Origin of the sequence: Negadavirga shengliensis (assembly GCF_042652345.1) — a bacterium.
GTDB classification, from domain to species: domain Bacteria; phylum Bacteroidota; class Bacteroidia; order Cytophagales; family Cyclobacteriaceae; genus Negadavirga; species Negadavirga shengliensis.
The window spans coordinates 519,044-606,418 of sequence record NZ_JBHSJJ010000002.1 but is presented as its reverse complement, the minus strand read 5'-3'; the positions used below and the strand labels follow the sequence as shown (position 1 = coordinate 606,418).

Below are 87,375 nucleotides of genomic sequence, written 5' to 3'. Positions count from 1 at the left end.
TCCCCATCCTGCTGGGACATCACAACGGGTTTGATAGCCAATTGGCCAGTTACCTGCATTTGGACGGGTTTGCCGATAACCTGGCCCCCAACCACGAAAGACACCGGCCTTTCCAACAGGTGCGGGCAGGAAAGCAGATTGTGCCCACTTCCTCATCCGGTATTGGCAACCAGTGGTACGGTTACCGGGGATGGAATTTTGTGAGGGCCATCAACATTGGCTTGGAAAATTATCCCAATGCGGATATCCCTGACGATATCAGAAATAAGTATGCGGGAGAGGCGAGATTGTTCAGGGGATGGTTTTATCACCACATCGTGAAGATGTTCGGCGATGCCCCCTGGGTGGACAAAGAACTCAACATTGATTCCGAAGAGCTGTTTGCCGAAAGGATGCCCCGGGAGCAGGTGATGGACAATGTGCTGGCAGACCTTGATTTTGCCACCACATGGATTCCTGATGATTGGGGGGATGGCAATGAGCCGGGTAGGCTCAACCGCTGGGCTGCCCTTCTGATAAAATCCAGGGTTTGCCTGTTTGAAGGTACCTGGAGAAAATACCACGGGGGATCCAACCCGGAGATGTGGTTGAGGGAAGCCGCTGATGCGGCCAGGGAACTGATGGACAACGGGCCTTATTCGCTGTACATGACAGGAGACCCGGAACATGACTACAATGCCTATCACCGGATACTTGATGTTTCCGGCAATCCGGAAGTAATGGTCTGGAGACGTTATCAGCTGGGTATCCTGACCAATCATGTGCAGAACTATTACAGCTACTCCGGCGGGGCCACCCGGGATTTTGTGGAAGACTATCTTTGTGAGGACGGATTGCCCATCACGCTTTCCCCGCTTTATCAGGGTGACGATGCCATTGAGGATGTGTTTATGAACAGGGATCCCAGATTGAGACAGACCATACTTCATCCTGAGGATTCGGAATTTTATCAATACCACAATGCCGACGGCAGGCCTTATCCCAGAATACAGGGCCAGCCCGGTGGACGGACTTCCTCCACGGGATACCATGTCATCAAACATTACAATGCGGACGACATGATCGGAATGGCTTATAACACGGCTGAATCCCCTGCCATTATTTTACGTTTTGCGGAAGCTTTGTTGAATTACGCCGAAGCCATGGCGGAACTGGGGGAAATCACCCAGGCCGACCTGGACAGGAGCATCAATTTGCTCCGCGACAGGGTGGGCATGGCGCATCTGGATATGAACCCGCCGATGGACCCAAGGTACGCCGATGACGGGATTTCACCGCTTTTGGTTGAAATCAGAAGGGAAAGAAGGATTGAGCTGTTTGGAGAAGGTTTCCGCTATGATGATCTCAGGCGGTGGAAGCAGGGCAGGAAGCTGGAAAAGCCCGACATGGGCATACAGTGGAATGCTGCTGCTGAGGCAAGATATGCGGGGGCCATTATCCATACCAGTGTGGATCCCGAAAACGGCAAAACTTATATCGATGTATATAAGAACTCTGATTGGGAAAACCCCACCTTTGATGAAAACAGGGACTATCTGTGGCCGATCCCGTTGAATGACCTGGCCCAAAACCCGGCCCTGGGCCAGAATCCGGGATGGGATTGAGTAAGAATTATTGATTTGAAAACATAAAAGCCTGTTGGTATTGAAACCGGAAATGATACCGGTTTCTCACCAGCAGGTTTTTTTATGGAAAATTACATGAATGGATGAGAATCAAGAGGTAAAAAAGATAATAATTCATATATTTCCTAAGAAGGAATAATTATTTAAATGTATTCAAAATCTGCAAAATTATCACCTATGAATACAAGTATTTACCTAATAATAAATTCGTTGGTATTAGTTGCTTATTTTGGGCTTCCCGTTTCTTTTGCTTTGGGTGGCGGCATGCATCCCCAAGCCCAAATTGATTTCGTGAAAAACCAGATAGCAAAAAAACAACAACCTTATTACGATGCTTATTTGGAACTCATCGGGTACGCTGACGATGCTTTGAATCAGGGTCATCACGCATTGGAAGACTTCAGTGTACCCGGCTTTTACCGGGATGCCGAAGGACATAGAAACAATTCCCGAAGTCTGCAGACGGACTCGTTTAACGCTTATGCCTGTGCCCTGGCATTCAAACTCAACGGCGACTTAAAATATGGACAAAAGGCCATCTTTTTTCTTAAATCCTGGGCAACAACCAACAAAAGCTACAGTGATGCGGACGGCCCTTTGGTCATGTCTTATTCAGGTCCCGGCTTACTTATAGCGGCGGAATTACTGAAAGATGAAGAGATATGGAAGAGCACGGACAAGAGACAATTCCAAGAATGGGTGGAGAATGTCTATCGTCAAGCCTGCAACGAAATACGGAACCGCAAAAACAACTGGGCAGACTGGGGAAGATACGGTTCGGTGTTGAGTGCTGTCTTTCTGGATGATCCTGACGAAATGCAGGAAAATATCCGATTGATCAAAAGTGACCTTTTCGATAAGATTGCGGGAGACGGGCATATGCCGGAGGAAGTGCGCCGGCAGGACAGGGGGCTGTGGTATACTTATTTTTCTCTCGCGCCCATAACAGCCGCGTGCTGGGCCATACTACAAACGGAAGGTACCGATCTGCTTCTGTGGGAAGAAAACTCCCGGTCAATAAAACTGGCGTTGGACTATCTTCTGCACTATGTAAAAGAACCGGAGGCTTGGCCGTGGCATGAGAAGCAAAGACCCGGCGCTCCGGATTCCTGGCCGGGAAACCTGATGGAAGCCATGGAAGCGATCTATGATGACAAGCGCTATGGGGAATATGTAGGCACAGCCAGGCCTATTACCTATACGACCCATCATTTTGCATGGACATTCCCTACATTGATGAAACCCATACTGACCTATTGAGCAGGTTAAATGAAGAAAATGGTTAAAAATTAATTGACTGATTATTAAAATACCCATATTATGAAACACAATTATAAACCCAAAATCACCGCTTTACTGCTGACTGTCTTTTTGTTGAGTATGGCTCCTTTTACAGGGAGAGCCGAAAGCACAGAAAACGATGACCCTCCTAAACTGGACAATCCTATTTCCGTAAACTATATAAAACGAAATCTGCGAAAGTCCAGCCCGAAACTGGTTTTGACGCCTGCCTTGGAAAGAAATCTCAAACGGCAGATAAAAAACGATCCCATGGTAGGCAACTTTTTTGAGGCAGTTAAAGCCAATGCCTATGAAGTATTGGATGAACCGGTGCTTACCCGAAACATGGTTGGAAGAAGGCTTTTGGGGACTTCCAGAGAAATGCTGTATAGGATCAATGTTCTCGGGATGACCTATCGCATGGAAAAAGACCCCAAATTGCTTCAAAAAATCGACGAGGAATTGAACGCCGTATGCCGTTTTTCTGATTGGAACCCTTCCCACTTTTTGGATGTGGCGGAAATGTCGACCGCTGTGGCACTTGCCATTGATTGGGTGGGCGGGGATTTGCCCAAATCCACGGTTGCTCTTGCAAAGGAAGCCCTCATAGAAAAAGGCATCAAGCCAAGTTTTGAAGGCAACCGCAGTTGGATAAACGGGACCAACAACTGGAACCAGGTCTGTAACGGGGGCATGATCGCCGCAGCCATCATGATCGCCGATGAAGATCCCGAATTGGCTTCAAAAACCATCAGCAGGTCATTGGATGGTCTCCCGCATGCGATGGCCGAGTATGGCCCGGATGGTGTGTATCCCGAGGGGTCGACTTACTGGGGATATGGCACGGCCTTTTCTGTATTGACCTCCGCCATGCTGGAGTCTGCGTTTGGGACTGATTTTGGGATAGCCGAATACCCTGCTTTTAAAGAAAGTGCTGATTTCCGGGTGTTGAGCATTGCCCCCTCCGGCTGGTATTACAATTTTGCCGACTGCGGTGACATGCATGGAACTTCAGGTGATATTATTCTGGCGTGGTTTGCCAATCAGACAGGCAATCCTTTGTACCTGGAAAAAGAGAAATTCATGCAACCCGGGAAAAACATGGGAAAACTCCATAGAGTCGCCGGAGCAGGTCTTGTCTGGCTTTCTCAGTTTAAAAGCAGCAACGAACAGCAGCTGCCTTTGGCTTGGAAAGGAGATGGTTCCAACCCCATCGTCATCATGAAAGGAGAAAAGCCCGGACCTGACCAGTATTATTTCGGCGGCAAGGGGGGAAGGGCCACCATTAGCCACGGCAATATGGATGCGGGCTCCTTTATCTGGGAACTGAACGGGGTTCGCTGGGCGATTGATCCGGGGAACCAGCCCTATAATGAACTGGAAATAACCGGATTCAACTTATGGGGAAACTGCCAGGAATGTGAGAGATGGACCTTACTGACCAAAAACAATTATGGTCACAGTACATTGACAGTAAATGAAGGACTTCATGTCAATGATGGCTTTGCCGCATTGCTGGATTTCCGGGAAGGAAACCAGCCCAAAGCCACATTTGATCTGACACCTGTATTCGGTGAAAATATCAAGCTCGCCCACAGGACTTTCTTCAAGCCAGACGACAATTCCATCCAGATAGAAGACCAACTGGAGATCAATGAAAACACCAAAAGCATTACCTGGCAACTCATGACCCAAGCCGACGTGGAAATTGTAAATGGCGGTGCCATTCTCCGTCAGGACGGCAAGCAAGTCAAACTGGAAAACCTTTCCCACCCCAACTTAACGGTATCGGTGATTTCTCTTGATCCGGCTCCGATGGAATTGGACCGTCAGATCGAGGGGCTGAAAAGACTTGAAATACGCGTGCCTGCCTGGACCATTAAAAATGGAAAAGATACGATAAAAGTGAAATTATCGGGGAATTGATATGCCATCAATGAAAGCCTTGGTTAGGTTTTGCCTGGTTGTCATGTGGGCTGCAGCTCCTCTATTCGAAGGGGCCGCAGCCAATCCCGGCCTGGATACCATCCGAAAACGGGTGTTGGAAGAGCTTATGGAGCAAGGCATTGATTCAGATGAGATCAACGTATTGATCAACACCATTCATGGAGATGGCTCATGGCCAGGCATTGATTATGAGGATGTTTCACGCACGGGATTCCAGCAGAAAGCCCATGTCACCCATATCAGGAACCTCAGTTTGGCTTACAAAAAGGCCGATTCTCCTTTTCGTGGGAGCATCGATGTGAAAAGAACCTTGTCACTGGCGATTGATTACTGGGCTGATCACGATTTTATAGCGAGTAACTGGCATACCAATGAAATTTCCAATCCCCTGGATTGGAGTGCGGTCCTTTTGTTGGTGGGAGATGAACTCACCCAAGAGCAAATTAAAGCCCTTTCCGGATTCGCCAGAAGGGGAAATCTACAGGCGTGGGGAGCGAGGCCGGGAGGAGACCTTATCAAAATCGCGGGCATCGTGGCAGAGTTGGCCTTATTCGAAGAGGATGAAGAAACTTTGAGGAAGGCCGTGGATGCCATGGTCGCTGAGGTGAAAGTGACTTCAGGGTTGGGGATCAAACCTGATTTGGGTTTCCATCACAGAACAGACCGGGTTACTTCTATTTTGGCCTATGGGACCGGATATGCCGCTACTTTTGCCAATTGGGCATATAGACTGGATGGGACAGATTATAGCATTCCGGAAGGAGCGCTGAAATTATTGATTGATTATTACCTGGATGGTATCTGCAAATCCATGGTCCATGGCTGGTACAAAGATCCTGGTGTAATTAACCGGGGGATGGCCAGGGAAGGTTCGCTTAATCCGATAGGACCTGAATTGCCAAGGGCGCTGCTGAAAGTGTCTGACTATCGCCGTGGTGAGCTGGAAAAAATCGCCGACATAAGGGATGGCAAATCAAAACCGGATTTAAGGGCGAATCGGTTTTTTTGGCATTCGGAATACTTCAGTCATCAGCGGCCCGGTTATTTTGCTTCCGTCCGCATGTTTTCGGACAGAAACCACAACATGGAATATCCGCATAATGAGGAGTCTCTTAAGCATCACCATTATGCTGACGGGTCCAATTTTATATCCAGGACCGGAAGAGAATATTACAACATTTTCCCCGCCTGGGATTGGCAAAAAATACCGGGGACTACTGTGGTCCAAAAACCTGAAATTCCCCATTGGAACCAGATTGTAAAGAAAGGAAAAACAGATTTTGTGGGGGCGGTGTCAGATGGTTTGTATGGTGCCGCGGTTTTTGATTTTATCAGTCCCCATGACCCGCTGGTGGCCCGAAAATCCTGGTTTTTCTTCGATGATGAATACGTTTGCCTGGGTACAGGAATTCAATCCGATGCAGATTATCCCGTTTTTACTACCATCAACCAAACTTTGCTGAACACGGATATTATTGTGAAATCAGGGGGGAAAGAAAAAAAGCTGAAAAAGGGAGAACATCAGATCAAAGACGTTGACTGGGTCTTTCATGACAGTGTAGCTTATTTTTTTCCAAATCCTTCTCAGGTATCCCTTTCGGGTGATTCTTTTACAGGTTCCTGGCAAGACATTGTCAATACCCAACGGGTACAGAACAAGCCACCGCTGACGAAAGATATATTTTCCTTGTGGCTTGACCACGGCGTCAGGCCCAAAATGGAATCCTATGAATATGTAGTGGTGCCGGGGATCGGGCGTTCAGAGGTGGATCAATATAAACCGTCCCAATCCATAAGTATACTTTCCAACACGACAAAAATCCAGGCAGTACAACAGCAAAAGCTGAACATTACCCAAGTAGTGTTTTATGAACCTGAAACGGTTTCGATTTCCGAAAACCTGGCTTTAACTTCCCGGTCGCCTGGTCTGGTTATACTGGAGACATCCGGGCCTGTCGTGAAAAAAATCACGGTAGCCGACCCAACCAGAAAACTGGAGGTTTTTGAATTGGAGCTGAGCGGAGATTTCAGGGGGCAGGGTCAAGGTTGGAAAGCCAGTCAAAATGGGAGCACCAGCAAGGTACTGATACGGCTGCCTGTGGGACAAGACGCAGGGAAAAGCATCACGCTGCAAAACGGTGATTTCAAACCCGGTGCGCCTGACGTGGAGGAGGGCCTTCGGTTGGCAAAGGCTAAAAAGTCTGATCAGCCAAATGAAGACGGCAGACATTATATTGGAGAATCATTCGGAGGGGGCAAGGTGATATGGGTGGATGATACCGGAAAACACGGGTTGGTAGCGGCGACCTCAGACCAAAACCAAGGCATATCCTGGAGAAATGGAAGGGCAAAAAACCCGCAAATGTACGGGGACCATGGTGATAGGGTTACCAATGCCAGAGGAGACGGTATTTATGCAGGCCAGGCAAACACCGCATTGATTATTGCCCAACAGACCGGGGACGATATCACAGGCAGTTTTGCCGCCAGGGTCTGCAACGAATGTACCTTCGGTGGCTATGGTGATTGGTACCTGCCTTCTAAAGCTGAGTTGGAGATGATTTACCAGCTTAGAAAGGAAATAGGAGGCTTTGACCAGGAAATGTACTGGAGTTCCACGGAATACAATATAGGTTTCGTATGGGGGCAAAACTTCAAAGGTTACGGCGGACAGTATTCACAAAACAAAGGGTCTAATTACGCGGTACGCTGTGTAAGGAGATTTTAACTAACAATAAACCCCAATGATCAAACGAATAAGCAAATTTGACATTAACCAAGAGACTTTTAGGAGGCTTTTTGGGATTTTTATGCTTTTATGCATAATGGCCATCACTGGCCATATAGCGCTGGCATCCGAAATAGATGTCATCAAAAAAAGAGTCATGGATGAACTCCTATCTTCTGGGGTGGACAACAATGAAATTGAGGATTTATTAAATACCCAGAGAGAGGACGGTACCTGGCCGGGCATCAACTATGAGGATGTCTCCAGAACCGGTTTTGAGCACAGGATCCATACAGCCAACATGGTAACGCTGAGCAAAGCTTACCAGGCCAAAGGCGGTAGATACAGAAACAACCGGAAAGTCAGGCAAGCGATCCAAAAGGCCTTGGCCCACTGGGTAGAAAAGGACTACTTCTGCGAAAACTGGTGGCACAACCAGATAGGCACGCCCACCAACTTGGTAGCAGTCATGCTTTTGGCCGGAAGTGACATGCCAAAAGAGCTGGTTGAGAAAGCCCAGCCCATGATCGGCAGAGCCCATTTGGAAGCTTCAGGAGCCAGGCCCAGTGGGGACAGAATCAAGATTGCGGGGATACTGGCCAAGAACCTGTTATTCAGGGAGGATAAGCAACAATTTGATGAAGTCATTAAGGTGATAGAGGGGGAGATCAAATTTTCCTCCGGGGAAAGAGGCATGCAGCATGACTACAGTTTCCACCACAGGCACGACAGGGTCAATAATACGTTGTCATATGGACTTGGGTACGCGGATGCGTTTGTGGAATGGGCGGTATATGTGGCCGGCACGGATTATGCCTTCTCAGATGAAAAAATCAAACAATTAGTAGATTATTACCTGGATGGGATATGTAAAACCATGGTGTTTGGGAAATACCCCGACCCGGGAGCGAAAAACAGGAGCGTGGCGAGGAAGGGGGCGCTGAATCCAATGGATGCCCATACGCCAAAAAAGCTGATGCAAGCCACTGATTACAGAAAGGAGGAGCTGGAGGAGATCATTAAGTTCCGGGAAGGGGAATTGGATGAGGTATCACTTTCCCATAGTACATTTTTCTGGCACTCTGAGCATTTCACCTTTCAAAGGCCTCATTATTATGCTTCCGTGAGGATGTATTCCACCCGTAACCGGAACATGGAGGAACCCTATAACAGTGAGGGCCTGAAAAACCACCACAGAGGTGATGGGGCTAACCATGTTCTGTTGACGGGAGAGGAATATTACGACATATACCCTGTGATGGATTATCAAAAAGTGCCTGGGGCTACAATCCTGCAAAAAGAAGCGCTTCCAGATGAGAATCAGATCCAACGTCCCGGATTGACCGATTTTGTGGGAGCGGCAACAGACGGGCTTTATGGGGTGGCTTCATTTGATTTCAAAAGCCCGCATGACCCTGTCCAGGCCAGAAAATCCTGGTTTTTCTTTGACGAAGAATATGTTTGTCTGGGAGCAGGTATCCAGGCTGGGACCAACCGGCCTGTGGTTACCACTGTTAATCAAAACCTGGTGTTTGGGGATGTTGTCGTCGGAAATGGAAAAGAGCAGAAAGCTTCTCCAAAAGGTGAACATGAATTGGACCATGTGGAATGGGTGTACAGTGACCGGATGGCTTATGTATTTCCTGAACCCCAAAAGGTACATTTGTTTCATGGCCCGGTGACCGGGAACTGGACCGATATCAGCAAACAGACCAGTGCGCCGAAGGAAGATGTTACCATGGACATTTTCAAATTGTGGGTGGACCATGGCAGCAGGCCATCGGAAGGAAGTTATGCCTATATTGTGCTGCCGGGCGTAAACCGGGAGCAGGCTGCTTCATATGATCATGCCTCCCGCCTTCAGATACTCGCCAATACAAAAGACGTGCAGGCGGTGAAGCACAAGGGGCTGGGCATATACCAGTTGGTGTTTTACCAATCCGCCGAACTTGATTTAGGCGAAGGGATGAAAGTAATCATGGACGGCCCGGGTCAAGTAATCCTGCAAATGGATGGCAAGGCCATCAAGAAAATAACAGTAGCCGACCCGGCCAGAAAGCTGGGTAAAATGCATTTCAGGATAAATGTGCCTGTAAACCATACCGAAGCGGGCTTTGCCGGAGCATGGAACCCACAAAATGAATACAGTGAGATTGCTGTGGATCTTCCCAGGGACGTTTATGCCGGGAAAAGTGTAACAGTCGACCTTTAAAAAAATGACATACATGAATTATCAGATTATTCGATTTGTAGTATTGGGGATTTTATTGCAGCTGTCCATTTTTACCCATGGGCAAAACATTCCCAAACAGTTACCGGTAACTGAACACCCTCGGCTGCTGCTGATGAAGGGAGAGGAAAATGAGATCAAGGGTTTGATATCCAAAGACAAACAATGGTACAAACTGCATGAAGCCATTATCAATGAGGCTGACAGGCTTGATGACGAAGGGCTGTTGGAACGGAAACAAATCGGCCGACGGCTGCTTTCGGTATCCAGAGAGGCCTTGCGCAGGATTTTCCATCTGAGCTATGCCTACAGGCTGACCGGAGAGCAAAAGTATGTGGAAAGGGCCGAGAAAGAAATGTTGACAATTGCCGGATTCAGCGATTGGAACCCAACCCATTTTTTGGATGTGGCGGAAATGACCATGGCCTTAGCTATCGGGTATGATTGGATGTATGATGCCTTGTCGTTGGATACCAGAAAGACCATTAGCAACGCCATCGTCAAACATGGTTTGGAACCTTCATATAACGAGGATTATAATTGGTTTCTGAAGGCCACCCATAATTGGAACCAAGTCTGCAATGCCGGGATGGTTTTTGGCGCATTCGCCATTTATGAGGACCAACCTAAACTTGCGCAGAAGACCATTGAAAGGGCAATCAAAACCATTCCCCTGGCCATGGAAGATTACAAGCCTGATGGAGCATATCCTGAAGGGTATGGCTACTGGGGTTATGGAACCACCTTTAACGTGTTGTTCCTGGATGCCGTGGAAAACATTTATGGGACAGACTTCGGTTTGAGTGAAATCCAGGGCTTCATGGAGACGGCCGGTTTTTATAAAAACATGACAGGGGTGACTGGACTGTCCTACAACTGGGGAGATGCCGGCGGCGGATACGGCAGCCTGACCCCGGCCATGTTTTGGTTCGCCCAAAAAAGCCAAAGTCCCTCTCTTCTTTGGGTAGAAAAGCACCATCTGGATGCAGCCGATTTGAGTCGGTTGACCAGAAACAGGGTGCTGCCGGCGGCCATGGTATGGGGGAGAAACACATCTCTAAACGGTATTCCCGCACCTACAAGGAAGGTATGGGTGGGCCAGGGGCCCAATCCTGTCGCACTCATACGGACTTCTTGGACGGATCCTGACGCCATTTATCTTGGGTTCAAAGCGGGATCCGCTTCCGTCAACCACGGGCACATGGACATTGGGTCATTTATCATGGAGGCGGATGGGGTGCGTTGGGCCATGGATTTTGGAAGTCAAAATTACGAGTCGCTGGAATCAAAGGGAATTCAGCTTTTTGGCCGCACCCAGGACGCACAACGGTGGACCGTTTTCCGTTTGAATAATTTTGTACACAATACCTTGACCATAGATGGCGCCCACCAAAGGGTAGAGGGATATGCCAAAATTGATCGTTTTGGTGATTCCGATTCTTTTCCCTTTGCCATTTCAAATATTACAGAAACCTATGAGGGACAGGCTAAAAACATTACCAGGGGAGTCGGCATCGTGGATGGCCGCTATGTCCTGGTCAGGGACGAAATTAAAGCCAATTCCTCCCCATCCACCATCCGCTGGAATATGCTCACCCCAGCAGAAGTAACCATCGAAAATGACAGGGCTGTTTTGACCAAGGACGGCAAAAAACTTTATCTGATGGCTCAGGGTGGGAAGGGGGTAAAATGGAAGACCTGGAGTACGGAACCGGCCACAGACTATGATGAACCCAACCCAGGTACCATCATGGTTGGTTTTGAATATGAGGCTTCCGGTGATGAAGACTTTGCTTTGCAGGTGGTACTCGTCCCTGAAAAGGCACTGGAAAAAGTGAAAAAACATGGCCGTAATTTGAAAAATTGGAAATAGCGAAAAAATTATGATCTCTAAACCCATTCATACTACTTTACGAAAACTGATGTATACCTTGGTCCCGGTCCTGTTGCTCTCTTGTGCCAAAGAGAAGGGACAGGACAGGTTTGTCACCATTGATGAGCGGGATCAGGGAAAATCCATCACCAAGATCATTGCCATCGATAAGGTTTGGGCGGGTCATCCCGTTGGTTTTGCATTAATGACGCAAGGCGATCGGCAGTACATCGCTTATTACAATGAAGACCGGCACATGGTGGTGGGGCAAAGGATGCTTAATGAAGACAATTTTCAATTGCATAAAATGCCGGTATTTGGCAGGGATGAAGGCAAAGGGACCAGTACAGTTTTGAATTGGGACAGCCATAATTCCATTACCATGGCCATGGATAAAGAAGGGTACGTCCACCTGTCAGGTAACATGCATGTGCATCCGCTGACGTACTTTAAGGGGACTAAGCCCTATGATATCACGTCACTGGAGCAAGTTTGGGAAATGACAGGAAGCAATGAAACCCGATGTACTTACCCCAAATTCATGACCACAGAAGAAGGAGATTTGGTATTCCATTACCGGGATGGGGGAAGTGGGGATGGCAACGAAATCTATAACATCTACGCTACAGAAACGGGCAAATGGAGCCGCCTTTTGGATGCGGCCCTGACGGATGGGCAGGGAGAAATGAATGCCTATGCCTCTCAGCCCGAATTGAGGGAGGACAATTGGTATCATATGTATTGGGTATGGAGAGATACCCCCGACTGCTCCACCAACCACGACCTGTCTTATATCAAGAGTCCTGACTTGAAGAATTGGTACGATGCTTTTGGGGAACCTGTGTCGCTCCCGGTTACATTCGATCAGAAACCGGTGATTGTGGCCCCTATTCCGGTGAAGGGCGGCATCATCAACCTGGCAGCTAAACTGTGCCTGGATGAAGATTTAAACCCCATTATGGCTTACCACAAATATGATGAGGAAGGCAATCTCCAGTTTTATGTGGCCAAAGCGACAGCAGGGAAATGGGATTACAAACAGGTGACTGATTGGGACTACCGCTGGGAGTTTTCCGGCGGAGGGAGTATCAACTTTGAGGTAAGGGTTGGCGATTTCAAAAGAAGGGAAGATGGCCGTTACGAACTTGGATACGACCATATTAAATACGGTGAGGGAACAATATTGCTGGACAAGGATTTGAACCCTGTTGGAGAAGTATTGAAACCAGCCTCCATCATAGCGGAGCGGCAAGTGGAGGGGGATTTTCCAGGTCTGGAAATCAGAACTCAAAGCGATTTAAACCCTGGTGAAGGCACCAAAAGTTATGTGCTGAAATGGGAGACTTTGCCACGTAATAGGGACAGGCCCTATCCGGAACCATGGCCGGAGTCCAGCCAACTGTATTTGTATGAGTTGGAATGAGAAGGGGGCGGTTCAACAGTTGTGAGACATCTTACTAAAAGAGGAAACCCAAGATATACATGAAAATGATCAGACCTGGGGCTTATATTGGATGCCTTGTTCCTTTTTTGCTTTGCTTTTCTGCATTGGCACTGTCGGTCGGGAAGGACTTCCGGACCGTGGAAGACGTTTATGGGGCCTATCCGGATAGGGTAGAAAGGCTTTTTACCTTCCTGGATCTGGACAGAGCCGGTCTCGAAAAAGTGAAGTCAGCGGTGAAAAACAATGACTACGTACGCGCAGGAGAGGAATTACTCATCTATTATAGAAGGAAACCACTGCCGCGCTTTGTAAGGCAAGAGATCAAAACAGAAGAAGAGGAGAATCTGATTCATTCCGCCAAGGAAATGCTTGAGGATGTGTTCATATTTTACCAGCAGAGAGCAAAGGTGCCCAGAAACATCCAAGGGATGCTGCAATGGGATTTTAAAGGCCCCTCGGAAGATCAGGAATGGGCTTGGGCACTCAATAGGCATTATCCGCTTCAAACTCTATATGATGCCCATCTTTTGACAAATGAACCTGCTTATGCCATGGCCATGGACGCCTTCATCAAAGATTGGGTAATACAAAGCGTGCCTTATCCGGGCAAAAAGAGTGCGACAGCCATGTGGAGGGGCCTGGAAGTGAGTTTTCGGGTGAAAAGTTGGACGGATGTTTTTTACGGCCTTTTGGATTCCGGGTATTTTACGGATGCCACCCGGCTGTTGATGCTCAGCAGTTTGCCGGACCATGCCCATTACGCCAGAAACTTCCATGGACAGAATAACTGGCTGACCATGGAAATGTCGGGACTGGCAAAACTCTCCGCTGCCTGGCCGGAATTTAAGGACTCCCGGGACTGGATGGCTTATGCCAAATCCACCATGACTGAAAGCCTTGCCGATCAGATATATCCGGACGGAGCGCAGACAGAGCTTACCTCCAGCTATCATCAGGTGTCTTTGAATAATTTTGATCAGTTCCGGCAGATAGTTGAAGAAGTAGGTGAGGATCTCCCGGAAGGCTTCCTGACGCAGTTAGAAAGTATGTGGAACTATATTGCGTATACCATCCGGCCTGATGGGTATGGACTTTTGAACAATGATGCAGACAAAAAACATAACAGAAATGCGGTGTTGACAGCGGCGGCCGAATATGGTAGACCGGATTGGCAATATATTGCCTCTAATGGTTTGGCAGGAGAGCGACCAAAAGGTCCTCCGTCGATAGTTTTCCCTTATGCCGGCCATCTGATTTCACGCAGCGGGTATAAAAAGGACGCCCACTGGTCTTTTTTTGATATTGGCCCTTGGGGAACCGGTCACCAGCACAATGACAAGTTGCATGTGTCGATAGCCGCGTTTGGGAGGGACCTGTTGGTAGATGCTGGACGTTTTGCTTACAGAGGGGATTTGGCGGATAAATTCCGCCCTTATGCTTTGGGTAGTGCAAGTCACAATGTTTTGTTGATAGATGGAAACGGGCAGGGGCCTGGCCTCAGAAAAACAGAGAAACCTTTAGGTGATAATCAGGTCAGTATTACAGATGCCTATGATTATGCTTGGGAAAGTTTCAGCGATTTTGAAAATATGGAAGGCCATACTACCCATCAAAGAACACTCTTTTACCTAAGGGATAAATTTTGGATCATTTTGGATAAAGTGATCAGTGACCGTCCCAGGCAAATCAATGCCCTTTGGCACTGGCACCCGGATTGTGAGGTAGAACGGTTCGGGAGACATTTGGTTAAAACTTTGAATGACCATGGCAATCTTTATCTACAGTCTTTAAGTTCTATAGATTGGCAGCTGGATCAAGTTAAAGGACAGGAAGAGCCTGTTGTCCAAGGATGGTATAGTGAGGAATATAATAAGGTTGAGCCGAATACGGTGAGCATTTTTACGGCGGAAGTCGATAGAGAGTCTACATTGATATGGTTCATACTTCCCTACGAAACGGAGCAACCGGATGTCCAGGCTGAAGTCATATCTGAAGATAGTTATGGCGTCAGTTTGAGAATAACCGTGGAAGATGAAACATGGCACTTGGAAATACCCTTTAAGAACACGAATAAAATAAGCGTGGAACAACGATGAATTAAAAAAGCACCACATCTAACCGGTTTTGCATATATGCCTAAACCGGAGAGTCGATGGGATAATGTTTCGAATGTAAACCCAAAATAAGCGATGAAAAAGTTCATAGTATGTTTATTATGCTGTTTGGCGGTTTTTCTCCAATCCGACCTGACAGCGCAGAATTTAATGAGTGGGAGATACTCTTTATTTTCCCTTTCTGACGTGTTGATTCCCCATCAGGATTGGCAACCCTTCCCCAAATTGGATGACCGGGAAAGCTGGTCAAAAGCAGATGAGGCGATGATGCAGGCCTTTTTAAAAGCCGCCGATGATTATGAAGGTTATGAGTGGCCTTATATTCCTGCCACCAAATCCCTGCTTATAGAACGGACGGGGGACCGCAATGAATACCAAGTTGTGAGCTTTGAAAAGAGAAGGGTGCTGGGGACGATGATGCTGGCTGAGATTTATGAAAACAAGGGAAGGTTTATTGATCCCATCATCAATGGCATATGGTCCATTTGTGAAGAGTCCTTTTGGGGTGTTCCGGCACACTTGCCCAAAACAAAGGAATATTCCGGGCTCATGGACACGTCCAATCCTTTTGTGGATTTGTTTGCTGCTGAAACCGCCACCTACCTGGCTTGGGCAGATTACTTCTTCGGGGAGAAATTTGACGAAATCTCCCCCCAAATCAGAAAGCGGATATACCATGAAACCAACAACAGGATTTTTGAGCCGTTGATGAACCGACACCATGGCTGGATGACCAAAAATTCCAATGGCAGACCACCCAACAACTGGAACCCATGGATATGTTCCAATTGGATCAATTCAGCGTTGTTATTGGAGAAGGACGAGAGCAAAAGGTTGGCTTTGGTTCACAGGGCCTTGGTGGTTTTGGATGAATTTTTGAATCCTTATCCAAATGATGGAGGCTGTGATGAGGGACCCAGCTATTGGGGTGCGGCAGCTGCCTCCTTGTACGACAATATTTCTTTGCTCAATTCTGCGAGCAACAATGCATTTCAATACGTTTACGAAAACGAAAAAGTAAAAAACATGGGCAAGTTCATATACCGGGCCCAAATCAGTGATAAGTATTTTTTGAATTTTGCAGATGCGGATCCGCAGCCGGGGATGTCCGCCAGTATGATTTACCGTTACGGAAAGGACATTGGAGATGCGGATATGATGAAATTCGGAGCGTATTACAGGGAATCGGGTTCCGGTACTTTGCCCAGATTCCACTATTTCAGAAACCTTTTCGAATTGTTCATTCAGGAGGAGTATCAAAATGCTTCCCAAGGTTTACCCCTTCCCAAAGATGTGTGGCTTCCGGATATCCAGGTGATGGTGGCAAGGGACAATGAAGGGACTACGGATGGTTTTTTTCTAGCCGCAAAAGGAGGGCACAATGATGAAAGCCATAACCACAATGATATAGGTAACTACGTGGTGTATTATGACGGTTTGCCCCTATTGATTGATGTCGGCAGAGGTACCTATACACGAAAAACTTTCAGTGATGAGCGCTATACCATTTGGTATAACCGGTCAGACTATCATAATCTCCCGACAATAAATAAAAACACCCAGCTCCCAGGTGCCAGATATAAAGCGGAGAACGTAAGATATGATGCGAAGAAGAATGCGGCTGTCATGTCACTGGACATTGCTTCGGCTTATCCTGAGGGAACGGGAGTTAACCAATGGAATAGAACATTCACCTTAAACAGAGGTAAAAATGTGCTCGTAAGAGATGATTTTCAATTGGACAAAGCGGGAGATATCGTACAGCATCTCATGACAATCTATCCACCTGAAGAGAAGAGCCCAGGTGAGATTCTGATTCCTTATACCGGTCCGTCGGGCGATATCGTCAGTTTCGTTATAAAATATGATCCGCAAAAAATGAAACCCGGGATTGAGAAAATAAGACTTGAGGCCCCCGAGGACATGGGGATTGTACAGAAATGGGGAGACAATATCTACCGGATCAATTTTGAATTGACTGATCCCAAAACACAGGATTCCATGGAATTTATGATCAGCAGGCAATAAAAAAACGCCCCGGTTAACAGGCGTTTGTGAATTGTTAGATGGTATTTAATAATAGTATCAGGCCGGTTTATTCAGTTTCTTGTAAGGATTTTAAATTGATCCATAACTTTATAAGTAGCTCTGGTAAGGTCAATATGGATATTGGGTGATTCATAATCGAAATATGCAGAGGTATAACCTTGCCAGACTGTATTGCCCTTTTTATGGTCAATCACTAAGATCACAAGCATGCCATCATTTTGGGTGTATTTTACCGAGTTGTAGTTTTCTCCCATTTTTTGTCTGGCGATGCTATCGGCCTCTTCTTGCAGGAGCTCTATACCCTGTTTTTTCAACCAGAAATCGAAATCGGGTTGATTGTACCCTCGGTATCTCACCTCACTGAGATAAAGTTTGTAAATTATCAATAGGTCCGGGTTGTCATCTTTGAGTCTAAAACCCTGGGAACCTAACCTTGAAGAGATGGTTTTTTCGATCACGTCTGAGAATGCGTAATCATTCCGCCCCTCCTCTTCCACAAATCCAAAGGTCTTGTACTTTTTGAAGGCGCCTTTGTAATTGTAATCATACTCTGCCACAAAATCTTTCTGGGACAAACAGGCTGAACTGAAAATCAGCAAAACAATGATGAAGTACTGTGAATTTTTCATACATGCTTGTTTTGTTAGGGATAAATTATCTACATAAGTTGGTTTCTATTAAGATTTGGTTGAATTATTGAAATTCATATTTTTATTCTTCGGTATTGATTTAACTTTTACTAGTATTTTTTGTTTTTGGAATCAGCCATACAAATTGCTTTCTAATTTTAATCAATTCCATACCCAATTCCAAGAATTTACTCATTTTATAATTTTGTGTATGTGTTTGATAATTAGCAGAATGCCTCAAAAATTATACAAATCTCTCAGGAGGATCTATTTAAATAAAAAAAGCACCTGATATTACAGTCAGGTGCCGCATTTATGGGCTTAAAAACACTTGTTTCTGTTTCCCTATGGCGGAAAAAATATTTTTTTTATTTATTGATAGTTTTCCACAAAATCCCCGAGCCGGAGGTATTGCCGGTATTTTTCTTCGTAAATTTTGGCATGTTTCGAAATGGGTTCATAAATTTTGTCAAACCCGTTTCCCATCTTGAGTATGGCCGTTTGGGTATCGGGATATATTCCCGCCGCCACCGCAGCATACATTGCAGCTCCCAGGGCAGGGGCTTGTTCCGAACTGGCCACCTTGATGGGCATTTTCAGGACATCCGCCATGGTTTGCATCACAAGGTGTGACTTTTTGGCCACACCTCCGAGGCCGATGACCTTGTTGATGACCACCCCTTCTTCTTTGAATCTTTCTACAATGCTTCTGGAACCAAAGCAGATCGCATCCACCAAAGCCTTGAAGACCCGCGGGGCATCGGTACCCATGCTCAACCCCATTAGGGCTCCTTTTAAGTTCTGGTTGGCATCAGGGGTGCGCCGGCCATTGATCCAATCCAGGGCCAAAACTTCGGTTTCTTCAGGATTGATTTCTGTGGCTTCCCGGCTGAGCCTCGCCATTAAGTTCTCTTTTACCTCACTGATAAGTTCGGTTTTTTGATTCTCTGTAAGCGTCGTGGAGTCGCGTATGGTTTGGACCGCGGATTGGGTCAGCAACTGGATAAACCAAGCCAGCACATCTCCAAATCCCGATTGGCCTGCCTCGAGCCCTATCGTTCCCGGGATTACGGATCCGTCTACCTGGCCACAGATGCCTTTGACTGTTTTGCCGGCTATGTCATGATAAGAAGCTACCATGATGTCACAGGTAGAGGTACCCATCACTTTCACCAATGTGTGCTCTGATACCTCGCCTCCGACTGCACCTGAGTGGGCATCGAATGTGCCTACCGCTACCACAGTATCGGTATTGAGACCTAATTTATCTGCCCACTTTTTGGAGAGCGTTCCAGCCGCTGTGTCGGAGGTATAGGTGTCGGTGTAGAGCCGTTCTTTCAAGGAAGCAAGGCGATTGTCGAGTTTTGATAAAAAAGCGGCATCCGGTAAGCCCCCCCAGCTTTCATGCCAGAGCGCCTTATGGCCCGCCGCACAACGGCTTCTTTTGAAGTTTTCCGGGGAGCTTCCGCCCACCAGGGAATAAGTAATGTAATCGCAGTGTTCCATCCAGGAATAAGCCGCTTCTGCCACTTGGGGATCCTCCCGGATGATATGGAGAATCTTTGCCCAAAACCACTCTGAAGAGTATATACCTCCTTCATATTTGGTAAAATCCTCTCCCCCCCAGTTTCTGGCCAGCGCATTGATTTCTTCGGCCTCTTGTATGGCGGTATGGTCTTTCCACAAAACCATCATGGCATTGGGGTTGTCGGCAAATTCAGGGAGCAAGGCCAAAGGGGTACCGTCCTTGGCGACAGCCATTGGGGATGATCCTGTGGTGTCCACACAGATGCCTTTGATCTGTTCCGGTGGGATACCACTTCCCGCTACCACTTTCTTGATGGTATGTTCCAGCCCCTCCAAGTGGTCCAGGGGGTGCTGGCGGAACTGGTTTTTTATGGGAAGACAATATTTGCCTGCTTTCCATCTGGGATACGGGAAGACCTCGCCGGACAGGGTTTCGCCGTTTGAAGTGTTTACTAAAATAGCTCTTACCGAGTCTGTGCCAAAGTCTACTCCTATTACATAATTACTCATGAAATTGAATGTTTTTTAATCAGAAAAGAATGGGACCGAAACAGGCAAGTCCGCACTTGCGCATAGCGGCTTTAGGACATTACTGCTTAAAAAGCTGCATGGTCCATCTAGAATCTACCAAATATAAAAAACTTTCCCTGATTATCTGTCCGCCGGTTACCAGCTCAGTAAGAAGACGGTCTTTAATCAGGGGTTACCTAGTAGGTTAACCCGAGGTTCGGTGCTGATTTTTGAAGATTTTAAAACAGGTCTTTATTATTGATTTTACACGATGGTTATTTTTGGACTTTACCAAGTATCCCCGTTTCAAGTTTTTCATGATGCGTCAGGATTTTGGGTGAAAATTTCAAAGGCCTCTTTTAATGCCTTTTCATTTCCCACGTTACCGGGAAAAACAACATAGGGTGTATTAGTAAATTTTTTGGAATCCCCCAATTGCCAGACCGGCACGCCCGGAAGCAACTGTCCCGCAACCATAGCCCTTTTCATGCCCAGACTTTTTACGGCGATGTCGTTGGCGGTAATGCCTCCCTTGGCAATAATAAATGATGGTTTGGTCCGGATGCTTTTTACAAAATTGACCAGATAATCATTGATTTTTTCTCCTATACCCAGGTTTTCTGAGGCATCTTTTCCGGTAAGCAATGTCCGTGAAGTGTATATCACCATATGCTTGCCGGAAGACAAACTTTCTTCTATTTTATTGATCGATTCCCGTGTCCACTCCTGGAACCCCGGGGGAGCCGCTATTATTTTTTCAACAGGCAGGCAGACTTCAAATAAGCCTTCAACCGACAACAGGTTTTGAAGCTGCCCGGTGGTTTTGGGAACATATGAGCCCACTATCATCAGTCCGCCGTTTTTCGGAGCCGGCCGTTGCTGCACAAGCCAGGGTTTGGCTTCCATTCCTGTAAAGGCAGAAATAAATGATGCGGCTGTACGAAAGATGAAGTTTCTTCCCTCTTTTATTTCCTGTAGGAGGGCTTGGCAGACTATTTCCAGATCTTCGTACATGGTGGCATTGATGATAAGGGTTTCACCTGTCTGTAGCGTGGCCAGCGTTTCTCTAAGGTTTTCCCCTTTTCGAATCCTTTCTAAGGAGAGGGATTTGATGGAATCCCGTTTGGTATTCCCCTTGCTTTTTTCCATGATCCATTTTCTGAGATCCGCATGCTGATAGCCAAAACTTTTGTCTTTGGCAAAGGGGGTTTGGGACACCGGGATTTTGACCTCGTTTTCGATGATGTAATGGACATCATTTTCTGTTACCCTGCCCCCTTCAAAAAAAACCGGTGCCATGATCCAGGGCAGCCTGGATCGTCCACAGGCTTCGCTTATGGCAGCTACCTCTTCCGGGAAGTGCCCCCTTAAAGTCGAATCGCTGCGGCTGACAAGGATGAAATCCCTTCCTGTAGCCATGGACGCCTCCAGAAGGTTTTTTCCGATTTCCTTTGATCTTTTGACAGCTTCTTCGGGGACCAGGCTGCGGGTGTTGGCAAGCACGAAAAACAGTTTGGTTTTTCTTTCAAATTCTTCTTTAAAAACCTCCAGGGACCAATGTCCTAAGACAGGGACATCGTGTACCGTTTGCGTACCGGTAGGATCATCATCCACGATTACCAGCGTTTTGCCCAGCTTTTCAAATAGTACCCTGATAGCTGAAAGATGAGGTCGGTTGAGTGTCTGTTTTTCCGCCATACCACCTTGATATAAAAGAAGTGGAGCTTATTTCTTCACTTTTCTTTTGCTGTTTTTGGCTGCTTTCCCTTTTTTGTTGTCGGCCTGGCTTTCTATGATCTCCATGGTTTCCTCATAACTCAGGCTTTCAGCCTCCTTTCCTTTCGGGATTTTATAATTGTTTTTGCCCAGTTTGATATAGGGACCCCATCTTCCGTTGAGAATCAACAGTTCTGGATTTTCTTCAAATGATTTGATATGCTTTTTGGCATCTGCTTCTCTTTTGGCCCCGATGAGATGGATGGCCTCTTCCTCCGTAATAGACAGGGGGTCATATTCTTTTCCCAAAGAGACGAATTTCCCATCGTGCCGGATATAAGGACCAAACTTGCCGATCGCGGCCACTATTTTTTTGTCTTCGAAGTATCCCACGTCTCTCGGTAGCTTAAACAGTTCCAAGGCTTCATCCAAGGTGATGCTTTCGATAAACTGGCCTTTTTTAAGGCTGGCAAATTGTTTTTCCTCATCATCCTGATCCCCGATTTGCACCAAGGGGCCAAATTTCCCCAGTCTGGCAATCACCTTTTTACCGGTCTTGGGATCCACACCGAGTTCTCTTGATGAATTGACATCGGTGCGCTTCATGTTCTCGGTTTGTTCTACCTTGGTATGGAATTTACTGTAAAAATCTTCTATCATTTCCTCCCAGGCCTGTTGACCTTGGGCTATATGGTCAAATTCCTTTTCAACAGTGGCCGTGAAAGAATAATCAATGACATTTGGAAAATGTTCCACAAGAAAATCATTCACGACCATGGCGATGTTGGTCGGGAAAAGTTTGTTTTTTTCCGTACCGGTAGTTTCTGTCTTTTCCGCCTCTTTAAATCCGCCGTTTTGGATGACCATTTCGGTGTATTTTCGAGGAACACCTTCCCGGGACTCTTTGACTACATAATTCCTTTTCTGGATTGTGGAAATGGTGGGTGCATAAGTGGAAGGGCGGCCGATCCCCATTTCTTCCAGTTTTTTCACCAGAGAGGCTTCGGTATATCTCGCTGGGGGCCTCGTAAAAGTCTGCCTTCCCTTCATTTCCTTTAAATCAAGGATTTGACCTATCTCCAGGGGAGGCAGAAGTCCCTTGTTGCCGTTTTCTTCGTCCTCATCGTCATCCGTGCTTTCCAAATAGACTTTAAGGAAGCCCTGGAATTTAATCACTTCACCGCTCGCATTTAGGGTTTGGTCGGAATTGGAGATGGCGATGGATACATTGGTTTTTTCCAGTTGGGCGTCCGCCATCTGGGAGGCAATGGCTCTTTTCCAGATCAGTTCATACAGGCGCTGCTCATTTCTGTCGTTCCCGGCCTCTGTGATCGCGAAATCGGTGGGCCTAATGGCTTCGTGGGCTTCCTGTGCCCCTTCTGTTTTGGAACTGAATTTTCTTCTTTGGTGGTATTCGTTGCCGAATGAACCCTTGATTTCCTTTTCCGCGCTGTTTAGCGCTTCCCCCGAAAGGTTGACGCTGTCCGTACGCATATAGGTGATTTTACCCGATTCATACAGCTTTTGCGCGATGTTCATGGTCTGGGCCACGGAAAAATAAAGCTTTCTGCTTGCCTCCTGTTGAAGGGTGGAAGTGGTGAAGGGCGGGGCCGGACTCTTTTTGGCAGGTTTTGTCTCAAGCGACTTGATGGAAAATTCAGCCTCCAAGCAGTTTTTCAGAAAGATCTCCGCTTCTTCCTTGGTTTCGAATTTTTTAGGATGCTCCGCTTGCAGGGTTTTTCCATCTACGTTGAATAATGCGGTGATTTTAAACGAGGAAACCGCTTTGAATTTTTCAATTTCCCTTTCCCTTTCCACGATGAACCTTACTGCCACCGATTGCACCCTTCCTGCTGAAAGCCCCGCTTTGATTTTTTTCCAAAGCACAGGGGAAAGTTCAAAACCCACCAGCCTGTCCAGGATCCTCCTTGCCTGTTGCGCATTTACCAGGTCAATGTCTATAGACCTTGGATTTTCCATGGCTTTGGTAATGGCCGACTTGGTTATTTCCCGGAATACAATCCTTTTGGTATTTTCATCCTTTAAACTAAGTACCTCCTTCAAGTGCCAGGATATGGCTTCCCCTTCACGGTCATCATCACTCGCCAGGAAAATGGTTTCGGATTCCTTGACCAGTTTTTTCAGTTCCTTGATGACTTCCTTCTTATCCGGGCTTATTTCGTAAGTTGGTTTGAATTTATTTTTGATGTCAATGGCATTTTCACCCTTGGGTAAATCCCTTACATGGCCATAACTAGAAGCTACTTTATAGTCTTTACCCAAATAACCTTCTATCGTTTTGGCTTTAGCAGGTGACTCCACTATGACTAAATTCTTTGGCATGTTATTTTCTTTTATAAAGATAAAAATCTATATCAGGTAAATTTCGCCTAAAAATAGACGTCATATAATTCTCTTCCAAATATTCAGTACATCCAATTTTTTTTGGCATGATAATTTCACTATCAAACCTTTTGATTTTATATCTAAACAGGGACAAATATGACAAAAGAGTTAATGCTCATGCGGCATGGAGAGGCTGAACCTGGAAACAGCCAATCCGGCGATTTTAACAGAAAACTTACCCACTTTGGAGAAAATCAGGTTAGACGGTTGGCCGAAATGTTGAAAAGCAATACACAAGAAGTAGATTTGCTGATACACAGCACGGCATTGAGGTGTAAGCTGACCGCGGATCTGATGGGAAATACTTTAAAACCCCGAAAGACAACCGCTTCACAGGGGATTTATAGAGCGGGACATCTGGAACTATTAGGACTGATCAACGAATGGGATATTGCCATAAATAAAGTAATTTTGGTGGGGCATAACCCGACCATTAGTTTTATGGTCTCCTATCTCACCGGTGAACAGCATATTCTCCTATTGCCCGGGATGATGGCAAGGATTCATTTTGAGGGTCACGCATGGGATGAGGTGTCTAAGGATTCAGGGGTTTTGGCCGAAGTACTGCAATAAACAATGATTTTTAAAGGAAAAAGACAGCGTACATGAATGTAAGTGACTCTAACGACCGCTTATCCGGATTTGATCCAAATGGTGTAGGTGAAACAGGAAAGCTTTTTGGTTTGCCTTTTGATGAAGAATCCGCGGAAATGGTAATTATTCCAGTGCCATGGGAAGTCACCGTTTCGTATGCTTCCGGCACAGCCAAGGGGCCTGAGGCTGTACTTGAAGCGTCATCTCAAGTGGATCTTTTCCAACAGGATATCGTTGATGCCTGGAAAATGGGGATTTGCCTGTTGCCTCTGCCCGAGGAACTGATATTGGAAAACAATAAACAGAGGGAACTGGCCAGCAACTACATCCATTGGTTGGAAGAGGGGGGACAGCCCAGTGAAAAGGGAAGGTTTGGTAAAATTCCCAAAATCATCAACCGTGCCTGTGAAAATATGAACCGGTGGGTTTATGAAACTGCCAGGCAACACCTGTCCAAGGGGAAGTCAGTAGGCCTGCTGGGTGGAGATCATAGCACGCCGTTAGGGCTTATAAAGGCGCTTTCAGAAGCAGTTGATGACTTCGGGGTCCTGCAGATCGATGCGCATGCAGATCTGAGGCCTGCCTATGAGGATTTTCAGTATTCACATGCTTCTATTTCTTATAATTTCATGCAGTTGCCTCAGATCAGCAACCTGGTTCAAGTGGGAATAAGGGATTTTTGTGAACAGGAATTTGAATTGGCCAAGTCCGATTCCAGGATCATATTGCATACCGCTGACCATATCCACGCTGCGCTTTTTAAGGGGCATTCCTGGGACAGTATCTGTGAAGGGGTCATTTCCGGACTGCCCCCAAAAATATACCTGACCATAGATATTGATGGTCTTGACCCTAAATTATGCCCACATACCGGTACACCGGTGCCGGGAGGATTGGAGTACCCGCAGTTGGATTATCTGGTCAAAAAACTGGTTCAGTCCGGCAGGGAGATCATTGGTTTTGACATCGTGGAAGTGGCCCCGGGACCTGACGGAGATGAATGGGATGCCAATGTGGGAGCCAGGTTGCTGTACAGAATGGCAAACCTCATGGGTGTTTCCCAGGGGAAGCTGCAGTGGAATTCTTAGCGCGATAATGCATTCCCCTTCTCGCGAGTTCCGGAGCGTTGTCAAGTCCAGTATAATATTTCGGGTTATTTTTTCGTGAAACTGTTAGTGTCCGAGAGTGCCTGGTTATCCACGAAACCCGATCCGGCAGCTGGCGCATGGGACAGGTTTATTCTGCCCGCTCCGAACGAAGGATGAAGATAGTATGGTTGAAATTGTTATTTGGAAAAAAAATCAATGATCTGGATCATTTCATAAAATCCATGTCAATCAGCGAAATTCCCCGAATCTCTTTGTCCGGGTCCGGGGCAGACGTGGACAAAAATTCGGTTAACCCAAAAACCGACTCTTGACTTCACATCGGAACGTTGAACGTGATTTATGAAGGTTAAATGAATTAATTTTTTGATATTTGCGCTTTCTTTTTTTCTATGTCCAACAAAGTCCAGTCAGTTTTCGCATTGATCCGGGAATCCATTCAGGGGAAAGAGCAGGATTATACCAAAATAACCCTCAAGAGAGGGATTGTTTTGTTGGCTATTCCCATGATTCTGGAAATGATCATGGAATCACTTTTTGCCGTGGTGGATATATTTTTTGTGGGCAAGCTCGGGGCACATGCCATAGCCACTGTGGGACTCACAGAAGCTATTTTGACCCTTGTATACTCCGTAGGAGTCGGGGTGAGCATGGCCGGAACAGCCATGGTGGCACGGCGGTTTGGAGAAAAGAATTATAAAAGGGCCGGCACCGTCTCCTTTCAGTTGTTGTTGGTTGGCACCGTGGCCTCGATCATCATGGGAGTACTCGGTTTTGTATTTGCCGGGAAGATACTCCACCTCATGGGAGCGGAAGAGGAAGTGCTTCGTACAGGAACCGCTTATACCGAAATCATATTTGCGGGAAATACAGCCATTATGCTGCTTTTTCTGATAAACGGCGTTTTCAGGGGGGCAGGCCAACCGCATTTGGCCATGAAGGCACTGTGGATATCCAATGGTTTGAACATTATTTTGGATCCTCTGTTGATTTTTGGATTAGGGTCTTTTGAAGGATTCGGGTTGGTGGGAGCGGCCTGGGCCACTACCTTGGGGCGGAGCGTAGGCGTATGTTACCAGCTATATCACCTTTTCAACGGGCATCACCGGCTGGTGATAACCCGCAGAAATTTAAAAGTAAGGTGGGCAACCTTATGGAAAATCATCAACATTTCGGCAGGGGGCATGGGACAATTTTTAATCGATTCTGCGGCTTGGATTGTGTTGACCCGCTTTGCCTCAGTTTTTGGAAGTGCCTCAGTGGCCGGTTACACGATAGCTTTTAGGGTTTTGCTTTTCAGCCTTATGCCTGCTTGGGGCTTGTCCGCGGCGGCGGCTACCCTGGTGGGTCAAAATCTCGGCGCGGGTAAATTTTACAGGGCAGAGCTTTCCACCTATCTGACGGCCAGGTACAATTTTATTTTTTTGGCAGTAGTTACCTTGCTTTATTTGCTGTTTGCTGATCTTCTTATCAGTGTTTTCACCCAGGATCAGGAAGTAGTTGTCGTGGCTGCCAAGGGGTTAAAGATTACCGCGCTGGGATATATATTTTATGCAGTGGGAATGGTGATGGTGCAGGCTTTTAACGGGGCAGGGGATACGAAAACCCCAGCCTATATCAACGTGGGCGTTTTTTGGCTGCTGGAAATCCCGCTGGCCTATTTGCTGGCCATATTCTTGGATATGGAAACGACCGGGATATTCATTACCATTGCGTTTTGCCATTCTTTGCATGCGTTGATAGCCTTGTGGTTTTTCCGAAAAGGAAGATGGAAACGTGCAGTTGCTTAAAACCTTAGCATATTTTTATTCCTTTCCAAAGTAGTTCATCAGCTTAATAGATGAATTTCCAGGAGTTTTAATGAACTTGATGCCCATATGCACATGAGAGCGCAGTGATTTCTTTGTGCTATCCAAGCTGGTTTTTTGAAAAATGCAGAAAAAATACCGTGATCAGGGTATTTTTTACTTGAGGCAAAGAACATAACTTTGTTACAGGTGATAAATAAACTTTTCTACATGATTTTTTGCTCTAGAAAATAGTGGGTACTTATTATAATCAAGATTTTTTTACCCACTATCCATTATTCTACCTGCATGGGTATATATGTTGAACCTGTCCTTCTTAAGAAAACCGATCAATGTTAATCCTTTGTCCTCTGCAAGATCTACGGATAGGTTGGTAGGGGCGCCGGCAGCTGCCAGCATCGGTATTCCGGCCCTAACTGCTTTTTGGACCATCTCAAAACTGACCCTCCCACTCAATACGACTATCCTGTCTTTTTGCAGCGACATGCCTTCCCGCAAGGCAGCACCTACCAGTTTATCCAGGGCATTGTGTCTTCCGACATCTTCCCGGAGCAGTATCAGGTTGCCGTCCGAATCAAAAAGGGAGGCCGCATGAAGGCCGCCGGTATATTTAAACCCGGTTTGATTCACCAAGGCGGCATCCTGTAAGGTGAATAAAGTTTGATAGGACATTTTTTTATTATCACCGGGCCGGATTTTTTCCAGTTTTGCCTGTACCGCATCAATGGCTGTCTTGCCGCATACCCCACAACTGCTGTGGGTATAAAAGTTTCTATCCAGTACTTGGGAATCAAAATCCAACCCATCGGCAAGCCGGACGACCAGCACATTCCCTTGCTCTTCTTTTTTGACTTTCTCACAATAACGCATCCACAATATATCCTTCTCACCCTGGATGATCCCCTCGGCAAATAAAAATCCCATCGCCAGATCAAAATCATGGCCAGGGCTTCGCATGGTAACCATGAGGTTTTTTTCATGCCAAGCCTCTTTATATACATATTCCAAGCGGATCTGTAAAGGCTCCTCCACGGCAATCAGATCCTGAGAGGCATTGGCCCTTTCCCCTCTGATTTTATAGACCTTCCCATAAGTAACCAATCCGCTTTTCTTCATAGATCACCCCATTTTCTCGATGGTCACGTCTACATATTTTGACGCGGGACAGTGGCTTTCGCCCGATTTGTTGTCCAATGCCACAAGCACATTGCCTTCGGGAAAATAAACAGCCACACATCCCGGTGCGATGTCGTAGGAAACCGCCTTAAAATTTTCAAGAATCCTTTGCTCGTTTTTGAAATAGCTTGTGATGCGGACTTTGTCGCCCGGTTGAGCGCCTATTTTTTCAATATCTGTTTCATGCATCATGACCACCTCCCTGGTATTGGAAATATTGCGGTACCGGTCGTTTAAGCCATATACCGTGGTATTGAACTGGTCATGGCTTCGGACGGTCATGAGGACAAACTCCCCTGCATTGGAGTCCCGCTGTGGCAATGGATTTACCGTTATTTTGGCTTTTCCACTATCGGTTTCGAACCGTCCTTCCCTGGCGCAGTTGGGCAGGTAAAAACCACCGGGAATCCTCACCCGTCCATTGTAGTTTTCAAAGCCCGGTATTACCGCCTCTATTTTTTGTCTCACCAAATCATAATTGGCCCCTAATGCCTGCCAATCTGTGCTTGATTTACTTCCAAGGGTGGTTTTAGCCACACTGCAAACAATCGCTACTTCGCTTTTCAGGTGTTCGGAGGCAGGAGGTAAATCTCCCTGCGACATCCTAATCCTGCCGGCAGTGTCTTCCGTACTAACGAATTGGGCGCCGTTTTCTGTCTCATCCCTTTCCGTTCTTCCCAGACAGGGGAGGATCAGGGCTGTTTTGCCATGGACCAGATGTCCCCGGTTCAATTTGGTGGAAACATAGGCGGTGAGTTCGCAACTCCTCAAGGCTTCAAAAACCTTTGAAGTGTCCGGTGCAGCCATGGCAAAGTTCCCGCCCATTCCAAAGAAAACTTTTGCTTCCCCCTTTAACATGGCCTGCACTGCTCCCACAGCACCTACACCTGGTTTCCGGGGAGGTTCAAAGGAGAACACTTCCCCCAGCTTATCCAAGAATGCTTTGGGCATTTTTTCGCAGATGCCCATGGTGCGGTCACCCTGTACATTGCTGTGCCCCCTTACAGGAAGGGTGCCTGCCCCGGGGATGCCGATGGCCCCCTTTACCAGCAGCAAATTCACGATCTCCCGAATGGTGTCTTCCGCATTCCGGTGTTGGGTCACCCCCATGGCCCAGGCGATGATTACCTTTTTTCTATCCCTGATCATCCAGGCGGCCTCTCTTAATTTTTCCTCCGAGACCCCCGAAGCCGTTATCAGATCATCCAGGCTGAGGGCTTTCAAATGTTGTTTCAGCTCAGGAAATCCTTCAGTGTTCTGCGCTATAAAATCATGGTCAAGAAGCTGCCCGTGTGCGTCCTCATCTTCCTCCAACAGAATTTTGAGCAAGGCCTTCAGCAAAGGCAGGTCACCATTGATAGCGACCTGTAGATACAAATCCTGTATAGGCGTTCCTTTGCCTATCCATTCCCAGGGTTTCTGGGGATGTCTGAAACCCATGAAGCCTGCTTCCGGCAGCGGATTCACGGCGATGATTTTTCCCCCGTTCTTTTTTAACTGCTGCAGGGAAGTCAGCATTCGCGGGGCATTGGTGCCGGGATTCTGGCCGATAATCATCAGCAGTTCGGCTTTTGGAATATCTTCCAGTGTCACCGAGGCCTTTCCTATCCCTACGGTTTCTTTCAAGGCTTTTCCGGAAGCTTCATGGCACATGTTGGAGCAGTCGGGCAGGTTATTGGTCCCAAACTGCCTCACAAAACATTGGTATAGAAATGCTGCTTCGTTACTGGTCCGGCCCGAGGTATAGAAAAGGGCTTGGTCAGGATGGTCCAATCCGTTTAATTGCCTGGCCAAAAGATCAAAGGCTTCCTCCCATGAAATGGGGCGATAATGGCTATCTCCCTTCTGCAATACCATAGGATGGGTGAGTCTCCCTTGTTTTTCCAACCAGTGATCTGATTTTTCGAAAAGTTCGGCCACACTGTATTGCTTAAAAAAATCAGGACCGGCTTTCCTGTTTGTGGCTTCCCAAGCCACTGCTTTGGCACCGTTTTCACAATATTCGCCTATTTTGGAGACATCTTTTGCATCCGGATCCGGCCAGGCACAGCTGGGACAATCAAAACCTCGGGGTTGGTTCAGTTTGAATAGGGTTTTTACTCCCCTGCCTACATAGGTCTCCTCCCAGATATGGTAGGCCACGGATTTCAATGATCCAAGTCCCGCCGCTACTTTTGGGATGGGGGTTGTTTTGGTTTTTGAAGGTTTACCCATTTTGAGATTATTGTTCGGTTATCCTGGTTTTGGGATTTGAAAGATAAGGATTTGACCCCAAATATCCTGACTTCGTGTTTTCATTTCTGAACTCCTTGGGACTGATGCCGGTAATGCTTTTAAAAATCTGATTGAAATTCGACTGGTTGTGAAACCCCGACTCCAGCAATATTCTACTGATGGTATAATCGGTTTCTATCAGCATCCTGCATGCATGGCCTATCCGGATTTCAGCCAGAAACCGGGAAAAGGTCTTCCCGGTTCCTTTTTTGAAAAAACGGGAGAAGGAGGAGGATTCCATATGCACGAGTTCTGCCAGATCCTGAAGGCCGATTGGTTCTTCATAACGGGAGAAAATGAAATCATAGACCAGCCGAAGACGCTGTTCATCGTGGTTTTTGGAAGGCAACTGAAAGCCTGAACTGCAAAGTGTTTGGGGTGCAGGGATCTCAGCGACCAATCTCAATATCCTCAAAAGGCAGATATACCTCTCTACCGGACCTTGCCCCAGCATCTCCAGGAGAATGGTTTTCAGCTTATCTTTGGTGGAGCCTGTAAGGCATATGCCGTTTTTTGCTTTTTCTATACTTTTGTAGAGAAATTTCAATTCAGGCGTCTGGTTCCAAACCAAACCCAACTGGTCGGGAGAAAACCGCAAAATGACTGCTTCTACCCCGGGAGAATCATCTTTACGGTAGTATTCAGGATCGCAACGCCAGTAATGGGGCAACATGCTTCCCAGCAATATCATGTCGTCACTTTCAAACCTGGAGATATCATCGCCTACAAACCTCGTCCCTCTTCCCTCAATGATCCAATTCAATTCCAACTCCGGGTGAAAATGCCAGGGATTGTCAAAAAAATCAGCAGCTTCTTTTCTCAAATGAAAAGATTGTCCGGGGTTCGGGATTACCTGTAAGTATTTTGCTTTCATCACTCGGAAATACAGTTAATTTAATCTAACACATTCTTGGGGTTCAACCCTGTCGTTTTAAGTGGGGAAAGAACAAGGTTCCCAGGGTTGCTATGGTTTTTATTCCAATTTAAGGGAAATAAATGTTTATACTGCAAAAATTCCATTGGAATTGGTTAAAATTAGAATGAAAAACATGATCAGTATCATTTAATTTTAAACCCTGAACAATATCCAGAATAATTGACATGAATATAGTCCGGCAAAAGGAGATATGGGGTTACCGTTGGCGTATCATGGCATTGTTGTTTTTTGCCACTACGATCAATTACCTGGACAGGCATGTGCTCAGCATATTGGCTCCGGACCTGCAGCAATTATACGGATGGAGTGAAATTGAATACGGTTACATTGTCACGTCCTTTCAGTTGGCCTACGGGATCGGCGTGATTTTGACGGGAAAGCTTCTGGACCGCTGGGGCGTGGGATTGATATATGCCCTGGCCATCGCTGTATGGAGTCTGGCCGGTATGGGACATGCTTTGGCCAGATCGGCCGTAGGTTTTATGGTGGCCCGGTTTTTCCTGGGTTTGGGAGAATCCGCGAACTTTCCGGCGGCGATCAAAACCGTAGCCGAGTGGTTCCCGAAAAAAGAACGGGCGCTGGCCACGGGCCTATTTAACGCGGGGTCCAATGTAGGTGCCATCATCTCACCCCTGTTGATTCCGGTCATAGCTTTGAAATTTGGCTGGCAGTGGGCTTTCATAGGTACAGGGGTGGTAGGGTTCCTTTGGCTTATCGCCTGGCTGTATGCCTATAGAAAACCGGAAGTCCATCCTAAAGTCTCAGAATTGGAGCTAAACCATATCCATTCTGATCAAAATGAAGCCTCTGAAAAACAGCAGATTCCCTGGAAGAAACTCCTTACTTTCCGAAGCACCTATGTGATTTGCCTCGCCCGGTTCATGACGGATCCGGTATGGTGGTTTTTTCTGTACTGGCTGCCGAAATTTTTCAACGAACAGCATGGGATCAACCTGTTGACCATAGGCCCGCCCCTGGTGGCTATTTATCTTTTTGCAGATGTGGGCAGTGTGGCAGGTGGCTGGTTTTCTTCCCATCTGATCAAGACAGGAATGAAAATTCACAAAGCCCGGATGCTGGCTATGGCGGTTTGCGCAATTTGTGTGATCCCCGTCATTTTCGCCGCTGAGGTATCCGGTCTGTGGGTGAGTGTGGCGATATTGAGTCTCGCCACAGCGGCCCATTGTGGCTGGATGGCGAATATGTTTACCCTTATTTCAGATTTTTATCCCAAAAATGCGGTAGCTTCGGTGGTGGGATTGTCCACCTTCGCCGCTGTTCTCGGAAGCATGCTGGTGGCTTCTGCCGTAGGGTTTATCCTGGAAACTACGGGAAGCTATTACCCTATATTTTTCACAGCCGGATTCATGTATTTACTGGCCTGGATGGTACTCCGCCTAGGACTGAAAAAAATAGAACTAAAAAACTTAAATCCTTAAACCCATGGAAAACCGATTTAATGAGAAAAATGAAAAAGAATACATGCAAGATGGTTATACCATTGTAAAAGGCATGTTTGATGCGGGAGAGATGGAGGCAGTGCTGGACACCGCTTTGGAGGATGAGGTGATCAGACGGCATACCTATGGAAGGAAGGACAAAGAAGGCCATACCACCAAGCTCGCCCTCTGGTATGCTTTGGGTAGGGATGTTTACAGTAACATCGCCCGCTCTGAGCGGTATTTGGAAGGTGTGGAAAAGCTGCTTGGCGGTGCTCCTGCCCATTTCCATACCAAGCTGATGCAAAAAGAGCCAAAGGTAGGCGGGGCCTGGGAGTGGCACCAGGACTATGGTTATTGGTATCATGATGGTTTCTTGTACCCACAGATGCTCAGTGTGATGTTGGCCCTTACCCAAGCGGACAAAAAAAATGGCTGCCTGCAGGTTTTAAGAGGCTCTCACCTCCTGGGAAGGATAGACCATGGGATGACGGGGGATCAAAAAGGAGCGGATATGGAAAAAGTAACGGAGGCTCTCAAAAGACTGGAACTCGTACATGTGGAGCTTCAACCGGGTGATGTGCTGTTTTTTCACTGTAACCTCCTCCACCGTTCGGATAAAAACAATTCTGAAAAAGCCCGGTGGTCCTTAATTTCCACCTATAACCTGATAAGCAACAAGCCCTACAAGCAACAGGACCCGTCTTGTTATACCCCCATAGAGGAGAGGTATCAAGGAAGGGTCCGTAAGGATGATACTGCCCGGATTTCAGAAAAGGACGCCCATTTCTTACATTAAGTTTAAACAGCAATGACAATGAACCCTGAAAAAAAACAAACAAGTATAGGCCTAAAAAAATCCAGAAGGGAATTTCTGAAAACCACCGGCATCGCCGCAGCGGGCGGACTGGCTATTCCAACCCTTATTCCCGCAAGCGCCATTGGCAAGAACCCGCCCAGTGACCGGATCACCATTGGCATGATTGCCACAGGGAGGCAGGCCATCAAAGTGAACCTGCAAAACGGATTTTTGAATATTCCCGATTGTCAGGTGGTGGCGGTAAATGATGTGGACAGCTGGAGGATGGAGCTGGCCGCCGGAATCATCAACGGTCACTACGGTAAAAAAACGGAGAAAACTTACAAAGGGGTGACCCAATACAGGGATTACAGGGAGCTTTTGGCCAACAATGGCATTGATGCCGTCATGGTATCGTCTACAGACCATTGGCACGCTCCCCATGGCATCGCTGCCGCGTTTGCGGGGAAGCATGTATGTATGGAAAAAGCCTTGTCTATCAGTTACTCGCACAGCAAAGCATTGGTAGAGGCAGTGAAGATGAAGGGTGTGGCCAACCGCCTGGACAGTGAATTCCGTTCCAGCAAATATTTTTGGAAAGCTGCAGAAATAGTGCATAACGGCCTTCTTGGCAAACTTAAAAAAGTGACGGTGGGGGTGCCCGCCGAGTTGAGCGGCAGCGCTGTGGGTCCCCAGCCCACCATGCCGGTGCCCAAAGCTTTGGATTATGATCAGTGGCTTGGACCTGCCTTTCCTGCACCATATACCCAAAACAGGGTCCATGATCCCGAAACCATCGATACCCGACCGGGCTGGTTGAGGATTGATGATTATTGTAATGGCATGATCACCAACTGGGGAGCCCATCTGTGTGACATCGCCCTTTGGGGCATGCAAAAAGAGTATGTGCTTCCGATTTCGGTGAAGGGGGAAGGCTCTTTTTCAAAAGGCTTGTGGAACACCATAGAAACTTTTGACCTGACTTATACTTATGATGATGGCGTGGTGATGAACTACGTGATCGATAAACCCTATGTGAAATTCGAAGGCGAAAACGGATGGGTCAGTGCGGGCTATCCGGACCAGTTGGAGGCCAGCAACCGGGCTTGGATAAGTTTTGATAAGCCTTCGGGTAATAAAGACTATTCAGCAACTTTGTCAGACAAAGAGGATTTTCTCAGGGCCGTCCGGTCAGGAGAGGATTCTCTCGAACCACTGGAGGTGGGCCATAATGTTTATTTTACCACAGTAATGGGGCTGATTGCCGTGAAGTTGGGAAGGGAACTGAAATGGGACAATAATAAGGGGCAATTCAAAGACGATAATGCTGCCAACGCCATGCTTAACCGGCCTTTCAGGGAAAAATGGCTGGACAAGGATGTGGTGGACTGGATGAATAAATTTCAAACTGTAAGTTACCGTTGATGGTTATGAGAAAGATATTGCGTGTGGTATTCCTGTTGGCCCTAGTGTCCTGTAAATCTGAAGATAAGCGGCTGGATAATGTCTTTTATGCTTTTAATAACTGCGTCAGGACCCTGCCCAACGCCCCCGATGATTTTAGAGCACAGGCTAATCTGGTGAAGGAACTGGGATATGATGGGCTGGCCGGTCATGTGGAAGACAATTATTTTGAGTTAAGGGCAGCCATGGATGAGGTGGGTTTGGAAATGCCCGAAATGTACATTGGGATGTATGTGGTGGAGGGGAAAGTACAATACCACGAAAAGCTAAAGGAAATACTTTTGGACTCCAAAGACAGGGATTTGTTGGTAGCACTTCACCTTCATGCGGATGGCGTTTCCCGGCCGGATGCTGACAGCCTTTTTATGGAGGGCATAGCCGACCTGGCCGAATTTGCTGCCCCGCTGAACATCAAGCTTGCCATCTACCCTCATGTGGATTTTTATTGTGAAGAAATGTCCCATGCTTTGGATTTGGTAAAGAAGATCAAAAAAGACAATGTCGGGGCCATATTCAACCTCTGCCACTTATTAAAAGTGGAAGGGGAAGCAGGATGGAGAGAAAAAGCGTTGGAAGCGCTGCCTCATCTATTCATGGTTTCCATCAACGGGGCTGATGGTGGCGATACCCAGCAAATGGGATGGGACAGGCTGATCCAACCTTTGGGAGAGGGAACCTTTGATACCTATGAACTGGTAAAGGTGCTTAAAGATGAGGGTTATGCGGGGAAATTCGGTTTGCAGTGTTATAACATTCCCCAAGACTGCGAGACCGCCCTGACCCAATCGATGAATACATGGAAGCATTATCAGGAAAGATATGCCGCCGAATAGCCTTTATGTCAATGGATTTTTATTTAAACCGAATCCTTTTATATTTAGAACCTTAATAACCCACGTTATCACGCGTTTTTAGTTTAAAAATTAAGATGCGATGAAAAGGAAGGGGCGCTGTTTCTGTGGAGGCTCCTGCCCTCGCATATGATCTCATCTGAACCCTGTGGGAAATAAAAATATGGCTGAAGACCATCCCGAAGTGATGGAAAAGATATTGCCCTTATGAAAAAAAGGAAATACCGGACTTTATGACTGATTTATTTATGAGAAACAGTTCACTTATTTTGTTGAATATGATCCTGATTATCCTAACGGGATGTGTCAAGGAGAAAGAAAAGGGTCTTCCCAATATTGTCTACATCATGGCGGATGATTTGGGTTATGGAGACTTGAGTATCTATGGGCAGGAAAAATTTTCCACGCCCAATTTGGACAAACTGGCAAGGGAGGGGATGCTTTTTACCCAGCATTATGCCGGTACGACTGTATGTGCTCCGTCTAGATCCTCACTCATGACCGGGTTGCATACCGGTCACACTTATGTCCGCGGAAACAGGGGAATGAATGGGGGCCAATTTCCCCTTCCTGCTGATGCGGTGACCCTCCCCAAAATATTGAAGCAGGCGGGCTATGTTACCGGAGCTTTTGGCAAGTGGGGGTTGGGTTATCCAGGTTCTACCGGGGATCCACTGAAGCAAGGGTTTGATGAGTTTTTCGGCTATAACAGCCAAACCATTGCCCATAATTATTATCCATGGGAGTTGTATGACAATGACCATGTGCTTCCACTTACAGAAAATGAAGGCGCAAAACAGGGGTTGTATGCCCCGGACCTGATCCATGAAAAAACCTTGGATTTTATTGACCGGCACCGCGATACTACTTTTTTTCTGTACGTGCCTTCCATCATTCCTCACGCGGAGCTTTTTGCCCCACAGGAATACATGGATATGTTTTTGGAACGTACCTCGCCAGAGCCGCCTTATCAGTATGAAAGCAAGTTTGGTGTTGAAACCGCCTATGAGGGTATAGATGATCCGGAGCATCCCCGCTACAAAGTAGGCGGTTATGGGTCCCAACCTTATCCAAGGGCAGCTTTTGCCGCTATGGTCAAACTCCTTGACGATCAGCTCGGGGAGATAATGGACCGGTTGGAAGCCAACGGCCTATTGGATAATACCTTGGTGATTTTTACCTCTGACAACGGCCCTCATGTCGAAGGTGGCGCGGATCCGGATTTTTTCAACAGCAACGGTCCCTTTAGGGGATATAAGCGGGATTTGTATGAAGGAGGCATAAGAATGCCCATGATCGCTTATTGGGAGGGATCCATCCGCCCAGGCAGCCAAACGGACCATATCAGTGCTTTTTGGGATGTGCTGCCTACGCTGGCAGAGGTCGCGGGACAGGAAGTCCCTAAGGGCGTGGATGGGATATCCTTTTTGCCCACCCTTCTGGGACAGGCTGACCAGCCGGAGCATGACTACCTTTATTGGGAATTTCATGAACAGGGGGGTAAGCAGGCTGTGAGGAAAGGCAATCACAAAGCCATCCGGCTGAACGTACTGACAAACAATGAAGATTTGCTCTTGTTTGATGTGGAAAAGGATCCCGGGGAGGCACACGATATTTCGAAAGAGCATCCCGAACTGGTTAAGGAAATGTATGACATTATGCAGTCGGCCAGAAATGAGGATCCGGAATGGCCTTTTTTCAACAAAGAATGACGAGTCAGATGAGAACAAATAAAAGTAATCCAAGATATTTTGCGATAGTCTCCTTTATTTTATTGGCACTACCTTTTTCCTGCAAACAAAAAGAACAGCATTACCAAAAGTGGGAAACCTACCGGGCTTCAAAAACCGCGGCCCAATACTCAGACCTGAAGCAAATTAACAAGGAAAATGTCCATTTGCTTCAACCCGCCTGGACCTATCATACGGGAGATGGGGGAGAACGGACACCTATGGAGTGCAACCCCATTATTATTGGGAATAAAATGTATATTACCTCTCCCCAATTGGACCTGATTGCATTGGACGCCACCAATGGAGCAGAATTGTGGAGGTTTTCTCCTTCTGATGACCGGCAGGCTGGCGGGGTCAACCGCGGCGTCACGTATTGGTCTGATGGGGGCAAGGGCAGGATATTTATGCCTATTGGCCATTATCTGTACGCAGTGGATGCTGATGAAGGCATACTGGTGGATGATTTTGGAGACCGGGGAAAGATTGACCTTCGGGAGGATTTGGAAAGGGATCCGGAGTCACTGTCCATTGCATTGTCCACACCGGGTATCATATTCAATGAGTTGTTGATCGTTGGTTCTGCCACTGGAGAGGGGTATGATGCCTCTCCCGGTCATATCAGGGCTTATGATGCCAAAACTGGGTCTTTCAAGTGGATTTTCCGCACCATTCCTGGGGAGGGGGAATTCGGGCATGATACCTGGAATTGGATAAAAGGGGAAAACTACGGAGGCACCAATAATTGGGGTGGGATGAGTTTAGATGAAGAGAAGGGCTGGGTATATGTGGCAACAGGGTCTCCCACTTATGATTTTTACGGAGGAAACAGGTTGGGAGAAAATCTGTTCGGCAATTGCGTCATAGCCTTGGATGCTTCCACGGGGGAGCGGCAATGGCACTATCAGGCTGTAACCCATGATGTTTGGGATTACGACCTTCCCTGCGCCCCGACGCTGGTGGACATCCCTTGGAAGGGCGGGACAAAAAAAGCTTTGGTCCAGCCCACCAAAATGGGGGAATTGATCGTTTTGGACAGGTATACCGGAGAGCCTTTATTGGACATAGAGGAAAAGACGGTGCCGCCATCTTATATTCCCGGTGAAGTGGCGCATCCCACCCAAAAATTCAATCAGGGCATCCAAGTGGTGCCTCAGGGTTTGGACAGCACCTATTTGACGAATATTTCCGATTCCGCCCTCGCCTACGTAAAGGAGGAATTTAAAAAATACAGAAGTGAAGGGATGTATACGCCGCCCAGTGCTGAGGGAACCATCACTTTTCCTGCCACCAGGGGAGGGATGTTATGGGGAGGCGCTTCTTATGATCCCCATGAGCAGATCATCTACGTGAATGCCAATGAAATACCCATGATCCTGCAAATCGCGAAGGTTTCACAAGGGAAATTCGTAAATGAAGGCAGCGAAAATATCAGTGGATACCATACTTATATGTCCAATTGTGTCAACTGCCACGGTGCTGATAGGGGAGGGATGGCCGAAGCATATCCGCCTTTGTTGGGAATTGGGGATAAGTACTCCAGGGAGGAGATCAAAAAAATCATTTCAGGGGGGAAAGGGGTAATGCCTGCCTTTACCCAGTTTGATGCCCTCAGGTTGGAGGCATTGGTGGATTTTTTGTTGACCGGAGAAACTCCCGAAGAAAGCGCGGATGAAATTTTCTCCGGAATAGGCGTGGACCGCTATGCCCTCAATGGCTTTAGGATATTTACTGATCAGGAAGGCTTTCCTGCGAGCAGGCCCCCTTGGGGAACGCTTAATGCGGTGGATTTGAAAACCATGCAGATCAAATGGAAAGTGCCTTTGGGTTATTATCCTGCCCTCAAGGAAAGAGGAGTTACCGATACCGGAACACAGAACTTCGGGGGATGTGTCGCCACTGGTGGGGGATTGGTATTTATCGGTGGATCGGCCGATGAGATGTTTCGGGCCTTTAATGCGGAGACCGGGGAAGAGCTTTGGAAATATAAGTTGCCCGCAGGCGGCTATGCCGTACCAGCTGTTTACGAAGCGAATGGCCGTCAATATGTGGTCATTGCGGCTGGAGGTGGCAACCGGATCGGCACACCTACCGGGGATGCATATGTGGCCTTTGCTTTGCCGGAGGGAACAGTATCCGGGTCGTTTGATTAGCCCGAAAACCCATTGGCCGCCGAGTGTGGTTTTATTGAGCAGGATGGATTGTAGGGATCAATGCGATCACCCTATCTTGGTTTTTCTCTGGTAAAAATCTTTTGGCAGTTTTCCGAATTGCTTTTGAAAACATTTGGTAAAATAAGAAGGTGAGTTAAAACCTACCAAATCCCCTACTTCAGCAATGGAATATTCCCCTTCTTGCAACAGCTGAGCAGCTTTTTTCAGCCTAACCAGCCTGATGTAACTGTTTGGAGTCATTTGGGAAATACCTTTGATTTTTCTCAGCAGGCTGGATTGGCTCATGCAGAGGATTTCTGCCAATTCATTAACCCCAAACTGCTGATTATCCAAGTGTGCTAAAATGCCGGCATTTACTTTTTCGAGAAATTCCTCATCAGCCCGTGTGTGTGCCAGTGTATTGATTTCAACAAAAGGCTGGCTTGCACAGGATTTTCTGATCTGGTCCCTGTAGTTCAATAGGTTTTTCACCTGCAAATGAACATATTCTACAGAAAAGGGCTTTTCTATATAAACATCGGCACCCATTTCAAGCCCCTCTATCTTGGATTGCATCGTGTTTTTTGCGGTGAGCAGGATAAAAGGTATGTGGCTGAAAGCGATATTTGATTTCACTGACCTGCACAGATTATAGCCGTCCATAACGGGCATCATGACGTCACTGATGATTAAGTCTACAGGCTCCTCATCGAGGATTTGCAGGGCCTCTTTTCCGTTTTTTGCCCCGAGGATAAAATGATCCGGTTTTAATTGCCCAGCCAGGAAATCCAACAATTCCTTGTTGTCTTCTACTACTAAAAGCGTTGGTTTTCCATATTTGCGGATTTCTTCCTCTACCATCCTTGACTCTGGAATTGCCGGCGGAATCTCATTGAGATGAATGGCTTTTTTCTGTTGGATAGGAAGTTCCAGTATAAACACGTTGGCTTCTCTCTCCTTGGTGTCCAAATAAAGCTTACCGCCGTGCATCTCTGCCAGGGATTTTGCCAGGGGCAGTCCCAAACCAGTACCGGAATTGGGCCTACTGCCGTTTCCCGCGGTGGATATTTGGAAAAAGGGCTCAAAAATTTTACGGTGAAGCTCCGAAGCGATGATGTTCCCGTCATTTCCGACCATGATTTTGAGTTTTTTATGATCGTGCTTCAGTTCGATCTGAACATAGGAGAAAGCATTTTTGATGGCGTTAGAATACAGGTTGCTTAATATCTTGGTCAACGCTTCCTTGTCCACATCTGCAAAAAGCGGGTTAGGGCTGGCTTTAAGGAAAAAATTGAGTGATTTTTGCTGAGCGGTATTTTTGAAGCGAACATAGGTTTCCTGCAACAGGGCGGTAATATCAGTTCTAATGAAATTGAGTGAAAAGCCCTTTTTCTCCGTTTTTCTAAAGTCCAGCAGCTGGTTACTCAGGTCAATTAGCCTGTTCGTATTTTTATCCATTATCATCAGGTTTTCCCGCAGATCATCTTCATAAACACCGGATTTTCGCAAGAGATGTTCCAAAGGGGCTTTGATCAAAGTCAGGGGCGTCCTGATCTCATGGGTGATATTCGTGAAAAACTCAATCTTGGATTGGTAGATCTCCTTTTCCTTTTCATCTTCCAGGACTTTGAGGGCCAGTTGATGTCTGTTGTTGAGTCTCTTTTTATAGCTGTTTATCAAATAAACGGTCAGTAACAATAGCAGGGAAGCATAAGCCAGATAGGCCCAATCGGTTTTCCAGAACGGAGGTAAAATCTCTATCTGCAGGGTGGCCTCTTCATCATTCCAGTTCCCGAATATATCCGTGGTTTTAACACGGAGCTTGTAATTTCCCGGAGGGAGGAAAGAATAATTGATGCGCTGATTTAGGGACAGGTAGGTCCAGTCCCGGTCGTACCCCTCCATCATATAAGCGTAGGAGAGGGAGTTGCTGGCGGTGTAATCGAGCACCGCGAAGCCAAAACTTAGGGAGTTTTGGTCATGTCTGAGGCGCAAATTCCGGGTTTTGGTAATTGATTTTTCCAAAATCGGTTGGTTCCCCCCGATGGTTACCGGCTGGTTGGACAGGTAAAAATCCGTAAAGATGATGGGTGCATTTTGTTTTTTGGTCCTGAAGGTGGCTGGATCAAAGGAAATGAACCCGTTGAGTGTTCCGAAATACAGTTTGCCTTCTTTGGTTTTGATGCCGGATTTGTAATTGAAGGGGCTGTTGATCAGTCCATTGTCTTTAGTGAAAATCCTATATTTTTCAGTTACAGGATCAAATTCCATCAGTCCTTTGTTGGTAGACATCCACAGATTGCCATCGTTACCTTCCAGTATCTTATAAATATGAGTGCTTGGAAATCCGTTTTGGTCGTTGAAGCAGGAGAAGGAATCACCGGCTTCATCATAAAAGCAAAAGCCGCCTCCCTCTGTGCCTACCCAGATCCTGTTTTTGCTGTCCTGAAGCAAAGTGATGACAGAATAATGGGAGAGACTGCTTTCATGGGCAACATCGGGAATAAAGGACCTGACTGTTCTGCTTTCTGCATCTAACTTGAAAATGCCTCCGTGTAAGGTGGCTACCCACAACTGGCCCAGATGGTCTTCCATCATGTCGTATACAAAACAGTGGCCGATCTCACGGATAAATTCAGAATATCCCCCGACCTCGTGGTAAAGAAAAAGACCTTCCGTAGTCCCTAACCAGACATTGTTCTTTCTATCGATAAATATGGAGAAGATGTCATTTTCCCTTACCTGTCCTTGCATATCCTGGATGAAATCGGCCTTTATCGATTTGGTGGTTTGATCCAGAATATTCAATCCCTGACTCCAAATCCCGATCAACAAGGTGTTATCTCTGAGCGCCAATCCATGGATATTGTGGTAGGATATGCTTTTCCCGCTGGTGTCTGGTGTGAAGTTCTCAAAGGTGTTCGTAAGCGGATCAAACAAGTTTAACCCGGCGTCTTCCGTCCCTATCCACAATTGTCCGTTTTCGTTCATGACAAACTCCCTCACCCTTTTGCCACTGATGGAGTTGGAGTTGGAAACGGGATAATATTTTTCGAATTGGGTAGGGTGATTGGGCAGGTAGTTGATGCCGCTGAAGTAAGTGCCGATCCAGATACCACCGTCTCTGTCTTCTTCAATCACGTAGAGGGCGTTGTCCGAAATGCTAAAGGGGTCGTTGATGTCGTTTTTCAGGTTTTGGTAGTCGCCTGTTTCAGGATAGTAAATATATAGCCCTGATTCGGAGGCAATCCAAAGTTCTGTGTCGTTGATCAGCTTTAAGTCGCGTACATAGATGGGATTACCGTTGGAATCGTATTTCAAGATGGTTTTTATCTCGCCGCTTATCTTATCCATTACCTTCAATCCACCATTTTTTGTCCCAATAAACATTGTTGAACGATAGTCCTGCAATACGCGTACCTGGTCTTTTTTTAATGGGTCATTGTTGGCAGTGGGGGCGGAGAAGCTTTGGTCGCGGGAATTAAAAAGGGCGATTCCCTGATCGCTCATAGCGAGCCATAGCTCGTCATCCCCCACCAGGATGTTTGAAATATGCCCGGGAGGGAGGGACCCTGCGTTTTTGGGATCATGCCTGTATTCCACCAACTGGCCAGTATGGGGTTCATATTTGTAGAGCGCTACCGAGTTTTCTGCTATCCAGACGTTGCCCTCAAGATCTGTTTTGATGTTGCTGATTAATCCCCTTATTTGAGAACCTTTGTCCGAGGTAAGGCTGAATTTCGAAAAACTTTCCAGGTCGGGATCATAGATATAAACTCCTGAAAAAGTACCCAACCAGATCTTTCCGCCGCGATCCTCGCTTAAGGTGTAGACCATGTTTTTTCCGATACCGTCTTTGCCCATTTCTTTGTTGAACAGCCTGAAAGTACGGCCATCATATCTGCTCAACCCCCTTTTTGTGCCAAACCATATAAAACCCTGTTTGTCCTGCAAAATACAATAGACCGTGTTGTCGGACAGGCCCTCCTTCATGTCCAGATGTTCGAAATAAATTTTCTTGTCGGCTCCCTGGGCGTGGAGAACGATTCCTGCAAGCAGCGCCACTATCCAGGTTTTCGTTATAAGGCTACTCATCGGATCATATTGGGTTTCAATCATTAATTTCGGTCAATTTAGAAAAATAGGGAAACATTAAGCATGTTTTTGCCGATGAATTCAGAGGCTTGTGAAAATTTGACGGATGTGTTTCATTTTTAGTAGGGAAAATTGATATTTCTTCCCTTATGTTGATTGTTTAGGTATTTTCAGAATTTAATACGGATTATATTGTTAAGTATGAAGTTATGTTTTGTAAACTACGTGAGACTAAAATTTAATATTTTTTGATGTTTTTGTGTTACCCATTGCTTTTGCTTTTGGGATAGTTTTACCGTCTCCAATGAGGTACAATGCAAGTTTTCCGCCAGGGAAAATAGGTTGTTGCAAGCAAAAGGATATCCCCTCATTCCGGTACCAGGCATGTTTCGCATGGTTTTCAGAAAGAGATACTAATTGACAATTACCCAAAATCAATTCTTATGAAAAACAGTTTATTAAAGTATGGCTACATCATTATGTGGCTAATTTGTGGGCAAACCCTCACGTCGAATGCCCAAGATATCCGCAGGGTGGAAGGTCTGGTATTCGAAGCGTCCTCAGGTGACCCGATTCCGGGGGCCAGCCTGTTGGAGGATGGCACTACCAATGGGACCATTACGGATTTGGACGGGAGGTTTTCTATTCAATTGACCACAGCAGACCCGGTGCTTGTTGTCTCTTTTATAGGCTTTGAAACCCAACTGGTCAAAGTAGGAACCAATTCTCAAATAGAGATACAGCTTAAAGAGGATATGAAAAACCTGGACGAAGTCATTGTCATTGGCTATGGAACCCAGAAAAAGTCCGATGTTACAGGTGCAGTAAGTTCGTTGCGGGCAGATGATTTCAACAAGGGCCTCAACGCGACCTTTGACCAGATGCTGGTAGGCAAAGCCGCCGGTGTCCAGGTAGTACAGAATAGTGGGGAACCTGGGAGCGGAATTGCTATCAGGGTCAGAGGATCCAGTTCCATCAACGCCGGGTCCAGCCCGTTATACGTGGTGGATGGATTGCCCCTGGACAATTCCCCACCCATCACCGGAGGCGGTGCCCACTTCGATGCCTCTCAACCGCGAAACCCGCTGAGCTCCATCAACCCCGCCGATATTGAATCGATAGAAATATTGAAAGACGCCTCGGCTACAGCCATATATGGTGCCAGAGGTGCCAATGGTGTGGTAATGATCACTACTAAAAGGGGAAAAGAAGGTCGGACGACCATCAGTTATAATTCATACGTGGGTGTTCAGAACGTGGCCAACAAAATCAAACTCTTGTCCGCTGAGGAATATCGTGTCGTACTCAATGGGATCATAGCCGATGGTGGGGGTTCTCCTCAGTATATGATCCCCGATGGGCCGCTGAATGAAACAGACTGGCAGGATGAGCTTTTCCGGAGGAACGCCGCTATGCATAACCATAACCTTTCCTTCACAGGTGGAAATGCCAAAACCAATTATTTCGCCTCATTCAATTATTTCAAGCAGGATGGTGTCGTACAAAACTCCTCTTTCGAAAGGTACAGCGCCAAACTCAACCTGAGTACCCAGGCAAGCGAGAAACTGGAAATGGGCTTGAATCTCAATATCAGTTATAATGCTGATGATTTCGTGCCGTCAGGTTTCGGGATCAATGCGGAGTCGGGGACAATCTATTCTGCACTGAATTTTGATCCCACATTGCCACTAAGAGATAGTGACGGCACTTATTCTCTCTCTCCTTTTTTGGATCTGGATAATCCCCTTACCCTGGCAAATGGCTCGGATGCCCAAGCCAACACCTATAGGACCTTCGGTACCGTATATGCAAAATATGCCATCAGGCCTGGCCTTACTGCCAACCTGAACCTTGGAGGGGATATCCTGCATTCCCGAAGGGATGTATATGTCGACAGAACCACTAGGCATGGCGGTCCCCAGGGAGGTATCGCCACCATCCTGCTGGGACAAAACACGAATTATCTGGTAGAAGGGACACTTTCCTATGACAAATCCTGGACAGGACATCAATTGAACATACTGGCTGGCGTCACCACACAGCGTTTTGTGTTTGACAACATCAGCAATGTAGCCAGAAATTTTCCTTCTGACGCCACGGAAACCTATAACATGGGTTTGGGTGACCGGAGTACTTTTGTACTCGGAAGCGGCAGGGCCTCCAATAGCTTGTTGTCTTATTTGGGACGGATAAATTATGAGTTTAAGGAAAAATACTTGCTGACGGCCTCATTCCGTGCTGATGGTTCTTCCAGGTTTGGCGCAAACAACAGGTTTGGTTATTTTCCTTCTTTCGCCGCAGGATGGAAACTACACGAAGAGAATTTTATGAGCGGGAGCGCCTTATGGAGTACTTTGAAGCCAAGGGCAAGTTGGGGACAAACAGGTAACCAGGAGATAGGCAACTATGCTGCTATCAGCACCTTTAGCGCGGGCCCCACCGCGATCTTGAATGATAACGTCGTTTCCACTACCAATCCTGCCCGGATCGCCAATCCTAATTTGCGGTGGGAAACAACCGAGCAAACCAACCTCGGCTTAGATTTTGGTCTGTGGGGAGACAGGGTATACGGCGGTGTAGACTATTTCCGTAAAAGAACATTCGACATGCTGTTGAATCTGCCGGTGCCCACTTCCTCCGGCTTTAATGCTATCCTTTCCAACGTGGGAAGCGTGCGGAATACCGGCTGGGAATTTTCGCTTACCTCCAGGAACTTCAGCGGGGCATTTGAATGGAGTACCACTGTTAATATGGCTACTTTAAAGAACGAAGTGTTGGATTTGGGAGGTTTGGGTCAAATCATTACAGGCAACGCGGGACAAACTTCCCAGATATTCCTGCTGAGGGAAGGCATGCCCGCCTTTTCCTTCTATGGATACCAGATTGATGGCATCTGGCAGCAGGGCGAGGATTTTTCGCAAACTCTGGACAATGTGGCTCCAGGTGATTTCAAATACAGGGATGTAAATGGAGACAACATGGTTACCGCGGAGGACCGGGTGATTCTGGGCAACTCTTTCCCGGATTTTACCTGGTCTATAGGGAACAACCTCAGCTATAAAAACTTCAACTTGAACGTGTTTGTAGAAGGTGTACAAGGAGTGAGTATGCTGAACAACAACCTGGTAGATGCATATTTCCCCATACAATTTAGGAGAAACAGGTTTGCAGAACCCTACCTGAACCGATGGACTCCTGAAAATCCGTCTGATACCTACCCTTCATTTGTCAACCCTACTTCACAGGGAAGTAAATTGGTTAATTCCTATACCGTGGAAGACGCTTCCTATGTCAGGATCAGGACGGTTACACTCAGCTATGTTTTCCCCCACGGCATAAAGCATATTTCAAATTTATCGGTAAATATCACCGGTGAAAACCTCTTTACATTTACGGGATATAGTGGTTATGATCCTACGGTAAGCCCCAACGGGGGAGCTTTTAGCCGTGTGGATTTCAATGCCTATCCCGTATCTAGAAACTTTATTTTGGGTATTTCAGCCAACTTCTAAAGCACCTTTATCATGAATCCTAAAAAAATCATATATTACTTATTGCTTCTTCTCATGCCACTATTTGTGGCTTGTGAGGACATGCTTGACGAGCCTGCCTTTTCTCAGCTAGAACCCGGCAACTTTCTCTCAACCGCTGAAGGGATTGAGTCTTTGTTGTATGCCGCCTTTGCCGAGGGGTATATCAACGGCTACAGTGCCAAGTGCAGGATGAATTTGGAAAGTTGGGCAACAGACATTGAGTGGCAGACAGATGGAGGCGAAAACAGGATTGCCGCCCAAATGATCAATTTCACATGGGACCCTTCGCTGGATTGGCTGTTTGGGAACATGTGGGCCAGGCCATACCGCGCCATAAGAAACACCAACGTGTTATTGGAAAATGTGGATAATGCCAATATTTCCGGTGATCTGAAATCCCTGTACGCCGCTGAGGCGAGGTTTATCAGGGCATTGAGCTACGTGCACCTTTATTCCTGGTATGGCCCGGTACCCCTTAGAAAGAGCACCGAAGATCCTTTGGAACTTCCCAGGGCGGCGGAACAGGAATTGCGGGGTTTTATCGAAAGCGAGTTGTCTGAGATCATCCCCGTTTTGCCACTTCCGGGCGACGAGGTCAATTATGGAAGGCCCAACAGGGGAGCGGCGATGGCCTTGTTATGTAAATATTACCTCAACACGAAACAATGGCAGCAAGCAGCGGATATGGCGGAAAATGTCATCCATTTAAACCGTTACAGCCTGTATCCGGAGTATCAAAATTTATTTAAAGTCGAAAATGAACGCAACAGTGAATTCATCCTGGTCAACCCTCATTCCCCCTTGGCAGATGGAATGAACTATATGAACGGCGCTTTTCCACCAGGCTTTCAGCGGGACCCCATCACCGGACTTGCCATGCAAAGCAATTGGGCCAACTGGGCTGCCCAATACCGGTTATATGATAGGTTTTACCGCTCTTTTCATGAGCAGGATAAGCGAAAAAACCTGATTCTTACAGCTTATATCAATACGCAGGGAGAGCTGGTATCTTTACTGGACAATAACAATACCAGGTCTTTCAAGTATTGGCCCGATCCCAATGCCATCGGTAACCAGCATGGAAACGATGAATCAGAAATCAGGTACGCCGACATCCTGTTATCCAGGGCGGAAGCGCTGAATGAAATCCACGGACCCAACCAAGAATCACTGGATCTTATCAATGAGGTCCGGGCTAGAGCGGGTTTAGGGGAGCACCTGTTGGTATTGGGGGACTTTGCTACCAAGGAGGCCCTGAGAGAGCACTTGTTGGACGAACGGGCTTGGGAATTTTATAGTGAGGTGGGGATCAGAAGGGAAGATCAGATCAGGATGGGAACCTTCATTTCTTCCGCGATAGAAAGAGGGCATACCAACGCTCATCCCTCCCGGGTAGTCTTTCCTATTCCCCAGGCAGCCATGGACGCCAACCCTTCTTTGGTACAAAACGATAATTATTAATAAATGCAGAGAGAATGATTATTAAAAAGAAAAAAACGATTTACTCCTGGTTTTTGGCAATGGGGTTTTTGGCCTTTTTTTGCCAATGCCATTCTTCATCATCCAATAGGTCTGCTGCTGGCGATTCGCGACCCAATATCCTTTTGATCATGGCAGATGATTTGGGCTATTCGGATCTGGGATGTTATGGTGGGGAGATCGATACCCCTCACCTGGATTACCTCGCTTCCAATGGCATCAGGTTTACCCGTTTTTACAATACCTCCCGGTGTTGTCCTACCCGGGCTTCCCTGCTGACAGGCCTTTATAACCAGCAAGCGGGCGTAGGAGAGATGACCCAGGACCGTGGCTTGCCGGGTTACCGGGGGCATTTGACGGAAAACACAATTACACTAGCCGAAGTGCTGAAAGAAGCAGGGTACCGTACGGGTATGGTAGGGAAATGGCATGTTTCCAATACGGTGGTACAGGAAAGCAGTGAGTCTCAGTTGGCATGGCTGAATCACCAGGAAGACCATCCCTATTTTTCCCCCGTCGAACAGTATCCCACCAGCAGAGGGTTTGAAAAATATTTTGGCAATATTTGGGGAGTGGTCGATTTCTTTGATCCCTTTAGCCTGGTAAATGGTACCGAACCGGTAAAATCGGTTCCGGATAACTACTATCACACGGATGCGATCAGTGACACCACAGTAGCCTATATCAAAGAATTCAGCCAGGGCGACGAACCTTACTTTATATATGTGGCAGAGACCGCTCCCCACTGGCCCCTGCATGCCCTGCCGGAAGATATCGAAAAATACAAAGACACCTACAAGGTGGGTTGGGACAGCATCCGGATAAACAGGTTCAGGAACCTGGTGGATATGGGCTTGGCGGATCCCCATACAAGTCCTCTTTCCTCCAGAATAAATGAGGAATTAAAATGGGAAGACAATCCCCACCAGGAGTGGGATGCCAGGGCCATGGCCGTTCACGCGGCCATGATAGACAGGATGGACCAGGGTATCGGCAGGATGATCGAAGCCTTGAAGGAGGCAGGGCAACTGGACAATACCTTGATCCTATTCCTAAGTGACAATGGCGCCAGCCCGGAGAATGCCATGCGTTACGGCCCCGGATTTGACAGGCCCAGTGAAACAAGAAATGGCGAAGAAATAGCTTACCCGGTTGATAAGGACGTGTTACCCGGTCCCCAAAACACTTTCGCATCAATCGGGGAGCGCTGGGCCAATGTGTCGAATACGCCCTACCGTTTGGCCAAAGCCGAATCCTATGAAGGAGGAATCCGCACACCGCTGATCGCTTTTTGGCCCAACGGCATCAGAGAAAACAAAGGTACTATCTCAGACCATTTGGGACATGTGATGGATTTTATGGCCACCTTTGTGGAACTGGGGAATGCGTCTTATCCGCAAGTATATAAAGGCAACACCGTTACACCTGTCCAAGGCATCAGTTTTGCCCCGGTTTTAAAGGGAGAACAAAAGGAAACCCACGAGACTTTATTCAATGAACATTTCGGTACCAGGTATGTGCGGGAGGATGGATGGAAACTGGTGGCAAGGAACAACGAGGATTGGCGTCTTTATAAAATATACGAGGACGAGACCGAACTTAACGATCTTTCAGGCATATATCCGGAAAAGGTAAAAGAATTAGAGCGCAAGTGGCATGATTGGGCTTCAGGAAACCAGGTGCTACCCAAAAAATAAAACCATTTCTTGATAGAAATTTACCATTTTTTGGTGTATTTGTTTTATCCCGTAATACCACTTTCAGGTAGTTTTACGGCTGGCTAATGTAACCCACCGATCAGTGAAAAAACGGGGATTACCTCTTTGTTGATTTGGATGATTGATCCATCTGAAATGTATGAAAATAGGAATTGACACTTATGAAAACTACTATACCTATTGACCAGGTTGGAAAAGCACGGACTTTCTGCCAGTCTGGTATTCTCTAATTTATTCGCCAATGATTTCTTTCAAAATCCCATGCTTATCAAAAATAACCTTTTCTCTACATTAATAGGAGCGCTGAGCTTTCTTTTCCTGGGACTGCTGTCATTCAACTGTTCCGAAAAAACCAATCTTGCCCTTATGGGCGGGGGAGCTTATGCTGAAATCCTTCAACCCAGACGCGCAGAACTGTTGTTCTTGGGGCACGCAAGTGAACACCACGATTCAGGTAAGTATGCCCCATGGCTGGCTACAGCGGTTTTCAACAAAGGCATTAATCTTACCTATACGGAGAATCCGGAAGACCTTAACAAAGAAAATTTAGCCAAATATGACGGGCTGCTTATTTATGCTAACCATGATTATCTGTCACCCGAACAGGAAGACGCGCTGAAGGATTTTTTGGAAAGAGGTAAAGGACTTATTCCCCTTCATTCAGCCACCGGCTGCTTCAAAAATTCCGAATGGTACATCCAAACCGTAGGTGGCCAATTTGCATCACATGGTACGGGGGATTTCAAAGCGGAAATCCTGCAACCCGCCCATCCTGCATTGGAAGGATTACAGGAATTCGCGACCTGGGACGAAACCTATGTGCACCAGAACATCAATTCAGATATCAACGTGCTGATGGAGAGGGTGGAAGAGGGTCATCGTGAGCCTTACACATGGACAAGAGAAGAAGGAAAGGGCAGGGTTTTTTACACGGCATACGGGCATGACGAAAAGACCTGGCAAAACCCGGGTTTTTTGAAACTGATGACGAATGGCATATTATGGGCGATGGGCGATCAGGTAAAAGCGCAAATAGCGGCTTTGGAAATCCCGGATGTCTCCATCTATGATGAACAGATTGCTGATTTCACCAAGAGATATGAAGTGCCCCGGATTCAGGAAGCATTGTCGCCGGAAGCTTCCCAAAAGTTGATCCAAAAGCCGGTGGATTTTGAAATCAGCCTTTTTGCTTCGGAACCGGATATCCAAAACCCCATCGCCATGGCCTGGGATGAAAGGGGCAGGCTGTGGATAGTGGAGTCCGTGGATTATCCGAATACGTTCAAGGAAACCGATGGGCAAGCCAACGACCGTATCAAAATATGCGAGGACACCAATGGTGACGGCAAGGCAGATAAGTTTACGGTTTTTGCAGAAGGGTTGAATATTCCCACCAGTATAGCGTTCGCAAATGGGGGCATCATTGTTTCCATGGCCCCTGATTTTGTCTTTATGAAGGACACCACAGGTAATGACAAGGCTGATGTGATCGAAACGATTATGACGGGCTGGGGCAAAAGCGATACGCATGCGGGACCATCGAATCTGCAGTATGGTTTTGACAACAAAATTTGGGGAGTAACAGGGTATTCCGGCTTTAAAGGCACCATTAATGACAAGTTTTGGAATTTCCCACAGGGCATCTATCACTTCAGCCCCGATGGGCAAGACTTTGATTACCTGGCCAGTTCCAGCAACAATACCTGGGGGTTGGGGTTTTCCGAGGATAATAATGTATTTATTTCAACAGCCAACAACACGCATGCAGCCTATTATTCCATTCCGGCCAAATATTTACAAAGGGCTTTCCCTGTTGCCGAAGAAGGAGAGACAGCCCCGCCTTTCACCATACAGCCCATACAAAAGATAGACGGCCATTATGAAGCACACGCCATGACACCCAATCTGCGACAGGTAGACGTCGTGGGTGGGTTTACCTCTGCCGCAGGATTCAGGTTCTATACCGCCCGGGATTTCCCCAAGCAATATTGGAACCGGATCGCCTTTGTCAACGAGCCGACCATACGGCTTACCCACAATGCCATTGTGGAGCCTCATGGAGCAGGGTTCAGGGAAAAGGACGGCTGGAATCTTCTGGCCAGTTCCGACGAGTGGTTCGGGCCGGTACACGCAGAAGTGGGGCCGGATGGCGCCGTATGGGTTGCGGATTGGTATAATTTCATTATCCAGCACAATGTCTTTGTGGAAAGGCAGGCCCCTTCCAGAATGGTTTTGCCATTTACCGAGCAGCCTCACGGACAGGGCAACGCATTTCACAGTGAACTTCGGGATACTAACCATGGACGGATATATAGGGTGAGCTATAATAAGGCAAAACCCTATTCACCGGTGGTTTTGTCCAAAGATGACCCGGATGGATTACTGGCTGCCTTGCGGCATGACAATATGTTTTGGCGAATGACCGCGCAGCGGTTGCTGGTAGAATCCGGTAGCCAGAAGGTCTTGGACGGTCTTTATGAAATCATGGGTAACAGTGAAGTCGATGAAATTGGATTGAACAGTCCGGCGGTTCATGCCCTTTGGACCCTGCATGGACTGAAGGCCCTTGAGGGGACCAATGAGGAGGCAATGGAGGTAGCTATCAAGGCCTTGGAACATCCAGCAGCCGGGGTTCGAAAAGCGGCGGTCGCTGTTTTGCCCCCTGTTCAGAAAAGTGTGGAAGCCATACAGAACTCTGGGATTACAGCTGACGAAAATCTGAATGTGAGGATGCACGGGATTTTGGCGCTGGCCAATATGCCTTCAGATGAGCGGGTGGGGGAAATGCTTTACAAGGCCAGTCTGCGACCCGAAAATGGAAAAGACGACTGGTTGGTAAAAGGGATTTTTGCGGCTGCGGCGGCACATGATAAGGTTTTCTTACAGGCTTTGGAGAAAGAAAACAATACCGAAACCCCCGGATTGCTAAAAAGGTTAAAATCAGCCGTTGAAAATGAGAAATATGAACTGGGGAGAAGGAGCCTTTTGCCTTATTCCCCCAATGTTGCGGGTAAAGAACTGACTTTATCAGCCCGGATATCGGGAAGAAGGAATGAGAAGCCGTTGGGGGTAATCATTGCCCATGGTCATAAAGACAACGGCTACAGTTTTTATTTAAAGGGAGACCAATTATATTTTGAGGTCATACAAGCTGGAGAAAAATATGTGGCAAAAAGCTCGGAACCCTTGCCGGATAGTTTCCATGCGACCGCCCACCTGGACAAAGACGGGCAGATGCGTATTCTTGTGGATGAAGAGGCGGTCGCCCATACCCAAGCCGCAGGTTTGTTTACATCTACCCTGTCACCAAGTGTACGTGCCGGGCGTGATTTGGGGGATGAAAACAATGTAGGGGAATATGAGGGGGATTTTTCTTTTGAGGGCAACCTCCAAAATATCTCGTTGGAACTGAAATAATAACCATATGATCTTACAGACTAAAATACTTATCACTGTCTCGACACTCGTTATACTCTCTCTTTTTGAAAAAACAGACTCCCAGGGCACCAAGCCGTTTTCTTCCGAATTGTCCTTGTCTTCTTCTTTGGACATGACGCTTTGTGAAGAGGGGCGGGCAGTTGCTCCCGACAATGCCATTACCGGTAATCCTCTTGTTCCATACATTAAGGTCAAGGAGCGGTTTGTAAAGCCGTTTCAGGAAAAAGCCACTACCGTTTGGATAGAAGTTGTCCCTGACCTGATGAAGTTTGATGTGGACACGTTCAGCGTTAAGGCCGGAGAGAAAATCATTTTGGAACTGGATAACCAGGATGGGATGCAACACAACCTTTTAATCATTGAACCGGGGACATTGGAGGCGGTGGGAGCCGCCGCGGATGACATGCTCCGGGATCCAAAGGCCTCGGAGCAACACTATGTGCCGGAAATAGCGGAAGTGTTGTTCGCCACAGAAATGCTGGGGCCGAATGAAGTTTATACCTTTGAATTCACTGCTCCTGATCTTCCCGGCGATTATCCTTTCGTCTGTACTTTCCCCGGACATTGGAGAATGATGAATGGCATTATGAGGGTGGAGGCCCCTTAACAAGGTATTGAAAACAAACTTGAAATTACAAACCAAACATATTATGAAAATAAACCCGAAATATTCAATGGCCAATTTCCCGTTTATCTTGGCAGTTTTTTGGACAGCAACGGTTTTTGCAGACAACGGCGCGGCGTGCTTGGAGGTACCGGAGCACCAGGCAAGAGCTGATATTAAAGTTTTATTGGTAGGAGGCGGCGCTTCCCATGATTTTGATAAATGGTATAGAGGGGCCGACGTGGATATCCTCTCAGAAGATGGTCTGGCGGATGTGCGCTACACCGACAATACGGATTCCATTCTTCTTTATTTACCGGAAATTGATGTGCTCTATCTCACCAATAACCAGCCTATAGGTGATGCTGAAACCAGAAAAGCCATTATGGCATTCGCGGATTCCGGAAAAGGACTGGTTTTGGGGCATGCCGCCCTTTGGTATAACTGGGCCGATTGGCCGGAGTACAACCGGGCCCTGGTGGGGGGCGGATCCAATGGGCATGATAAGTATGGGGCGTTTAATGTGAGCGTGGTCAATGAAAAACACCCCGTTACGGCCGGTGTCCCTTCTTTATTTAACCTAAAGGATGAGTTGTACTATTATAAAATAGACCCCAACGGACCGGGTATTGAAGTATTGGCCACAGCAAGCACCGAAGGATCCGATGTGTTTCCATCCGTCTTTGTGGTAAACCATCCCAAGGCGAGGATTGTAGGCATTGCTTTGGGGCACGATGGGGAATCCCATCAGCTGGAAGCCTACCAGATCCTGTTAAGGAACGCCGTCAAATGGGTAGCTCAATGAACAACTAAACATACATACTGAATAACCTTAAAAAAACAATTTTGAAAATGAGTCAAAAGCAAATCACAGTAGTCATTGTAGGTATGGGATTCGGAAAGGAGTTTATTCCCATTTATCAAAACCATCCAAACATCAAAGCGGTTGGCATCTGTACCAGAAACCAGAAGACTTTGGATGAATTGGCGACTAAGTTCAATCTGGACAGAAACCTTTGTTTTACCGATTATAATGATGTTCCCAAAAGGGAAGACGTGGACGCCATCCATATTGTCACCCCGGTTCCGGAGCACGCCAAAATGACGCTGGCATCGCTGAACGCCCATAAACATACCGCATGCACCATTCCCATGGCGATGACGGTTGAAGATTGTAAGGCGATTGTGGAGGCAAAAAAGAAAGCCAACAAAGTCTATATGATGATGGAAACGGCTCTGTACACCAGGGAATTTCTTTACGGGCTGAAACTGGCAGAAACCGGGCGGTTGGGGAAGATACAATTTGTAAGAGGCTCCCACGTACAGGACATGAGCATGGAGGGCTGGGCTGAATATTGGAAAGGTTTTCCGCCCATGTTAAATGGGACCCATGCCATTTCTCCCCTGTTGCGGATCAACAACACCAAAGCGGAGACCGTGGTATGTCACGGCTCAGGGCGGCTTTCCGAAGACCTAGCCAAGCGCTATGGTTCGCCCTTTGCGGTAGAAACCGCCACTTTTACCTTGAAGGATTCTGATGTCATTGCGGAAGCCACCCGTTCTCTTTTTGATGTGGTGAGGCAATACAGGGAGTCATATGATGTATACGGTACAAAAATGTCCTTCGAATGGGAGCAGTTGGAAGATGAAGGTCATGTGATTTTTGACGGGGGCGAAAATGCAAAGCGGATAGACGTGCCGGATACGGACGAGCTGTTGATTGAACCCATCAAACATTTCACCAAAAGGGAGAAGATTGATGATCCCAACCACGTTTCTTTCCTCCAGGGAGCAGGACACGGCGGATCCCATCCCCATCTGGTTCAGGAATTTGTAGCCGCCATCGTGGAAGGCAGGGATTCTGCGGTAGACGCCGTGACCGCCGCCAACTATACCTGTGCCGGTATCTGCGCCCACGAATCTGCCATGAACGACGGTAAAAGAATCACCATTCCGGACTTTGAATGACTAAGATGCGGTTTGGAGTAAGCACATTTCTATGGGTATCACCTTTTGATACCCATGTTTTTGACCTGGTACACAAAATCAAGGATATGGGTTTTGATATCATTGAGGTTCCCGTGGAAAATAAATCCATTATTGATTGGGGGAGGTTAAAAGACCTCACCGGGAAAATGGGTTTAGGGGTCACCATCAGCGGGGCTTTTGGAGCTGACAGGGATATTTCCAGTGAAGATCCCGGCATCAGGAGAAACGGCTTGCGATACATAGAAGATTGTATTGAAATCGCCTCTTTTATGGGCAGTCCGGTTTTCGGGGGACCGCTATATTCCGCGGTGGGTAAAACCAGATTTATTTCGGATGAACAAAAGGAAAAGGAAAGGGTTTGGTGCGTTGAAAATCTTAAAAAAGCTGCGGACACTGCTGCTCGAAACGGGGTGGTATTGGGACTTGAACCTTTGAACCGGTTTGAGACCGATATGGTCAATACCGTGGACCAGGCGCTATCCCTCATCACGGAAATAGGTTCCCCTCATCTGAAAATCCAACTGGACACCTTTCATGGGAATATAGAGGAAAAAAGTATTCCCGATGCCATCAGGAAAATCGGCAGGGACAGATTGTGCCATATCCAGGCAAATGAAAGTGATAGGGGAACGCCCGGAACGGGAAACCTGGATTGGCCAGGCATTCAAAAGGCGTTGGAGGAAATTGCTTATGAAGGAGCCATCGTCATCGAGACTTTTGGGGCGGTGTCGGAAGAAATAGCCAAAGCCACCTGCATATGGCGGCCATTGGCCAATAGCTCCGATGAACTTGCCTCAGAAGGTTTGGCATTTTACAAAAGCCTTTTCTTGAAAAATTAATATCAAGCTTGCACAAATCCGAAAAAATCCCGACATGTTTTGTAAAAGGAATAATTTAACGTGAGTTTTTGTAAAAAAGCGGTCATCGGTAAGTGGGGGATGTGGTGGTGGAGCCCTGGGAATCCCCTTACCAAAGGCCCCTTTGCAGCCCGCCAACCTCGTGACGGGCTGATTGTCCAAGATAAAGGCAAATCAATACCGTCATTACTCTTTTGTAAATTTCCAATTTTTCAAACTCGCAGTGACGATAGACGACTTTTTTAAATGTTCATACTCCGAGAACCCCATTAAATTACCAAGCATCAACGATCAGGAGATACCTGTTTCCCGCAAAACCCGGGAAGTGATTTGCCGATAAGCTCATTCCAGCCGGCCATAAAGTTGGCTTTTGCAAAATCATGGTTGTCTTGGGGGAATGTTTCCAGGCCGTAATGGGTAAGCTTCACTTCTGTTCCTGTATCGGTTTGGGACAGGTTGAAGGTTACGAGTGAGTAGCCGGGAAATCCCTCATACTGCCAGCTGTACTGAAGTTTCTTATTCGGAATGACTTCAGTGACGGTGCAGCGATGGATGTATTGTTGACCTTTTAGTCCCTGTCCGGCAAATTTAAAACGGAAACCCTTTTCAGGCTTGAAATCATCCACCTCAAAATACCATTGTTTCATTTGTTCTTTGTCCGTAAGGGCTTCCCAGACTTTGTCAACAGGCGCGTTTACCGTTTTCTCAACCACCACTGGCTGGTATTTCAAAACTTCCGGATAATGGTCATACACATAAGCGGTGTAGCGGATCCGGACCGGAAAAAGCGAGGGGTCATTTTCCTCCGCTCCGAAAGGCAATATTTCTTCACTTCCTTCAAGCCGTTGATGCAACTGGTCAAGTAAATCATGGAAACCTGCAGCCACACTGATGGCAAAATCATCGGCAATTTTGCTATAAGAAAAAGTCAGTCGGGTGGTGCCGTCATCCAATGCTTCCAATTCCCATACTGCAAGTTCGCCTTCCCAACTCCATACAAATTTGGTGGGCGGTTCAATACTGACGATTTCACCATATGATTTTGTCTTGTCTTTGTCCCTGAACTGAATGGTGATCTTGCCTCCGGGCCGAAAATCCATTTCAATATCTGTAAACCAAAATTTTAACTCTTCAGGGTTAGTAATAGCATTCCAGACCTTGTCAATGGGGTGCTTAAACTCCCGTTTAAAAACTACTTTAAAGCCGTCGCTTTCTTTTGATATTTTTCCCAGTTGATTTTCCATGATTTGAGTTTTTATGGTCAGCAATATGGTCAAGGTAATCTTCCAAATTATCCAGTTTTCCGGTCCAGAATTGGGTGTATTGGGCTACCCATTCGTTGACCTCACGGAGTTTGTCCAGTTTGGCTTCACAGATCCGCTCGCGTCCCCGCCGGGTTATATGCAGAAGCCCACACTCGGCCAGGATTTTCAGGTGCAGGGAGATAGCCTGCCGACTTGTTTTAAATTGCTCCGCAATGGTATTCACATTGGTCGGTTTCCGGGCTACTATATGGATAATGGTCCTGCGGGTAGGGTCAGCAATCGCTTGAAAAACATCTCTTCGGGTCTCCATTTTATGCAAGTATGTCCTTGCAAATATAAACGCAAACAAATACTTGCGCAATTATTTGGAGAAAAATCTGAAGATTGGAACTTAGGAATTAAAAGACTATTAGTGGTTTAACTATTTTCCGCCGCAAACTCCTGCAAAAGCAGCCATGCCGGCTTAGGATTTAAACAAAAATTGAATTATTTTGTCAACAGTCGTTTAAAGTTTACTGAAAAGATCAATATTGTCATGAAAAATGATTCTTTGGCATATAAAGTATATGTGGAATTGAGGAAAAAGATCCTTTCCAATCAGTTGGTGGCCGGGATGCGTCTGAAAGAGGACTACTGGGCAAATAACCTGAATGTGAACCGCATGGCCGTGAGGGAGGCACTCACGAGGCTTTTGGGGGAGAAATTGATCGTATTTGGCAAAAAGGGCGGGTATTTTGTTAAAAGCCTTACCCCGGAGGACGTGAAGGAGATAAGGGAAGTCAGGGAAATACTCGAGCTTGGGGCGCTGAGATTGGTCTTTCAAAAAAACAGCAAAAATGATTTGAAGAAACTGGAGGAAATCTGTGATGACTTCACCAATATGTTTAAACGGGAATATTTCGAAGGAGCATGTGAAGCGGATGTCAGGTTTCACGAGACATTGATAGATCTGTCCGGAAATGATAAATTAAAAGAGATATACTACGTCAGCAACATTCCCCTGTTTCACCAAAAGCTTGGCAAAAGCCAAGTGCATATGAAAGATTATGAGCTGACGGATAAAGAACACAGACAGATAGTTACCTCATTGCAGGATGGAGATTTGGCTAAAGCGGAAGAAACATTGATCAAGCACCTGCTCAGAGGAGAAATGACCGCTTTGGATTTGAGTTTTTAATTTTTTATCCGACTGTGTTAAAAACTCGCGTGGACACCGCCCCAAGGTCATCTTTATTTTTGATAGTAAATCACTCTGTTATTTGTTTACAATAATCTCGTTGAGCCAATTTTTTGTCTTGTGTGATTTAGTGATCTTTTGAAACTAATATCCATCATATTTAACGTAAACATTGATTTTGATTTATGAAAATAGCACAAAAACTATTTTCAAATAATTTTTTATACTTTATGTATGTTGAATTCAATCCATTAATTATTCTCCAGGTTCCCATCTGCCTCCGAAGACCATAATTTAACCGGTATTCTGTTATCTGCCAATGTATTATAGTTGATAGAGGCTGTTTTGTTTGCAGGGAAGGCCCGGACAGGGTATTGGCTTTTCCGGATTTAGACCCGTATTAAATTTTCCTCATTTTTTTTCAATCAAAATTATTTTTATTGTTTGTTTTGTAAACAAAAATATTTATTATTGGTAAACAAAATAATTTATATAATTGTCCCGGTTCTGTAATCCCTCATTTCAAATATGCTACAACCTAAAATTTCAAATCCATGAAAAATCATTACAAAAATGTCAGAACTGGCTTTGTTTTCACGAAGTCATTGGCGCTGGCCTTGCTCTTGGTTCCATTTGTGATCTGTTTCTCATATGCGCAGGAAACAATATCTATCAATGGAAAAGTGATCTCGGGTGATGATGGTAGCCCTGTTCCCGGGGCAACGGTTTTGCTGAAAAACACTCAGATAGGTACTGTCACCGATTTGGAGGGAGCATATTCTATACAGGCTCCCGCGGATGGCGTGATTGTGGTTTCCTTTATAGGATATGAAACGGTCGAGGAGCCGATTGAATCCAGATCCATAATAGACATTGTTTTAAATTCCGATACCCAGTCATTGGATGAATTCGTGGTGACGGGATATTCTACGCAACGTAGGAAAAATATAACGGGGTCCGTTTCGGTGGTAGACGTGGATGAACTGAAAACGGTCCCTTCCCGCTCAGCGGAACAAGCCCTTCAAGGCATGGCCTCAGGGGTGAACGTTACCAGATCCGGGGTGCCGGGAGCGTCCAATAAAATCCTGATCCGGGGTATGACTTCTTTCGGGAATACCGATCCCCTGGTGATTGTGGATGGCATTCAGCAGAACCTGAACAATATCAGTGCCCAGGATATAGAATCCATTCAGGTGCTGAAGGATGCAGGGGCGGCGGCCATCTACGGGGTGAGGGGAGCCAACGGGGTGATATTGGTCACCACAAAAAAGGGGAAGTCCGGAGCTCCGACAGTGTCTTATCAAGTTTCTAACATCATCAGCCATCCTTTGCCCGGAAACCCCTTTAATTTGCTGAATTCTGAAGAATACGTGTCCGTATTCAACAGGGCATTTCCCAACAACGACCGTTTTAACAGAGGGATGCCGGACTATATGTACCGTGGTCCCGCCGGAGCGGGTGTGGCCTTTGCCGGAGACCCGGAGGTAGATCCTTCCTTGTACCACTATGCAAGCCCCAACAGGGGTCAGAATTATATCATTCAGGAAGTGAATAAAGAGGGTACTGACTGGTTTCACGAACTTTTTAAAAGAGCTCCCACCACGGAACACAACATCACGGCAAGCGGCGGTAATGACAACGCCAAATACCTTTTCTCTTTAGGTTTTTTGGATCAAAAAGGCACCCTGATCAATACTTACCTCAAAAGGTATTCCGCCCGGATCAACACGGAGTTTAATTTGGGCAAAAATTTAAGGGTGGGTGAGAACTTAAACATTATTTACCGGGAAAATCCTGGATTTAACGAAAATTCTGATTTTGGAGGGATCATAGAGACGGTAAAACAACAACCGATTGTTCCCCTCAAGGATATCATGGGGAACTGGGGCGGCACCTTTGGAGGACCCGGACTGGGAGACGGCCAAAACCCCGTTGCAGTACAATACCGAAACAGGGACAAGGACATATTTAATGAATGGCATATCGTGGGTAACGCTTATGCGGAACTGGATCTGTTCAAAAATGTAACCGCCCGGACCAGTTTTGGATACAATGTGGCCAATTCCTACACCCAGGATTTTAATACCACACAGGTGGAGAATGTTCAGGGCAACAACAATGAGAATTTTCTGAGCGTGAGCAGCAGTTTTGCCAGTCAGGTGACCTATACCAATCTGATAACCTATATGAATACATTTGGCAGACATACCCTTGAAGCCCAAGTGGGATCAGAGGCCATAGAAAATTTGGGAAGGGGGGTAAGCGGAAGCAGACAGCGTTTTTTTTCCGAGGATTTTAATTTTCTCGTTTTGGGAAACGGTGTGGATGCATTGACAAACAGCAGCTCTATCTATAAAAACAGTTTGTTTTCCGTTTTTGGCAGGGTGGACTATATTTTCGATGACAAGTATTTGTTCGGAACCACGCTAAGAAGGGATGGGTCTTCGGTTTTCGGGCCTGAACAAAGGTATGGTGTTTTCCCCTCCTTTTCCTTCGCATGGAGGCTTTCTGAAGAAGATTTCATGAAGAATCTGTTTTGGTTAAATGATTTCAAAATCAGGGGAAGTTACGGGGTGTTGGGTTCGCAAAACAATGTCAGCCCGATAAATGCCTTCTCTCTCTTTGGCAGCGGGATGACCACCACGTATTATGATATTACAGGCTCCAGCAATTCCATTGTACAGGGCTTTGCCACCAATAGGATAGGAAACCCCCTGACCGGCTGGGAAGAAAATATTGTTTCCAATTATGGATTTGATATGACCATCCTTGACAACTCTCTGGAGTTATCAGTAGAATATTATAAGAAGAAAGTCAAGGGGCTGTTGTTTACAGAGCCATTGCCCGCGGTCATTATCGGTGGAGCAAGTGCTCCTTCGGTTAATATAGGGGATATCCAGAATTCAGGTATTGATGCCTCATTTCAATACAGGGGGGTAGTCGGAAGTGGGTTCACCTATTCCGTGGGAGCCAACATTACCAATTACAAAAATATGGTTGTCAACATTCCCGACCCCGGTTACTTTTTCGCAGGAAGCCATCAGGGAGTGGGCTCCATGGTAAGGAATGAAGAGGGCCATCCGGTAAGCTCATTTTACGGGTACAGGGTGATCGGCTTATTTAACAGCCAGGAAGAGGTGGATGCCGCACCCACCCAAAATGCCGCGGCCCCTGGCCGGTTCAGGTATGAGGACATCAATGGGGACGGCATGATAACCCCTGATGACCGTACCCATTTGGGGGATCCCAATCCGGATTTCACTTACGGCTTGAATCTCAATGCAGGGTATAAAAATTTTGATTTTTCGGCCTTCTTTTATGGGTCGCATGGCAATGATATTTTTAACCTTACCAAGTCATATACCCATTTTGTTGGGTTTTATCCCACGACGAATTTCAGCAGGGATTTATTGAATGCTTGGACGCCTGAAAATACCAACACCAACATTCCTGTTGTCGAATCGCAGGGTACTTTCAGTACCACCTTGGCACCCAATTCATTTTATATAGAAGATGGGTCATTTTTGAAACTGAGGTCACTGGTTCTGGGGTATACCGTAAACCCGGAAATACTGAGGAAACTTTACATGTCCAGACTAAGGGTGTACGCTCAGGTCGAAAACCTGTTTACCCTGACCAACTACTCCGGATTGGATCCTGAACTGGTCGGTGGACCCACATCGGCCATGGGGATTGACCGGGGGAGCTATCCCAACAACGAGCTGGGAGTCATTTTCGGGCTTTCAGTCACATTTTAAAAATATTCCAAATCAAAACAACTAAAATCATGGGAATAAATTATAGATTTATCGTTTCAGGTTGTCTTATCGTATTGATGACATTTGCCTGTGGTGAGGATTATTTGGAAATTGAGCCTTTTGGTTCGGTGAGTGAATCTACTTTAGCGAATGAACAGGGTGTTGACCTGTTGTTGATAGGAGCCTATTCCTTGTTGGATGGCGGAGGGACTGTCGGAGGCAACTATTTAGGGGGAATTGGACGTCTCCGCGGCGGGGATGAGGTTACGCAGGGTACCGAAACCGGTCCCAGCATTTTTAACGCCATGATGTTTACCGAGGCTGACGTGGATATCGAAAGCAAATGGAGGAATTTGTATTCAGCGGTGGGCCGATCAAATGATGTGTTGAAAATGCTCGCAAAAGTCGAAGATTCGACTCCCGAAAAATTATTGCAGGTAGAGGCTGAGGCCAGGTTTTTACGGGGAGTTTATTATTTATATCTGGCCATGTTTTATAGAAATGTCCCCTGGATCGACGAGACGGTTACCTATGCTGAGAGAAATTATTTTGTGACCAATACCGTAGATATATACCCAAAAATAGAAGCAGACTTCAGTTTCGCAGCGGATAATCTCGAAGAAACCAAAAGCCAGGTCGGCAGGGCCAACAAATGGGCCGCGAAGGCATTTTTGGCGAAAACATTGATGTTCCAGAATAAGTTCTCCGAAGCCAAAGTGCTTTTGGATGATATTATTGCCAATGGACAGACCTCCAATGGGTTGAAATATGACCTTTTAAAAAACTACAACGACAATTTCATTGCCAGGACGAAAAATGGCCCCGAAGCTGTTTTTACCGTTCAGATGTCGGTAAATGACGGTACGGTCAGTGGAAACGGGAACCCGATGGACCAATATAACGGCACTTACGGAGGACCCGCCACCTGTTGTTTTGGCTGGGGCCAGCCGACATTTGATTTTGTAGATGCGCACCAGACAGATCCGGTAACCGGCTTGCCCTTGATCGACACCTATCAAAATTCCCCCATTCCACATGACAACGGGATTGAATCCAACCAGCCGTTTACGCCATATGCGGGCACTCTCGATTCCCGTTTGGATTGGTCGGTGGGGAGAAGGGGGATCCCCTACCGGGATTGGGGCATCCATCCAGGGAAAGCTTGGGTGCGTAACCAGTTCAATTCCGGGCCTTATAACGTGATAAAGAACATCGTCGAACAGGCGAGAGTGGGTATAGACCGTGGAGCCAATGGGGCCTCCAACAATCCTTACAATATGATTCGGTTTGCCGATGTTTTACTGTGGGCAGCAGAATGTGAGGTAGAGGTAGGAAGCTTGGCAAAAGCGGAGGAATATGTAAACCGGGTGAGGGCCCGAGCAGCTGACCCCGACGGATGGGTGAAAACTTTCATAGACCCGTCGGATCCCTTGGCCGGTTTTACGGATACCCCTGCGGCCAATTATAAAGTCGGATTATACACCGGCCAATTTGAAGCAAACGGCCAATCCTATGCCCGAAAAGCGGTATATTTTGAAAGGAGACTGGAGCTGGGTCTGGAGCATCACCGTTTTTTCGACATGGTAAGGTATGACGGCCGGGATTTTGACATGGCCGAAAAAATGAATTGGCTGATGGACCGTGAAGGCAATGAGATCATGAATGCCTCCAACAATTGGCTAGCGGGACAATTTATCAAGGGCAAGCACGAGTATTTTCCCATTCCTTTGGGACAGATTGACCTCAGTGTCATCGATGGTGAATCGGTATTGGTACAGAATCCCGGGTGGTAGTTACCCGGGACTTTTGCGAGTACTGATACCATGGTTAAAATGCAAAATGACTATCCAATGAAAAGAATAGAAATATCAAACAACATAGGTCGCAGGAATTTCATCACGAAGACAGGTTCTTCGTTGGCAGGATTAGCGGTTTTACCTCAGCTTTCAACGTTCGGTCACCAGTCTTCTGGATTGGACGTTCCGATGGAAATCACCAAACCCTGGGAACCGTTTTCCGAAAGGAAAATACGGGTAGGGCTGGTGGGTTATGGTGCCTCAAAATTCAGTGCGGCATTTGGTTTTCAGGATCATCCCAATGTGAAAATTGAAGCGGTAAGTGATTTGTTTCCAGACCGGTGCCAGGCGTTGGCAGAAAGAGTAGGCTGTAGCAAAACCTACCCCTCCCTGGAAGAACTGGTCAAGGACGACCGTATAGAAGCGGTATTTGTGGCTACCGATGCGCCAAGTCATCCCCGTCATTGCATGGAAGTCCTGAAACACGGCAAGCATGTCGCGGTGGCTGTTCCGGTAACCTACGGTTCGATTGAAGAAGGTGAACAGCTTTTGGAAATGGTGAAAAACAACCGGGGCCTGAAATTCATGATGTTTGAAACTTCCTGTTTTAGGGCAGATTTATTTGCCATGAGGAAAATTTATCAAGCCGGCGGTTTCGGCGACATTGTTTACTCCGAAGGGGAATATTATCATGGGAGACCCCTTAATGTGGACAATTACACCGGGATCGATTCCTATAAAGGGTGGCGGCAAGGAGGCCCGCCACAGTGGTATCCTACCCATAATACCGCATATCATATAGGGGTCACGGATGGGGCTTTTACAGAAGTAAGCTGTTATGGTGTAAGGAGAGAAAAAGAGGATAGGTACTATAAAAATAAATACAACAATCCTTTTCATACTGAAATAGCCCTATTTAGGACCAGTGAAGGCGGGGTTTCCAGACAGGCAAGAAGCTCCGGAACTCCGGGCACTCCCAGTGAAATAGGCAGAGTCCGGGGTACTTTGGGATCTTATCACGGAAAGTATGAAGGTCAGCTTCAAAATCTTCCGGAAATTGAAAGGCCGGCTCTCCCCGCCGGAGTAGAGGGGGGAGGACATGGGGGCTCTCATGGACATTTGATGCACGAATTTATCTTGTCGATTATAGAAGACAGGGAGCCGGTAGTGGACATCATAGCAGCGATGAACATGACCATTCCGGGCATCGTAGCACATGAATCTGCCATGAAAGATGGGGAACTCTTGAAAATTCCTCAATATAAGTTATGAGATGCGGGGTAAATTTTTAAAATTAAATGTTTTATATGTATAATATAACGAAAAATTATTTCTCCTATGAATAAAAAGGGCTTACAAATAACCCGAAGAAAAATGCTCAAAGGTGCGGCAGCGGCTGGATTGGGTGGGACCATTTTCCCATTTTCCGGAATGGCAGACACCAAACTCAGGAAGCCATTGGGTAGGATAGAAGAGGAAAACAGCAAACCGGGCACCTACGAATGGCAACTACAATATACCGGTTTTGATACGCCGGTGACCATGGCGTCTTATCCCATGGTCCGCTATTTACGGTCCGTAAGTATGGAGGGATATGTCAACAAAACCAGCGTATATCCCGGGGAGGCTCTCGATTTTAAAGTCAGTATGAATCCTGTGGGAAATTTTTTCATTGACATTTATAGAATGGGCTACTATGGGGCAAAAGGCGGCCGCCATATGGTGAGGTTAGGCTCGTTTGCCGGCAAAACCCAGGAAGTACCTTTAATGACCGTAGAAAGATTAAGGGAATGCAAATGGGAAACGGCCACTACCTTTACCATACCTCCGGATTGGCCCAGCGGCGTATATCTAGGCAAGCTTTCCAGGGAGGAGCCCTTTGGTAAACAGAGTTACGTGATTTTTGTGGTGAAGGAACGGCGTCCATCCGATTTGCTCTGTCAGGTAAGTGACCTTACATGGCAGTCATACAACAAATGGCCTTTTCGGGATTCCCTTTATGATGACGGGAGTACGGCTGTTTGGTATGTCGGCCCCAATGTGAGGGTGAGTTTTGACCGGCCCTATGCCAAATATCCCCAGTTGTTTGATGCGCCTCTTTCCGCCGGTTCCGGTGAATACCTGCTGTGGGAGCACCCGATGACCTTCTGGCTAGAAAAAGAAGGCTACGATGTGACGTATTGCTCAAACCTTGATGTTCACTTTGAGCCGGAGATATTGGACCACACCAAGGCGCTGATTTCTGTGGGGCATGATGAATATTGGACTCAGGAGATGTTTGACCAGGTAATAAAGGCCCGTGACAACGGGTTGAGCATTGCTTTTTTCTGTGGGAATTCTGTCGGCGGTAAAGTGCAATTGTTCGACAGTGCCGAGGGGGTGCCCGGCCGCGTGTTCTCAAGGACCCAAAAAACCAATTTTGACAATGAAGAAACCTTAATGGGCAATACTTCCTACGGTGTGGGCTTCGGTGACTGGCAAATTAAAAAGCCTGACCACTGGATATTCGAGGGTACGGGCCTTAAAGAAGGTGATAAAATTCCCGGCATTATTGGCTGGGAATACCACGGTATGCCCGTAGGCAAGATGCCTGGGCTGGAAATAGTGGCAGGAGGCCCGCTTTCCGCCCCTTCCAAGGAATTGCATGCAGCAGTGGTTTATCCGGGGCCCAAGGGGAATTGGGTTTTCAATGCAGGGACGATATGGTGGTCGGAAGGACTATCCAATCCGCCGGGCCATATTCCCGCCGGTGAATCCGGCCAGGAGGAGTTTCTCAGGCCCGGAGAATACCCCGCAGCCCATGACCCCGGAGGCAGGACTTTTGGCGTAATGCCGGAAGTACAGCAAATTACTGCCAATGTGCTGAACAGGATGATCGAGGATTCACCGAGAAATTGGTAGACAGCTTTCAAAATAGAATTTTCCGAACACAACAAGTTAAAATTAATCTTAAAAACATATGGAATTTAAAAGTAATAAATCAGGGTACTGTCCAGGTCCTGAAAAAGACGGAGGCTTATCAAGAAGATCATTTTTGGGGTCAATGGGCTTAAGCGCCATGGCCTTGGGAATGCCGCAGTTTGCCTGTAGCTCCAGAGACAATAAAAATGAGCTGGTACCCCCGGATATCGAAGGCTTTGAACGTTCGAAAGAGGAAGATCCATCAGCAGGCTGGGAGCCTTTCTCTGACAGAAAGGTCCGGGTAGGCCTGGTAGGGTATGGGGTGAGCCGGTTTTCCGCGGATTTTGGTTTTCAGAACCACCCCAATGTGGAAGTTGTGGCTGTGAGCGATCTTATTGCAGACCGATGCAAGGCATTGGCAGCAGCGGTTGGATGTGACAAAATGTACGCCTCACTTGAAGAAATGGTGAAGGATGATACCATCGAAGCGATTTTTGTGGCAACGGATGCTCCCAGCCATGCCAGGCATTGTATAGAAGTGCTTAACCATGGAAAACATGTGGCGGTAGCCGTTCCGGCTGCATTCGGATCCATAGAAGAAGGCGAGGAATTACTTGAGGTAGTCAACAACAATAAAGGCCTGAAATACATGATGTTTGAAACCTCGTGTTTTCGGGAGAATCTATTTGCCATGCGGCAGATTTACAACAGCGGAGGTTTTGGTGATATTGTTTATTCGGAAGGAGAGTACTGGCACTATTCGGAAAAAGGTATCGACTCCTATAACAATTGGCGGCACGGGATGCCTCCCCAATGGTACCCCACCCACAATACGGCATATTATGTAGGGGTTACGGGAAATACTTTTACCGAAGTCTCCTGCCTTGGAATGCCCAGTTATATGGAGAGGTACCAGAAAGGCAATAATGTCTACAACAACCCTTTCGGTACCGAAATCGCTTTCATGAAAACTTCTGAGGGAGGCATTTCCAGGCAAAGCCGAAGCAGTGATACTCCGGGTCCCGGTTCTGAGACAGGCAGGCTTAGAGGTACCAAAGGCTCCTATGATGACAAATACCACGGAAAGGCGGAAAATCTGCCGGATCTGAAGCGTCCGCCTCTGCCCCCCGGCGTACCTCCCGGTGGACATGGGGGTTCGCACGGCAGGCTCACTGAAGAGTTTATCAGGTCCATTATTGAGGACAGAAAACCTCTGGTGGATATCGTTGCAGCCTTGAACATGACAGTTCCCGGCATCATCGCCCACCAGTCTGCGATGAAGGGAGGCGAATGGTTGAAAATCCCCCAATACTAATCCAGTCATCCGTTAATTGGCACTCGACTTCTCTCACTCCCTTTCCCGGTAGAACACTGGAAGGGATCAAACGGTGGAAAAGTACGCAGGATTAGCCCTTTGGGGGACAGGGGCGGCAGGGAATACGTCGGAGAACAGGTGACCGGGTTTAATCAACATTGCGGCTCTGGTGAAAATGTATAATAGACATTATTATGAATAAAGAAGGCTTGATCAATAAAAGAAGACAATTTATAAAAACCATAGGGTTGGGCACCGGCGCTTTGCTGGCAAACAGAGGGTTGGCATTTTCAAGCGGTTCGGGTCGAACAGTAAGGTTGGGATTTGTGGGTGTTGGCGCCAGGGGGATTAGCATGCTCAAGATTGCACTCAGCCTGGAGGGAGTAGAAGTGGCGGCCATCTGCGACATTTTGGAAGACCGGGTAAGCCGGGCACAGGACTTTGTAGAAGCAGCCGGCCAGCCCCGGCCACAGGGGTATAGCCGGGGCCCGGAGGACTATAAACGCTTGGTGGAACAATCCAATCTCGATGCTGTCTATACAGCCACGCCATGGCACCTGCATGCACCCGTGATGCTTGCTGCGATGAAAGCCGGCAAGTACGGAGGGACGGAGATGCCTGCCTGTAGCGGGATAGATGAGGCATGGGAACTGGTGGAGACCTCCGAAAAAACAGGGATGCCCTGCATGCTTATGGAAAATTACTGTTACATGCAGAATGTTCAGATGATACTGAACATGGCGCATCAGGATGTTTTCGGAGACCTGTCGCACTGTGAGGTGGGGTACCAGCATGATACCCGCTACGTGTCTATCAACGCCAAAGGGGAATTGCTCTGGCGGGCTGAAGATAAGCTCGCCCATAACGGCAACCGGTATCCGACCCACGCCATAGGTCCTGCCGCTCAATGGTTGGATATTAACCGTGGGGACCGGTTTGAATATCTGGTTTCGATGAGCAGCAGGCAGGTAGGAATGAACCACTATGCAAAAAGAATTTCCGGGCCGGACCACCCCAACGCCCGGTTGGATTTTCAGCTGGGTGACGTCAATACCACCCTGATCAAAACCAACAAAGGTATCACCGTTACCTTGTATTATGACTGCCAAACCCCACGGCCAGTGGATTTTATCTGGAGGATCCAAGGGACCAAAGGGATATATTCCGGGACTTTGAATAAAATCCATCTTGAAGACCGGAGCCGTCCGCACCAATGGGAGGAAACCAGTGCCTATGTTCAGGAGTATGATCATCCCAACTGGAAAAAAGAGGGCGAGTTGGCAAAAAGTCACGGGCATGGGGGCAGTGATTATTTCTGCATGCTGGACTTTGTCCAAGCCGTGCGAAACCGCACGGAAGTGCCCATAGATGTATATGACGCCGCCACCTGGAGCGTGATCACGGCGCTGACCGAATCCTCGGTGAATCATAAAAGCCAGGCGGTAGATTTCCCTGATTTTACCAGAGGTAAATGGAAAAGCCGTATACCCCATCCCATCAAGACCATATGAGGGGGATGAAGACAGTTGTATTGACCTGGTTTTTCTCGATCGGAGGGACTTCTTGGGTTTCTAACGGGCCGGAAATGGTAAGTCTGGTGTTTTCCATTGAGCAAAACAAGGAAATTTATAATCAGAGTATTTACGGTGAACCTCCACAACTGGGGATCTGGTTGGAGGAACCCATGTCGGGGAAGGTGAAAACCGTTTATGTGACCTACAGGACAGGTAATGGTGATTTTGAGGGCAAATCAGAGGTTCCCGTAGCGCTGCCTGCCTGGATAGGGGCTTACAGAAAGGAAACGGGCAACAATGGTCTCCCCACTCCTGGTAATCCGTTGGAAATGTCCCTCACCGGCGCCACTCAAAAAACTGTTCATATCAATAAAGAAGTCTCAGTTCCTTTGGGCTCCAAGTGGTTATATTATGTGGAAGTGAATGTGGCAGGCGATTATAACCCTGCTTTTCCCGCCTATCGGGAAGATGGTACACCGGATCCGGATGGCAACGGGCAACCTTCGATTGTATACAGGGGAGAAATCACCGCGGAACAGGGTGTTGTTTCTCACCCGAAGCTTATCGGAAGGACGGAACAGATGTATCTTTCCACTGCCATTATTTCTGATCTGGAAGGTATAGGCAATGCCAGGCAACTTCTGAACCGGATTGAGGTATCCTGTATATCCTCCAAACAACCCTTTAATTAACCTGCACTTTTATGAAGCACCAATATAGACCTTTGATTTTGCTGTGTCTCATGTTCCTGACTGTCGGGGCAATGTTTACCATGAACGATATTCTTTTGCCTATCGTCATGGATTATTTCCAGCTTAATTATACCCAAGCCACGTTGATCCAGGTTTCGTTTTACATTACTTATATCATTTTTCCGGTCCCCATTGCTTGGATCATCCATCGGTTTGGGTACAAAATAAGTCTGTTGATAGCCCTTTTGACGTCTGCTTTGGGCTGTCTGTTGTTTATACCGGCCCAGATCCTGGAGGCTTACGGAATTATTTTGTTGGCCATATTCACCTTATCCACGGGGATTACCATCATCAACGTCGCGGCCAACCCGTTTACGACATTATTGGGGGATCCGGAGGGTGCCCATATACGCATCAATTTTGTCCAGTCCTTTTCCAGGATAGGCTATGCCGCCACGCCATTGATAGCCTCCTGGTTGATTTATACCCAATCGGGCGATATCCGGTTTTATTTTCCGTATATGCTGATCGGACTGGTGATCTTGGTTATTACTCTTCTCATTTATTTTTCAAAAATGCCCAGCATGACCCCACCCAAAGAGGATGTCTTTTCCATTTCCGGGATCATCCGCCAAAGCAGGAAGTACCCGCATTTGCTGTACGGAGTTATCGCCATGTTTTTTTATGTGGGGGCTGAGGCATCCACGGCAGGCTTTTTTATTCCTTATTTAAGAACCGAATTGGGGTTTTCCCTGACTGAGGCGGTGGGCTACCTCACGCTCTACTATGTCTTCGCCGCGATAATGGGCTTAATTGCCGCAGTCTGGATATTAAAATTCATAAGTGCACACCGGCTGGTTGGGATTTTCGGGACCTATATGGTCGTCGTCTACTTGATCTGCATATTTTCCAACACAGGATTCAATGAATACCTACTGGCAAGTTTGGGGCTTGGATTGTCCATCATGTTTCCTACACTGTTCAGCCTGGCCATAGAGGATACCGGTAATTTTGCCGGAAGGGGCTCTGCTTTGCTTAATTTCGCTATTGTAGGAGGCGCGGTTTTTACACCCATCCAAGGCCTGTTAGCAGATAATTATGGGGTGGCGGTTTCCTATATGGTCCCTTGTTTGTGCTTTGTGGTCATCACGTTATACGCGCTTTATTTCACCAAAAAGCCAATCACGGATAGACAGTTTGCCCTTAAAATGAATCAATCATGAATTCAATCCACTGACCGATATGGAAAATAAAAGATTTGAAAATCAACATGTGCTGATCACCGGTGCAGCCCGGGGAATTGGTTTTGAAATTGCGAGACAATTTGCTCTTGAGGGGGCGGTTTTGTCCGTTTTCGATAACCATTCGGCAAATCTTCAGAAAGCCGTTGTGGAATTGAAACAGCTGACTTCAGAGGTATGGAGCGAACAGGTGGATGTTTCTGATCGAAAGAGGGTATTTGATGCCGTGGAACGGACGGACGCAAAACAACCGGTTGACGTGTTGGTTAATAATGCGGGTATTGCAAAGGAACAACCTTTTCTGGAAATTGACGAAAATGATTGGAACAGCATCATTAATATCAACCTTTCGGGCATGTTTCATGTCTCTCAGGCCGTTTGCAGGAAGATGGTTCAGCGCAAAAAAGGAGCGGTAGTGAACATGGCCAGCAAAAACGGCTTGGACGGAGAAGCCGGGTATGCGCATTATAATGCTTCAAAAGGAGGTGTCATTATGCTCACCAAGACCATGGCGCTTGAAATGGCCCATACCGGTGTCCGCGTCAATGCAGTTTGTCCGGGTTACATCCAGACCCCTATGTCCATGGAAATCGATCCGCCGGAATTTACCCGGAAATTTGTAGATCGGTACATTCCACTCAACCGGCCAGGGAAGGTCGGGGAAATCGCGCCGATGTTCCTTTTCTTGGCCAGCGAAGCCTGCAGCTTCATGACCGGCCAGGTAGTGGTATTGGACGGGGGGCAACTGGCCGGACAAAAACCGTTTTAGGTTGGTGTGAAGAGTGGTTATAATAATTATGTAAACGAAAATTATTTATTTTGGTAAACATTAAAATTGTATGGGATCTCAAACGCATGGACTTGAAGAAACCTTATCCAATCGCGGGAACCTCTCAGACGCCGGGTGATTTCTCAGTGACGCTTATTTGCTTTAGGCGATTATAAATAAGGAAACCTATGAAACCGGGCTTGAGGGAGGCGATACACACTGGGATACCCGATAGCCCCGATAGCCCCGATAGCTATCGGGGGGGGGGGGACATGCGAGATTCTCCCGGATCAAGTTCCCCGAAACAAGTTCCCCGAATCGAGTTCGGGGCAGGCAGGGGCAGGCCAGGCTATAAGGCCTATTAATAAAAAATTATAATCATATGAAACACAAAGTAGTTTTCTTGATTTGTTGCTGGATACCGGCGGCATTGTTTGCCCAGGAACTTGGGTATAAAAGTTTAGGAAATGAGGGCATGGTGGCTGCCAGTGAAAAAGCGCCGGTACAGGCTGGATTGGACATGCTTGAGGCGGGAGGAACGGCGGCGGATGCGGCAGTTGCCGTTATACTTGCCGAATCCGTAGTGGATTTTCCAAGGTTTAACATTGGCGGAGAAGTTACTTTTATGTTTTACGACGCGGAATCCCAAAAAGTCAAAGTGCTTTCCGGGGTGGGTGAAGCGCCACTGAGCAAGGAGGGGATAGATTGGTACATGAAAAACGGGATACCGGAGGACGATATCCGGGCAGCCCTGGTTCCTTCGGTAATAGACCTGTGCGTCAAAGCCCTGCAGCTTTATGGCCGCCTGAGTTTTGAGGAGACGGTGGCCCCTACCTTAAAATTGCTGGAAAGTGGAAGCCCAGTGTCATCCACCATCCGGTATTCGCTTTCGGAAGTCTCGCAGGACACCGGTTGGTACGGTGGTCTTGCCAGGACCTTGCGAAAGCTGGTGGAAGCGGAACAGCAACGCACAGGTAGCCGGGAAGAAAAATTGCAGGCGGTTGCAGACCGGTTTTATAGAGGGGATGTGGCGGATTCTTTGGCGGCCTGGTACCGATCAACAGGTTCTTTTTTCACAAAAGAAGACCTGGCCCAACATGTGACTGAGGTGGAGGAGCCGGTCAGCATCAATTATAAAGGCTTTACGGTATACAAAGCCAATACCTGGACACAAGGACCCGTTATGCTTCAAGCCCTTCGGCTGATAGAAAATTTTGATTTGCAGGCTTATGGGTACCTTTCTCCGGAATACATTCATGTGGTCACGGAAGCGCTCAAGCTCTCGTTTGCGGACCGAGACACCTATTATGGAGACCCATTGTTCGTGGAGGTACCTTTAAAGGAGCTTTTGTCCGATGAGTATACCCGACTCAGGGCGCCTTTGATCAATATGGACCTGGCGTCCGATGAATGCCGGCCCGGAGACCCGGTTGGTATGCAGGCACTGCTTGGAAAGGGGGAATATTTGAAAGCAATGGGCGGCACGACTGTTTGCAGTGTCATGGATAAATGGGGTAATATGGTAGCGGCTTCGCCCAGCGGTTGGGGCAGCAAGGCTGGGAATGGCGGAAGCACCGGCGTCACCCATGGCACAAGGCTCAAAAGTTTCAATACACTGGAAGGCCATCCAAACTGCATTGCCCCTGGAAAAAGACCAAGGGTGACCCTTTCACCAACCATCGTGTTAAAAGACGGAAAGCCTTTCTTGGCGATGTGTGCAGAAGGTGGAGATACGCAGGATCAGAACCAGCTCAACCTTTTTCTGGCCATCGCGGAATTTGGGATTTCGCCCTATGATGCCCTTACCATTCCCAGGTTCAACACCAACCTTTTTCAGGGGTCCTTCAACCCTTCAAGCGACAGGCATCAGGCATTGCCCCAGAACCGCATCCTTTCCATCAGGGAAGGATTGAGTATAGAACGCTGGCGGAGACTGGCTGATTTGGGGCATACCCTTCAACTGGATGAAAATAAAGTGAATATAGGGCATCCGGCCATCATTTATGTGGATCCGGGGACCGGGCAGGTTCATGGTGCCACAGACCCTTCAACGGCGAGGTTCACCGGAGCAATTAGGTCGAAAGAAGCAGCGTTTTGACCCTGCCTTGAAACCGCTACGTGATTCCCCGGCCCTATCCAGTAGAGAAATGAGTTTGTCTATATACCTGGAGCCTTGGCCTGTAAGGCGCCTTGAGCCTATGACAAGCGAACTTCATGAAAAACAAGAACATCGAAAAACCGGACACCGGGTTGATTTGTTGTTTTTTAAATCTGTTTTGTCAGATTTTAAGAAGGATATAGAATTATTTCTGGTAAATTATTTTTTGTATACAAAAAATGTTAAATTTGGTAAACAAAAATATTAAAAAGCGGTTGAACTTGATGAGAGAACATATAAAAAGACCCGGCTCGATGGGTTTGGTTATTTGTTTCTACCTTGAAAGTCACGATCACGGCTTTTAAATATCTTTCACCCGGAAAATTACATGTATGGCATTATAAATTGATGAACAATGGAAACGGAAAAAGATACAACTCATCGGTACAATCGCCGCGAATTTATTTCCAAAGCAGGGCTTTTGGGATTCTCTGTGATGGCCGGTCCAAGGTTTGCTTTTGCGGGCGAGCCGACCACTGAAAGGAAGGTAAGGATCGGCGTGGTCGGAGGACGTTTTGGGACAAGCTTTTATTTTCACGAACACCCCAATTGTACAGTGGAGGCAGTCAGTGATTTGCGGTTGGACAGAAGGGAGCGTTTACAAAAGGTATATCAATGTGAAAAGGCATATGAATCATTGACCAAATTGCTTAAGGATCCGAAAGTTGAAGCTGTTTTCATTGCCACACCCGCCCCCGATCATGCGGCACATGTGTTGGAAAGTCTGGAAGCTGGAAAACATGTGCTTTGCGCGGTTCCGGTGGCGTGGACTCTGGAGGACTGTGAAAGGCTGAGGGATGCTGTAAGAAAGTCCGGCTTGACCTATATGATGGCGGAAACCAGTACTTTTCATCAGGTGGTCATTTCGGCCCAAAACTATTATCGGGATGGCAAATTCGGGGATATTTTTCGGGTAGAAGCGGATTATCATCACCCGGGGCTGGAAGTATTGTTTTTCGAAGAGGGAAAACCCACATGGAGACATGGTTTGCCTCCCATGTTGTACCCCACCCACTGTACCTCATATCATATTTCGGTAACGGGAGAGCGGTTTCAAAATGTCAGTTGCCTGGGCTGGGGGGATGAGAGTGAAGCTTTGAAAGGTAATCCTTATAACAATCCGTTTTGGAACGAAACCGCGTTGTTTAAGACGGACAAAGGTCATACGAGCAGGATCTCTGTTTGCTGGAAGGGGGCACTGATGGGAACCGAAAGGGGGGAATGGCATGGCAGTAAAATGAGTCTATATGGCGATGATCCCAATGGATTGGGAGAAATGAAAGTGACAGCTTCAGAGGAATTGGGCAGGGATGACGCTGGGTTTCTGTTTAAGCAGGCCACCTTGGAAAAATACGATCAAATCCAATGGTGGAACACGGAATTGTTGCCGCAACCATTACGCCATGGCAGTGGACATGACGGTTCGCACACCTTTATCACGCATGAATTCATCGATGCCATTGTAAAGGAGCGAAAACCTAAAGTGGACATATATGAAGCCATTGCGTACACAGCGCCCGGTATAGTAGCCCATGAGTCGGCTTTGAAAGGAGGGGAATGGATGAAGATCCCGAATTTTGATATGTAGTTTCCTGTAGTCAATGAATACAAATAAAATCCATTTAATCATGAATAACTGGCCAAAATCACAAGCGCTTTTAAACAGAAACGAAAAATGGATCCCCGGCGGTGTCGTTTCGTTAAACCGGAAAGCCAACCCGAATATAGCCTTTTTCAAGGGCAAAGGCAGCCGTATATGGGACCTTGAGGGGAACGAGTTTATTGATTACCAGGCCGGTTTTGCTTCGGCCTTTTTGGGTCATAATGATTCAGACGTAAATGAGGCGGTGCAAAGGGCCCTACAGGATGGATCCTTATTGATGGGCGCGGGCCCTACTATTCACGAGGGTGAACTGGCAGAGCTGTTCTGTCAGGCTGTTCCAACGGCAGAAAGCATGCAGATTACCTGTACAGGGTCGGAGGCCACCTATCATGCCATAAGGATTTCCCGCGCGGTGACGGAAAGAGACCATATCATCATCATACAGGGAGGGTATAACGGGTGGCACAATGACGTGGCGGGAAATGTCATCAGTAATTTAGAGGATATCGGAGAAAGGGTCTGTCCGGGGGAATATCCATTTGTTCCCATGTCGGGAGGGATTCCTGATGTTCACAAATCCCTGGTGCATGTCATTAATTTTAATGATTTGGAATCCGTTTCCTATATCATCAAAAGGTTTCCGGTGGCCTGTATCATCCTCGAACCCATCTTACAGAACATTGGTATTGTCAAGCCACAGAAAGGATATTTGGAGGGATTAAGGCGGCTTGCAGACGAAAATGGATTTCTCTTGATATTTGATGAAGTGAAAACCGGGTTCCGTCATGCGTTAGGGGGATACCAAAGTATTTGTGGTGTAACACCGGATCTCAGTACCTTTGGAAAAGCTGTGGCCAATGGCTATCCCATAGGGGTGATTGCCGGGAAAAAGAAGTATATGGATTATTTTATCCACCCTGATCCCCATAAAAGGGTGTTGATCGCCGGGACGTTCAACGCGCATCCCATTACCAACATCGCAGCGATCACCACCCTAAAAAAATTGGCTTCCGATGAGTTCAGGGTGTATGAGCATGTGGAAATGCTGGGGAATATGCTGGAAAAAGGCCTGATAGACCTATTTGAAAAGTATGATTTTCCCTTTTTTGTGGCAAGGGAGAGATCGGCTTTTTGTGTTTACTTTATGGATCATGCCCCGAAGGATTTTCATGATATCCTCGCCCATCACCACTTTGAAATGGATACAGCCTATAGATTGGCCTTGATCGAAAAAGGCATTTTCAATTTTCCTTTGGCCATCAAACAGGGAAGCATATCTTATGCCCACACGGAAGCAGACATTGAAGAGACGCTCCTTAAAACGAAGGAAGTCTTGAAGTCACTGGTAAAAATGAAACCTGCTTTGATGAAAACGTGATATCTATGTGTGCTCTGATACTTTCACCCCATTATACTGAATCAGAATCTAGGTACGGAGGTCTTTTTAATCAATCTTCTGTCCGCTGTACCCTACAGACGGACAGAAGAGGGTGAAGATTTTTCGATTATGGCGATGGTGCCTTCAAAAACCCATGTCATGTCAGCCTGGGAAAGTTTTTGACGGATACGAAGGCAGACCGTGAATGTACATTTCACAGGGAACTGATAATATCGAAACTGAAATTCTCTTATCAGGCTGGACGGTTTTTGGAATTCATAAAAAAAGCTCTATTATTTCAATGGAGGCACTGTATTCCCATTTTTTTCATTTGTCGGACGACAGCAATAAAAATAAATGATTTTAATAAGATATTTTTTTTGTAACATCGGGTATAGATCCTAATTTTGATTGGTATAAATACCCAAATGACCATACAAAATACCAAGTATATTTTTAATTCAATGTGGAGCCGTGCTCATTCATCAGAGGACGAGCACCTTCCTGAGATGAAGCTTTGGGATGATTTCAGAGCGGGAAGTGATGCGGCTTATGTGGAGATCTATGAAACCCATTTTGAGCAATTGTATGCCTACGGAATACGAATTTCCGGAAGCAAAACATTGGTTAAAGATTGTATCCATGAAGTCTTCATTGACCTAAAAGAGTTGAGAAGAAAGCTGGGACCCACAGATTCCATTAAGTTTTACTTATTCAAATGTTTGAAAAGAAAGCTGTATAGGGAATTAAATAGATGGGATAAAAGAGTGCAATCTTTCAACACTGAGGGAAACTTCGAATTTTCTGTTTCTCCGGAACAACTCCTGATCGAACAACAAATTGATGAAGAAGCAAGAAAAAAACTGAATCAAGCTTTAGAGCAATTAAGCCCCAGGAGAAAGGAAATCATCTATTATTTTTTTTTCGAGGGATTATCCTATGAACAAACCCAGGAAATCATGGGGTTGGAAAATGTAAAAACCACTAGAAATTTGATGTATAAAACCTTGGGTTTTCTAAGGGATATATTGAAATAGGGTTGGTCCAATTTTTTGCAGAACAGATCTTGACAATTCCGGGAAAATAAATGCTCTGAATATCAACTTATTACAAGAAATGAATAAAAAAGACAGTTTTTGAAGGTGTTGTTTTGGCTAGCTCTTGCATTTATCGCAAATTTAACAAACTCAGATGCTTTCAAAACAAGATTTTTTGGCGAATCCGGAATTTGTCCAATGGGTCAAAAATCCAAATAAACAACTGGATGACTATTGGGACAAATGGATAAAGGCAAATCCAGATCAACTGGAGAATTTAAAGTTGGCGAGGGAGTTTTTGGTACGTCTTCAATTAAAAGACATCAAAGCTGAGGAAGGAATGAAGGAGGAGATTCTGAATTCTCTTTTGAAAGCCCAACCGGCACCATATAAACAAGTTGAAAAAAGGACTTTTAAATCTGAAAGGAGATTTTGGCAGAACCTGAGTCAATTTAACAGAGTTGCGGCAATTCTGTTATTCGGCTTTTGTATAGCCTGGATGATTGGTCCAGGAAAGGGCTCGGAACAAAATACGTTGGAAGATGGCCCTGCTGTTGTTATCCATAAAAGCACGAAGGCCGGCGAAAAGCTCCACCTGACTTTGCCGGACGGCACCCACATATGGGTGAATTCAGTCAGCCATATAAAATTTCCAGAGCGGTTTGATCACGTCGAAAGGCGGATTTACCTGGAAGGAGAGGCATTTTTTGAAATAGCAGAGGACACGCTTCGTCCGTTTGTTGTAGAGGCCAGAGGATTGTCTACCATTGCCTTGGGCACGTCATTTAATATCTCCACAAAAACCGAGGAACAGGTTAACATCTCGCTGGTATCAGGCAAGGTGAAGGTTTTACCCCCCTTAAAGAATAAGGAATTTTATTTAGATCCTGGCAAAGAATTGAAATTTGATACCAAAAGTCAAAGAGAATATATAGGAGATTTTAATATTAAAAATGTTACCGCCTGGAAAAATGGCACGCTTCTCTTTAAGGATGCCAGTTTGAGACGGGTAGTGAAGGAACTTGAGGAGTGGTATGGGATCTCCATCCGGGTTATAAACGGTGATAGGATTGACTGGAATTTTTCGGGTGAATTTCAGCATCAGACATTGGAAAGTGTTTTGGAAAGTCTGTCCTATATCCAAAAATTTAATTATTCAATCAATGGGAAAAATGTAGAATTTAAATTTTAAAAAGCATGATTAACAATAACGGACCCTAAAAATGCTGACCGGATTTTTCCGGTCAGCAAGAACTTCTGATCCGAAGGTGTAGGCCATTGGGGAATGATTGCACCAATGGATCAGGCTTACTGAAATATTCTTTCAATAAACATTCAAAATTATGAAAAATAACTTACTTAAGACAATTTATATGTTGTCCAGATACTTCCTGTTTGGGTTTTTAGTACAGCTTGTCTTTCTCAACTTTGGGCTCGCGGTCAAAGCCAACGGACAATATAAAAGCATAGACGATGTTGTGGTCCAAATTTCCGGCAAAGAGATCACCCTAGGTCAGTTCTTTAAGGAAGTCCAGCGACAAACTCCATTTAAGTTTTCCTACGACAGCAAAGAGGTCGATCGGACGAAAATCCTGTCCTTCCCATTCGAGCAGGGGATTTTAGAAGAATTTTTGATAGAGGTGGCCAAACAGGGCGTTTTCTCAATCAGGCAGAACAATCACAGTATCGATGTCTTAAAAGATGAGAGGCGCCAGATAAGCATCCAAAGGGATGATCCTATTACCATTTCGGGTCAAGTCATGGATGAAAAAGGGGATCCATTACCGGGGGCCACCATCTCGGTGAGAGGAACTTCTGTCGGAACGGTGACAGATATAGATGGATTATTTTCATTGGAGGTTGAAGTGGGGGCAACGATCACTGTTTCTTTTATTGGGTACACCAGCCAAAATATTGCCATAGGCTCACAAACCAATTTATCAATTAGAATGGTCCAGGATTCAGAATCTCTTGAGGAAGTAGTGGTGACCGCATTTGGCATAGAAAGACAAGAGAAAGCCTTGAGTTATTCGGTGCAGAAAGTTGAGGGCGAGGCAGTTTCCAGGGTAGGAAACCCCAACATTTTAAATGGGTTGCAGGGAAAGATTGCCGGGGTAACCATCCGGCAAACTACCGGGGCACCAGGGAGTTCTCCTGCCGTTAATATCAGAGGGAGTAGGTCAATTACAGGAAACAACCAACCCTTATATGTGGTGGATGGTTTGCCAATTTCCGGGCGAGTTATAGATTTGAATCCAAGTGATATAGCTTCTTTAAACGTGTTAAAAGGACCTACTGCTGCCGCTCTGTATGGGCTAAGGGCATCCAATGGTGTCATCGTGATTACTACCAAAAGGGGAAAATCTGCCATAGGTCAACCCATTATCTCTGTGGAAACCGGATATAACTTTGATCAGGTTACAAGATTACCCAGACTACAGACCACTTACGCTCAAGGAAACAACGGACAATTTGACCAACAAAGTGCTTTTTCATTTGGGCCCAGGATTGACACCCTGGGAGTATATACCAATTTTCTTGGGGAACAGGAACAGGCCGCGGTATATGACAATGCCGGGGATTTTTTCAGAACCGGGGGAACGAAGAACTTTAATGTGGATGTGGCCAATACATTTGAAAGAGGAAATTATCAAATTGGTGTGGGTTACAGCGGCCAGCATGGAATCATTGAAAATTCAGGTTTTGAAAGATTAAACATTAAACTTGCTTCAGATTACTCCATTACGGATAATTTGAAAATAGGAACTTCCGTGAACTTCTCTTCATCGGATCGGGATCAGGTAGTAGACGGTGGGGGCAACTCCAGTTTATTTTATGCGGCTTACTTTGCTCCGGTATCCTACAACCTGAAAGGTAAGCCCATCGCCCAGCCCGATAATCCCTATGAACAAATTAATTTTAGAAACGCACATGACAATATTTACTGGTCCGTGCAAAACAACAGCAACAACAGCTCAACTGTCAGAACTTTTGGCAATGCCTATCTGCAGTACCAGCCGCTTGATTGGTTGACTGTGAACTATAGGGTGGGCATAGATTACTTCCAAACCAATAATAAAATTGTGTTTGCCCTTGGCTCCGGCCAACAGGGGAGAAGAACTTCACCGCCGAGCGGCGGAAGCATAACAGACCAAATGATTTACAACCGGAATTTCAATTCGAATTTCAATCTGAATTTCAAAAAGGATTTCGGAGACGATTTTGAATTTGATTTCTTACTGGGCAATGAAGTTTTCGATATTTACAGTCGAAATATGCAGGTGGTAGGAAATGATATCACGATCGGCGGTTTCAATCATATATCCAATACTTCTTCCCAAAACAGTACCGAATCTGTACAGCAAAGCAGGGTTGCAGGTTTCTTCGGTAACCTTTCCCTGTCATGGAGGGACATGCTGTTTTTGAATGCATCAGGAAGAAATGATGTGGTATCCAATATGCCTAGGGGGAATCGGTCATTTTTTTACCCATCAGTGGGTTTGGGCTTTGCTTTTACCGAGTTAATGAATACTTCTTCCCGGTTATTGGAGTTTGGTAAATTACGGGCAAGTGTAGCGGAAGTTGGTCAAGCAGGGCCTATATACGTGGCAAATACCGTTTTTGTAAGGGGAAATGCCGGCGGGGGATTTGTGTTTCCATTTGATGGTCTTAATGCATTTACCCGTTCAAACAACTTGATTAGCGCGGACCTTCAACCGGAAAATACCAGAACGACGGAAATTGGCATAGATTTAAGAGGCTTTGACAGGAGGATTAATTTGGATTATACCTATTATACTACCATTGCCGACGGCCAGATATTTAATGTACCTGTTCCTATTTCCACTGGTTATGGGACAGAACTGAGAAACGCGGGACAAATGTCTGTCAAAGGTCATGAGATTGTGCTGAACGTGGTCCCCATTAGGGCTGCAAATTTCTCCTGGGATCTGACCACCAACTTTACCACGTTTACCAACAAGGTGGAAAGTCTGGCAGATGGGGTTGAAAGGCTTAACCTGGGAGGTTTTAGGGCAAATATCGTAGCAGAGGCGGGTCAGGAGTACCCTTTTCTCAGAGGCATTGGTTATGCAAGGGATCCTGTAAGTGGGGAAGTGGTGGTGGATTCAAGACCAACTCTTCCCAATGGCAACATCAACACCCGGTATGGTATGCCTCTGAGGTCAACGCAGCCGGTTAATTTGGGAAGTGTCAATCCGGATTTTGAATTCGGATTTATCAATCAGTTCACTTACAAGGGTTTCACGCTTATTGCCCAGATAGACTGGAGGCAGGGAGGGAAGATTTCTTCGGGTAGCAATCGGCTCGGCAAGTTATATGGAAGTTTAATGGAAACCGAGGCAAGAACCGAGGATTACATCTTTTCGGGGAAGATGGGGTATTTCCAGGAGGATGGTTCATTGGTAGTGGAAGGGGATAATAATATTGTGATCAACAGGGATGAAACTTTTTACCGGATAAATGAAGACCCTATTATAGAATCCAATGTGTATGATGCCTCTTTTGTTAGACTTAGAGAAATAAGGGCTTCTTACGACATCCCCGCTACATGGGTACAGAGATTCAACCTCAGGTCAGCGTCAGTTTACCTATCAGGCAGAAACCTTTGGTTAAACGCCGCACTTCCGAACTTTGATCCGGAACTGAATACCGGAGGCGGAAATGCGCAAGGAGAGGAATATATTGTGTATCCCCAAATCCTTAGCTTTGGCGGAGGGGTGAGAGTCTCCTTCTAATTAACCTAAACCTTAAGAAGACATGAAAAATTTAGCCATACGATTTAAAATTATATACTTAAGTATTGTGCTGGCCTTTGCCATTGGTTGTAGTGAGGATATTATGGATCAGATTGACGCCAATCCCAATGCTCCTGAAGACGTTTCCATCAATTTGCTTTTACCTCAGGTAATAATGAATGCGGTGAGGACTGTATCCGGCAGTACAACAATATTTGGGGTTTCCACTTATGTTGAACATTCTGCAAATGTGCGAATAAACCCCATAGACCCTTGGGATGTCAGTGAAAGCCATTGGTCAAGTTGTTACTATGGGTTAAATGACTTGGAGTTTATGATCGGGAAAGCCGAAGAGGAATCCAATTTCGATTATTTGGCGATAGGCCAAATACTCTATGCCTATGTACTAAGCAATCTGACTGACTTATATGGAGACATACCCATGAGCGAAGCAGTAAAAGGCAGTGAATTCAGAACGCCCAGATTTGATTCTCAAGAGATGGTATACAGCTACCTCTTTACCTTGCTCGATGATGCCATTGAAAACCTTGAAAGACAATCGGTGGGTAATCCTGGCAATACGGATATGATTTTCGGCGGCGACATGGAAATGTGGAGAAAAACAGCTTATGGCCTTAAAGCCAGGTTCCATAACAGATTAAGCAACATTGATCCTGAAGGCTCGGCCAATGCCGCGTTGGCGGCGTTGCCCAATTCTTTTTATTCAAGCGAAGAAGGATTCGGGTTCAACCGTTATCAGCAAGAAAGCAGTGTTTATAACAATCCATGGTCGGCCTTTCAAAATTCTCAAGAGCTGTTCGCTGTCGGAAAAACCCTTGTCGACCTGATGGAAAGTTTTTCCGGAGATTTAATGAATGACCCCAGGGCTCATACCTCGTTTTCTTTGGTTGATGGCGAGGTAGTTGGCGCGCCGACCGGGGCAAATCTGGCTGACCCTTCACATAACCGATATTCACAGCCTTCCAGATCCCAGATGTTGTATAATGGGGCGCCACAGCCCATTTTACAATATGACGAGTTAAAATTCATAGAAGCAGAGGCATATTTTAGGCTTCAAAACCGTGAAGCTGCTTTTGAAGCCTTTCAAGCGGGCATAAGGGCGACATTGCAAAAAAATAAAGTCAATGAGGAAGAAATAGAAGCATACCTTCTGCTTCCCGGAATGCCTGAAAGTAGCGAGGAACTAACCTTGGAACACATCATTGGTCAAAAATATATCGCGTTTTGGCTATACCAACCTTTGGAGGCTTTCAATGATTTCAGAAGAACGGGAATTCCTGAAATGAGCAACCCCAACGGCACCCCCCTTCGGATTCCCTATCCTATCTCCGAAGTAAACCGCAATCCCAATACGCCTACAGAAATAAATGATGTGACCATTTTTACTACCCCGGTATGGTGGGCTAAACGAAACTGACTTTTCAAAAACCAGCGCTTAGGAAGGTTTTGAAATGAAACCTTCCTAAGTTTTTAAAAACTTCAATCACACTAAAATCAATCGATATGAACTTCGTCAATATAACCCAGAGAATATATTTGCTTCTACTTTTTCTATTCCCAATACTTGCAGAAGGCCAACAACAAACCAGTCGCAGCGTTCATTCTGATGCGCGATTTTCTGAGGCTGTATTGCTGAATCAACCCTTGGACGGCTTCAAGGGTATCTGGTATTCCAATCAGCCCTCTTCTGATGAGTTTGTCTATAAATACAGCGGGGGTCTGGGAACATACCCTTCAAATCATTACCCCTTTTCGGTTTACGCAAAAGAGGTGGACAAAACCTTTTTCTGTTATGGCGGAGCCAACGAGGAAGGTAGTTTGATTCATGTGGTATCCTATTTTGACCACAAAACAAAGAAGGTGGCCAGAC

Annotated in this window: 54 protein-coding genes (1 of these 54 running past the window's edge); 44 read left to right on the top strand and 10 right to left on the bottom strand. The window is 46.5% G+C overall.

Annotation, left to right across the window (positions count from 1 at the left end; genetic code table 11):
- The 9 genes from ACFPFU_RS05255 to ACFPFU_RS05215 form a co-directional block, all read left to right on the top strand.
- Window positions 1-1,604: RagB/SusD family nutrient uptake outer membrane protein (locus ACFPFU_RS05255; protein ID WP_377062227.1), on the top strand; the 1,604-nt coding region annotated here is incomplete at its 5' end.
- A gap of 198 nt (window positions 1,605-1,802) precedes the next feature.
- Window positions 1,803-2,885, top strand: a complete 1,083-nt coding sequence (locus ACFPFU_RS05250; protein WP_377062225.1) for an alginate lyase family protein — start codon at window positions 1,803-1,805, stop codon at window positions 2,883-2,885.
- Window positions 2,886-2,945: 60 nt separating this feature from the next.
- Complete coding sequence (locus tag ACFPFU_RS05245) at window positions 2,946-4,832, top strand: heparinase II/III domain-containing protein (protein WP_377062223.1); 1,887 nt, start codon at window positions 2,946-2,948, stop codon at window positions 4,830-4,832.
- Between the two features lies 1 nt (window position 4,833).
- On the top strand, window positions 4,834-7,581 hold the full coding sequence (locus ACFPFU_RS05240; RefSeq protein ID WP_377062221.1) for a polysaccharide lyase family 8 super-sandwich domain-containing protein: 2,748 nt from the start codon (window positions 4,834-4,836) through the stop codon (window positions 7,579-7,581).
- Window positions 7,582-7,597: 16 nt separating this feature from the next.
- Window positions 7,598-9,793, top strand: coding sequence for a polysaccharide lyase family 8 super-sandwich domain-containing protein (locus ACFPFU_RS05235; protein WP_377062219.1), 2,196 nt, complete (start codon window positions 7,598-7,600; stop codon window positions 9,791-9,793).
- 13 nt (window positions 9,794-9,806) lie between these two features.
- Window positions 9,807-11,684 (top strand): heparinase II/III domain-containing protein, encoded by a 1,878-nt coding sequence (locus tag ACFPFU_RS05230; RefSeq protein WP_377062217.1) that lies wholly within the window; start codon window positions 9,807-9,809, stop codon window positions 11,682-11,684.
- Window positions 11,685-11,694: 10 nt separating this feature from the next.
- Window positions 11,695-13,107, top strand: coding sequence for a BNR repeat-containing protein (locus ACFPFU_RS05225; RefSeq protein WP_377062216.1), 1,413 nt, complete (start codon window positions 11,695-11,697; stop codon window positions 13,105-13,107).
- A gap of 59 nt (window positions 13,108-13,166) precedes the next feature.
- The gene (locus ACFPFU_RS05220) at window positions 13,167-15,224 is read left to right on the top strand and encodes an alginate lyase family protein (protein WP_377062214.1); all 2,058 of its coding nucleotides are present in this window, start codon (window positions 13,167-13,169) and stop codon (window positions 15,222-15,224) included.
- Between the two features lie 93 nt (window positions 15,225-15,317).
- The gene (locus ACFPFU_RS05215; RefSeq protein ID WP_377062212.1) at window positions 15,318-17,270 is read left to right on the top strand and encodes a heparinase II/III domain-containing protein; all 1,953 of its coding nucleotides are present in this window, start codon (window positions 15,318-15,320) and stop codon (window positions 17,268-17,270) included.
- A 71-nt stretch (window positions 17,271-17,341) separates the two neighbouring features.
- On the opposite strand, the gene ACFPFU_RS05210 is transcribed toward ACFPFU_RS05215, so the two are convergent.
- The 4 genes from ACFPFU_RS05210 to topA form a co-directional block, all read right to left on the bottom strand.
- Entirely contained in the window at window positions 17,342-17,920 is a 579-nt protein-coding gene (locus tag ACFPFU_RS05210) for a DUF4136 domain-containing protein (RefSeq protein ID WP_377062210.1), read from the bottom strand.
- Between the two features lie 372 nt (window positions 17,921-18,292).
- On the bottom strand, window positions 18,293-19,957 hold the full coding sequence (locus ACFPFU_RS05205) for a ribulokinase (protein ID WP_377062208.1): 1,665 nt from the start codon (window positions 19,955-19,957) through the stop codon (window positions 18,293-18,295).
- A 315-nt stretch (window positions 19,958-20,272) separates the two neighbouring features.
- Window positions 20,273-21,655, bottom strand: coding sequence for a four-carbon acid sugar kinase family protein (locus ACFPFU_RS05200; RefSeq protein ID WP_377062206.1), 1,383 nt, complete (start codon window positions 21,653-21,655; stop codon window positions 20,273-20,275).
- 27 nt (window positions 21,656-21,682) lie between these two features.
- A complete protein-coding gene (topA, locus tag ACFPFU_RS05195; protein WP_377062204.1) occupies window positions 21,683-24,016 on the bottom strand; it encodes a type I DNA topoisomerase in 2,334 nt (777 codons plus the stop codon).
- A gap of 159 nt (window positions 24,017-24,175) precedes the next feature.
- On the opposite strand from topA, the gene ACFPFU_RS05190 reads away from it, so the two are divergent.
- The 3 genes from ACFPFU_RS05190 to ACFPFU_RS05180 all read left to right on the top strand — a co-directional run bounded on the left by ACFPFU_RS05190 (window position 24,176) and on the right by ACFPFU_RS05180 (window position 27,569).
- Window positions 24,176-24,652 carry a SixA phosphatase family protein gene (locus tag ACFPFU_RS05190; RefSeq protein WP_377062202.1) on the top strand — a complete coding sequence of 159 codons (477 nt, stop codon included), beginning with the start codon at window positions 24,176-24,178 and terminating at the stop codon, window positions 24,650-24,652.
- A 32-nt stretch (window positions 24,653-24,684) separates the two neighbouring features.
- Window positions 24,685-25,761: an agmatinase family protein gene (locus ACFPFU_RS05185; protein ID WP_377062200.1), complete on the top strand. Its 1,077-nt coding sequence runs from the start codon at window positions 24,685-24,687 to the stop codon at window positions 25,759-25,761.
- A gap of 410 nt (window positions 25,762-26,171) precedes the next feature.
- Window positions 26,172-27,569: an MATE family efflux transporter gene (locus tag ACFPFU_RS05180; RefSeq protein WP_377062199.1), complete on the top strand. Its 1,398-nt coding sequence runs from the start codon at window positions 26,172-26,174 to the stop codon at window positions 27,567-27,569.
- 279 nt (window positions 27,570-27,848) lie between these two features.
- Here the strand turns inward: ACFPFU_RS05180 and fdhD are convergent, their stop codons facing one another.
- Genes fdhD through ACFPFU_RS05165 form a run of 3 tightly spaced genes read right to left on the bottom strand, consistent with a single transcriptional unit; the run spans window position 27,849 to window position 31,911 of the window.
- Entirely contained in the window at window positions 27,849-28,703 is an 855-nt protein-coding gene (fdhD, locus tag ACFPFU_RS05175) for a formate dehydrogenase accessory sulfurtransferase FdhD (RefSeq protein WP_377062197.1), read from the bottom strand.
- 3 nt (window positions 28,704-28,706) lie between these two features.
- Entirely contained in the window at window positions 28,707-30,977 is a 2,271-nt protein-coding gene (locus ACFPFU_RS05170; RefSeq protein WP_377062195.1) for an FdhF/YdeP family oxidoreductase, read from the bottom strand.
- 7 nt (window positions 30,978-30,984) lie between these two features.
- Window positions 30,985-31,911, bottom strand: a complete 927-nt coding sequence (locus tag ACFPFU_RS05165) for an AraC family transcriptional regulator (RefSeq protein ID WP_377062239.1) — start codon at window positions 31,909-31,911, stop codon at window positions 30,985-30,987.
- A 227-nt stretch (window positions 31,912-32,138) separates the two neighbouring features.
- On the opposite strand from ACFPFU_RS05165, the gene ACFPFU_RS05160 reads away from it, so the two are divergent.
- From ACFPFU_RS05160 to ACFPFU_RS05135, 6 genes are all read left to right on the top strand, one after another.
- Window positions 32,139-33,413 carry an MFS transporter gene (locus tag ACFPFU_RS05160; protein WP_377062193.1) on the top strand — a complete coding sequence of 425 codons (1,275 nt, stop codon included), beginning with the start codon at window positions 32,139-32,141 and terminating at the stop codon, window positions 33,411-33,413.
- Window positions 33,414-33,417: 4 nt separating this feature from the next.
- Window positions 33,418-34,212, top strand: coding sequence for a phytanoyl-CoA dioxygenase family protein (locus tag ACFPFU_RS05155; protein ID WP_377062191.1), 795 nt, complete (start codon window positions 33,418-33,420; stop codon window positions 34,210-34,212).
- An 18-nt stretch (window positions 34,213-34,230) separates the two neighbouring features.
- Window positions 34,231-35,637, top strand: coding sequence for a Gfo/Idh/MocA family protein (locus ACFPFU_RS05150; protein ID WP_377062189.1), 1,407 nt, complete (start codon window positions 34,231-34,233; stop codon window positions 35,635-35,637).
- A gap of 5 nt (window positions 35,638-35,642) precedes the next feature.
- Entirely contained in the window at window positions 35,643-36,509 is an 867-nt protein-coding gene (locus ACFPFU_RS05145; RefSeq protein WP_377062187.1) for a sugar phosphate isomerase/epimerase family protein, read from the top strand.
- Between the two features lie 251 nt (window positions 36,510-36,760).
- A complete protein-coding gene (locus ACFPFU_RS05140; RefSeq protein WP_377062185.1) occupies window positions 36,761-38,239 on the top strand; it encodes an arylsulfatase in 1,479 nt (492 codons plus the stop codon).
- An 8-nt stretch (window positions 38,240-38,247) separates the two neighbouring features.
- Complete coding sequence (locus tag ACFPFU_RS05135) at window positions 38,248-40,410, top strand: pyrroloquinoline quinone-dependent dehydrogenase (protein WP_377062183.1); 2,163 nt, start codon at window positions 38,248-38,250, stop codon at window positions 40,408-40,410.
- A gap of 66 nt (window positions 40,411-40,476) precedes the next feature.
- Here the strand turns inward: ACFPFU_RS05135 and ACFPFU_RS05130 are convergent, their stop codons facing one another.
- Window positions 40,477-44,505 (bottom strand): two-component regulator propeller domain-containing protein, encoded by a 4,029-nt coding sequence (locus ACFPFU_RS05130; RefSeq protein WP_377062181.1) that lies wholly within the window; start codon window positions 44,503-44,505, stop codon window positions 40,477-40,479.
- A 443-nt stretch (window positions 44,506-44,948) separates the two neighbouring features.
- On the opposite strand from ACFPFU_RS05130, the gene ACFPFU_RS05125 reads away from it, so the two are divergent.
- The 8 genes from ACFPFU_RS05125 (at window position 44,949) to ACFPFU_RS05090 (ending at window position 58,105) form a co-directional block, all read left to right on the top strand.
- The gene (locus ACFPFU_RS05125; protein WP_377062179.1) at window positions 44,949-48,017 is read left to right on the top strand and encodes a SusC/RagA family TonB-linked outer membrane protein; all 3,069 of its coding nucleotides are present in this window, start codon (window positions 44,949-44,951) and stop codon (window positions 48,015-48,017) included.
- 12 nt (window positions 48,018-48,029) lie between these two features.
- On the top strand, window positions 48,030-49,499 hold the full coding sequence (locus ACFPFU_RS05120) for a RagB/SusD family nutrient uptake outer membrane protein (RefSeq protein ID WP_377062177.1): 1,470 nt from the start codon (window positions 48,030-48,032) through the stop codon (window positions 49,497-49,499).
- Between the two features lie 149 nt (window positions 49,500-49,648).
- Window positions 49,649-51,214: an arylsulfatase gene (locus ACFPFU_RS05115; protein WP_377062175.1), complete on the top strand. Its 1,566-nt coding sequence runs from the start codon at window positions 49,649-49,651 to the stop codon at window positions 51,212-51,214.
- Window positions 51,215-51,601: 387 nt separating this feature from the next.
- A complete protein-coding gene (locus ACFPFU_RS05110) occupies window positions 51,602-54,652 on the top strand; it encodes a PVC-type heme-binding CxxCH protein (protein WP_417574782.1) in 3,051 nt (1,016 codons plus the stop codon).
- A gap of 7 nt (window positions 54,653-54,659) precedes the next feature.
- Complete coding sequence (locus ACFPFU_RS05105) at window positions 54,660-55,280, top strand: plastocyanin/azurin family copper-binding protein (protein ID WP_377062171.1); 621 nt, start codon at window positions 54,660-54,662, stop codon at window positions 55,278-55,280.
- Window positions 55,281-55,323: 43 nt separating this feature from the next.
- The gene (locus ACFPFU_RS05100) at window positions 55,324-56,082 is read left to right on the top strand and encodes a ThuA domain-containing protein (RefSeq protein ID WP_377062170.1); all 759 of its coding nucleotides are present in this window, start codon (window positions 55,324-55,326) and stop codon (window positions 56,080-56,082) included.
- 47 nt (window positions 56,083-56,129) lie between these two features.
- The gene (locus ACFPFU_RS05095; RefSeq protein WP_377062168.1) at window positions 56,130-57,245 is read left to right on the top strand and encodes a Gfo/Idh/MocA family protein; all 1,116 of its coding nucleotides are present in this window, start codon (window positions 56,130-56,132) and stop codon (window positions 57,243-57,245) included.
- Entirely contained in the window at window positions 57,242-58,105 is an 864-nt protein-coding gene (locus ACFPFU_RS05090; RefSeq protein WP_377062166.1) for a sugar phosphate isomerase/epimerase family protein, read from the top strand. The genes ACFPFU_RS05095 and ACFPFU_RS05090 overlap by 4 nt, the downstream gene beginning before the upstream one ends.
- A gap of 302 nt (window positions 58,106-58,407) precedes the next feature.
- On the opposite strand, the gene ACFPFU_RS05085 is transcribed toward ACFPFU_RS05090, so the two are convergent.
- Together ACFPFU_RS05085 and ACFPFU_RS05080 are read right to left on the bottom strand one after the other, a co-directional pair.
- Window positions 58,408-59,367 carry an SRPBCC domain-containing protein gene (locus ACFPFU_RS05085; RefSeq protein WP_377062164.1) on the bottom strand — a complete coding sequence of 320 codons (960 nt, stop codon included), beginning with the start codon at window positions 59,365-59,367 and terminating at the stop codon, window positions 58,408-58,410.
- Complete coding sequence (locus ACFPFU_RS05080; RefSeq protein ID WP_377062162.1) at window positions 59,321-59,698, bottom strand: ArsR/SmtB family transcription factor; 378 nt, start codon at window positions 59,696-59,698, stop codon at window positions 59,321-59,323. The genes ACFPFU_RS05085 and ACFPFU_RS05080 overlap by 47 nt, the downstream gene beginning before the upstream one ends.
- A gap of 225 nt (window positions 59,699-59,923) precedes the next feature.
- Here ACFPFU_RS05080 and ACFPFU_RS05075 point away from each other — a divergent pair, with 225 nt between their 5' ends.
- From ACFPFU_RS05075 to ACFPFU_RS04990, 18 genes are all read left to right on the top strand, one after another.
- Window positions 59,924-60,565, top strand: coding sequence for a GntR family transcriptional regulator (locus ACFPFU_RS05075; protein WP_377062160.1), 642 nt, complete (start codon window positions 59,924-59,926; stop codon window positions 60,563-60,565).
- 554 nt (window positions 60,566-61,119) lie between these two features.
- Complete coding sequence (locus ACFPFU_RS05070; protein WP_377062158.1) at window positions 61,120-64,323, top strand: SusC/RagA family TonB-linked outer membrane protein; 3,204 nt, start codon at window positions 61,120-61,122, stop codon at window positions 64,321-64,323.
- Window positions 64,324-64,352: 29 nt separating this feature from the next.
- Window positions 64,353-66,116 carry a RagB/SusD family nutrient uptake outer membrane protein gene (locus ACFPFU_RS05065; protein ID WP_377062156.1) on the top strand — a complete coding sequence of 588 codons (1,764 nt, stop codon included), beginning with the start codon at window positions 64,353-64,355 and terminating at the stop codon, window positions 66,114-66,116.
- A 57-nt stretch (window positions 66,117-66,173) separates the two neighbouring features.
- Window positions 66,174-67,391 (top strand): Gfo/Idh/MocA family protein, encoded by a 1,218-nt coding sequence (locus ACFPFU_RS05060; protein WP_377062154.1) that lies wholly within the window; start codon window positions 66,174-66,176, stop codon window positions 67,389-67,391.
- A gap of 66 nt (window positions 67,392-67,457) precedes the next feature.
- A complete protein-coding gene (locus ACFPFU_RS05055) occupies window positions 67,458-69,020 on the top strand; it encodes a N,N-dimethylformamidase beta subunit family domain-containing protein (protein WP_377062152.1) in 1,563 nt (520 codons plus the stop codon).
- Between the two features lie 58 nt (window positions 69,021-69,078).
- Window positions 69,079-70,335: a Gfo/Idh/MocA family protein gene (locus tag ACFPFU_RS05050; RefSeq protein ID WP_377062150.1), complete on the top strand. Its 1,257-nt coding sequence runs from the start codon at window positions 69,079-69,081 to the stop codon at window positions 70,333-70,335.
- A gap of 194 nt (window positions 70,336-70,529) precedes the next feature.
- Window positions 70,530-71,846: a Gfo/Idh/MocA family protein gene (locus tag ACFPFU_RS05045; protein ID WP_377062148.1), complete on the top strand. Its 1,317-nt coding sequence runs from the start codon at window positions 70,530-70,532 to the stop codon at window positions 71,844-71,846.
- Complete coding sequence (locus tag ACFPFU_RS05040; RefSeq protein ID WP_377062146.1) at window positions 71,807-72,541, top strand: hypothetical protein; 735 nt, start codon at window positions 71,807-71,809, stop codon at window positions 72,539-72,541. Before ACFPFU_RS05045 ends, ACFPFU_RS05040 begins: the two co-directional genes overlap by 40 nt.
- A gap of 11 nt (window positions 72,542-72,552) precedes the next feature.
- On the top strand, window positions 72,553-73,764 hold the full coding sequence (locus ACFPFU_RS05035) for an MFS transporter (protein ID WP_377062144.1): 1,212 nt from the start codon (window positions 72,553-72,555) through the stop codon (window positions 73,762-73,764).
- A 19-nt stretch (window positions 73,765-73,783) separates the two neighbouring features.
- On the top strand, window positions 73,784-74,551 hold the full coding sequence (locus tag ACFPFU_RS05030; protein WP_377062142.1) for an SDR family NAD(P)-dependent oxidoreductase: 768 nt from the start codon (window positions 73,784-73,786) through the stop codon (window positions 74,549-74,551).
- A 382-nt stretch (window positions 74,552-74,933) separates the two neighbouring features.
- Complete coding sequence (locus ACFPFU_RS05025; protein ID WP_377062140.1) at window positions 74,934-76,649, top strand: gamma-glutamyltransferase family protein; 1,716 nt, start codon at window positions 74,934-74,936, stop codon at window positions 76,647-76,649.
- 415 nt (window positions 76,650-77,064) lie between these two features.
- Window positions 77,065-78,297, top strand: coding sequence for a Gfo/Idh/MocA family protein (locus ACFPFU_RS05020; RefSeq protein ID WP_377062138.1), 1,233 nt, complete (start codon window positions 77,065-77,067; stop codon window positions 78,295-78,297).
- 40 nt (window positions 78,298-78,337) lie between these two features.
- A complete protein-coding gene (locus ACFPFU_RS05015; protein ID WP_377062136.1) occupies window positions 78,338-79,690 on the top strand; it encodes an aspartate aminotransferase family protein in 1,353 nt (450 codons plus the stop codon).
- 464 nt (window positions 79,691-80,154) lie between these two features.
- Complete coding sequence (locus ACFPFU_RS05010) at window positions 80,155-80,727, top strand: RNA polymerase sigma factor (protein ID WP_377062134.1); 573 nt, start codon at window positions 80,155-80,157, stop codon at window positions 80,725-80,727.
- Between the two features lie 154 nt (window positions 80,728-80,881).
- Window positions 80,882-81,919 (top strand): FecR family protein, encoded by a 1,038-nt coding sequence (locus tag ACFPFU_RS05005; RefSeq protein ID WP_377062132.1) that lies wholly within the window; start codon window positions 80,882-80,884, stop codon window positions 81,917-81,919.
- A gap of 151 nt (window positions 81,920-82,070) precedes the next feature.
- The gene (locus ACFPFU_RS05000; RefSeq protein ID WP_377062130.1) at window positions 82,071-85,484 is read left to right on the top strand and encodes a SusC/RagA family TonB-linked outer membrane protein; all 3,414 of its coding nucleotides are present in this window, start codon (window positions 82,071-82,073) and stop codon (window positions 85,482-85,484) included.
- Window positions 85,485-85,506: 22 nt separating this feature from the next.
- A complete protein-coding gene (locus tag ACFPFU_RS04995; RefSeq protein WP_377062128.1) occupies window positions 85,507-86,922 on the top strand; it encodes a SusD/RagB family nutrient-binding outer membrane lipoprotein in 1,416 nt (471 codons plus the stop codon).
- A gap of 86 nt (window positions 86,923-87,008) precedes the next feature.
- A protein-coding gene (locus ACFPFU_RS04990) for a BNR-4 repeat-containing protein (RefSeq protein ID WP_377062126.1) crosses the window boundary here: on the top strand, window positions 87,009-87,375 show its start. 1,136 nt of this gene lie beyond the right edge of the window; 367 of the gene's 1,503 nt are visible here — the first part of the coding sequence; its start codon is at window positions 87,009-87,011; its stop codon lies off the right edge, out of view.

What these genes read in the sequence shown, in the direction of transcription:
- ACFPFU_RS05250 (WP_377062225.1), top strand. Translation starts at nt 1,803, where the DNA reads ATGAATACAAGTATTTACCTAATAATAAATTCGTTGGTATTAGTTGCT.
- ACFPFU_RS05245 (WP_377062223.1), top strand. Translation starts at nt 2,946, where the DNA reads ATGAAACACAATTATAAACCCAAAATCACCGCTTTACTGCTGACTGTC.
- ACFPFU_RS05240 (WP_377062221.1), top strand. Translation starts at nt 4,834, where the DNA reads ATGCCATCAATGAAAGCCTTGGTTAGGTTTTGCCTGGTTGTCATGTGG.
- ACFPFU_RS05235 (WP_377062219.1), top strand. Translation starts at nt 7,598, where the DNA reads ATGATCAAACGAATAAGCAAATTTGACATTAACCAAGAGACTTTTAGG.
- ACFPFU_RS05230 (WP_377062217.1), top strand. Translation starts at nt 9,807, where the DNA reads ATGAATTATCAGATTATTCGATTTGTAGTATTGGGGATTTTATTGCAG.
- ACFPFU_RS05225 (WP_377062216.1), top strand. Translation starts at nt 11,695, where the DNA reads ATGATCTCTAAACCCATTCATACTACTTTACGAAAACTGATGTATACC.
- ACFPFU_RS05220 (WP_377062214.1), top strand. Translation starts at nt 13,167, where the DNA reads ATGAAAATGATCAGACCTGGGGCTTATATTGGATGCCTTGTTCCTTTT.
- ACFPFU_RS05215 (WP_377062212.1), top strand. Translation starts at nt 15,318, where the DNA reads ATGAAAAAGTTCATAGTATGTTTATTATGCTGTTTGGCGGTTTTTCTC.
- ACFPFU_RS05210 (WP_377062210.1), bottom strand. Translation starts at nt 17,920, where the DNA reads ATGAAAAATTCACAGTACTTCATCATTGTTTTGCTGATTTTCAGTTCA.
- ACFPFU_RS05205 (WP_377062208.1), bottom strand. Translation starts at nt 19,957, where the DNA reads ATGAGTAATTATGTAATAGGAGTAGACTTTGGCACAGACTCGGTAAGA.
- ACFPFU_RS05200 (WP_377062206.1), bottom strand. Translation starts at nt 21,655, where the DNA reads ATGGCGGAAAAACAGACACTCAACCGACCTCATCTTTCAGCTATCAGG.
- topA (WP_377062204.1), bottom strand. Translation starts at nt 24,016, where the DNA reads ATGCCAAAGAATTTAGTCATAGTGGAGTCACCTGCTAAAGCCAAAACG.
- ACFPFU_RS05190 (WP_377062202.1), top strand. Translation starts at nt 24,176, where the DNA reads ATGACAAAAGAGTTAATGCTCATGCGGCATGGAGAGGCTGAACCTGGA.
- ACFPFU_RS05185 (WP_377062200.1), top strand. Translation starts at nt 24,685, where the DNA reads ATGAATGTAAGTGACTCTAACGACCGCTTATCCGGATTTGATCCAAAT.
- ACFPFU_RS05180 (WP_377062199.1), top strand. Translation starts at nt 26,172, where the DNA reads ATGTCCAACAAAGTCCAGTCAGTTTTCGCATTGATCCGGGAATCCATT.
- fdhD (WP_377062197.1), bottom strand. Translation starts at nt 28,703, where the DNA reads ATGAAGAAAAGCGGATTGGTTACTTATGGGAAGGTCTATAAAATCAGA.
- ACFPFU_RS05170 (WP_377062195.1), bottom strand. Translation starts at nt 30,977, where the DNA reads ATGGGTAAACCTTCAAAAACCAAAACAACCCCCATCCCAAAAGTAGCG.
- ACFPFU_RS05165 (WP_377062239.1), bottom strand. Translation starts at nt 31,911, where the DNA reads ATGAAAGCAAAATACTTACAGGTAATCCCGAACCCCGGACAATCTTTT.
- ACFPFU_RS05160 (WP_377062193.1), top strand. Translation starts at nt 32,139, where the DNA reads ATGAATATAGTCCGGCAAAAGGAGATATGGGGTTACCGTTGGCGTATC.
- ACFPFU_RS05155 (WP_377062191.1), top strand. Translation starts at nt 33,418, where the DNA reads ATGGAAAACCGATTTAATGAGAAAAATGAAAAAGAATACATGCAAGAT.
- ACFPFU_RS05150 (WP_377062189.1), top strand. Translation starts at nt 34,231, where the DNA reads ATGAACCCTGAAAAAAAACAAACAAGTATAGGCCTAAAAAAATCCAGA.
- ACFPFU_RS05145 (WP_377062187.1), top strand. Translation starts at nt 35,643, where the DNA reads ATGAGAAAGATATTGCGTGTGGTATTCCTGTTGGCCCTAGTGTCCTGT.
- ACFPFU_RS05140 (WP_377062185.1), top strand. Translation starts at nt 36,761, where the DNA reads ATGACTGATTTATTTATGAGAAACAGTTCACTTATTTTGTTGAATATG.
- ACFPFU_RS05135 (WP_377062183.1), top strand. Translation starts at nt 38,248, where the DNA reads ATGAGAACAAATAAAAGTAATCCAAGATATTTTGCGATAGTCTCCTTT.
- ACFPFU_RS05130 (WP_377062181.1), bottom strand. Translation starts at nt 44,505, where the DNA reads ATGAGTAGCCTTATAACGAAAACCTGGATAGTGGCGCTGCTTGCAGGA.
- ACFPFU_RS05125 (WP_377062179.1), top strand. Translation starts at nt 44,949, where the DNA reads ATGAAAAACAGTTTATTAAAGTATGGCTACATCATTATGTGGCTAATT.
- ACFPFU_RS05120 (WP_377062177.1), top strand. Translation starts at nt 48,030, where the DNA reads ATGAATCCTAAAAAAATCATATATTACTTATTGCTTCTTCTCATGCCA.
- ACFPFU_RS05115 (WP_377062175.1), top strand. Translation starts at nt 49,649, where the DNA reads ATGGCAGATGATTTGGGCTATTCGGATCTGGGATGTTATGGTGGGGAG.
- ACFPFU_RS05110 (WP_417574782.1), top strand. Translation starts at nt 51,602, where the DNA reads ATGGGCGGGGGAGCTTATGCTGAAATCCTTCAACCCAGACGCGCAGAA.
- ACFPFU_RS05105 (WP_377062171.1), top strand. Translation starts at nt 54,660, where the DNA reads ATGATCTTACAGACTAAAATACTTATCACTGTCTCGACACTCGTTATA.
- ACFPFU_RS05100 (WP_377062170.1), top strand. Translation starts at nt 55,324, where the DNA reads ATGAAAATAAACCCGAAATATTCAATGGCCAATTTCCCGTTTATCTTG.
- ACFPFU_RS05095 (WP_377062168.1), top strand. Translation starts at nt 56,130, where the DNA reads ATGAGTCAAAAGCAAATCACAGTAGTCATTGTAGGTATGGGATTCGGA.
- ACFPFU_RS05090 (WP_377062166.1), top strand. Translation starts at nt 57,242, where the DNA reads ATGACTAAGATGCGGTTTGGAGTAAGCACATTTCTATGGGTATCACCT.
- ACFPFU_RS05085 (WP_377062164.1), bottom strand. Translation starts at nt 59,367, where the DNA reads ATGGAAAATCAACTGGGAAAAATATCAAAAGAAAGCGACGGCTTTAAA.
- ACFPFU_RS05080 (WP_377062162.1), bottom strand. Translation starts at nt 59,698, where the DNA reads ATGGAGACCCGAAGAGATGTTTTTCAAGCGATTGCTGACCCTACCCGC.
- ACFPFU_RS05075 (WP_377062160.1), top strand. Translation starts at nt 59,924, where the DNA reads ATGAAAAATGATTCTTTGGCATATAAAGTATATGTGGAATTGAGGAAA.
- ACFPFU_RS05070 (WP_377062158.1), top strand. Translation starts at nt 61,120, where the DNA reads ATGAAAAATCATTACAAAAATGTCAGAACTGGCTTTGTTTTCACGAAG.
- ACFPFU_RS05065 (WP_377062156.1), top strand. Translation starts at nt 64,353, where the DNA reads ATGGGAATAAATTATAGATTTATCGTTTCAGGTTGTCTTATCGTATTG.
- ACFPFU_RS05060 (WP_377062154.1), top strand. Translation starts at nt 66,174, where the DNA reads ATGAAAAGAATAGAAATATCAAACAACATAGGTCGCAGGAATTTCATC.
- ACFPFU_RS05055 (WP_377062152.1), top strand. Translation starts at nt 67,458, where the DNA reads ATGAATAAAAAGGGCTTACAAATAACCCGAAGAAAAATGCTCAAAGGT.
- ACFPFU_RS05050 (WP_377062150.1), top strand. Translation starts at nt 69,079, where the DNA reads ATGGAATTTAAAAGTAATAAATCAGGGTACTGTCCAGGTCCTGAAAAA.
- ACFPFU_RS05045 (WP_377062148.1), top strand. Translation starts at nt 70,530, where the DNA reads ATGAATAAAGAAGGCTTGATCAATAAAAGAAGACAATTTATAAAAACC.
- ACFPFU_RS05040 (WP_377062146.1), top strand. Translation starts at nt 71,807, where the DNA reads ATGGAAAAGCCGTATACCCCATCCCATCAAGACCATATGAGGGGGATG.
- ACFPFU_RS05035 (WP_377062144.1), top strand. Translation starts at nt 72,553, where the DNA reads ATGAAGCACCAATATAGACCTTTGATTTTGCTGTGTCTCATGTTCCTG.
- ACFPFU_RS05030 (WP_377062142.1), top strand. Translation starts at nt 73,784, where the DNA reads ATGGAAAATAAAAGATTTGAAAATCAACATGTGCTGATCACCGGTGCA.
- ACFPFU_RS05025 (WP_377062140.1), top strand. Translation starts at nt 74,934, where the DNA reads ATGAAACACAAAGTAGTTTTCTTGATTTGTTGCTGGATACCGGCGGCA.
- ACFPFU_RS05020 (WP_377062138.1), top strand. Translation starts at nt 77,065, where the DNA reads ATGGAAACGGAAAAAGATACAACTCATCGGTACAATCGCCGCGAATTT.
- ACFPFU_RS05015 (WP_377062136.1), top strand. Translation starts at nt 78,338, where the DNA reads ATGAATAACTGGCCAAAATCACAAGCGCTTTTAAACAGAAACGAAAAA.
- ACFPFU_RS05010 (WP_377062134.1), top strand. Translation starts at nt 80,155, where the DNA reads ATGTGGAGCCGTGCTCATTCATCAGAGGACGAGCACCTTCCTGAGATG.
- ACFPFU_RS05005 (WP_377062132.1), top strand. Translation starts at nt 80,882, where the DNA reads ATGCTTTCAAAACAAGATTTTTTGGCGAATCCGGAATTTGTCCAATGG.
- ACFPFU_RS05000 (WP_377062130.1), top strand. Translation starts at nt 82,071, where the DNA reads ATGAAAAATAACTTACTTAAGACAATTTATATGTTGTCCAGATACTTC.
- ACFPFU_RS04995 (WP_377062128.1), top strand. Translation starts at nt 85,507, where the DNA reads ATGAAAAATTTAGCCATACGATTTAAAATTATATACTTAAGTATTGTG.